Annotated in this window: 90 protein-coding genes, 1 tRNA gene and 1 pseudogene (2 of these 92 only partly in view); 44 read left to right on the top strand and 48 right to left on the bottom strand. The window is 71.7% G+C overall.

What is annotated here, in order from left to right; genetic code table 11:
• A protein-coding gene (locus RIC31_RS08585) for an O-antigen polymerase (protein WP_350105190.1) crosses the window boundary here: on the top strand, positions 1 to 979 show its 3' portion. Its footprint begins 320 nt before the window's first position; the window shows 979 of its 1299 coding nt (coding positions 321-1299); its start codon lies beyond the left edge, outside the window; it ends in the stop codon at positions 977 to 979.
• A 9-nt stretch (positions 980 to 988) separates the two neighbouring features.
• Here the strand turns inward: RIC31_RS08585 and RIC31_RS08580 are convergent, their stop codons facing one another.
• Positions 989 to 1999, bottom strand: coding sequence for an NAD-dependent epimerase/dehydratase family protein (locus tag RIC31_RS08580; protein WP_350105188.1), 1011 nt, complete (start codon positions 1997 to 1999; stop codon positions 989 to 991).
• A complete protein-coding gene (locus tag RIC31_RS08575) occupies positions 1996 to 2778 on the bottom strand; it encodes an FkbM family methyltransferase (protein WP_350105186.1) in 783 nt (260 codons plus the stop codon). Before RIC31_RS08575 ends, RIC31_RS08580 begins: the two co-directional genes overlap by 4 nt.
• Positions 2779 to 2888: 110 nt before the next feature.
• Between RIC31_RS08575 and RIC31_RS08570 the strand changes: the two genes are divergently transcribed.
• Both RIC31_RS08570 and RIC31_RS08565 read left to right on the top strand, forming a co-directional pair.
• Complete coding sequence (locus RIC31_RS08570) at positions 2889 to 4232, top strand: lipopolysaccharide biosynthesis protein (RefSeq protein WP_350105185.1); 1344 nt, start codon at positions 2889 to 2891, stop codon at positions 4230 to 4232.
• Positions 4229 to 5167, top strand: a complete 939-nt coding sequence (locus RIC31_RS08565) for a glycosyltransferase family 2 protein (RefSeq protein ID WP_350105183.1) — start codon at positions 4229 to 4231, stop codon at positions 5165 to 5167. Before RIC31_RS08570 ends, RIC31_RS08565 begins: the two co-directional genes overlap by 4 nt.
• Here RIC31_RS08565 and RIC31_RS08560 read toward each other — a convergent pair.
• The 3 genes from RIC31_RS08560 to RIC31_RS08550 all read right to left on the bottom strand — a co-directional run bounded on the left by RIC31_RS08560 (position 5088) and on the right by RIC31_RS08550 (position 17398).
• A complete protein-coding gene (locus RIC31_RS08560) occupies positions 5088 to 6236 on the bottom strand; it encodes a glycosyltransferase family 4 protein (RefSeq protein WP_350105181.1) in 1149 nt (382 codons plus the stop codon). The two genes, RIC31_RS08565 and RIC31_RS08560, sit on opposite strands and share 80 nt — an antisense overlap.
• 45 nt (positions 6237 to 6281) lie before the next feature.
• Entirely contained in the window at positions 6282 to 14747 is an 8466-nt protein-coding gene (locus tag RIC31_RS08555) for a hypothetical protein (protein ID WP_350105179.1), read from the bottom strand.
• Positions 14748 to 15034: 287 nt separating this feature from the next.
• On the bottom strand, positions 15035 to 17398 hold the full coding sequence (locus tag RIC31_RS08550; protein ID WP_350105178.1) for an FG-GAP-like repeat-containing protein: 2364 nt from the start codon (positions 17396 to 17398) through the stop codon (positions 15035 to 15037).
• Positions 17399 to 17636: 238 nt separating this feature from the next.
• Between RIC31_RS08550 and RIC31_RS08545 the strand changes: the two genes are divergently transcribed.
• Positions 17637 to 18767, top strand: a complete 1131-nt coding sequence (locus RIC31_RS08545; RefSeq protein ID WP_350105176.1) for a glycosyltransferase — start codon at positions 17637 to 17639, stop codon at positions 18765 to 18767.
• On the opposite strand, the gene RIC31_RS08540 is transcribed toward RIC31_RS08545, so the two are convergent.
• Genes RIC31_RS08540 through RIC31_RS08525 form a run of 4 tightly spaced genes read right to left on the bottom strand, consistent with a single transcriptional unit; the run spans position 18761 to position 24382 of the window.
• A complete protein-coding gene (locus RIC31_RS08540) occupies positions 18761 to 20116 on the bottom strand; it encodes an undecaprenyl-phosphate glucose phosphotransferase (RefSeq protein WP_350105174.1) in 1356 nt (451 codons plus the stop codon). The genes RIC31_RS08545 and RIC31_RS08540 overlap by 7 nt on opposite strands.
• 34 nt (positions 20117 to 20150) lie before the next feature.
• The gene (locus RIC31_RS08535) at positions 20151 to 22457 is read right to left on the bottom strand and encodes a GumC family protein (protein ID WP_350105171.1); all 2307 of its coding nucleotides are present in this window, start codon (positions 22455 to 22457) and stop codon (positions 20151 to 20153) included.
• 10 nt (positions 22458 to 22467) lie between these two features.
• Positions 22468 to 22992, bottom strand: coding sequence for a polysaccharide biosynthesis/export family protein (locus RIC31_RS08530; RefSeq protein ID WP_350105169.1), 525 nt, complete (start codon positions 22990 to 22992; stop codon positions 22468 to 22470).
• A 55-nt stretch (positions 22993 to 23047) separates the two neighbouring features.
• A complete protein-coding gene (locus RIC31_RS08525) occupies positions 23048 to 24382 on the bottom strand; it encodes an outer membrane beta-barrel protein (RefSeq protein WP_350105167.1) in 1335 nt (444 codons plus the stop codon).
• 341 nt (positions 24383 to 24723) lie between these two features.
• Between RIC31_RS08525 and RIC31_RS08520 the strand changes: the two genes are divergently transcribed.
• Entirely contained in the window at positions 24724 to 25965 is a 1242-nt protein-coding gene (locus tag RIC31_RS08520; protein WP_350105165.1) for a hypothetical protein, read from the top strand.
• Positions 25966 to 26145: 180 nt separating this feature from the next.
• Here RIC31_RS08520 and RIC31_RS08515 read toward each other — a convergent pair whose 3' ends face one another.
• A complete protein-coding gene (locus RIC31_RS08515; protein WP_350105163.1) occupies positions 26146 to 26727 on the bottom strand; it encodes an ActR/PrrA/RegA family redox response regulator transcription factor in 582 nt (193 codons plus the stop codon).
• Between the two features lie 89 nt (positions 26728 to 26816).
• A complete protein-coding gene (locus tag RIC31_RS08510; RefSeq protein WP_350105161.1) occupies positions 26817 to 28133 on the bottom strand; it encodes an ActS/PrrB/RegB family redox-sensitive histidine kinase in 1317 nt (438 codons plus the stop codon).
• An 86-nt stretch (positions 28134 to 28219) separates the two neighbouring features.
• Here RIC31_RS08510 and RIC31_RS08505 point away from each other — a divergent pair, with 86 nt between their 5' ends.
• From RIC31_RS08505 to RIC31_RS08475, 7 genes are all read left to right on the top strand, one after another.
• On the top strand, positions 28220 to 29296 hold the full coding sequence (locus RIC31_RS08505) for a patatin-like phospholipase family protein (RefSeq protein WP_350105158.1): 1077 nt from the start codon (positions 28220 to 28222) through the stop codon (positions 29294 to 29296).
• Positions 29297 to 29424: 128 nt separating this feature from the next.
• The gene (locus RIC31_RS08500; protein WP_350105156.1) at positions 29425 to 31140 is read left to right on the top strand and encodes a uracil-xanthine permease family protein; all 1716 of its coding nucleotides are present in this window, start codon (positions 29425 to 29427) and stop codon (positions 31138 to 31140) included.
• Positions 31141 to 31233: 93 nt separating this feature from the next.
• Positions 31234 to 31620, top strand: a complete 387-nt coding sequence (locus RIC31_RS08495) for a YciI family protein (protein ID WP_350105154.1) — start codon at positions 31234 to 31236, stop codon at positions 31618 to 31620.
• Entirely contained in the window at positions 31617 to 32885 is a 1269-nt protein-coding gene (locus RIC31_RS08490) for an RNA polymerase sigma factor (RefSeq protein WP_350105151.1), read from the top strand. Before RIC31_RS08495 ends, RIC31_RS08490 begins: the two co-directional genes overlap by 4 nt.
• 79 nt (positions 32886 to 32964) lie before the next feature.
• Positions 32965 to 33417: a YybH family protein gene (locus RIC31_RS08485; RefSeq protein WP_350105149.1), complete on the top strand. Its 453-nt coding sequence runs from the start codon at positions 32965 to 32967 to the stop codon at positions 33415 to 33417.
• A 127-nt stretch (positions 33418 to 33544) separates the two neighbouring features.
• The gene (locus tag RIC31_RS08480) at positions 33545 to 34645 is read left to right on the top strand and encodes an efflux RND transporter periplasmic adaptor subunit (RefSeq protein WP_350105146.1); all 1101 of its coding nucleotides are present in this window, start codon (positions 33545 to 33547) and stop codon (positions 34643 to 34645) included.
• 17 nt (positions 34646 to 34662) lie between these two features.
• Complete coding sequence (locus RIC31_RS08475; RefSeq protein ID WP_350105144.1) at positions 34663 to 37734, top strand: efflux RND transporter permease subunit; 3072 nt, start codon at positions 34663 to 34665, stop codon at positions 37732 to 37734.
• Between the two features lie 10 nt (positions 37735 to 37744).
• Here RIC31_RS08475 and RIC31_RS08470 read toward each other — a convergent pair whose 3' ends face one another.
• Positions 37745 to 39265, bottom strand: a complete 1521-nt coding sequence (locus RIC31_RS08470) for a sensor histidine kinase (protein ID WP_350105142.1) — start codon at positions 39263 to 39265, stop codon at positions 37745 to 37747.
• A 53-nt stretch (positions 39266 to 39318) separates the two neighbouring features.
• Positions 39319 to 40668, bottom strand: a complete 1350-nt coding sequence (locus RIC31_RS08465; RefSeq protein WP_350105140.1) for a protoglobin domain-containing protein — start codon at positions 40666 to 40668, stop codon at positions 39319 to 39321.
• Between the two features lie 568 nt (positions 40669 to 41236).
• Here RIC31_RS08465 and RIC31_RS08460 point away from each other — a divergent pair.
• The 6 genes from RIC31_RS08460 (at position 41237) to RIC31_RS08435 (ending at position 46529) form a co-directional block, all read left to right on the top strand.
• Complete coding sequence (locus RIC31_RS08460; RefSeq protein WP_350105137.1) at positions 41237 to 41725, top strand: PAS domain-containing protein; 489 nt, start codon at positions 41237 to 41239, stop codon at positions 41723 to 41725.
• 109 nt (positions 41726 to 41834) lie between these two features.
• Positions 41835 to 42935, top strand: coding sequence for a helix-turn-helix transcriptional regulator (locus tag RIC31_RS08455; protein WP_350105135.1), 1101 nt, complete (start codon positions 41835 to 41837; stop codon positions 42933 to 42935).
• 94 nt (positions 42936 to 43029) lie between these two features.
• Entirely contained in the window at positions 43030 to 43770 is a 741-nt protein-coding gene (locus RIC31_RS08450; RefSeq protein WP_350105133.1) for a DUF6134 family protein, read from the top strand.
• Positions 43767 to 45317 (top strand): cryptochrome/photolyase family protein, encoded by a 1551-nt coding sequence (locus RIC31_RS08445; protein WP_350105131.1) that lies wholly within the window; start codon positions 43767 to 43769, stop codon positions 45315 to 45317. Before RIC31_RS08450 ends, RIC31_RS08445 begins: the two co-directional genes overlap by 4 nt.
• A 19-nt stretch (positions 45318 to 45336) precedes the next feature.
• Complete coding sequence (locus RIC31_RS08440; protein WP_350105129.1) at positions 45337 to 46089, top strand: SDR family NAD(P)-dependent oxidoreductase; 753 nt, start codon at positions 45337 to 45339, stop codon at positions 46087 to 46089.
• The gene (locus tag RIC31_RS08435; RefSeq protein ID WP_350105127.1) at positions 46086 to 46529 is read left to right on the top strand and encodes a nuclear transport factor 2 family protein; all 444 of its coding nucleotides are present in this window, start codon (positions 46086 to 46088) and stop codon (positions 46527 to 46529) included. Before RIC31_RS08440 ends, RIC31_RS08435 begins: the two co-directional genes overlap by 4 nt.
• On the opposite strand, the gene RIC31_RS08430 is transcribed toward RIC31_RS08435, so the two are convergent.
• The 5 genes from RIC31_RS08430 to RIC31_RS08410 all read right to left on the bottom strand — a co-directional run bounded on the left by RIC31_RS08430 (position 46500) and on the right by RIC31_RS08410 (position 52041).
• Positions 46500 to 47078 carry a DUF3833 domain-containing protein gene (locus RIC31_RS08430; RefSeq protein ID WP_350105125.1) on the bottom strand — a complete coding sequence of 193 codons (579 nt, stop codon included), beginning with the start codon at positions 47076 to 47078 and terminating at the stop codon, positions 46500 to 46502. The two genes, RIC31_RS08435 and RIC31_RS08430, sit on opposite strands and share 30 nt — an antisense overlap.
• A complete protein-coding gene (locus tag RIC31_RS08425) occupies positions 47075 to 48424 on the bottom strand; it encodes an MFS transporter (RefSeq protein WP_350105123.1) in 1350 nt (449 codons plus the stop codon). Before RIC31_RS08425 ends, RIC31_RS08430 begins: the two co-directional genes overlap by 4 nt.
• Positions 48425 to 48591: 167 nt before the next feature.
• Positions 48592 to 49860 (bottom strand): class I SAM-dependent methyltransferase, encoded by a 1269-nt coding sequence (locus tag RIC31_RS08420; RefSeq protein WP_350105121.1) that lies wholly within the window; start codon positions 49858 to 49860, stop codon positions 48592 to 48594.
• Positions 49857 to 50708 (bottom strand): DUF1365 domain-containing protein, encoded by an 852-nt coding sequence (locus RIC31_RS08415; protein ID WP_350105118.1) that lies wholly within the window; start codon positions 50706 to 50708, stop codon positions 49857 to 49859. The genes RIC31_RS08420 and RIC31_RS08415 overlap by 4 nt, the downstream gene beginning before the upstream one ends.
• Before the next feature lie 4 nt (positions 50709 to 50712).
• Positions 50713 to 52041: an NAD(P)/FAD-dependent oxidoreductase gene (locus RIC31_RS08410; protein WP_350105116.1), complete on the bottom strand. Its 1329-nt coding sequence runs from the start codon at positions 52039 to 52041 to the stop codon at positions 50713 to 50715.
• Between the two features lie 298 nt (positions 52042 to 52339).
• Here RIC31_RS08410 and RIC31_RS08405 point away from each other — a divergent pair, with 298 nt between their 5' ends.
• Genes RIC31_RS08405 through phnE form a run of 3 tightly spaced genes read left to right on the top strand, consistent with a single transcriptional unit; the run spans position 52340 to position 54856 of the window.
• Positions 52340 to 53227: a PhnD/SsuA/transferrin family substrate-binding protein gene (locus tag RIC31_RS08405; protein WP_350105114.1), complete on the top strand. Its 888-nt coding sequence runs from the start codon at positions 52340 to 52342 to the stop codon at positions 53225 to 53227.
• A 23-nt stretch (positions 53228 to 53250) separates the two neighbouring features.
• Positions 53251 to 54036, top strand: coding sequence for a phosphonate ABC transporter ATP-binding protein (locus RIC31_RS08400; RefSeq protein WP_350105112.1), 786 nt, complete (start codon positions 53251 to 53253; stop codon positions 54034 to 54036).
• Between the two features lie 4 nt (positions 54037 to 54040).
• Positions 54041 to 54856 carry a phosphonate ABC transporter, permease protein PhnE gene (gene phnE, locus RIC31_RS08395; protein ID WP_350105109.1) on the top strand — a complete coding sequence of 272 codons (816 nt, stop codon included), beginning with the start codon at positions 54041 to 54043 and terminating at the stop codon, positions 54854 to 54856.
• Between the two features lie 16 nt (positions 54857 to 54872).
• Here phnE and RIC31_RS08390 read toward each other — a convergent pair whose 3' ends face one another.
• Positions 54873 to 55634 carry an alpha/beta fold hydrolase gene (locus RIC31_RS08390; protein ID WP_350105107.1) on the bottom strand — a complete coding sequence of 254 codons (762 nt, stop codon included), beginning with the start codon at positions 55632 to 55634 and terminating at the stop codon, positions 54873 to 54875.
• Between the two features lie 168 nt (positions 55635 to 55802).
• Between RIC31_RS08390 and RIC31_RS08385 the strand changes: the two genes are divergently transcribed.
• The 5 genes from RIC31_RS08385 (at position 55803) to RIC31_RS08365 (ending at position 59779) form a co-directional block, all read left to right on the top strand.
• Positions 55803 to 56168 carry a DUF2946 family protein gene (locus tag RIC31_RS08385; protein ID WP_350105105.1) on the top strand — a complete coding sequence of 122 codons (366 nt, stop codon included), beginning with the start codon at positions 55803 to 55805 and terminating at the stop codon, positions 56166 to 56168.
• Positions 56169 to 56260: 92 nt separating this feature from the next.
• The gene (locus tag RIC31_RS08380) at positions 56261 to 56755 is read left to right on the top strand and encodes a copper chaperone PCu(A)C (protein ID WP_350105103.1); all 495 of its coding nucleotides are present in this window, start codon (positions 56261 to 56263) and stop codon (positions 56753 to 56755) included.
• 95 nt (positions 56756 to 56850) lie between these two features.
• Complete coding sequence (locus tag RIC31_RS08375) at positions 56851 to 57969, top strand: ABC transporter substrate-binding protein (RefSeq protein ID WP_350105101.1); 1119 nt, start codon at positions 56851 to 56853, stop codon at positions 57967 to 57969.
• Positions 57966 to 59015, top strand: coding sequence for a FecCD family ABC transporter permease (locus RIC31_RS08370; RefSeq protein ID WP_350105098.1), 1050 nt, complete (start codon positions 57966 to 57968; stop codon positions 59013 to 59015). Before RIC31_RS08375 ends, RIC31_RS08370 begins: the two co-directional genes overlap by 4 nt.
• Positions 59012 to 59779, top strand: a complete 768-nt coding sequence (locus RIC31_RS08365; RefSeq protein ID WP_350105096.1) for an ABC transporter ATP-binding protein — start codon at positions 59012 to 59014, stop codon at positions 59777 to 59779. The genes RIC31_RS08370 and RIC31_RS08365 overlap by 4 nt, the downstream gene beginning before the upstream one ends.
• Positions 59780 to 59792: 13 nt before the next feature.
• Here the strand turns inward: RIC31_RS08365 and RIC31_RS08360 are convergent, their stop codons facing one another.
• Both RIC31_RS08360 and RIC31_RS08355 read right to left on the bottom strand, forming a co-directional pair.
• A complete protein-coding gene (locus tag RIC31_RS08360; protein ID WP_350105094.1) occupies positions 59793 to 61187 on the bottom strand; it encodes an MATE family efflux transporter in 1395 nt (464 codons plus the stop codon).
• Positions 61184 to 61657 carry a winged helix-turn-helix transcriptional regulator gene (locus RIC31_RS08355; protein WP_350105092.1) on the bottom strand — a complete coding sequence of 158 codons (474 nt, stop codon included), beginning with the start codon at positions 61655 to 61657 and terminating at the stop codon, positions 61184 to 61186. The genes RIC31_RS08360 and RIC31_RS08355 overlap by 4 nt, the downstream gene beginning before the upstream one ends.
• A 106-nt stretch (positions 61658 to 61763) precedes the next feature.
• Between RIC31_RS08355 and RIC31_RS08350 the strand changes: the two genes are divergently transcribed.
• Positions 61764 to 62156, top strand: a complete 393-nt coding sequence (locus tag RIC31_RS08350) for a VOC family protein (protein WP_350105090.1) — start codon at positions 61764 to 61766, stop codon at positions 62154 to 62156.
• A gap of 26 nt (positions 62157 to 62182) precedes the next feature.
• Here RIC31_RS08350 and RIC31_RS08345 read toward each other — a convergent pair whose 3' ends face one another.
• From RIC31_RS08345 to RIC31_RS08325, 5 genes are all read right to left on the bottom strand, one after another.
• Positions 62183 to 62974 (bottom strand): FadR/GntR family transcriptional regulator, encoded by a 792-nt coding sequence (locus RIC31_RS08345; protein ID WP_350105088.1) that lies wholly within the window; start codon positions 62972 to 62974, stop codon positions 62183 to 62185.
• 196 nt (positions 62975 to 63170) lie between these two features.
• Positions 63171 to 64136 carry an ABC transporter ATP-binding protein gene (locus tag RIC31_RS08340; RefSeq protein WP_350105086.1) on the bottom strand — a complete coding sequence of 322 codons (966 nt, stop codon included), beginning with the start codon at positions 64134 to 64136 and terminating at the stop codon, positions 63171 to 63173.
• Positions 64133 to 66067, bottom strand: a complete 1935-nt coding sequence (locus tag RIC31_RS08335; RefSeq protein ID WP_350105084.1) for a dipeptide/oligopeptide/nickel ABC transporter permease/ATP-binding protein — start codon at positions 66065 to 66067, stop codon at positions 64133 to 64135. The genes RIC31_RS08340 and RIC31_RS08335 overlap by 4 nt, the downstream gene beginning before the upstream one ends.
• Positions 66067 to 67011, bottom strand: coding sequence for an ABC transporter permease (locus RIC31_RS08330; protein WP_350105082.1), 945 nt, complete (start codon positions 67009 to 67011; stop codon positions 66067 to 66069). Before RIC31_RS08330 ends, RIC31_RS08335 begins: the two co-directional genes overlap by 1 nt.
• Positions 67012 to 67189: 178 nt before the next feature.
• Complete coding sequence (locus RIC31_RS08325) at positions 67190 to 68761, bottom strand: ABC transporter substrate-binding protein (protein WP_350105079.1); 1572 nt, start codon at positions 68759 to 68761, stop codon at positions 67190 to 67192.
• A 131-nt stretch (positions 68762 to 68892) separates the two neighbouring features.
• On the opposite strand from RIC31_RS08325, the gene RIC31_RS08320 reads away from it, so the two are divergent.
• Entirely contained in the window at positions 68893 to 70164 is a 1272-nt protein-coding gene (locus RIC31_RS08320; RefSeq protein WP_350105076.1) for a Zn-dependent hydrolase, read from the top strand.
• A gap of 34 nt (positions 70165 to 70198) precedes the next feature.
• Here RIC31_RS08320 and RIC31_RS08315 read toward each other — a convergent pair whose 3' ends face one another.
• From RIC31_RS08315 to RIC31_RS08300, 4 genes are all read right to left on the bottom strand, one after another.
• The gene (locus tag RIC31_RS08315) at positions 70199 to 70582 is read right to left on the bottom strand and encodes a hypothetical protein (protein ID WP_350105074.1); all 384 of its coding nucleotides are present in this window, start codon (positions 70580 to 70582) and stop codon (positions 70199 to 70201) included.
• 92 nt (positions 70583 to 70674) lie between these two features.
• Positions 70675 to 71058, bottom strand: coding sequence for a hypothetical protein (locus tag RIC31_RS08310; RefSeq protein WP_350105072.1), 384 nt, complete (start codon positions 71056 to 71058; stop codon positions 70675 to 70677).
• 39 nt (positions 71059 to 71097) lie between these two features.
• Positions 71098 to 71742 (bottom strand): hypothetical protein, encoded by a 645-nt coding sequence (locus RIC31_RS08305; RefSeq protein ID WP_350105070.1) that lies wholly within the window; start codon positions 71740 to 71742, stop codon positions 71098 to 71100.
• Positions 71742 to 73352, bottom strand: a complete 1611-nt coding sequence (locus RIC31_RS08300; RefSeq protein WP_350105068.1) for a hypothetical protein — start codon at positions 73350 to 73352, stop codon at positions 71742 to 71744. The genes RIC31_RS08305 and RIC31_RS08300 overlap by 1 nt, the downstream gene beginning before the upstream one ends.
• A 473-nt stretch (positions 73353 to 73825) precedes the next feature.
• Here RIC31_RS08300 and RIC31_RS08295 point away from each other — a divergent pair, with 473 nt between their 5' ends.
• Both RIC31_RS08295 and RIC31_RS08290 read left to right on the top strand, forming a co-directional pair.
• Positions 73826 to 75541 (top strand): peroxidase family protein, encoded by a 1716-nt coding sequence (locus RIC31_RS08295; RefSeq protein ID WP_350105066.1) that lies wholly within the window; start codon positions 73826 to 73828, stop codon positions 75539 to 75541.
• Positions 75542 to 75618: 77 nt separating this feature from the next.
• Positions 75619 to 76047: a hypothetical protein gene (locus RIC31_RS08290; protein ID WP_350105064.1), complete on the top strand. Its 429-nt coding sequence runs from the start codon at positions 75619 to 75621 to the stop codon at positions 76045 to 76047.
• On the opposite strand, the gene RIC31_RS08285 is transcribed toward RIC31_RS08290, so the two are convergent.
• The 4 genes from RIC31_RS08285 to RIC31_RS08270 all read right to left on the bottom strand — a co-directional run bounded on the left by RIC31_RS08285 (position 76033) and on the right by RIC31_RS08270 (position 80348).
• Positions 76033 to 78132: a BTAD domain-containing putative transcriptional regulator gene (locus RIC31_RS08285; protein ID WP_350105062.1), complete on the bottom strand. Its 2100-nt coding sequence runs from the start codon at positions 78130 to 78132 to the stop codon at positions 76033 to 76035. The two genes, RIC31_RS08290 and RIC31_RS08285, sit on opposite strands and share 15 nt — an antisense overlap.
• Positions 78133 to 78236: 104 nt before the next feature.
• Entirely contained in the window at positions 78237 to 79559 is a 1323-nt protein-coding gene (locus RIC31_RS08280) for a YcaO-like family protein (RefSeq protein ID WP_350105060.1), read from the bottom strand.
• Between the two features lie 148 nt (positions 79560 to 79707).
• Positions 79708 to 79783: transfer RNA gene (locus RIC31_RS08275), tRNA-Ala, on the bottom strand.
• 109 nt (positions 79784 to 79892) lie between these two features.
• On the bottom strand, positions 79893 to 80348 hold the full coding sequence (locus RIC31_RS08270) for a TIGR02300 family protein (protein ID WP_350105058.1): 456 nt from the start codon (positions 80346 to 80348) through the stop codon (positions 79893 to 79895).
• Positions 80349 to 80573: 225 nt separating this feature from the next.
• Between RIC31_RS08270 and aroA the strand changes: the two genes are divergently transcribed.
• From aroA to ihfB, 4 genes are all read left to right on the top strand, one after another.
• Entirely contained in the window at positions 80574 to 81917 is a 1344-nt protein-coding gene (gene aroA / locus RIC31_RS08265) for a 3-phosphoshikimate 1-carboxyvinyltransferase (RefSeq protein ID WP_350105056.1), read from the top strand.
• On the top strand, positions 81914 to 82534 hold the full coding sequence (cmk, locus tag RIC31_RS08260; protein ID WP_350105054.1) for a (d)CMP kinase: 621 nt from the start codon (positions 81914 to 81916) through the stop codon (positions 82532 to 82534). The genes aroA and cmk overlap by 4 nt, the downstream gene beginning before the upstream one ends.
• Positions 82535 to 82724: 190 nt before the next feature.
• Positions 82725 to 84428 (top strand): 30S ribosomal protein S1, encoded by a 1704-nt coding sequence (gene rpsA, locus RIC31_RS08255; RefSeq protein WP_350105052.1) that lies wholly within the window; start codon positions 82725 to 82727, stop codon positions 84426 to 84428.
• A gap of 217 nt (positions 84429 to 84645) precedes the next feature.
• On the top strand, positions 84646 to 84924 hold the full coding sequence (gene ihfB / locus RIC31_RS08250) for an integration host factor subunit beta (RefSeq protein WP_350105049.1): 279 nt from the start codon (positions 84646 to 84648) through the stop codon (positions 84922 to 84924).
• A gap of 32 nt (positions 84925 to 84956) precedes the next feature.
• On the opposite strand, the gene pdxR is transcribed toward ihfB, so the two are convergent.
• Positions 84957 to 86552, bottom strand: coding sequence for a MocR-like pyridoxine biosynthesis transcription factor PdxR (gene pdxR / locus RIC31_RS08245; protein WP_350105046.1), 1596 nt, complete (start codon positions 86550 to 86552; stop codon positions 84957 to 84959).
• A gap of 98 nt (positions 86553 to 86650) precedes the next feature.
• Between pdxR and RIC31_RS08240 the strand changes: the two genes are divergently transcribed.
• A complete protein-coding gene (locus RIC31_RS08240) occupies positions 86651 to 87295 on the top strand; it encodes an FMN-binding negative transcriptional regulator (protein WP_350105044.1) in 645 nt (214 codons plus the stop codon).
• A 52-nt stretch (positions 87296 to 87347) separates the two neighbouring features.
• Positions 87348 to 87752 (top strand): VOC family protein, encoded by a 405-nt coding sequence (locus RIC31_RS08235; RefSeq protein ID WP_350105042.1) that lies wholly within the window; start codon positions 87348 to 87350, stop codon positions 87750 to 87752.
• Here the strand turns inward: RIC31_RS08235 and RIC31_RS08230 are convergent.
• Positions 87728 to 88564 carry an alpha/beta fold hydrolase gene (locus RIC31_RS08230; protein WP_350105040.1) on the bottom strand — a complete coding sequence of 279 codons (837 nt, stop codon included), beginning with the start codon at positions 88562 to 88564 and terminating at the stop codon, positions 87728 to 87730. The two genes, RIC31_RS08235 and RIC31_RS08230, sit on opposite strands and share 25 nt — an antisense overlap.
• Positions 88561 to 90369: a feruloyl-CoA synthase gene (locus RIC31_RS08225; RefSeq protein ID WP_350105038.1), complete on the bottom strand. Its 1809-nt coding sequence runs from the start codon at positions 90367 to 90369 to the stop codon at positions 88561 to 88563. The genes RIC31_RS08230 and RIC31_RS08225 overlap by 4 nt, the downstream gene beginning before the upstream one ends.
• Before the next feature lie 147 nt (positions 90370 to 90516).
• Here RIC31_RS08225 and RIC31_RS08220 point away from each other — a divergent pair, with 147 nt between their 5' ends.
• The 7 genes and pseudogenes from RIC31_RS08220 (at position 90517) to RIC31_RS08190 (ending at position 96910) form a co-directional block, all read left to right on the top strand.
• Entirely contained in the window at positions 90517 to 90894 is a 378-nt protein-coding gene (locus tag RIC31_RS08220; RefSeq protein ID WP_350105036.1) for a LapA family protein, read from the top strand.
• A complete protein-coding gene (pyrF, locus tag RIC31_RS08215; protein ID WP_350105034.1) occupies positions 90891 to 91658 on the top strand; it encodes an orotidine-5'-phosphate decarboxylase in 768 nt (255 codons plus the stop codon). Before RIC31_RS08220 ends, pyrF begins: the two co-directional genes overlap by 4 nt.
• Positions 91655 to 92302, top strand: a pseudogene (locus tag RIC31_RS08210) (phosphoribosylanthranilate isomerase); the annotation flags it as partial. The gene pyrF and the pseudogene RIC31_RS08210, both read left to right, overlap by 4 nt.
• A gap of 109 nt (positions 92303 to 92411) precedes the next feature.
• Positions 92412 to 93638 carry a tryptophan synthase subunit beta gene (gene trpB, locus RIC31_RS08205; RefSeq protein ID WP_350105029.1) on the top strand — a complete coding sequence of 409 codons (1227 nt, stop codon included), beginning with the start codon at positions 92412 to 92414 and terminating at the stop codon, positions 93636 to 93638.
• Positions 93639 to 93676: 38 nt separating this feature from the next.
• Entirely contained in the window at positions 93677 to 94501 is an 825-nt protein-coding gene (gene trpA / locus RIC31_RS08200; protein WP_350105027.1) for a tryptophan synthase subunit alpha, read from the top strand.
• Positions 94502 to 94512: 11 nt separating this feature from the next.
• Positions 94513 to 95544, top strand: coding sequence for an acetyl-CoA carboxylase, carboxyltransferase subunit beta (accD, locus tag RIC31_RS08195; protein ID WP_350105025.1), 1032 nt, complete (start codon positions 94513 to 94515; stop codon positions 95542 to 95544).
• Between the two features lie 70 nt (positions 95545 to 95614).
• Positions 95615 to 96910 (top strand): bifunctional folylpolyglutamate synthase/dihydrofolate synthase, encoded by a 1296-nt coding sequence (locus RIC31_RS08190; protein ID WP_350105712.1) that lies wholly within the window; start codon positions 95615 to 95617, stop codon positions 96908 to 96910.
• A gap of 254 nt (positions 96911 to 97164) precedes the next feature.
• On the opposite strand, the gene trxA is transcribed toward RIC31_RS08190, so the two are convergent.
• The 11 genes from trxA to ahcY form a co-directional block, all read right to left on the bottom strand.
• Complete coding sequence (gene trxA, locus RIC31_RS08185; RefSeq protein WP_189987229.1) at positions 97165 to 97485, bottom strand: thioredoxin TrxA; 321 nt, start codon at positions 97483 to 97485, stop codon at positions 97165 to 97167.
• A gap of 98 nt (positions 97486 to 97583) precedes the next feature.
• A complete protein-coding gene (addA, locus tag RIC31_RS08180) occupies positions 97584 to 101051 on the bottom strand; it encodes a double-strand break repair helicase AddA (RefSeq protein ID WP_350105022.1) in 3468 nt (1155 codons plus the stop codon).
• Between the two features lie 172 nt (positions 101052 to 101223).
• A complete protein-coding gene (gene addB / locus RIC31_RS08175) occupies positions 101224 to 104235 on the bottom strand; it encodes a double-strand break repair protein AddB (RefSeq protein ID WP_350105020.1) in 3012 nt (1003 codons plus the stop codon).
• A gap of 7 nt (positions 104236 to 104242) precedes the next feature.
• A complete protein-coding gene (locus tag RIC31_RS08170) occupies positions 104243 to 105007 on the bottom strand; it encodes a nucleotidyltransferase family protein (RefSeq protein ID WP_350105018.1) in 765 nt (254 codons plus the stop codon).
• 40 nt (positions 105008 to 105047) lie between these two features.
• Positions 105048 to 106100 carry an aminoglycoside phosphotransferase family protein gene (locus RIC31_RS08165; protein ID WP_350105015.1) on the bottom strand — a complete coding sequence of 351 codons (1053 nt, stop codon included), beginning with the start codon at positions 106098 to 106100 and terminating at the stop codon, positions 105048 to 105050.
• A 23-nt stretch (positions 106101 to 106123) separates the two neighbouring features.
• Positions 106124 to 106612 (bottom strand): tRNA (adenosine(37)-N6)-threonylcarbamoyltransferase complex ATPase subunit type 1 TsaE, encoded by a 489-nt coding sequence (tsaE, locus tag RIC31_RS08160; RefSeq protein WP_350105013.1) that lies wholly within the window; start codon positions 106610 to 106612, stop codon positions 106124 to 106126.
• 38 nt (positions 106613 to 106650) lie between these two features.
• Positions 106651 to 108711, bottom strand: coding sequence for a sensor histidine kinase (locus RIC31_RS08155; protein WP_350105011.1), 2061 nt, complete (start codon positions 108709 to 108711; stop codon positions 106651 to 106653).
• An 80-nt stretch (positions 108712 to 108791) separates the two neighbouring features.
• Complete coding sequence (metK, locus tag RIC31_RS08150; protein WP_350105008.1) at positions 108792 to 109970, bottom strand: methionine adenosyltransferase; 1179 nt, start codon at positions 109968 to 109970, stop codon at positions 108792 to 108794.
• Positions 109971 to 110054: 84 nt separating this feature from the next.
• On the bottom strand, positions 110055 to 110900 hold the full coding sequence (locus RIC31_RS08145; protein WP_350105006.1) for an SAM-dependent methyltransferase: 846 nt from the start codon (positions 110898 to 110900) through the stop codon (positions 110055 to 110057).
• 29 nt (positions 110901 to 110929) lie between these two features.
• Positions 110930 to 111685, bottom strand: coding sequence for a class I SAM-dependent methyltransferase (locus RIC31_RS08140; RefSeq protein WP_350105004.1), 756 nt, complete (start codon positions 111683 to 111685; stop codon positions 110930 to 110932).
• Between the two features lie 594 nt (positions 111686 to 112279).
• Entirely contained in the window at positions 112280 to 113575 is a 1296-nt protein-coding gene (ahcY, locus tag RIC31_RS08135) for an adenosylhomocysteinase (RefSeq protein WP_350105001.1), read from the bottom strand.
• Positions 113576 to 113856: 281 nt separating this feature from the next.
• Here ahcY and RIC31_RS08130 point away from each other — a divergent pair, with 281 nt between their 5' ends.
• Positions 113857 to 115343, top strand: the 5' portion of a protein-coding gene (locus RIC31_RS08130) for a M81 family metallopeptidase (protein ID WP_350104999.1). It continues 28 nt past the right edge of the window; only the first 1487 of its 1515 coding nucleotides appear in the window; the start codon lies at positions 113857 to 113859; the stop codon falls past the right edge of the window.

The raw sequence follows: 115343 nt of genomic DNA, 5'->3' as shown, positions 1-115343 counted from the left end.
GGTCCTGCCGGTGCTCGCCGATCCCGGTCTGGTGATCGCGTTCCTGAGCGGCAAGGCGTCGGTGTTCGCGCTGCTGAAGGAACGCACTCTGCAGGTGCCGGGCCTGACCTCGGTCAGCAACCTGGCGGCCCTGTTCGCCGCCCTCTACGCGCTGAAACCCAAGATCGCCGACCGGCCGCTCGACTGGTTCGACCACAGCTTCGCGGCCATGGTGTTCTTCGCCGTGATGATGCGCGCGGTCTTCAATTCCGAGCGGCTGGCGATCATCGAGGTGGTGCTGCCGATCGGGATCATCTGGTTCGGCACGGTCGGCGCGCGCTGGCGGGCCTGGCTGGCGTTCGCGCCGATCCTCGGGATCGTCGGAATCGTAACGCTGTTCGCGGTGACCGAGTATTTCCGGTCATGGACCTACTACCGCTACTACTACACCGACTACACCGAATTCGTGCTGTCGCGCATCTGGGGCTATTACCTGACGGCGCTGAACAACGGCGCCGGGCTGGCCGAACTGTATCTGCCGACCTTCGACGGCGCCTATACCATGAACTGGTTCTACCGGTTCCCGCTGTTCCCATGGGTCGAGGCCGACGAGCCGACGTTCTGGGAATACGCCTTCCAGTATGCCACCGAGGAATTCAACAACACCTCGGGGATCTTCGCGCCGATCCACGATTTCGGCGCGGTCTTCGGCATCCTCATGTGGTTCTTCCTCGGGGTGCTCAGCGGTCGGATCTACGACGGCTACGTCCAGGGCAAGTTCCAGTACATGCTGATCCACCCGACCTGGATGATCGGGGTGTACGAGATCCTGCGGCTGTTCTACTGGGGCTCGTCGAAGTATTTCCCGACCCTGATCGTCACGGTCGCGATCGTGGTCTTCATGGTCCGGCATCGCGAGGTCGCGACCGCCCCGATCGTCCAGCGCAGCGTGCATCCGCTGGCACCGGTGGGCGGCCGCGGCGACCGGAGCCGCGGGTGACCGGGTGGCTCAGCCCGTCCGCAGGGAGTCCAGCCAGGCCCGCACGCCGGCGGCCAAGTCGGTCTCGAAACGATAGCCGTCGGCCAGCAGGCGGTCCGGCCGGGCATCGGTGCTGACCAGCAGCTTGCGGACCCGGTCGCGGTTGATGCCGGTCCTGAGGCCGAGGCCGCCGAGCAGCTCGAGCACGAAGGCGGCGGTCATCACCGCGCCGGTCGGGATCGTCAGCCGCGGCGGCGACAGGCCGGCCTCGAGCGCCACGGTCCGGGCGATCGCCTCGATCGTGGCCGGTTCCGGATAGGCGAAGTTGGCCCGGTACACCGGTTCGTCGCGGGTGCCGCAGAACGCCATGGCGCGCACCAGTTCGCCGACATAGCCGCAGCCCTTGACGGTGTCGCGGCGGCCCGGGAACACGAAGGCCCGCCGCCGCAGCTGCCGCAGCAGCCGGTCGAAGTTGCCGCGCTCGCCGCGGCCGAACACCACGGCCGGGCGCAGGATCGCCAGCCGCCGGCGGCCCGGATCGGCCTCGACCCAGGCCTCCTGCACCGCCTCGGCCAGGGCCTTGGAACGGCCGTAGGCGGATTCCGGGCGCAGCGGCGCGGACTCGCCGCACGGCTCCTCGCGCGGGCCGTAGACCGAGATGCTGCTGGTGAACAGGATCCGCGGCACCCCGCGCAGGGTGGCGTAGCGGCAGGCGTTGACCGCGCCGGCGACGTTGGTCTCGTAGTAGGCGTGGTCGGGGTGGCCGGGGGTGCGGTGGATGGCGGCCAGGTTGTAGATCCGCTCGACTGACTCCGGCACCACCTCGGCGAACGGCCGGCGCACGTCGCCATGCCGGTAGTCGACCCCGGCGACCGGTCGTTCCGGATCGGCAATGTCGACCGAGATCAGCGGCCGCACGCCGCGCGACGCCAGGTCGGCGAGCAGGTGCCCGCCGATGAACCCGGCGCCGCCGAGCACCAGGGCGCCCCCGATAGTGTCGTCACCGGGCATGTCAACACCGGGCATGTCGACACCGGTCATGCCGGCGCCGCCCGCGGCACCAGGATGAGGTCGGCGTCCTCGGCCGGGATGCCGTCGGGGCGCGGGCGCGAGCTGTGCCGGTCGGAATCCAGGACGTCGTAGCCGAGGGTGTCGGCCAGCGCCTGCAGCCGGGCCACGTCGGCGCCGAGCGACGGGTGGGTGTCCAGCAGGATCACCGGGCGGTGGCGGGCTATGCTGTCGCGTGCGCCCTCCAGCACCGCCACCTCGGCCCCCTCGACGTCGATCTTGATCATGTCGAGGCGGTCCAGCGCGAAGCTGTCCAGCCGCGCCACCGGGACGGTGATCACGTCGCGGTCGCGGTGCTCGAGCCCCGGCAGCAGCGAATGCCAGCCGCTGACCGAGGACCGGAACAGTTCGGCCTCGCCGTCGCGGTCGGACAGGGCGATCGGATGCACCTCGACCCAGGCGAATCCGTTCAGGGCGACGTTGTCCCGGATGATCCCGACGTTGCCGGGATCCGGCTCGAAGGCGACCACCCGGCCGCCGGGCCCGACGATCCGGGCGGCGATCAGCGCGAAGTCGCCCTCGCTGCAGCCGACGTCGACGAACACGCCGCCCGGGCCCAGCCGGGCCTCGATCTCGGCGGTCTTGCGCAGCTCGTAGAGGCCGAGCGCCCGCAGCAGGCTCATCAGCGAATGACCGACGTCGATTCGCATCGTCACGCCGTTGGCGCGGAACCGCCGGCGGCGGCCGCCGAGCAGGATACGCGCCAGCGGGAACAGCGCTGCGACGGTCCAGGCCTTGAGTGTCGAAAGCATTGGAGGCTGGGCCGATCCGATCTGCCGCGTACCTCGACTGTATACCCGACCGACAGTCCCGGTGCTACGTTCGCCGGGATGTGGAAAAGCCCTGGACGAGCGGGTTCTAGATGCTGACCGACATGGTTGTCGTGACCTTCATGAAAGTCGCGGGAACCGCTCTCTGGCTGGTTTACACCGTGCTCCTGGCGCGGCTTCTCACGGCCGACGACTACGGCCTGGTGATGTATGCGGTGACGGTGCTGACGATCGCCGGGCCGCTCACCTGCTTCGGGCTGAACAGCGCCATGCTGCGCCACGGCTCGGTATACTGGCACCAGGGCCGGCCGGCCGCGCTGGCCGGGCTGCTGGGCGAGGCCCGCCGGACCATCGTGCTGACGTCGCTGCCGGGCGCGCTGCTGGTCTGGGCGACCTTCGAGGCCGCGCTGGGGGTCGGCACGGCGGTGCCGTGGAGCGTGGTGGCGATCGTCGCCGTCGGCCTGCCGCTGTACGGTGCGATGGACCTGCACCGCGAGACCCTGCGGGCGGTCGACCGGGTGCTGGCCGGCTTCCTCGGGTTCAACATCCTGCGCGCGCTGATCCCGGGGCTCGCCGCCGTCGCCCTGGCGCTGGCCGGCTGGCTGACGGTGGAGACCGCGTTGGCGGCGTTCGTCTGCGGCCTCGCCGTGATCGCGGCACTCGACGCCCGGCGGATCGCCGCGACCGTCGGACATCTCGCGGCGGTCCGCGACCGCTTCGAGCGGACCGAATGGTACCGGATCGCCCGGCCGATGGTACTGGCCGAGGCGCTCGGTCACTGGATCGCCCGCGGCGACGTGGTACTGGTCGGCGCCCTGTTGGATCTGCGGGCGGCGGCGATCTACCTGACCGCCCAGCGGCTTGCCGTCCTGGTAACCTTCGTGGTCGACGCCGTTCGCCTGACCCTCGAGCCGATGGTGGCGCGCCGCTTCGCCGACCGCGACCAGCCGGGCCTGCAGGACCTGATGGCCCGCGGCAGCCTGGCGTCCTTCGCGACCGGCATGCCGATCGCCCTGGTGATCGCCGGCGGTGGCTGGCTGCTGCTCGGCCTGTACGGGCCGGACTTCCAGTCCGGCTGGGCGGTGCTGTGCATCCTGACACTGGGCCAGATGACCACGGTGCTGGCCGGCCCGGTCAGCGCGGTGTTGCGGATGACCGGCCTGGAACGGCCGCTGACGGCGGTCCAGTTCGCCAGCGCGGCCGGCCTGTCGGCGGCGGTGCCGGCCGGGATCGCGCTGGGCGGTACCGAGGGCGCGGCGGCCGGCGCGGCGATCGTTACCGCCGCCAGCAACCTGGCCTATCTGGCGATCACCCGGCGCCGGCTCGGCCTGCGCTGCGGTCCCGGCTCCGGGATGTTCGCGCCGGCCCTGGTCCGCGCGGTGCTGGCGGAGACCCTGCGGCGGATCCCGACCCTGTTCCGGACCCCGGCGCCATGACCGGGACCGTGACCGACGGTACGACCGCGCCCGGAACCGGCGCCGGCACGCCGCTGTCGATCGTGGTGCCGACGGTCGGCCGGGTCGAGGAGGTCGGGCGGCTGCTGGACTCGCTGCGCCCGCAGCTCGGCCCGGGCGACCAGCTGGTGGTGATCGACCAGAACTCCGACGACCGGCTGGGCCCGGTGCTGGCGGCCGCCGCCGACCTGCGGCCGGAACGGGTCCGGGCCGAGGCGCGCGGTGCCTCCCACGCCCGCAACGTCGGCCTGGCGCATGTCCGCCGGGCGGTGGTCTGGTTCCCGGACGACGACGGCTGGGCGACGCCTGGCCAGCTCGAGGCGATCCGCCGGTGCCTGGAACGGGAGCCGGAGACCGACGTGGTGGCCGGGCGCATCGTCGACGAGGACGGCCGGCCGTCGATGGGGCGCTGGCCGGACCGGCCGGTGCAGGCGACCCGCGGCAACGTCTGGCGGGTCGGGGCCGAGGCGACCATGGTGTTCCGCCGGCGGTTCTTCGAACGGGTCGGCGGTTTCCGCGAGGCGATCGGCGTCGGCAGCCGCGGCCCCTGGGGCGCCGGCGAGGGCCAGGACCTGCTGCTGCGCGGCCTGGCGGCCGGCTGCCGGATCGGCTACCGGCCGGACATCGTGTTCGGTCATCCGAACAAGTTCGAGCGCGACGAGGCCGCGATCCTGCGCAAGGCGGCGTCCTATGCCCGCGGCGTCGGCTACGTGATGGGCGTGAACGGCTACTCGCCGCTGGAGCTGGTGCCGCATCTCCTGAAGCCGCTGGTGGCGATCGTACTGTTCGCGGTCGCCGGCCGCCGCGGCCGGGTGCGCTACTACGCGGGCCAGCTGGTCAATCGCTGGCGCGGCTGGTGGGCCGGCCGGCGAGACCGAGGGTTGCCGCCAGACGCTCTGCCGCCGCCCGCCACGTGAACAGGCCGGCGCGCGCATGGCCGCGCGCGATCAGGTCGTCACGGGCCGGGTCGTCTGCCGCCAGCCGGTCGATCGCCGCGGCCATGTCCGCCGGGTCGTCCGGGTCGACCAGCCGGGCGGCGTCGCCGCAGACCTCCGGGATCGAGGCGCGGTCGCTGGCGATCACCGGGCAGCCCAGGGCCATGGCCTCGAGCGGCGGCAGGCCGGAGCCTTCGTAGTAGGACGGAAACAGCAGCGCCAGCGCGCCGGCGTACAGCCCGGCCATCTCGGCATCGTCGACCGCGCCCAGGAACACCGCCCGGTCGCCGGGTCGCGCCGCGGCCGGGGCGTCGGCCGCGAACACCCGGGGGTCGGCGGCGCCCACCACCGCCAGCCGGAGGCCCGGATCGCCGACCCGGCCGATCGCGGCGAGCGCGCCGGCCAGGTTCTTGTTCGGATGCGGCGAGCCGACGAACAGCACGTAGCGCCCCGGCTCCAGGCCGTGGCGGGCCGGCGCGCCGCCGTCGACGGCGAGGCGGGCGACGTGCTCGGTCCCGCTCGGCAGCACCGTGCAGCCGTGCCGGTTGGCGATGCCGTGCGCCGCCAGCCGGTCGGCCGAGAACCGGGAGACCGTGAACAGCGCCTCGGCGCGCCGGGCCAGCACCGGCAGCAGCCAGCGCATGGCGGTCCGGAATTTCCAGCCATAGCCATCCGGGCGGTCGAACACCGAGGCGTCGTGGATCAGGATGGCGTTGCGCCGGTGCAGCAGCGGCGCGGTGTTGCCGAGGTTGATCAGCAGGCTGCCGCCGGCGGCGCGCGGCAGCTCCCACTGCTCCCAGGCGTAGCCGGTGCATCGGCCAATCCGGCGGACCGTCGTGCCGTCCAGCCGCAGCCGGCCGGTGTCGGCGTCCGGCGGGGCGAGCACCGTCAGCGGCGACCGGCCGTCCGACGACAGCAGGCCGTCGAGCGCCGTGACCAGTTCCGCCGCGGCCCGCTGCACGCCGGTCTGGCGTTGGGCCAGGAAGCGGCCGTTGACGTAGACCGGGGCGGGCCAGGATTCCGGTCCGGATTCTGGCGCGGACTCTGTCATGCCGGGCACGGCGTTCCCGTCGGTCGGTGGCCTGGAGGACTCAGCTTAGAGCAGCTGCCAGTCCGTCGGTACGTTGCCGATATGCGCGAAGGTCGGGGCCTCGGCGTCGTTGAACATGAACACCCCGATGTCGCCGCTCGGCGCCTGCGCCAGGATGCCCATGCCGCCGTCGCCGTCGAGTTCGCGGATCGCCAGGATTTCGAGGTTGCCGTCGAAGCCGAAGTCGTAGCGCTGCTCCGGGCTGTCGCCGTTCATCTCCCAGACCGACATGACGCCGTTCTGCTGGTTGCGCCACAGGATGTCGGCGTTGCCGTCGCCGTCGAAATCGTCGACCCCGGCGATCGACCAGTCGGACGACACCCCGAAGGTGGTGCCGCGGATCGGCTCGTCGGTGCCGTCCATCTGCCAGACCGCGACCAGGCCGTCCTGCTCGTTGCGCAGCAGCAGGTCGGCCTTGCCGTCGCCGCCGAAGTCGTCGACCGCGGCCACGGTCCACTCCTGTCCGAGCCCGAGCACGTTGCCGCGCGCGACCTCGCCGCCGCCTTCCGACGACCAGATCGCCAGGCTGCCGTCGTTCTCGTTGCGCCACAGCAGGTCGCTGTCGCCGTCGCCGTCGAAGTCGGCCGTGGTGTTAAGCGCCCAGTCCTGCGAGATGCCGTGGACCGCACCGCGGGTCGGCTCGTCGGCGCCGTTCATCTCCCAGATGGCGATCGAGCCGGTATCGGTGTTGCGCCACAGGATGTCCTGGCCGCCGGTCCCGAACTGGTCCACCGCCTCGATCGACCAGCTGTTGTCGATCCCGAGCAGGTTGCCCTTGGCGAGCTCGTCCAGCCCGTTGGTGCCCCAGACCGCGATGCTGCCGGTGCTTTCGTCGCGCCACAGGTAGTCGTCGGTGCCGTCGCCGTTGAAGTCCTCGAAGGCCGCCAGCTCGTAGCGGGTCTCGATGGCGTGGATGTTGCCGAGCGAGATCGCGTCGGTGCCTTCGGCCGACCAGATGGCGAAGTCGCCGGTCTCCTGGTTGCGCCACATGTAGTCGTCGGCGCCGTCGCCGTCGACATCGCCCTTGCCGGCGAGTTGCCAGGCCGAGTCCAGCCCGTAGGCGTCGCCGAACTGGGCGGCCTCGGTGCCGTCGATCTGCATGGCCTGGACCGGTCCGGCCGCAGCGCGGAACAGGAAGGTCGGCCCCTGCAGTTCCGGCGGGCCGGTCAGGTCGCGGGTCTCGGTCACGTTGCCGGCTTCGTCGACGAACCAGGCGGTCTCGAAGCCGGAGATATTCAGGGCGTCGAGATCGGTGCCCTGCGCCACCACCACGACGTCGGTGCCGTCGCCGCCCTCGATGGTGCTGTCGCCGAAGGCCGCCCAGACGGTGTCGTCGCCGAGGCCGGCATACAGCGCGTCGCTGCCGTCGCCGCCATAGAGGATGTCGGCGCCGTCGCCGCCCGACAGCACGTCGTTGCTGGCTCCGCCCGACAGGACGTCGTTGCCGGCGCCCCCGGAGAGGGTGTCATGGCCGAAGCGGCCTGACAGCGTGTCGTTACCGTCGCCACCTACGAGGATGTCGTTGCGGCTGCCGCCGACCAACAGATCGTCGCCGGTGCCGCCATTGAGCAACGCGCTCCCGAAGGATCCGGACCCCGCCAACAGCGTGTCGTTGCCGGCGCCGCCCGACAGCGTGTCATCCTGGAGGCTGCTTTCCAGGCTCCCGATCATGCTGTCGTCGCCGTCACCACCGACCAGCAGATCGGACCAGCTGCCGCCGACGAGCGTGTCGCCACCGGCGCCACCTGACAGGGTGTTCGCGCCGCTACCGGCATACAGGGCATCATTGCCGTCGCCGCCCGACAGCGCATCGCCGGATCCGAAGGCATCCTCGCCGTCGCCGCCGGACAGGGTGTCATCGCCTTCGCCGCCGATCAGGACGTCGGCACCGCTGCTGCCGACCAGCAGGTCGTTGCCGCCGCCGCCGGACAGCGTGTCGTTGCCGTCGCCGCCGGACAGGGTGTCGGCGCCCAAGCCGCCGATCTGCAGGTCGTTGCCGCTCTCGCCGAACAGCACGTCGTTGCCGCCGCCGCCCGAGAGCGTGTCGTTGCCCGCTCCGCCGTCGACCACGTCGTCGCCGTCACGGGCCGAGACCAGGTCGTCGCCGGCGAGTGCCGAGATGGTGTCGGCGCCGGCGGTGCCGAGCAGGGTGTCGTCGCCGTCGGTCGGGCCGAACGGGTTCTCGAAGCCGTCGGCCTCCAGGGCCGCCAGGTCGGCGGGCTCCTCGCTGGACACCGCGCTGGCACCGTCGGTGGTCGAGCCGCCGTCCCAGGACCAGCTGATCTCCAGGGTACCGCTGTCGGCCTCGGTCCAGTGGTAGGTGGTGCCGGGGCCGGAGGTGACGGTGCCGTCCCGCGGGTCGGCGGTGCCGGACAGGTCGACCGTGACCTCGAGGCTGTCGCCGTTCGGGTTGGTGATCTTCCAGATCTGCTCGAGGTTGCCGTCGTTGTTCAGGTCGACGACGCCCATGGACTCGACCGAAAGGGCCTGCGGCGACTGGAAGGTCAGTGTCGAGGACCCGACCTGCGAGCCCTCGTCCATGGTGTAGGCGGTGAAGATACCGGTCAGGTCGAAGCTGGCGTCGGCGTTGCCGTCGCCATCGGAGTCGACGGTGACGGTGGTGGTGCCGCCGCTGCGGGTCAGGGTGACCGCGGCGACGCCGGAATCGAGGTCTGCGACCTCGACCACGTCGCCGTCGGTGTAGTCGGCGATGGTGTCGCCGTCGATGTCGGCGAGCGAGCCGGCGGCGAAGGTGTCGTTGCCGTTGCCGCCGACCAGCAGGTCGATGCCGCCGCCGCCGGCGACCACGTCGTCGCCGTCGCTGCCGACCAGGGAGTCGGCGCCGTCGCCGCCCGACAGCGAGTCGTTGCCGCCGCCGCCGATCAGGGTGTCGTTGCCGCCGCCACCGGCCAGTGCGTCGGCGTCGGCGTCGCCGACCAGCACGTCCTCGGCGTCGCCGCCCGACAGGTCGTCGGCACCGTCGCCGCCATACAGGGTGTCGAGGCCGGCGCCGCCGCTCAGGGTGTCGGCATCGGCACCGCCGGACAGCTGGTCGTTGCCCTCGCCACCGCTGAGCGCGTCGTTGCCGGCGCCACCGCTCAGGACGTCGGCCTCGCCGCCGCCGCCGATCTGGTCGTCGCCGTCGCCGCCGGACAGGGCGTCCGCGCCGCTGCCGCCCGACAGGGTGTCGGCGTCGCCGCCGCCGGCCAGCGTGTCGTCGCCGTCGTTGCCGGCCAGCACGTCGGATCCGGCACCGCCGACCGCGATGTCGTTGCCCGCGCCGCCGGAGAGAACGTCGTTGCCGTCGCCGCCGGTCAGGGCGTCGTTGCCGCTGCCGCCGAGGGCGCTGTCGTCACCGCCGCCGCCGTCGACCGCGTCGTCTCCGGTCCCGCCCGAGAGGGCGTCGTTGCCGGCGCCGCCCGCGAGGCTGTCGTTGCCGCTGCCGCCGGACAGGGCGTCGGCCTCGGTGCCGCCGTCGAGCGTGTCGTCACCGTCGCCGCCGCCCAGCGTGTCGCTACCGATGCCGCCCGACAGCAGGTCGTTGCCGGCAGCCCCCGACAGGATGTCGTCGCCGTCGCCGCCGGTGATGGTGTCGTCGCCCGCCGTGCCGGTCAGGGTATCGTCAGGGGTGCGGTAGACGATGGTCTCGACGTTGCGCACGTCAGTGCCGACCAGGTCGGCCCGGCTGTCGACATACAGCGTGTCGTCGCCGTCGCCGCCGTCGATCACTGCGTCCCCGGCACCGCCGTAGATCGCGTCGTCGCCGCTGCCGGCCGAGAGCGTGTCCGCGCCGTCGCCGCCCGAGAGGACATCGTTGCCCGCACCGCCCGAGAGCGCGTCGTTGCCGGCGCCACCCACTATGGTGTCGTTGCCGATCCCGCCCGACAGGGTGTCGTCGCCCGACGTGCCCTGGAGCTCGTCGTCATGGTTTGCATAGACGATGGTCTCGACGTTCCGTACGTCGACGCCGTCGAGGGCCGCCCGGTTCTCGGCGTACAGCGTGTCGTCGCCGTCGCCGCCGTCGATCACCGCATCGCCGGACCCGCCGTAGATCGCGTCGTCGCCGCTGCCGGCCGACAGGCTGTCTGCACCGTCGCCACCCGAGAGCACGTCGTTGCCCGCACCGCCGCTCAGCGCGTCGTTGCCCGCACCGCCGACCAGGGTGTCGTTGCCGATGCCGCCGCTCAGTGTGTCGGCGCCCGAGGTCCCGCTCAGGAGGTCGTCGTCGTTCGCGTAGACGATGGTCTCGACGTTGCGGACGTCGACGCCGTCGAGGGCCGCCCGGTTCTCCGCGTACAGCGTGTCGTCGCCGTCACCGCCGTCGATCACCGCATCGCCGGACCCGCCGTAGATCGCGTCGTCGCCGGAGCCGCCCGAGAGGCTGTCCGCCCCGTCGCCGCCCGAGAGGACGTCGTTGCCGGCACCGCCGGAGAGGGCGTCGTTGCCGGCACCGCCGACCAGGGTGTCGTTGCCGATGCCACCGCTGAGAGTGTCGTCGCCAGCGGTACCCTGCAGCGCGTCGTCGTGGTCAGCGTAAACGATGGTCTCGACGTTGCGCACGTCGACGCCGTCGAGCGCGGCGCGGTTCTCGGCATACAGCGTGTCGTCGCCGTCGCCGCCGTCGATGATCGTGTCGCCGGCACCGCCGTAGATCGCGTCGTCGCCCGAGCCGGCGGAGAGCGTATCCGCGCCGTCGCCACCGGAGAGGACGTCGTTGCCCGCACCGCCGCTCAGCGCGTCGTTGCCCGCACCACCGACCAGGGTGTCGTTGCCGATGCCACCGCTGAGCGTGTCGTCGCCAGCGGTACCCTGCAGCGCGTCGTCGTGATCGGCGTAGACGATGGTCTCGACGTTCCGGACGTCGACGCCGTCGAGGGCCGCCCGGTTCTCGGCATACAGGGTGTCGTCGCCGTCGCCGCCGTCGATGATCGCGTCGCCGGCACCGCCGTAGATCGCGTCGTCGCCAGCGCCGGCCGAGAGCGTGTCGGCACCGTCTCCGCCCGAGAGCACGTCGTTGCCAGCGCCACCGCTCAGCGCGTCGTTGCCCGCACCGCCGACGACCGTGTCGTCGCCGATCCCGCCGCTCAGTGTGTCGTCACCGCTGGTGCCCTGAAGCTCGTCATTGTGATCGGCATAGACGATCGTCTCGACGTTCTGCACGTCCACGCCGTCGAGGGCTGCCCGGTTCTCCGCATACAGGGTGTCGTCGCCGTCGCCGCCGTCGATCACCGCGTCGCCGGCGCCGCCGTAGATCGCGTCGTCGCCGGAGCCGGCCGAGAGCGTGTCCGCTCCGTCGCCCCCCGAGAGAACGTCGTTGCCGGCACCCGCCGATACCAGGTCGTCACCGGAACCGCCGTAGATCGCGTCGTCGCCGCTGCCGGCCGACAGGCTGTCTGCACCGTCGCCTCCCGAGAGCACGTCGTTGCCGGCCCCGCCGGAGAGGGCGTCGTTGCCGGCACCGCCGACCAGGGTGTCGTTGCCGATGCCACCGCTCAGTGTGTCGTCGCCCGAGGTCCCGCTCAGGAGGTCATCGTCGCTGGCGTAGACGATGGTCTCGACGTTCCGGACGTCGACGCCGTCGAGGGCCGCGCGGTTCTCGGCGTACAGCGTGTCGTCGCCGTCGCCGCCGTCGATCACCGCGTCCCCGGCACCGCCGTAGATCGCGTCGTCGCCGCCGCCGGCCGACAGGGTGTCCGCGCCGTCGCCGCCGTACAGCACGTCGGCGCCGCCGCCGGCCACCAGGCTGTCGTCTCCGTCGCCGCCCGACAGGGTGTCGGCCGCCCAGTTGCCGACCAGGGTATCGTCGCCCGCGCCGCCGTCGAGCAGGTCGGTGCCGCCGAGGCCGGTCACGGCGTCGTCGCCGTCGCCGCCCGAGAGGATGTCGTTGGCCCAGCCGCCCGACAGGGTGTCGTTGCCCGCGGCGCCGATCAGCGTGTCGTTGCCGCCGCCGCCGACGATCAGGTCGTCGCCGTCGATGCCCGACAGGCTGTCGTTCTGCCAGTCGCCGGCCAGGGTCTGGTCCTCGCCCGGCTGCGGGGCGTTGGTGTAGACGACGGTCTCGACGTTGCGCAGGTCGACGCCGTTCAGGTCGCTCTGGCGCCCGACATACAGGGTATCGTCGCCGTCGCCGCCGTCGATCACCGTGTCGCCAGCACCGCCATAGAGCGCATCGTTGCCGGCGCCGCCGGACAGCGCGTCGTTGCCGGCCCCGCCGCTCAGCGTGTCCGCGCCCTCGCCGCCCGAGAGCGTGTCGTTGCCGGCGCCGCCGACAACCAGATCGTCTTCAGCGCCACCGAGCATGCTGTCGTTGCCGTCGCCGCCCGACAGCAGGTCGGATCCCTCGCCGCCGGAGATCGTGTCGTTGGCCGCGCCGCCGAACAGGCTGTCGCCGCCGTCACCGCCGACCAGGGTGTCGTTGGCCGCGCCGCCGCTCAGCGCGTCGGCCCCGGCCCCGCCGGACAGGACGTCGTTGCCGTCGCCGCCGGCCAGGCTGTCGTCGCCGTCGCCGCCGATCAGGGTGTCGTCCTCGGCGCCGCCGGAGAGCACGTCGGACCCGGCGCCGCCGGACAGCAGGTCGAGGCCGTCGCCGCCCGAGAGCAGGTCGTTGCCGGCGCCGCCGGAGAGGCTGTCGCCGGCACCGCCGCCGGACAGGGTGTCGTCGCCCTCGGCCCCGATCAGGGTGTCGCTGCCGCCCTGTCCCCGGATCAGGTCGTCGCCGTCGATGCCGGACAGGCTATCGTTCTGCCAGTCGCCGACCAGGGTCTGGTCTTCGCCCGGCTGCGGCGCGTCGCCGTAGACGATGTGCTCGACGTTGCGGACCTCGACCCCGTCAAGGTCGCCGCGCTGCGCCACGTACAGGGTATCGTCGCCGTCGCCGCCGTCGATCACGGTGTCGCCGGCGCCGCCGTACAGCAGGTCGTTGCCCGCACCGCCCGACAGCGCGTCGTTGCCGCCCCCGCCGCTGAGGGTATCGTCGCCGTCGCCGCCGAGCAGGCTGTCGTTGCCGTCGCCGCCGGACAGCAGGTCGGTACCGGAGCCGCCGGAGAGCGTGTCGTTGGCGGCACCGCCGAACAGGCTGTCGCTGCCGTCGCCGCCGACCAGGGTGTCGTTGGCCGCGCCGCCGCTCAGCAGGTCGTTGCCGTCGCCGCCGGCCAGGCTGTCGTTGCCGTCGCCGCCATGCAGGCTGTCGGCACCGCCGGCCGCGACCAGGGTATCGTCGGCCAGGCCGCCGCTGAGCGCGTCGTTGCCTTCGCCGCCCGACAGCCGGTCGTTGCCGTCGCCGCCGACCAGGGTGTCGTCGCCGGCACCGCCGCTCAGGGTGTCGTCCTCGGCGCCGCCCGAGAGGCTGTCGTTGCCGTCGCCGCCATACAGCATGTCGCTGCCGGCGCCGCCGGACAGCAGGTCGTTGCCGGCCCCGCCGGACAGGGTGTCGCCGGCGCCGCCCCCGGACAGGGTGTCGTCGCCGTCGCCCCCAACCGCCAGGTCGGCGCCGTCGAGGCCGCGCAGCACGTCGTCGCCGCTACCGCCGGACAGGGTGTCGCCGGCCCAGTTGCCGGACAGGGTGTCGTTGCCGGCGCCGCCGACCAGCCGATCGGCATCGCCGCGCCCGAGCAACAGGTCGTCGCCGTCGCCGCCGGACAGGGTGTCGTTGTCCCAGTTGCCGGACAGGGTGTCGTTGCCGGCGCCGCCATACAGCAGGTTCTGGCCGCCGCCGCCCTGGATCAGGTCGTTGCCGTCGCCGCCCGACAGGGTGTCGTCGCGCCAGCCGCCCGACAGGGTCTGGTCGCCGCCGGCCGGCGTCTCGGGGGTGTCGGTGTAGACGATGTGCTCGACGTTGCGGACGGTAATGCCGTCCAGGTCCGCGGCCGAACCCACATAGAGGGTGTCGTTGCCGGACCCGCCGTCGATGTAGCTGTCGTCGGAATCGGCGTAGATGGCGTCGTCGCCGTTGCCGCCGGACAGCCGGTCGGCGCCGTCGCCGCCGTAGATGGTGTCGTCGTCGTTTCCGCCCTTGACGGTGTCGCTGCCGGCGCCGCCCGAGAGCAGGTCGTCGCCGTCGTTGCCGCTCACCTGGTCGTTGCCGTCGCCGCCGGACAGCGCGTCGTTGCCGTCGCCGCCGGACAGGGTGTCGATTCCGCTGCCGCCGACCAGGGTGTCGCTGCCCGCGCCGCCGCGCAGCAGGTCGTTGTCGGCGCCGCCGGAAAGAACGTCGCTTCCGCTCTCGCCGTAGAGGGAGTCGCGCCCGGAGCCACCCGACAGGGTGTCGGCGTCGTCGCCACCGTACAGGATGTCCTTGCCGCTGCTGCCGGAGAGCAGGTCGTTGCCGTCGCCGCCGTAGACCCGGTCGTCGTTGCCACCCGCCGAGATCACGTCGTCGCCGCTCCGGCCGGACAGGGTGTCCTTGCCGGAGGTGCCAACGAGCGTGTCGGCGTTGCTGCTGCCCACGATCGGGTCTTTCTTCTTCTTCGCCACGGCGACCCCCCTTGTTCCGCCGGTCGAGCTAGCTCGGCCGGCGTCCCCGCCATGCCCGGTCCCGTGGTTGGGCGCGGCAGGGGTTTATGCGGATTCCGAGAGGCATATGAGAACGCAGACGAACGACCGCTCGCCCGCAACCCCCGATGCGCTCCCCACGAACGCAGAATGCACTTCGGAGGTTAAGATAGGGTGACTATTTCAGTATTTCAATAAAATTGTATCTATTTTCCGGGTGACGTTGCGATCGCCCTGCCGCCGGGGCACCGACAGCAGGGCGAAAGCGGTCAGAGCAGCTCCCAGTCGGTCGAAAGCTGGCCGATCTGGGCGATCGTCGGCGCCTCGCCGCTGTTGAACGTGAAGACCGCCAGGTCGCCGTTCGCGCTCTGCGCCAGGATGCCCTTGTCCCCAGTCGCGGAGAGGTCGCGGATGGCGAGGACCGTCAGGTCGGCATCGAAGCCGAAGTCGTAGCGCTGCGAGGAGGCGTCGCCGTTCATCTCCCACACCGACATGGCGCCCATATCATTGTTGCGCCACAGGATGTCCGCCTTGCCGTCGCCGTCGAAGTCGCCGACCGCCTCGATCTTCCACTCGGCGGGAACCGCGAAGGTCGCGCCGCGGACCGGCTCGCCGGTGCCGTCCATCTGCCAGACCGCGACCTGGCCGAGGCTCTCGTTGCGCAGCAGCAGGTCGGCCTTGCCGTCGCCGCCGAAATCCGCCGCCCCCGCGACTTCCCAGTCGCTCGACAGGCCGAGCACGTTGCCGCGGGACACCTCGCCGCCGCCGTCGGACCCCCAGACCGCCAGCGAGCCGTCGTTCTGGTTGCGCCACAGCATGTCGGCCTTGCCGTCGCCGTCGAAATCGGCGGTCTCCGCTAGCTGCCAGTCGGTCGAGATGCCGTGCACCGCGCCGCGGGTCGGCTCGCCGGTGCCGTTCATCTCCCAGATCGCGATGTCGCCGGTCGCGGCGTTGCGCCACAGAATGTCCGAGCCGCCGGTGCCGAACTGGTCGACCGCGGCGATCGACCAGCTGTTGTCGATGCCGAGAAGGTCGCCCTTGGCGACGTCGTTCAGGCCGCCCGTGGTCCACACCGCGATGTCGCCGGACTGCTGGTCGCGCCAGAGATAGTCGTCCGTCCCGTCGCCGTTGAAGTCCTCGAGCGCGGCCAGGTCGTAGCGTGTCTCCAGACCGAACACGTTGCCGAGATCGAGCGGGCGGGTCTCGTCCAGGGACCACACCGCGAACGAGCCGTCGTTCCCGTTGCGCCAGACATAGTCGTCCTGGCCGTCGCCGTTGACGTCGCCCTTGCCGGCCAGATGCCACTCGGTGCCGAGGCCGTAGACGTCCCCGAACTGGGCGGCCGCCGCGCCGTCGACCTGCATGGCCTGCACCAGGCCTCCGGACCGGAACAGGAAGGTCGGCCCGTTCAGGTCGACCGGGCCGGAGAGGTCCCGGGTCTCGACGACGGTGCCGGTGGCGTCGACGAACCACGCGGTCTCGAAGCCGGCATGGTCGAGGGCGCCCAGGTCGGTGCCCTGCGCGACGACCAGCACGTCGCTGCCGTCGCCGCCGTCGAGCGGACCGTCGCCGACCGACGCCCAGACGGTGTCGTCGCCGACCCCGCCGGACAGCGTGTCGACGCCGTCGCCGCCATACAGGAGGTCGTTGCCGCCGCCGCCGATCAGCAGGTCGTTGCCGTCCTCGCCGAACAGGACGTCCTCGCCGTCGCCGCCGGACAGGACGTCGTTGCCGGCCCCGCCATACAGGGCGTCGTCGCCGGCCGTCCCGATCAGCGTGTCGTCGCCGCCCCCGGGCTGGGTCTCCTCGCCGGTGCCGGTGAAGACGATGTGCTCGATGTTGCGGATGTCGATGCCCGCCAGGTCGGCTTCGGAGCCGATATAGAGTGTATCGTTGCCGGCCCCGCCGTGGATCAGCCGGTCCCCGGCGCCGCCATAGATGACGTCGTCGCCGGCCCCGCCATACAGGTCGTCGATGCCGTCGCCGCCGTACAGCACGTCGGCGCCGCCGCCGCCTTGCAGCGTATCGTTGCCGTTGCCGCCGTGCAGGACGTCCGACCCGCCACCACCGCCGACCGCGTCGTCGCCGTCGCCGCCCGACAAGGTGTCGTCCCCGGCGCCGCCGCCGAGCACGTCGCTGCCGTCGCCGCCGTACAGGATATCGGCGTCGGCACCGCCCGTCAGGCTGTCGTCGCCGTCGCCGCCCCACAGGACGTCGGCGCCGGCGCCGCCGATCAGGGTGTCGTTGCCGGCTCCGCCCTCCAGCAGGTCCGCCCCGGCGCCGCCACGCAGCGAATCGGCTCCGTCGGCACCCGACAGGGTGTCGTCGCCCTGGCCGCCACGCAGGATGTCGGCGCCGGACCCGCCGACCAGCAGGTCGTCGCCCTTGCGGCCGAACAACAGATCGTCGTCGTCGCCGCCGGACAGCACGTCGTTGTCCTGGCCACCGCCGAGCAGGTCGTTGCCGCTGCCGCCCGACAGGGTGTCGGCGCCGAGCGTGCCGCGCAGCGTATCGTTGCCGGCGCCACCGGAGAGCAGGTCGTTTCCTGCCCCGCCGTTCATGCTGTCGTCGCCGGCCGTTCCGGTGACCGCATCATCGCCGGCTGTGCCCCTGATCGTCTTTTTCTTGGCCACGACTGCCCCTCTCAGCAAGTGCCGGCAGCGCCGGTCCGGCGGTTACGTCGGTCACTCGATTGTACGGAGAACAATTTAACAGACATTTAAAATAAAGCCGCTTCGGGGTTTTACAAGAACGCTCCTTCCGGGTCGTCTTGAATTGATATGCCGCAATCCGGCCGCATGGCCGGGGCGCCCCCGGCGGTGCTAGGGTCGGGCGCCACGGGCGAAGCGGGCGGGCGGAACGGGGAGTGCGGTGCGGGTCGCGATCTTTCACTATTGGCTGGTGACGATGCGGGGCGGCGAGCGCGTGCTGGACGCGCTGCTGGAGCTGTATCCCGACGCCGACGTCTACACCCATGTGGCCGATCCGGCGGCGCTGTCGCCGCGGATCGCCGCGCGCCTCAAGGGCACCACCTTCATCGGGCGGATTCCCGGCGCCCGGCGGATCTACCAGAAGCTGCTGCCGCTGATGCCGCTGGCGCTCGAGCGGCTCGACCTGTCCGGCTACGACCTGGTGATCAGCAGCGAGGGCGGCCCGTCCAAGGGGGTGCTGCCGCCGGCCGACGCCCTGCATGTCTGCTACTGCCACAGCCCGATGCGCTATGCCTGGGTGATGCCCGAGGGCTACCTCGCCGAACTGCCGGCACCGGTGCGCCCGCTGGCGGCCTGGCTGCTGCACCGGATGCGGATCTGGGACGTCAGCACGGTGCCGCGGGTCGACCGCTTCGTGGCCAATTCCGGGACCGTCGCCCGCCGGATCCGCCGGTACTGGCGCCGCGACTCGGTGGTCGTGCACCCGCCGGTCGAACTCGACCGCTTCGCCATCGACCCGGACGGACCGGGCGATGCCTTCCTGTTCGCCAGCCAGCTGGTCGGATACAAGCGGGCCGACGTGGCGGTGCGGGCCTTCGCAGGCATCGACCGCCAGCTGCTGGTGGTCGGCGAAGGGTCTGAACTGGCGGCGCTGCGCCGGATCGCGACCCCCAATGTGCGGTTCCTGGGCCGGGTCTCGGACGACGAGCTGGCACGGCTGTACGCCCGGTGCCGGGCCCTGGTGTTCTGTGCCGAGGAGGATTTCGGCATCGTGCCGCTGGAGGCGATGGCGAGCGGCCGGCCGGTCATCGCCTTCGGCCGCGGCGGCGCGCGCGAGACCGTTGTGGACGGCAGCACCGGGCTGTTCTTCGACGCCCAGACGCCGGAGTCCCTGCGCGCCGCCCTCGACCGGTTCGAGGCGGTCGAGGGATCGTTCGACCCGGCCGCGATCCGCCGGCACGCCGAGAGCTTCGGCCGGGCGCGCTTCGTCGCCGAGATGCGGGAACTGATCGAAGGCTGGCTGGCCGAGCACCAGACAGGCGGGCGCCTGGCCGGGCCGACGCTTCAGTAGGCGTTGCGGTCGCCCATCAGGATGGTGATGGTCTGGGCGATGATCCGCAGGTCGAACAACAGCGACCAGTGCTCGATGTAGTACAGGTCGTATTCCAGGCGCCGGCGCATCTTGTCCGGCGTGTCGGTTTCGCCGCGCAGCCCGTTGACCTGCGCCCAGCCGGTGATCCCCGGCTTGACCCGGTGGCGCCCCAGGTAGCCGTCGATCGACTCGCCGTACTTGGTGTTGTGCGACACCGCGTGCGGGCGCGGGCCGACCAGCGACATGTCGCCCAGCAGCACGTTCACCAGCTGCGGCAGCTCGTCCAGGCTGGTGCGCCGGAGGATCCGTCCGAGCGGGGTGATCCGGGGATCGTCGCGGGTGGCCTGGGGAACCACCTTGCCGTCGTCGGTCGACGTCATCGTGCGGAACTTGCACACCATGAACGTATTGTTGTTGAAGCCATGGCGCTGCTGTCGGAACAGCACCGGGCGGCCCATGAACAGCAGGATGGCGAGCGCGATCGTCGCCATCGCCGGCGCCACCAGGATCAGCAGCACGCCACCGAGGACGATGTCCTCGATGCGCTTGACCACCGAGCTCCATCCGGACAGCGGGACCTCGGACAGCGAGAGGGCCGGCAGGCCGGCCGGCCGGTCGAAGGCGAGGACCGGCACCCGGCGCAGAGAGGCCGGCAGGGCCAGGTGGACGGTGACCGCCTCCGACTTCAGGACGTGCATCAGCGATTCCAGCGTGTCGCCCGGCTCGTCGAGCGCGATCATGACCCCCGAGACCTTGCCCGCGCGGATCGACTTGACCAGGCGTTCGACCGCGGCTTCGGGGTTCGGGTCGAGGTCGTGGGCCTCGATCAGCCGGGCGAGGCCGAACGGGTCGCGCAGCACCGCCTGGGCGGTGTCGTGGAGGGCCGCCCCGCGGCCGATCACGGCCAGCCGCGGGCCCAGCCTGCCGAGGCTGCCCATCTGCCGCAGATAATGCAGCGAGATCGCCCGCGCCATCAGCAGGGCGAACACCCCGAGCGCGAAGGTCGTGACGATCCAGGAGCGCGAGAACGCCTCTGTGGTCTGCGTCAGGTTGAGGAAGGCGAGGAACGCCGCCATCGCCGCCGTCCAGCCGGCCAGCGCCTGGAACACCCGCGGATCGAGCGGCTCGGCGCTGCTGACCCGGTAGGCGCCGAACACCCGGATCAGCCCGAGCGCCGCGATCCCGAGGGCCAGCGATCCGGACGGATACCAGCCGGCCGGGCTCCAGCCGGAATTCAGCAGCAGGTGGGCGATCAGCCCGCAGCCGATCAGCAGGACGGCCTCGACGATCGAGAGCACGCCCATGGCGATCGAAAGAGTCTCCCTCACAGTCCGCGTCTCCCAGCGCCCGCTTCGAGACCGATCAGGCCGCGTCCTGACCGCGATCGTCCTGGGCGTAATAGTAGTACTCGGTGCCGCTGTCGAAGGACTGGATGCGCACGTCCACCTTCGAAAGCACCAGGCCGAGCACATTCTCCCCGATTTCGTAGATGTCGCGCAGGCTCTGGATCACCATCTCGCGGTGGGTGCGCTCCCACTCGACCACGAACAGCACGCCGTCGACCCGCGGCGTGATGATGAGGGCGTCGCCGACGCTGGACACCGGTGCCGTGTCGATGATGACCAGGTCGAACTGGCGGCGCGCGGTCCGCAGCAGCGCTTCCATCGCCTCCGAGCCCAGCAGGTCGTCCGGGTTGGGGACGCTGTGGCCGCGCGACATAAAATACAGCCCGGTGGTCGGGTCGAACTCGATGCCGTCGTCGATCTCGATGCTGCCGGTCAGCACTTCCGACAGGCCGACCACGTTGGCCAGCCCGAAGCGGCCGTGCAGGGTCGGGTTCTGCATGTCGGCGTCGATCACCAGGACCCGGCGCCCGGCGAGCGCCGACAGGGTCGCCAGTCCCTCGACCACCGAGCTCTTGCCTTCGCTGGCGATCGTCGAGGTGACCAGCACCACCCGGCTCGCCTCGGTCTCGCCGAGACTGAGCGTAATGGTGGTCCGCAGCCGCCGGAGTGCCTGGGTGATCGAGGAGCCGGGGCGCTCGGCGACCAGCCGGTGGATCGGCAGCGACCGTGTGACGTCGTTGTTCAGTGGAATCTGGGCCAGGACCGGCAGGCCGGTGGCGAGCTCCAGCTGCTGCGGGGTCTTGAAACCGCGGATCGCGAACTCGATGATCAGCACCAGGAAGCAGCCGACGACCATGGCGCCCAGGACCGAAGCCAGCACGGCGACGCCGCGGCGCGGCGACACCGCGCTCTGCGGGGTGACGGCGCGCGAGATGATGCGCGCCTCCGGGGCATTCACCGACTCGTCCTGGACGTCGGTCGCCTTGAGGCGGCCGAGGATCAGCTCGTACAGGTCGCGGCTCGCCTCCACCTCGCTCTCCAGCGAGCGCAGGGTGACCTCGGCATCGGTCTGGCCTTCCAGCTTCTCCTGCAGCCGGCGGATGGCCTCGGCGAGATTGGCCTCGCGGACCCGGGCGATCTGCACCTCGTTGCGCAGGCTCTGGGCGATACGATCGACTTCGGCGCGGACCTGGGCCTGCACGCCGGCGAGCTGGTCGCGGGCCTGGACCAGCGCGGGATAGCGCGGCTGGAACTGGGTCTGCAGCTCGGCGATCCTGCGCCGCAGCTCGGTTTCCTCGTTGCGCAGCTGGGTGATCACGTTGGAGCGCAGGACTGCGTCCAGGCTCTCCAGGCCGCCGTCGCTGCCGCTCAGCACCCGAACCTGGCTGAAGCGCGCCTCGGTCTCGACGCGGGCGGTCTCGGCGGCGATCAGCTGTTCGTTCAGATGGGTGATCTGCTGTAGCAGCAGGGTGGCGCCGCCGGTCTCGACCAGGCCGTTGTCGCGCCGGAACTGCTCTAGCTTGCGCTCGGCGTCGATCACGCTCTGGCGCAGGCCGCTTACCCTGCCGGTCAGGAATGACGAGGCGCGCCGCAGCGCGTCCTCGCGACGCTCCTGGTTGTCGCGCAGATAGGCGTCGGCGACGCCGTTGGCGACCCGCTCCGCCGTCTCCGGGCTGGTCGACCGGAACCGGATGGTGATCACCCGCGCGAACCGCGAGGCCTCGACCGTCAGCCGGTCCAGGAAATGATCGGTCACCAGCGCCAGGGTGTCGGCGACCGGTATCGGACCGCTACGGGACTCCGGCTGGCTCGACGTGGTGTCGATGATCCAACGCACCAGCGGCTCGAGCGGGGCCAGCAGCTCGTCGGGCGCATCCGGGAGGAGGCGGTCCGCCCAGTGTCGGCGCGACTCCTCGTCGAGCTCCGGGTTGAACTCCGGATCGCTCATCAGCCCCAGGGACTTCACGGTCCGGATGGCGATCTCGCGAGAGGCGATGTACTCGGCCTCGGTCTGCACGGTGTTGTTGTCGCCGCCGATCGCCGGAAGCACCGCCTCGATTCCCAGCACCCGCTCGCGCTGCGCCTCGATCAGCAGCCGCGAACTCGCCGCGTACTGCTTGGGCAGAGAGCTGACGTACAGCGCGGTCAGGATCGGAATGACCGTCATCACCGCCAGCAGCAGCTTGGTGCGCCGGCGCAGGATGCTGATCAGCCACCAGACGTCGTAGGTCTCGGTGGTCACGAAGACCGGCGCCGGCGCCCGCGGGCCGGGGCTGTCGGCAGTATCCTGCTGTCGGCGGGGGAAGGCGGCGACGTTCGACATCTGCCGCTCCCTAGAACAGCCGGCGATCGATCTCGATCACGTCGCCCGGGAACACCCGGGTCCCGAGACCGACGCGTCGGCGATCGTTCCGGCCGTCGACCTCGCGGACCAGATAGGCCGCGTCGGTGTCCGCCCGGCGATTGAAGCCGCCGGCGATCGCCGCCGCCTTGCGGATGTCGAGCTCAGGCTCGAACGGATAGCTGCCGGGCTTGTTGACCTGGCCGAGCACGTAGAACGGACGGTACTTCGCGACCTCGACGTTGACCTTCGGATCCTTGACGTAGTCGCGCGCCAGCCGTTCGGCCAGCACGTTGCGGAGTTCCGTGGTGGTGCGTCCGGCCACCCGGATCGAGCCGACCAGGGGCAGATCGACCGAACCGTCGGCGGCGACGTCGGTCTCCACGGTCATGTCCTGGATCTCCAGCACGGTGATCTTGATCCGGTCGCCGGAGCCGATGACATAGGCCGATAGCGGCGGTGCCGGCTCGGGGGGCGCCGGTTCGCCGGCGCAGGCGACCAGGGCGAGTGTCGCCATCGCGAGGCCGGCGACGCGGCCGACCGCACGGGACCGTGCGTTCCGGGATCGTCGTTCAGCGGAATACGCCATTCACCACTCCCTGCCGCAGCGATCGTCCGCCCGGCTCCTCGACCACGAAGTCCCGCAGGCAGCAGAGCTTGATGCCGAGGCGCAACGACGCCACCGTTGCCCGGAATTCCTCGGCCGGGTCGTCCGAAGTCTGGTTCTCCCAGCGCAGGCCGGCCCCGAGATAGGCGTACTCGTTCAACAGATAGCGCAGGCCCACCCCGGCTTCGAGCAGGCGCTCGTCGGCGACGTCGCCGCTGTAGCGATTGTCGGTCCAGCGGATCTCGGTCCCGGCCACCAGGTTGTCCCAGGCCTCGTAGTCGAGGCCGAGGGAGAACTCGGTGGTGGTAACGCTGCTCGCGGCCGATAGTTCTGAATCCTCGTTCGACACCGAGAGCTCGCTGCGCAGGGTCATCAGCTCGGTGGCGTTCCACAGCGCGTTGGCGCCGATCAGCGCGGAGTACTCGGCGGACAGGCCGGGTTCCTCGAAGCTGCGCCGGGACAGACCCGCGAAGCCGGTGAACTGGGACACCGCCCCGCCCGAATAGGTCGCCCCGACCGCCAGGTCCAGCCGGGTGGAATCGACGTTGCCGGAACTGTCCTCGGCGTAGTTCACGCGCTGCACGCCGGGCTGCACGAAATACGACACCTCGCCGGTCCGCGCGAATCCGATCCGGGCGTTGCCGGCACCGATCCAGCGGTCGAGCCCGCTGCGGTCGACGCCGTCGGCGTCGTCGAAGCGGTACCAGGTCGACTGCACCGTGCCGGAGACCGGGTTGTCCGCGAAGGCCAGCGACTGCAGCTGGGCGCCGACCGTGTAGCTCCGATAGGTCTGGGTGCCGAAGGACGGCCCGAGGTCGAGGTCCGATCCGCGGTCGATATGGTTGCGGGCGGCCGCGGCATTGACCACCAGGTCGGCGTCCTCGTCGATCTCGATCCGGCTGACCAGGTTGAGCTCCAGGTCCTCGTAGTCGTCGCCGCCGGACGACCCGTAGCGGCCGATCGCGGCCTGGCCGACCAGCATGCTCTGGTGGTTCTCGCCGTCGACGTTCAGCGAGACCCCGGGCCGGGTGACCGTGAACAGGCTGGCGGTCTCGCCGCTGGCGGTGCGCCGGACGTTGCTGTCGTGACCGGCCTCGACCTCCAGCCGGCTGAACGAGTAGACCGGCGAGGTTCCGGTGACCTTGGCGCCGCGGTCCAGTCCGTCGAGGGACAGGCCGTAGCTCTCGAAGTCGAGGCGGGGCCGCCGGCCGACCGACTCCTCCTCCGCCTCATAGGTCTGCGCGACCGCCGGGCAGGCGGTGCACAGGCCGGCCGACAGGACGACGCCGGCCAGCAGCATCGACGTCCGCAGGGAGGCGGGTCGGCCGTTTCCGCGGAATCGAGTTGCGGGCTGATATGAGTGGGTCATTCCGGCGATCATCCGCACATCAGCTTATATCATACATCAATTTATCCTACTAAACATTTGACTAAAAGAGATTTTTGATTGAATAATCATGCGAGGGGCAAGGCTTGCGCCGGTGTGCCCTTGAATTCACTGGATTTTGCCTCGATTTGCAGCTAGTTGCTAGCGTTTGTGGGGCTCGTTTACGCACGCACGGCGCGGTGCTAGCGTTGAACGCGGGCGCGAGTGGGGAGCGCCGTCACGCCGACATCGTCGCTTCGACGGACGGGAGATCCATGGCGATCAGTCAAGTGCAGAACCGGTCGCGGGGGCCGAGCCAGGAGTATCTCCTGCTCGACTATCTGCAGCGGCTCGGACGCAACCTCGAAGGTCGGATGGCCGTGCACATCCACCTGTCGCGCCTGCGACCGCAGAATCGCCAGGACCATCACATCCGCATCGCCGCGGCCACCTTCGAGGGCATGGTCAACAACTACGAGGGCCAGATCTTCGTGCTCTCGAACTCGGACCTGTTCTTCATCTGCAAGGACGCCGCGATCGAGGACATCGACGCCGCGATCATGAAGGTCCGCTACCTGTTCAGCGAGGACCCGCTGAGCCAGGGCGACGAGGAAGAGGACCTGGCGCGGTTCTGCACCTGGTACAACGTCGAGAGCCAGTTCGACGAGCTGCTGGACATCGTGAAGTCCATGCACCGCGAGCGCGAGCGCAAGGCCCGGCTGGCGGTCGCCAGCGAGAAGGGCGCGCAGCTCAACAAGGGCTCGCGCAAGGCGCTCGACCCGGAGCAGCTCGGCAAGCTCGAGAACTTCCTGCGCCGCGCCGACCTGTCGAACCTGATGCGCCGCCAGGCGGTGTGCGCCATCACCCCGGGCAGCCAGGCGCCGCAACCGGTGTTCCGCGAACTGTACATCTCGATCGCCGACCTGCAGCAGTCGGTGCTGCCGGAGTTCGACCTGGCGTCGAATCTCTGGCTGTTCCAGCACCTGACCCAGACCCTGGACAGCCGCATGCTGTCGATGCTGGTGCGCAACGACGACAGCTCGATCGCCAGCTCGTTCAGCATCAACCTGAACGTCGGCACCATCCTGTCGCCGCCGTTCCTGAACTTCGATTCCTCGCTGAAGGCGATCGCCCGCGGCACCGTGGTCATCGAGCTGCAGAAGATCGACATCTTCGGCGACATGGGCGCCTACATGTTCGCGCGCGACTTCATGCGCGAGCGCGGCTACCGGATCTGCCTGGACGGGCTGAACCACCTGACCCTGCAGTTCATCGACCGCGAGCGGCTCGGCCTCGACCTGCTGAAGCTGATCTGGACGCCGGACATGGCCGACGACCTGTCGGGCTCGCGGACCACCGAGCTGAAGGAGCACATCGACCGCTGCGGCCGGGCGCGCATCATCCTGGCGCGCTGCGACAGCGACGAGGCGGTGCGCTTCGGCCAGTCGCTCGGGATCACGATGTACCAGGGCCGCTACATCGACAAGCTGCTGACCAGCGAGGGCCGCGTCGGCTGACCGGCCGGCGGCCGCTGCGAGCGCCCGTCGCTTCCGGATCGGCCGCGCCAGGACGGCGCGTCCGTCCGGAATGACGGCAAGGGGGTTGGCCGCACCATCCAAGCACAAACTATCGTCATTCCGGAGTGGATCGCCGGAGGCGGGACGCATCCGGAACCCACGCAGCGACGGGCTTCCGGCTCACCCCCGCGGGGCGTGCTTGGCCAGGATCCGCTGCAGGGTGCGGCGGTGCATGCGCAGCCGGCGCGCGGTCTCCGACACGTTGCGGTCGCACTGCTCGTAGACCCGCTGGATGTGCTCCCAGCGCACCCGGTCGGCCGACATCGGGTTCTCCGGCGGCGGCGGCAGGGCGTCGGCGTGGTCCAGCAGGGCGGCGGTGATGGCGTCGGCGTCGGCCGGCTTCGGCAGATAGTCGATGGCGCCGGCCTTCACCGCGGCGACCGCGGTGGCGATGTTGCCGTAGCCGGTCAGCATGACGATGCGGGCGTCCGGACGGGCGTCCCGCAGGGCGCCGACCACGTCCAGGCCGCTGCCGTCGGCCAGCCGCAGGTCGATGATCGCATAGGCCGGCGGCGCGCCCCGAGTGGCGGCCAGGCCCTCGCGCACGCTCTCCACCGCTGTGACCACGAAGCCGCGGCGCTCCATGGCGCGCGACAGGCGGTTCCGCAGCGGGCCGTCGTCGTCGACGATCAGCAGCGTCGCATCGGCACCCGCCGGCAGAGCGGGAGTCAGGGGAGCGGGAATGTGATCGGCTGTCGGCATGGCTTTCATGAAATGTCGCGGATACTGCCGCGAATCAAGTCTTTTGACCGATTCCAAGGCAGCGGCCGGTGTCCTGCGGTGCACCCCGCTCAGCGACCGGGGTCCAGCCGCAGCCCGTCCGGCCAGTGCACGTCGACCCGGGCGCCGCCGTCCGGGCGGTTGGCGAAGCCGACCTGGGCGCCGGTCCGCTCGAGCAGCGTGCGGGCGATGAACAGGCCCAGCCCCATGTGGCCGTCGCGGCCGGCGCGGGTCGACACATAAGGCTCGCCGAGGCGGGACAGCACCGACGGCGCGAAGCCGGGCCCGTCGTCCTCGACCTCGACCGACAGCACCCCGGATTCGTCCCAGGCGACCGTGACCTCGACGGTGCCGGCGGCGAACTGCACGGCGTTCTGGATGATCGAGCCGAGGCCGTGCAGCAGCTCCGGGGTCGGCCGGACCGCCGGGGCGCGGGCGCTGACCGGGGCACTCTCGGGACCGTGCGCCTCGATGATCACCGCGATGCCGTCGCGCTGATGGGGCTCGGCGGCCTGTTCGACCAGGGCGTCGAACGGCAGCTCGTCGAACGCGTTGTGCGGCTCCGGCTCGGAGCGGCGCGCCAGGCTCGCCAGGATGTCGCGGCAGCGCTGGCTCTCCGACAGCAGCAGCTGGGCGTCCTCGGCGAGGTCGCTGTCGGCCGGCAGCTCGCGGGCCAGCTCGCGCGCGACCACGGCGATGGTGCCGAGCGGGCTGCCGAGCTCGTGGGCGGCGGCCGCCGCCAGCGCGCCGACCGCGGCCAGCCGCTGCTGGCGGGCCAGCGCCTCCTGGGTCGCGGCCAGCGCCGCCGAGATCCGCCGCGCCTCCTCGGCCACCCACCAGGCATAGGCGGCGTTGAACATCAGTGCCACCATCAGCGCGACCCAAAGGCCGCCGGTATAGACCGGCGGCAGCTTGAAGCCCCGGGTGTCGAACCACGGCAGCGGCAGGTGCGCGAACGCCAGCGCGGTGGCGCAGACCATCGCCAGCAGGCAGAGATGAATGGTCGAGCGCAGGGTGAGGATGGTGGCCGACACCGTCACCGGCGCCAGCAGCAGCAGTGCGAACGGGTTGCCCAGGCCGCCGGTGACGAACAGCAGGGCGGCCAGCTGCAGGATGTCGAAGCCGAGGTAGAACGCGGCCTCGCTCTCGTTCAGCCGGTCCCGTCCGGGGCGTCGCCGCAGCAGCGTCAGGTTGAGGGCCGCCGAGGCCGCGACGATCGCCAGCGCCAGCGTCATCGGCAGCAGGAAGCCGAAGCCGTAGTGCACCACCACCAGGGTCACGACCTGGCCGGCCAGCGCCACCCAGCGGATCGCCGCCAGGGTGCGGGCGGCGACCGTGCGGGGGGCGGCCCGGCTGTCCGGGTCGAGGGGCTGGACGTCGGCGGTCATTGGCCAGGAGAATGGCGCGGCAGACGGCCGGGCGCCAGCCCACCATGCCGGAAGGGCCGCGGCCGGGGGACGGGAGGACGACCAGCGTGGCCGAGCAGAGCGGGCGCAGGCGGGGCGGGCGCAGGCGGGGCGGGGCGCGTCCGGCCGCGCCGGCGGTCAAGACCGTCAACCTGGCCCTGCAGGGCGGCGGCGCGCACGGGGCGTTCTGCTGGGGCGTGCTCGACCGCCTGCTGGAGGACGAGCGCATCGGCCTGGACGGCATCAGCGCCACCAGCGCCGGGTCGATGAACGCCGCCGTGCTGGCCTACGGGCTGGTCGAGGGCGGACGGGACGGGGCCAGGCGGGCGCTCGCCGAGTTCTGGCGCCGGGTCGGCGAGACCGCGGCCGCCAGCCCGCTGCAGCCGTCGGTCTGGGACCGCCTGCAGCACGACCACTCGCTGATGCACTCGCCGGCCTTCCTGATGTTCGACCTGATGACCCGGGTGCTGTCGCCCTACGAACTCAACCCGCTGAACATCAACCCGCTGCGCCGGGTCCTGCAGGAGACCGTCGACTTCGAGGCGATCCGCCGGCACTGCCCGGTGAAGCTGTTCCTGTCGGCGACCAACGTGCGCACCGGCAAGATCCGGCTGTTCGGCAACCACGAGATCACCGCCGACGCGGTGCTGGCGTCGGCCTGCCTGCCGTTCCTGTTCCACACCGTCGAGATCGACGGCGAGGCCTACTGGGACGGCGGCTACATGGGCAACCCGGCGATCTTCCCGCTGATCTACCACTGCGACGCGGTCGACGTGGTGATCGTGCACATCAACCCGATCGAGCGCGACGAGGTGCCGAGGACGGCCGGCGAGATCCTGTCCCGGGTCAACGAGCTGTCGTTCAACTCCTCGCTGATGCGCGAGATGCGGGCGATCGCCTTCGTCAGCCGGATGATCGACGACGGCACGGTCCGGCCCGGGGCGATGAAGCGCATGCTGATCCACGCGATCGCCGACGAGCCCTACATGCGCAGCCTGCGCCTGACCAGCAAGATGAACCCGGACCCGCGGTTTCTGGCGCACCTGCACGGGGTCGGCCGGGACTGCGCCGACACCTGGCTGGCGGAGACCTTCGAGGCGCTCGGCAACCGCACCAGCGTCGACCTCGCCGAGCGGTATCTTTAGACCGCCGATGCCTCGGCGCATCGGGTCGAGGGCCGCGGTGCGCCGGGGAGGAGGCGCTCGCCGGCCGCCATGTTGCATCACGCCCACCGTGCCCGGCATGCTTCGCGGCCGGAAAGAGGAGACGCAACGTGCGGCCGAGCCAACTGACCTATGCCCTGGACGACCGTCCGCCCCTCCGCGTTCTGCTGCTGAGCGGGCTGCAGCACGTCGCGGTGATCACCGTCATCGGCATGGTGTTCCCGCTGCTGGTGGCCGACCGTGCCGGTGTCGCCGTCGAGACCCGGCAGGCGATCATCGGGCTGTCCATGCTGGCACTCGGCGTCACGACCTTGCTGCAGTGCCTCCGGTGGGGCCCGATCGGTTCCGGCTTCCTGGCGCCGGCGGTGTTCACCGCGGCCTATCTTCCGGCCTCGCTGAAGGCGGCCGAGCAGGGCGGAATGCCGCTGGTGCTCGGCATGACGATCTTCGCCGGAATCTCCGGGGTCGTCCTGTCGCGCGTCGTCCACCGGCTGCGCCCCTACCTGCCGGCGGAGATCGCCGGACTGGCGGTGCTGGTGATCGGCATCATTCTGGGGACCCTCGGTTTCCGGCTGGTGTTCACCAACGATGCGGGGCTGCCGCACGCCGACCCGTTGCTGCCGCGGGCGACGGTCGGCCTGGTGGTGCTGGCGGCGACCGCCGGGCTGACCATCTGGGGCAATGGCTGGCTGCGCCAGTTCGCCGCCTTGCTGGGCTTCGCCGCAGGCTGCCTGATGGCGGCGGCGCTCGGGACGCTGGCGTTTCCGCCCGGCGCCACCGGCTCTGCCGGTCTGCTGGCCCTGCCGCGGCCGCTCGGCCTGGTCCCTTCCTTCGACCCGGCGCTGATACCGGACTTCCTGGTGGCCGCGCTCGCCTGCGCGCTCCGGGCCATGGGCGACATAACGACCTGCCAGAAAATCAACGACCCCGAATGGCGGCGCCAGGACATGCCGTCGGTGCAGCGCGGGCTGCTGGCCGACGGGCTCGGCACCGTGCTTGCCGGGCTGCTGGGCACCGTCGGGACGAACACGTTCTCCGGCAGCATCGGTATCTCGGTCGCCACCGGTATCACCGCGCGCCGCGTGGCGTGGGCGATCGGCGGGATCTTCCTGGCGATGTCGGCGCTGCCGCCGGTCTGGCGGCTGCTGGCGGCGGTGCCTCTGGAGGTGGCCGGCGGGGTGCTGCTGTTCTCCGCCTGCTTCATCATCATCAGCGGCGTCCAGGTCATCATGACCCGCATGCTGGATGCCCGGAAGACCGTGCTGATAGGCCTGTCGCTGATCCTGGGGCTCACCTACGACCTGTTTCCGGATCTGTACGCCGCCATGCCGGCGACCCTGCGGGGCATCTTCGGCTCCAACCTGGTGGTGGCGCTGCTGACTGCCATCCTGCTGAACCTGCTGTTCCGGATCGGGATCGCGCGGCGCGCGACCCTGACGCTGTCCGGTGGTTCCGATCCCGACCTGCCCTACACGTTCATGGAGGAGCACGGCAGCGAGTGGGGCGCCCGGCGCGAGGTCATCGCCAAGGTAACCGCGGCGCTGGTCGAGTTCCGCGAGCATGCGGACGATCTGCTGGCGGCGGGATCCGATGCCCGCGTCGAGGTGAGCTACGACGAATTCGCGATCGAGATGGAGATCCGTTATGCCGGAGCCGCCCCGGATCTCCCGGACGACGGCGCGCCGAAGCCCGACCATCTGATGCAACTGTCGCCGGACGAGGCGGCGGTGCGCCTCAGAACGCTGTTGCTGTCCCGGCTCGCCGACCGCGTGCGAACCGAACAGCAGGGTGGCGAGGCCGTCGTCCGTCTCCACTTCACCCATTGAGGCGCGTCCGGCGCCCGTTGCCGAAGGAATTTCGCTTCGGGTGTCGGGGCGCGGTTGTCGCCCGCGTCCTCTGTCAAAGCACGCGAGGGTTCCATGCTGTACGCCATCCTCTGCTACGACTGCGAAGACGCCGTCTCGGCCTGGCCGCGTGACAGGCATGCCGAGGTGATGTCGCGCCTGCATGCCGTCGAGGACAGGCTGTCCGCCCAGGGCCGGCTCGGCCCGGTCGCGCAGCTGATGCCGACGACCGCCGCCACCACGATCCGCAAGGGTGGCGAGCCGGTGGTGCTCGACGGCCCGTTCGCCGAGACAAAGGAACAGTTGCTCGGCTTCTTCATCGTCGACTGCGAGAACCTGGAGCACGCGATCGAGACCGCCAAGGAACTGGCGAGGGCGAACGCGTCCGGCGGGTCCTACGAGATCCGACCAGTGTCGACCTTCAAGCCGAACGCGGCGGTCGCGGCCGGGGTCGCGGGGTGAGCGAGCTCGCCTGGATCGACGCCGCCCTGACCGCGGCGCGGCCCCAGGCGGTCGGGGCGCTGCTGCGATACTTCCGAAACCTGGACGCCGCCGAGGAGGCGTTCCAGGAAGCCTGCCTGCGGGCCCTGCGCAGCTGGCCGCAGAACGGCCCGCCGCGCGACCCGACGGCCTGGCTGATCATGGTCGGCCGCAACAGCGGCATCGACGCGGTCCGCCGGTCCGGCCGGACGACCGAGCTCCCGCCGGACGACGTCATCTCGGACCTGGAGGACGCCGAGGCGACCCTCGCCGAGCGGCTGGACGGCGCCGGCTATCGCGACGACGTGCTGCGGCTGCTGTTCATCTGCTGCCACCCGGACCTGCCCGCGACCCAGCAGATCGCACTCGCGCTGCGCATCGTCTCCGGGCTGACCGTCAAGGAGATCGCCCGCGCCTTCCTGGTCGGCGACAGCGCCATGGAGCAGCGGATCACCCGGGCCAAGGCCCGGGTCGCCGGCGCCGGGGTGCCGTTCGAGGCGCCGGGCGCGGTCGAGCGGTCGGAGCGCCTGGGCGCGGTCGCGGCCATGCTGTACCTGCTGTTCAACGAGGGCTATTCGGCGAGCGGCGGCGAATCCCCTGTCCGTGCCCCGTTGTGCGACGAGGCGATCCGGCTGGCCCGGCTGCTGCTGCGGCTGTTCCCGGGCGAGCCGGAGGTCCTGGGGCTGGCGGCGCTGATGCTGCTGCAGCATGCCCGCACCCCGGCCCGGCTGGACGCCGAGGGCGGCATCGTGCTGCTGGAGGACCAGGACCGCGGCCGCTGGGACCAGGGGCTGATCGGCGAGGGACTGGCGCTGCTCGACAAGGCGATGCGCCACCGCCGCACGGGTCCGTATCAGGTACAGGCCGCGATCGCCGCGCTCCATGCCCGGGCCGCCACGCCCGCCGACACCGACTGGGCCGGGATCGAGCGGCTGTACCGCACCCTGGAGCAGATGCAACCGTCGCCGGTGGTGACCCTGAACCGGGCCGTCGCGCTGTCCAGGACAGCCGGTCCGGCGGCGGCGCTCGAGCTGATCGAGCCGCTGGCGCCGAAGCTGTCCGGCTACTTCCGCTTCTTCGGGGTGCGGGGCGCGCTGCTCCGGCAGCTCGGCCGTGCCGACGAAGCCCGGGAGGCCTGGGGACGGGCGATCGCGCTGGCCGGCACCCCGGCCGAGGCGGCCCATATCCGCCAGCATCTCGACCGGCTGATGACGGATTGCGGCGCCGGTCCGCCGGCGCGGTCCTGAAATTCGGCCCCGGGCGATGTCGGGCCGCATCGCCGCCGTTCGTCCTCCGGACAGGCTGCCAACCTGAAAGGAGATCGCCATGACCGCCGGCATCGACCGCGACCGAACCGCCCTGCGCAGCATGCTCGACGCCTGGGCCGAGGCCCTGCGCAGCAAGGACGCCGAGGGCGTGGTCCGTCACCAGTCCTCCGACTTCCTGCAGTACTCGCTGGCCCCGCCGCTGGTGTCTACGGCTGCCGACGTGCCGGGGCTGAACGCCTGGTTCGCCACCTGGGAGGGTCCGATCGGCCTCGAGCTCCGCGATCTCGAACTCGTGATCTCGGGCGACGCCGGCTTCGGGCACTGCCTGAGCCGGCTGAGCGGCACCAAGGTCGGCGGTGGCCGCGACACGGTCTGGTTCCGGCAGACCTTCGGGTTCCGCCGCGTCGGCGGCAACTGGAAGATCGTCCACCAGCACGAGTCGGTGCCGTTCTACATGGACGGCAGCGACCGGGCGGCGGTCGATCTCGCGCCGGAATCCGCCGTGGCCTAGCCCACGATCCGCATTCCCCGGAGCCCGCCTTTCCGCTAGCATGCAAGGCGGCCGGATCGGAGTTCCGGGGAAGGCGGGGCGCGGCGCTCCGCCGGGCCGGTCCGATCGCCTGGGAAGAAGCTCTGACATGACGAAGAGTGGTTGGGCTCTCGTCGTCGGCGTGGTCGTCGTCGGGGCGTTGGCGTCGGGCGGCGTCTGGCTGCACCGCGCCGACCAGCCGGTCGGCGAGGCCAAGGCCGCCGCGACCCCGAAACGGACCGGGGTCGCGGTCGAGACCGTCGCCGCCGAGACCGACCTGGTGGTCGAGGACATACGCGCCTTCGGGACGCTGGTCGCCAACGAGTCGGTCGTGGTGTCCCCGGAGATCCCCGGCCGCATCGCGCGGTTCAACTTCCGGGAGACCGAGCGCGTCGAGAAGGGCCAGGTGCTGTTCGAGCTCGACGGCGAGATCCTCAAGGCCGAGCTGCTGCGCGCCCGCTCCGACCTGTCGCTGGCGACCGCCAACCACGACCGCGCACATACCCTGGCCAAGCAGGGCACCGGCACGCTGCGGGCCCGCGACGAGGCCGAGGCCGCCTATCACGCTGCCGAGGCCCAGCTGACCCTGGCCGAGGCGCGGCTCGCCAAGACCGTGGTCACCGCGCCGTTCTCCGGCGTCGTCGGGTTCCGGTCGGTCAGCGTCGGCGCCTATGTCAGCCCCGGCGACCGCATCGTCGAGCTGGCCAGCATCGACCCGCTGAAGGTCGACTTCCGGGTGTCCGAAGTGTTCCTGCCGCATCTGCGGGCCGGCCTGCCGGTGCGCATGACCGTCGACGCGCGGCCGGGCGAGACGATCGACGGCGAGATCGTCGCGGTCGACCCGATCGTCGACGTCAACGGCCGGGCTGTCCGCCTGCGCGCCCAGGTCCGCAATCCCGACGCGCTGCTGCTGCCGGGCATGTTCGCGCGCATCCGCATCGTCGTGCAGGAACGCCCGCAGGCGGTGCTGGTGCCGGAAGCCGCGGTGTTCCGGGCCGGCGGCGGGCTGTTCGTGTACCGGGTCGAGGACGGCAAGGCGGTCCGCACCGCCGTGACCATCGGCCGGCGGCTGCCGGGCCGGGTCGAGGTGCAGGACGGGATCGGGCCCGAGGCCGTGGTGGTGACGGCCGGGCACCAGCAGCTTCGCGACGGCGCCAAGGTCGAGGTCGTGGCCGGGCCCGGCGGTGGTACGGGCAAGTCCGGCTCCTGAGACAGGCGGGTCGCAAGATGGGGTTCCTCGAGTTCTTCGTCCGCCGTCCGGTGTTCTCGACGGTGGTCAGCCTGGTGCTGGTGCTGGTCGGGCTGGTATCGCTGATGCGGCTGACCGTGCGGGAGTATCCGAACATCGACGTGCCGGTGGTGTCGGTCACCACCGACTATCCCGGGGCCAGCGCCCAGATCATCGAATCCCAGGTGACCCAGATCCTGGAGGCCTCGATCGCCGGCATCGAGGGCATCGAGATCCTGGAGTCGATCAGCCGGCCGGAGAGCAGCCGGATCACCGTGCGTTTCCTGCTGAGCGCCGACGCCGACGTCGCCGCCAGCGACGTGCGCGACCGGGTAAGCCGGGTGCGCGGCCGGCTGCCGGCCGAGGTCGAGGAGCCGGTGATCGCCAAGGTCGAGGCCGACGCCCAGTCGATCATCTTCATCGCCTTCACCAGCGACCGGCACAGCCCGATCGAGATCTCCGACTACGCCGACCGCTACATCCGCGACCGGCTGCAGAACCTGCCCGGGGTCGCCGAGGTGCGGATCTTCGGCGAGCGGCGCTATGCCATGCGGATCTGGGTCGACCGCACCCGGCTGGCCGCCTACGACCTGACGGTCCAGGACCTGGAGACCGCCCTGCGCCAGCAGAATGTCGAGCTGCCGTCCGGCCGGATCGAGAGCCTGGACCGCGAGTTCACGGTGCTGTCGCGCACCGGACTGGTCACGCCCGAGGGGTTCCGGCGCATCGTGGTCAAGGACGCCGACGGCTTCGCGGTCCGGATCGGCGACCTCGCCAGGGTAGAGGTCGGTCCCGAGGACGAGCGCCGTACCACCCGCTACAACGGCAATACCGCGGTGATCATGGGCATCGTCAAGCAGGCGGTGGCCAACCCGCTGGACGTGTCGGTGGCGCTGCGCGACGTGATGCCGATCATCCGCGACGACCTGCCGGCCGGCATGAACGCCGTGGTCGCCTACGACAAGTCGATCTTCATCGACCGCTCGATCGAGGCGGTGTTCGCCACCATCGCCGAGGCGGTGGCGCTGGTGGTGCTGGTCATCTACTTCTTCCTGCATACCGTCCGCGCCACCCTGATCCCGCTGGTCACCATCCCGGTGTCGCTGATCGGCGCCTGCGCCTTCATGTACGCGCTCGGCTTCTCGATCAACACGCTCAGCCTGCTGGCCATGGTGCTGGCGATCGGGCTGGTGGTCGACGACGCCATCGTGGTGCTGGAGAACATCCACCGGCACATCGAGAACGGCATGAAGCCGGTGCGTGCCGCCGTCACCGGCATCAATGAGATCTCCGGCGCGGTGGTCGCGATGACCCTGACGCTGGCGGCGGTCTACGCACCGGTGGCGTTCTCGCCCGGGCGCACCGGCAAGCTGTTCACCGAGTTCGCGCTGACCCTGGCCGGCGCGGTGCTGGTGTCCGGCTTGGTGGCGCTGACCCTGACGCCGATGATGTGCTCGAAGCTGATGCGGGCGCACGAGAAGCAGGGCCCGGTCACGCGTTTCCTGGAGCGTGGCATCGCCGCCCTCAACCGCGGCTACCGCGCGGCGCTGCTCGGCACCCTGCGGGTGCGCTGGCTGATCGTAACGCTGGTGCTGGCGGTGGCCGGCGGATCGTGGTTCCTGCTGTCCGGCCTGAAGTCGGAGCTGGCGCCGATCGAGGATCGCGGCGTGCTGTTCATCCAGGGATCGGCGCCGGAAGGCTCGACCATCGACTTCACCAGCCGCTACGCGCTACAGGTCGAGGCGTTGCTCGCCGACATCCCGGAGGTGAACCACAACTTCGTGATCTCCGGCTCGCCCGAGGTCACCGACTTCATCTCGTTCTCGCAGCTCGAGCCCTGGGAGACCCGGGAGCGCTCGCAGATTGCGATCGGCGCCGAGTTGCAGCCCAAGGTCCGCCGGGTTGCCGGCCTGCGGGCCTCGGTCAACAACCCGGGCTCGTTCGGGCAGAGCGCCCGGGCCCGGCCGATCGAGTTCCTGATCCTGACCGCCGAGCCCTACGAGCAGCTCGACGCCTATGTCAGCCGGTTCCTGGAGGCGGCGTCCGAGAACGAGAACCTGCTGAACCTCGACAGCGACCTGAGGCTGAACAAGCCGCAGATCGAGGTCGAGCTCGACCGCGAGCGCATCGCCGACGCCGGTGCCGGCGTGCTGACCGTCGGGCGCACGCTGGAAACGCTGCTGGGCGGGCGCAAGGTCACGCGCTTCAACATGAACGGCGAGCAGTACGACGTGATCGTGCAGGTCGCCGCGACCGAGCGCCAGACCCCGGCGGATCTCCAGGACATCTATGTCCGTGGCCAGGGCGGCGAGATGATCCAGCTGTCCAACCTGATGCGGATCGAGGAGACGGTCTCGCCGAAGGCGCTGAACCGGTTCAACCAGCTGCGCGCCGCCAAGATCACCGGCAACCTGGCGCCCGGCTACACGTTGGGCGAGGCGCTCGACTTCCTGGAGGCGACGGCGGAGAAGGTTCTCCCCGACAGCACCCGCCAGGACTACGGCGGCATCAGCCGCGAGTTCAAGCAGACCGGGACCAGCCTCGCCTTCATCTTCGTGCTGGCGCTCGGCTTCATCTACCTGGTGCTGTCGGCGCAGTTCGAGAGCTTCGTCGACCCGTTCATCATCATGCTGACGGTGCCGCTGTCGATGGTCGGGGCGCTCGGCGCCATGCACCTGACCGGCGGAACCCTGAACATCTACAGCCAGATCGGCCTGATCACCCTGATCGGGCTGATCACCAAGCACGGCATCCTGATCGTGCAGTTCGCCAACAAGCTGCAGGAGGACGGCATGGCGATGCGCGAGGCCGTCGTCGAGGCCGCGACCCTGCGGCTGCGGCCGATCCTGATGACCACCGGCGCCATGGTGTGCGGCGCGGTTCCGCTGGCGATCGCCCATGGCGCCGGCGGCGAGAGCCGGCAGGCGATCGGCTGGGTGATCGTCGGCGGCATGACCTTCGGGACCGTGCTGACCCTGTTCGTGGTGCCGACCGCCTACACCCTGTTCTCGCGCCGCCGCGCCCCGGTTGCCGCAGGCGACGCCGGCGCGGTGCCGCATCCGGCCGAGTAGCCGGCGGCGGTCAGTCCCGGGGCGCCTCGCCGCGGTCCGGACGCGCCCGATTTCCCGGGAAGACGAGGCGGACCGAGGTGCCGCCGACCGAGCGGCCGGCGATCTCCAGCCGGCCGCCGTGGCGCTCGATGAGTCCCTTGGTGATAGCGAGCCCGAGGCCGGTACCGCCCGGTCCCCGATCGCTCGGGTCGGCGCCGCTGTTGAACGGCTGCGTGACGTCGGCCAGACGCTCCGGGTCGATGCCACGGCCGGTGTCGGCGACGCTCAGGGTCACCTCGCCGTCCGATCCGGTGCAGGTGGCGATTACCGTGACCCGACCGCCGGCCGGCGTGTGCTTGACGGCGTTGGACAGCAGATTCAGCAGCATCTGGCGCACCGCCCGCCGGTCGGCATGCAGCCGGCGTGCCTCCGGCGTGACGCGCTGCGTGCAGACCAGTCCGTTCTCCTCGATCAGCGGCGCCATCGTCCGGCATGCCAGGTCGACCAGCTCCGCCAGGTCGACCTCGGTCTCGTGCAGGACCAGCTTGCCCATCTCCAGGCGCGAGAGGTCGAGGATGTCGTTGATGATGTCGAGCAGGTGGCTTCCGCTGTCCCGGATATCGCGACCGTACTCGGCGTATTTCGGGTGCCCGGCCGGCCCGAAGAACTCGCCGCCGATCATCTCGGACATACCAATGACGGCGTTCAGCGGTGTGCGCAGCTCGTGGCTGATATTTGCCAGGAAGGTGGTCTTGCTGCGGGTGGCCGCCATCGCCGCCTCGCGGGCCTCGATCAGCTCGCGTTCCCGTTCGCGATGATGGGTGACGTCGCGGAAGAAGCCCACCAGGGTCCGGACGCCGCCGATCCGGGTCGGGCGCGCCGTGATCTCCACCGGAACCACGGTCCCGTCGTCGCGCTGGATGGTGGCGTCCGGGACCAGGACCCGGCCGATCTCGAGATGCTCGCGGAAGGCCTGGCTGAGCCGGCGGCGGTCCTCGAGCGGATGCAGCTCGCTCTGGTGACGCCCGAGCAGGTCGTCCATGCTGCAGCCGAACAGCGCGGCGGCCTGGGGGTTCACCTCGGTGATCCGGCCGCTGTCGGCGTCGGCCAGCAGTATGGCATCGCTGCAGGTATCGAGGATCGCCCGGTGCTTCTGCTCTGATGCCAGCAGGCGGGCTTCCTCGGCCTTGCGGGCACTGACGTCGCGGATGATCGCCAACAGGACCTCGCTGCCGCCGATCCGGCTCCTGGAGATCGATGCCTCGGCCTCGAAGACCGATCCGTCGCCGCGGCGACCCTGGATACCGCTGCGCTGACCCATCATGCGGCTGCGCGCGCCCGATTGCCGGAAGTCCTCGACATGCCGGCGATGCGCCTCGCGGCTGCCCTCCGGAATCACGACGTCCAGCGGCTGGCCGACCAGCTCGGCGGCACCGCGGCCGAACATCCGCTCGGCGGCCGGGTTCACGAACAGGATGCAGCCGAGGGGGTCGGTGGCGACGACCCCCTCGTCGAGGGCGTTGAACAGGTCCAGGTCGGTGCCGAAGTGCATCGCGCTCCACCGCGTGTTGCCGGGGCCGGTGGTCCCGGCCGCCGAGGCCGCGTTCAGGCCGTGTTGATCTGTGCGAAGAACCGCTCGAGGTCGCGGTTGAAATCTGCCGCCCGCCCGCTGACCGTGCCGGCGGAGTCGAGCACGGCGCCCGCCCCGACGCTGAGCTCGCCGGCGCCCTCGGTGATCCCGGTGATGCGGGTCGAGACCTCCCGGGTGCCGGTCGCGGCCTGCTGCACGTTGCGGGTGATCTCCGATGTGGCGGCGCCCTGCTGCTCGACCGACGCGGCGATCGCCGTCGCGATCTCGTTGATCCGCCGGATGGTCCCGGTGATCTCGCGGATCGCCGCGACCGCGAGGCCGGTCGCGCTCTGCATCTCCGTGACCTTGCCCGATATCTCGTCGGTCGCCCGGGCGGTCTCGGTCGCCAGGGACTTGACCTCGGAAGCGACGACGGCGAAGCCGCGGCCGGCGTCGCCGGCCCGGGCCGCCTCGATGGTGGCGTTGAGTGCCAGCAGGTTGGTCTGGCCGGCGATCGAGTTGATGAGGTTGACGACGTCGCCGATGCTCTGGGCCGCGGCGGCCAGGCCCTCGATCTGCAGGTTGGTCTGCTCGGCGCTGCTGACGGCGGTTGCGGTGATGCCGCTCGATTCGCTGACCTGCCTGGCGATCTCTCCGATCGAGGCGGACAGCTCCTCGGCGGCCGATGCCACCCCCTGGACGTTGGAGGATGCCCGGTCGGCGACCGACGCGGCCGCGGTCGCCCCCTCGGACGTCCGCTCGCAGATGCCGGCCATCGACCGCGCGGTGTCCTGCATGGCCGCCGATGCCTCGGCGACCTGGCCGAGCAGCGCCCGGCTGGAGTCGCGAAGGGCGGCGATCGCCGAGGCCACGCTGTCCTGGCGCTGCTGCCGTTCCGCCTGCACCGCCTCGTGATACACCGACACCGCAAAGTCGATGTCCAGCAGCACGGCGGTGCTGACGGCCGCCAGGCTGTTGCGGGTCTTCTCGACCGACCAGCGGTTGCGGCCGGCGATCACCGTCATGAGCTCCTGCAGCACGAAGGTGTAGCCGCCGATGTACCATTGCGGACTCAGGCCGATCCGACTGTGCGCCAGGCCGATCGTCCGCACGCTGTCGACGTAGCCCTGGTCGAACCCGCTGGTGAACAGGCGGCGCCAGTGCTCGGCCTGTGCGAGCTTCAACCGCTCGGTCCTGCCGTCGATGAGGGCCTGGAGCGCCGGCGTGGCCGCGACATGACGGTAGAACCGGTCGAGGACCATCGGGAGTGTCGGCTCCACGACGTTCCAGATCTCCCGGAGCGTGGCCGTCAGTTCGGTGTCGATGCGCGTGAAGGTCATTCGGGTCGAAATGCCGTTCGCTTCGGCGTGCAGGTCCGATGTCATGATTGCCCCCTCCGGACAGCCATCGATACGGGCGGCCTGTACGTGGTCGAACCGGTCTTGCCGGTGACCGCGCCATCCGCTTCTTGTCGGTAATTTGGCAATATAACTCCTTAACAACATATTAAAATGCGTTGAATCTAAATAAAGTCGATCACTGTCTTCTTGTATTTTTGTTCGAAATGGTAGTAAGTTCTGTTTATTAATTGAATCATTAGATTTTATCATTATTTTTGACGCCGTATAATATATCGTTAGTTTCTATAAATTGAGATCGATGATTGACAATGATAAAAAATCAAATTGTTAAAGAATAACAATTATTCTTTTTTGAAACGAAATAATATTTTATATTGTTAGAGTATGAAGAATTGCTGGTGTATTGAATTTCTGATCTAGCTGTCATCATAAGTGATGGTTGTAGATCGAGGTGGGTCTTGATGGCCTGAAGCCGTCACGCGCCGTGAAGATCGATTGACGTCGGGTGTGATTCGTTCTGGAGTCGAAGGGCATTCGAGCCGAGACGGTGTCGCCTGGATACACCCATCGGCGGATAGGACGAACGGGATCCATGGCGAAGAGCGACAGCGGCTTCCTGCCGGCGGAATGCGATTCGCGGATACGGGCGGTCGTCGAGTACTGGAGCGGCCTGCCGGCCGGTCCGATCGGCGTGCCGATGCGGCGTGATTTCGATCCGCTCGACCTGCCGGTCCGGCTGCTGCCGCATGTCTGGATGGTCGATGCCGAGCGCGAACCGGCGCGGTTCCGGTTCCGGCTGTGCGGTTCGCATCTGGTCGAGGCGCTCGGCTTCAATCCGACCGGGCGCTACTACGACGAGGTCTTCCCCGACTTCGCGAGCACGGCCACCTTCGCCGCCCTGACGCGGGTTCGGGAGACCGGGCAGGGATCCTGGCGATCTGGCGACCCCAACCTGACTTTCCCGAACCACGACATCCGGGCGTTGGAGCGTACGTTCCTGCCGCTGACCTCCGACGGCCGCCGGATCGACATCGTCCTCGCCGCTTCGATCTATCGCGGGCGATCCGGCCGCCCCGTCTAGGGTCGCCGGGCGGCCTACAGTTGTAGGCAATCCGCATTGATCTGGATCAAAGCCTGGTATCTTCCACATACGGATTGTCCCTGATCAATTTTCGCCTGACGGGGACGCTATGGCGCGACGCGCGGACGACACCCAGCCATCGGTCGGCCTGGACAGCCTGCTGTCCGACGCCCTGCGGGTGGTGCCTGGGCGGGCGTCGTCGCTGTACACCCCCGACCTGGAACTCGGGTCGCCGCAGGGGGTCTGGCGGTCCCGGGGATTGGCTCCCGAATCGCTGCACGACTACATGGCGCGGTATCGCGACCTGGACCTGTGGGCCCAGGCCGCGCGCCGCGAAGCGCCGCCGCAGACCGGGCGGGTCTACGACACCGATGGCCTGGTTTCCCGGGACCGGCTGGTGCGGAGTGCGTTCCATCAGGACTACCTGCGCCGCTACGAGATCGGCCGGGTCCTGGTCGGGATCGTCGACGACGGTCGGTCGTCGGTCCTGCCGTTCACCCGGCTCACGGTGATACGGGCGCCGTCCGAGCCGGCGTTCACGTCCGACGAGGTCGGACGCTTCGCGGCGCTGACCCGGGTCGCGCGATCCTTCATGACCCTGGCGCAGGAGCACCGGGCCGCGGTGCGGATCGTCGGACTCCAGCAGTCGACGGTCGACATGGTGCGGATGCCGATCCTGGTGACCGACCGGGACCGCCGTATCGGGATCCTGAACCGTTCCGCCGGCGAGCTGCTGCGTGCGCCGGGCCCGCTCCTGCAGCGCGGCGGCCAGTTGCGGGCGAGCGACCCGCGCGCCGACCGCGAGCTGGGGGACGCCCTGTCGGGGATCGCCGATGCGCCGGGCGACGTGCGGCTCGTCCGGCTCGGGATCGGCCGCCCCGGCGTCCGGGCGCCGGCCCTGCTGATCACGGCGACTCCCGACGAAGCGGGCACCGCCGCCGTCGTCCGGGTGCTGCAGCCGGAGCCCGTGCCGGACGACGGCGAGGCGATTCTCGGTCTGCTGCTCGACCTCACCCAGCCTGAGATCGCGGTGGCCCTGGGCCTGGCGGAGGGGCTCTCCCATGACGAGATCGCCCGGCGCCGCGGCGTCAAGGTCACCACGGTCCGGACCACCCTGCGCCGGGTCCAGGAGAAGCTCGGCGTCCAGCGCAGCGGCAGCCTCGCGCGGCTGATCCAGAGCCTGACCGCGATCGGCGGCCTCCGCCTCTGATCCCGTCGCCCGGCGCCTCGGTGATCCGATCGTCGGCTTCGCCCGTATCCAGCGCATCTCGACGGCAGCGCAAGCCACGGTGCGGAGCGACCCCATGATCGGAACCAGCAGGCGCGGATTCATCGGCGGGCTGGCCTGCGCCGGCGGCCTGGCGCTCTCAGGGATCCGGCCGGCGGCCGCCGGGCCGGCGTTGGCCGCGGCCTATCCCGAGATCCTGAAATTCGCCGTCACCCGCGACGGCTCGCCGCTCGGCGTGGTGATGGAGCGGTTCGGCCCGGACGGCGCCGACGGCGTGGCCGAGGTCTATATCGACTTCGTGGTCGGCTTCGCCGGCATCGCGCTGTACCGCTACGAGCACCGCTCGCGCGAGCGCTGGCGCGACGGCCGGCTGGCGGCGCTCGACACCGTGACCAACGACGACGGCACCGACCAGGCGGTGACCGCGCGGGCCGGTTCCGACGGCCTGCGGGTCGACGGCATGCAGGGGCGGCTGGTCGCGCCGGCCGACATCCTGCCGTCGAGCTACTGGCACCCACGCTTCGTCGAGCAGCGCCGCATGCTGGACAGCCAGCTCGGCCGGATCGTGGAGTTCACCATCGACCCGGTCGGGGCGGAGACCGTCATTGCCCTGGGCCGCCCGGTCGACACCCTGCGCTACGCCATGCGCGGCGATATCGACCTCGACTTCTGGTACGACGCCGACCGGGTCTGGCAGAAGATGACCTTCACCATCGGCGGCAGCTTCATCGAATACACGCGGATCGCCCCCGAGCCGGGCGACGCCGGCCGGTTCCGAACGCCGCTGCGCGATGGCCGGGGCCTGCCGGCGGCGTGACCGGCATCGGCGCGCCCGCACCCGGAACCACCTTGCGCATGGTGCTCGGCGACCAGCTGAGCCCCGGGATCGCCGCCTTGCGGGACCTCGATCCGGAGCGCGACGTGGTGCTGATGGCCGAAGTGGCGGCCGAGGCCACCTATGTCCGCCACCACCCGCAGAAGATCGTGTTCTTCCTGAGCGCCATGCGGCACTTCGCGGCCGAGCTGGAGGCCGCCGGCGTGCCGGTCGACTACGTGCGGCTGGACGATCCCGGCAACACCGGCACCCTCGGCGGCGAGGTGGCGCGGGCGGTCGCGCGCCACCGGGCCGTCCGGGTGATCGCGACCGAGGCCGGGGAATGGCGGCTGGCGGCCGACATGGCCGGCTGGCAGGCGCGTGCCGGCGTGCCGGTCGAGATCCGCGAGGACGACCGCTTCCTGTGTCCGCACGCCGTGTTCGCCGAGTGGGCGGAGGAACGGCGCGAGTTCCGGATGGAGCACTTCTACCGGGTCATGCGTCGGCGCACCGGCATCCTGATGGACGGCGGAGGGCCGGCCGGCGGGCGCTGGAACTTCGATGCCGAGAACCGCCGCCGGCTGCCGGACGGCGTCGAGCCGCCGCCGGTGCCGGGAATCGCGCCGGACGACGTCACCCGCGCCGTGATCGCGCTCGTGCGCGACCGCTTCGGCGGGCATTTCGGCGATCTCGACGGTTTCGGCTATGCGGTGACCCGTTCCGATGCCGAGGCGCTGTGGGAGCGCTTCGTGGTCGAGCGGCTGCCGCGTTTCGGCGACTACCAGGACGCGATGGCCCATGGCCGGCCGTTCCTGTTCCACGCAGTGGTCGCCCCCTACCTGAATGTCGGGCTGTTGGGTGCCCGGGCGATGCTGGCCCGGGTGGTGCGGGCCTGGCGCGACGGATCGGTCCCGCTGAACGCCGCCGAGGGCTTCGTGCGCCAGATCCTGGGCTGGCGGGAATATGTGCGCGGCATCTACTGGCAGCAGGGCCCAGAATATGCGGCCCGCAACGCCCTGGGGGCCGACCGGGCGCTGCCGGCGTTCTTCTGGTCGGGCGACACCGACATGGCGTGCCTGGCCGCCTGCATCGGCGACACCCGGCGGCACGCCTATGCCCATCACATCCAGCGCCTGATGGTGATCGGCAACTTCGCGCTGCTGATCGGGGCCGATCCGGCGGCGGTGAACCGCTGGTACCTCGAGGTCTATGCCGACGCGGTCGAGTGGGTGCAGCTGCCGAACACCCACGGCATGGTGCTGCATGCCGACGGCGGCCTGCTCGGCTCCAAGCCCTATGCGGCGAGCGGCAGGTACATCCAGCGCATGTCGGACTACTGCGGGGGCTGCCGCCATCGGCCGGACGTCGCGGTCGGGCCGGAAGCCTGTCCGTTCAATGCGCTGTACTGGCACTTTCTGGATCGCAACCGCGCGACCCTGGGCGGCAACCCGCGGCTCGCCATGCCGTACCGGACGCTCGACCGGTTCGAGCCGGACCGCCGCGACGCCCTGCTGCGCCAGGCCGGGCGGTTCCTGGCGCAGCTGGCCTGACCACGAAGGAGGGGTATCGATGGGCGTATCGATCGTCTGGATCACCGGGGCCAGCAGCGGCATCGGCGCGGCCCTGGCCCGCCGCATGGCCCGTGCCGGCTGGACGGTGGCCGCCAGCGCGCGCGGCACCGAGGCGCTGGAGGCCCTGGCTGCGGAGCCGACCGCCGGCCGGATCCTGCCGTTCCCGCTCGACGTGACCGACCTGGCAGCCTGCCGGGCGACGGTGGCACGGATCGAGGGCGAGGTCGGGCCGGTCGCGACGGCGGTGCTGGCGGCCGGGCTGCACACGCCGGTCGAGGCCCGGCGCTTCGACGCCGCGGCGGTGCGCGAGCTGGTCGAGATCAACCTGATGGGGGTGGTGCACGCGGTCGACGCCGTGCTGCCGGGGCTGATCGAGCGACGGGCCGGGCGGCTGGCGATCGTGTCCAGCGTCGCCGGCTACCGCGGCCTGCCGACCTCGGCCGGCTACGGCGCCACCAAGGCCGGGCTGATCAACTTCGCGGAATCCCTGAAGTTCGACCTGGACCATCTGGGCATCGTCACCCAGGTGGTCTGCCCCGGCTTCGTGCGCACCCCGCTGACCGACCGAAATCCGTTTCCGATGCCCTTCCTGATGGAGGTCGACGAGGCCGCCGAGCGGCTGTACCGCGGCCTGCAGGGCAACGCCTTCGAGATCACCTTCCCGCGCCGGTTCGCGCTGATCCTCAAGCTGCTGGGCCTGCTGCCGGACCCGCTGTACTTTGCCCTGATGCACCGCATGACCGGCAAATGACCGTGCCCGAGGATCCGCGGAACGCGACGCTGCAGGCGTACTGCCGGCTGTTCGAGACCCTGGCTCCGGAGCGGCTCGACGAACTCCGGGCGCTGTGCACCGCCGACATCCGGTTCGTCGACCCGTTCCAGGAGATCGCCGGGATCGACCGGTATGTCGCTCTCTACGCCCACATGTTCCGCTCCGTGGATGAACCGCGCTTCGCGATCGTGGACAGCGCGGTCGGGGCCGAGATCGGCTGCATCCGCTGGCGCTTCACCGGTTCGGTCCGGGGCCGGGAGGTCGAGATCGACGGCATGAGCGAGCTGCGTTTCGCGCCGGACGGGCGCATCCGCGAGCATGTCGACCACTGGGACGCCGCCGGCCAGGTCTATGCCCGGCTGCCGCTGGTCGGCCGGCTGATCCGCGGCCTACGCCGCCTGTTTGCCGCCGGGGTCTGAGGGCACCGCCAGCGCCTGGGTGACCGGCTTGCGGAAGAACAGCGTCACCGTGCCGATCTCGATGCCGAACTTGGTGACCGAGGCGCGGTTGATCATCACCTCATCGTCCTGCAGGAACAGCCAGTCGGTGAAGCGGACCTTGAGGTCGCTGCCGCCGACCTTCAGCACGATGTCGTAGGACCAGGTCAGCGCCTTGCCCTTGACCGTGCCCTCGGCGGTACCGATCACGTCGTCGGCGCGGCCACGGTAGCGGCCGTCGCCGAGCTTCTCGATCCGCCAGACCCGCCGGTCGGTCTCGCCGTCGGCGTAGACGAAATCCTCGGTCATGGTCAGCACCCGGCCGTCCCAGCTGCCGGCGATGTCGACCTTGAACTCGCGGCGCAGGTTGCCGAAGCGGTCCTCGAATATGCCCCAGGCCTTGGTCTCGCCGGCGAAGTAGTCCTCCAGCACCAGCTGCGGCGTCGTGCCCTCGAAATCGTCGATGTTCATCGCCTGGCACGCCCCCAGCAGCGGCAGTAATATTAGGACATACGCAATCCGCCGGATCATGGATCAGCCCTCCGTTCCGTCTCGATTTTCCGAATCCGCTGGCGCAGCGCGCTCTGCGCCGCCTCGTCCAGCGGGAAGCGCCACATCAGGGCGATGGCGACGGCCTTGAACGCCACCGGGGCGGCGCCGTAGAGCAGCGCCAGGGCCAGCAGGGCGGTCGCGGTGTTGCCGCCGCCGTCGGCCCGGAACCCGGCGAGCTCCAGCAGCGGGAACGCCGCGCCGACCGCGAGCGCCAGGGCGAGCTTGGTCGCCATGCCCCAGAACGCGAAATACAGCCCGGTGCGCCGGCCGCCGCCGGCGGCGGTGTCGACGTCGACCACGTCGGCCTGGATCGCGCTCGGCAGCACCAGGTCGGCGCCCAGGCACAGCCCGGAGAGGATGCAGATCGCCAGGAACGGCCCGACATCGCCGGCGCCGAGCAGCGGCGCCCAGGCGAACACCAGGCAGTTGGCGGTCATCGCCAGGCACCAGGCCCGGTGCTTGCCGAGGCGGCGCGCCAGCGCCAGCCAGGCCGGCACGCCGAGGACGCCGCACAGGAAATAGGCGAACAGCAGCGGCCCCTGCAGCTCCGGTGCCGCCAGCACATGGGCGACGAACAGCAGGAACAGGGTGGCCGGCAGGCCGTTCGCGACCCCGTTGGCCAGGTAGGCGGCGATCAGCCGGACGAACGGCCGGTTGGCCGCCAGCAGGGCGCCGGCCTGCCGCCAGGGCACCGGCGGTGCGGTCGCGGCCCGGGTGTCCGGGACGAAACCGACCGCGATCGCCACCGCCGCCGGCAGCCCGGCCGCCAGCAGCACGGCGAGCAGCGCCAGCACCGCGCCGGGATCGCCCTGGCCGTCGATGCCGACCGCCACCGGCAGCCCGGCCGCCACCAGGGTGCCGATCACCAGCGCCACCTCGCGGGCGGCGCTGATCCGGGCCCGCTCGTGGTAGTCGTCCGACAGCTCGGCGCCCCAGGCGTAGTGCGGCAGCGCCAGCATGGTCCAGCCGAGGTAGAGGGCGGCGCTCCAGAGCGCGAGATAGCCGACTCCGACGCCCTCGGCCGGCCGGAACAGCATCCATACCGACAGCACCAGCAGCGGCAGCGCCGCAACCAGCCAGGGCCGCCGCCGGCCGAACCGGCCGCCGGTGCGGTCCGACAGCAGGCCGACCACCGGGTCGGTGGCGACGTCCCACAGCCGGGCCGCCAGCAGGGCGGCGCCGACGGCGGCCAGCGGCAGGCCGAGCCCGGCGGTGTAGAAGGTCGGCAGGAAGATGTAGAGCGGCAGGCCGAGCGCCGCCGCCGGCAGGGCCGGCAGCCCGTAGGCGACGAGGCGCGGCAAGCCGAGGCGGGTCGGGTCAGGCATGTCGCGGGAACCGCCCGTCGTCCCGTGGGTCCCGGAGCCGCCCGCTGTCGCGGACTCTCCGGGATGACGATCCTCCATTGCCGTCATCCCGGAGAGTCCCGGACTTGATCCGGGATGGCTCCGGGACCCACGGGACGACGGCGGCGGTCCGTCGATCTCCGCCCCGGTCAGCCCTTGGCATAGGCGATCTGGCAGACGTCGATCTGGCCGCCGCGGAAGCCGCCCTCGCAGTAGGCCAGGTAGTACTCCCACATCCGCCGGAACCGGTCGTCGAAGCCGAGCGGCGAGATCCGTGGCCACTCGGCCAGGAAGCGGTCGCGCCAGACCGCCAGGGTGCGGGCGTAGTCGAGGCCGAAGCGGTCCTCGCCGTCGACCCGCAGGCCGTGCGGTGCCGCCAGCGCGTGCAGGTGGCGCCTGGTCGGCAGCATGCCGCCCGGGAAGATGTAGCGCTGGATGAAGTCCGGGGTCGACCGGTACTCGGCGAACCGGTCCTCGGCGATGGTGATCACCTGCAGGGCGGCGCGCCCGCCGTCGGCGAGGCGGTCGTTCAGGGTGCCGAAGAACCGGTCCCAGTAGCGCTCGCCGACCGCCTCGAACATCTCGATCGAGGCGATCCGGTCGAACCGGCCCGCGACGTCGCGATAGTCGCGGATCTCGAAGCGGACGCGGTCGGCCAGCCCGGCCCGGCGGACCCGTTCGACCGCATGGGCGTGCTGCTCGCGCGACAGGGTGACACCGAGCACCTCGGCGCCGTAGTCGCGGGCCGCGACCTCGGCGAAGCCGCCCCAGCCGCAGCCGATCTCCAGCACCCTGTGGCCGGGCCGCAGCGCCAGCATGTCGGCGAGCTGCCGGTACTTGGCGGTCTGCGCCGCCTCCAGGGTCTGCTCCGGATGGCCGAAGCGGGCCGCCGAGTAGGTCATCGAGGGATCGAGCCAGCGCGCGTAGAAGTCGTTCCCGAGGTCGTAGTGGTAGGCGATGTTGCGGCGGCTGCCGCGCCGGGTGTTGGCATTGAACCAGTGCCGGACGCGGCGCAGCAGAACCTGGGCGGCGCCGCCCAGCGCGGTGCGTCCGAGGGCGTCCTGGTTGCGCACGTACAGCTCGATCAGCGCGGCCGGGTCGGGGCAGTCCACCGTCCCGTCCATGTAGGCCTCGGCAAAGGCGAGGTCGCCGCCCAGCATGAAGCGGCGCACCGCACGCGGGTCGCGCAGCTGCACGGTCGCCTCGGGGCCCGGGGTCCGGCCCTCGAACCGGGCGGCCCGGCCGTCGGCCAGGATCACGGTCAGCTGCCCGACCGACAGCCCGGCCAGCAGCCGGAAGGCGGCGCGGGTCCAGCGGTCGAGCCCTTTCCAGTCGTGCGGTGCGGCGGCCGTCGACCCGGCCCGCGGCCGGTTGCGCGGCGGGTACTCCCCGGTGGCGGTCGCGAACAGCGGTCTCATGAGGTCTCCGACCGGATGGTTTCCGGGAGCAGGTCGCGGCCCAGCGACACCGGCGTCGCCGGTGGCTCGGGCCGGGTGTGGAACGGGGCGCCCTTCAGCCACAGCCTGAGCGCCTCCCAGTGGATGCCGGCGGTGACCTTGACGGTGTTCCAGGGATGGCTGGCGAGGCTGGCCAGCAGCCGGGCATCGGTCAGCGGGCGCCGCACCCCGGTCTGGGTGGCGATCAGCCGGTCGGCGCCGTCCGGGCCGACCAGCCGGATCAGCACCCGCAGCCGCTCGCCCGGCTCGTCCAGCCGGAACCGGTAGCCGCCCTCGACCGGCAGGAAGGGCGATACGTGGAAGCATTTGTCGGCGGCCTGGATCAGCGGCGTGCCGGGCACGCGGTCGCGTGCGGCCGGGATCAGGTAGCCGTGCTGGTCGCCGAAGGTGTTCTTGACCTCGTACAGCACGCCGGCCAGCCGGCCGTCGGGGGCATAGCCCCAGTAGACGGTCAGCGGGTTGAACGCGTAGCCGAGCACGCGCGGGAAGCACAGCGCCAGGATCCGGCCGCCGTCCAGCGGCCGGCCGGCGTCGGCGAACCTCGCCTCGATCCAGGGCCGCAGCGCCGATCCGTCGCGCGCGCCATGGTCGCGGGCGTGGAAGCTGAACAGGTTGGCGCGGTCGACCGAGAAGGTCGCGAGCCGCCGGTCGACCGCCTCCAGCTCGTCGAGGTCGAGCAGCAGCGACACCACGCGGTAGCGGAACCGGTGGCGGTGGGCGCCGAGGCGGGCGTGCATCACATGCCCGACATACAGGGCCGAGCGCAGCGCCGCGGGGCCGGAGGGGTCGATGTCGGGGAACCCGGGCATCCGCTCAGTCCGCCGCGTCGGCCAGGATCGGCGTCGCGGCAGGCTTCCCCGCGGCGACGCTCGCTGGCGTCACGGCACTCGGCCACGGCAGCCGGGCGCCCAGCGACAGCGCCACGGCGATCGCCGACTTCAGGCCGTCCTCGTGAAAGCCCCAGCCGGCGTAGCTGCCGCAGAACCACAGGCGCCGGCCGCCCTGGATCTCCGGCAGCCGGTCCTGGGCGGCGATCGCCGCGGCGTCGAACACCGGGTGCTCGTAGGCGATGCAGGCGAACACCTTGGCCGGGTCCGGCTCGCGCAGCGGGTTCATGCTGACGAACAGCGGCCGGGCCGGGTCGAGGTTCTGCAGGCGGTTCATCCAGTAGGTCAGGGCCACCCGCCGGTTCCGGGCGCCGGCGCGCTCGGCCTGGTAGTTCCAGGCCGACCAGGCGGCGCGGCGGCGCGGCATCAGGGCGGTGTCCCGGTGCAGGATGGCGGTGTTCGGCTGATAGCGGAAGCAGCCGAGCACGGCGGTCTCGGCCGCCGTCGGCTCGGCGATCAGCCGGAGCGCCTGGTCGCCATGGGTCGCGAGCACCACGTGGTCGTAGTTCCGGATATCGCCGTCGACGCAGGCGACCGTCACGCCGTCGCGGTCGGGGACCACCCGGCGCACCGGCGACGACAGCCGGATCCGCCCGGTCAGCCGGGTCGCCAGCCGCGCCACATACTGCTTCGAGCCGCCGGTGACGGTGCGCCAGGGCTCCCGAACGACCAGGTTGAGCAGCTGGTGGTTCTGGAAGAACTGCACGAAGGAGCGGGCCGGGAAGTCCAGCATGGTGCCGACCGGGCACGACCAGATCGCCGCCCCCATCGGCAGCAGGTGGTCCTCGACGAAGCCCTCGCCGTAGCCCTCGCGCGCCAGCCAGTCGCCCAGGCTCGGGCCGGGGCCGGGCTCACGCAGCAGGTCGGTTGCGCTCCGGAAGAACCGCAGCATGTCCGCGATCATCCGCCGGTAGCGCGGGCTGGCGAGGTTGCCCGGCTGGGCCAGCAGCCCGCGCAGCGATCCGGCGTATTCCAGCCGCCCGTCGTCGACCGACACCCCGAAGCCCATGTCGCTGGCCTCGGTCGCGACGTCGAGCTGCCGGAACAGCTGGACCAGGTTGGGATAGGTGATCTCGTTGTAGACGATGAAGCCGGTGTCGACGTCGATCCGGGCGCCGTCGTAGTCGACCGACAGGGTGTTGGCGTGGCCGCCGAGGCGCGAATCCTTCTCGTACAGCGTCACGTCGTGCCGGCTGCTCAGCAGCCAGGCGGCGCTGAGCCCGGCGATACCCGATCCGATGACGGCGATGCGCATGCGGTCCTCTCTCTCGAACTACGCCATGTCTACGCGCGCCGGCGGGATTCGGATCAGGGGGCGGTGCCGCGGTTCCTGACCGGGGTAGGCCAGCGTGCCGCCGCCGGCGCACGCTGTCGAGGCGGGCGGTCGGGGCGGGGCGGTCGGGGCCGCGGGTCGACTGTCCCCACCGAACCCCGGACTGTCGCCGATTTGCGCCGAAACTTTCATCGCGCTGTCACCGGGCTGTCACCGATCGCCGGCCATCCTGCGCCGCCGGTGCGACTGCGGCCGGCTCCGGATTCCAGGGAGGGTACCCATGACGATGTCAGCCAAGCTCGGCGGCGCGATCCTCGGCGGCGCGCTGGCGCTGGCCGTCGGCCTCGGCGCCGCCGCGACCGCGGCGGCCGAGACCATCCGCTTCGCCGTCACCGACATCGCCGGCCTCGAGAGCCTGCAGACCGAGTTCGGGGACTTCAAGGCGGCGCTCGAGCAGACCACCGGCGCCGAGGTGAAGTTCTTCCCGGTCAGCAGCCGCACCGCCGCCGTCGAGGCGATGAACTCGAAGCAGGTCGACTTCGTGCTGACCGGCCCGGCCGAATACGTGGTGTTCCGCTCCAAGTCCAAGGCGGCCCCGGTGATCGGCTGGCAGCGCCCGGACTACTTCGCGCAGGTCGTGGTGATGGCCGACAGCCGGTACCAGGTCGCCGCCGACCTGAAGGGCAGCAAGATCGCGTTCGGCGACGTCGGCTCGACCTCGGCCCATCTCGGCCCGGCGCAGGCGCTGGCCGACCTCGGCCTGATGCCCGGCACCGACTACACGCCGATGAACATCAGCCGCAACGTCGCGGTCGAGGGCCTGATCCGCGGCGACATCGCCGCCGTCGGCATGAACTTCACGCATCTGCAGAAGATCCGGAAGGCGTTCCCGGACCACGGCTTCCGGGTGATCGCCCGCGGCCGCGACCTGCCGAACGACATCCTGGTCGCCGGCCCGCACGTGCCGGAGGCGACGGTCGCCAAGATGCGCGCCGCCTTCACCGACCATGCCAAGGTGCTGATGGCGGCGATCCTGACCGGCGACGACAACAAGAAGTACAGCGGCGGCGTGTTCCTGCCGAAGGTCGCCGACACGGACTACGACTACGTGCGGTCGATGTACCACACCATCGGCGTCACCGCGTTCGACAGCTTCGTCGGCAACTGATGGCCCTGGCCCTCGCCGGAGACATGGCCGCGGACATGGCCGCCGCCGGGCAACCGGCGGCGGTCGACGCCTGCGTGGACCTCGCGGTGCGCGGCCTGACCAAGCGCTTCGGGACGCGCCCGGTGCTGCGGGGCGTCGACCTGGCGGTGCCGCGCGGCCAGGCGGTGGCGCTGATCGGGTCGAACGGCGCCGGCAAGTCGACCCTGCTGCGCTGCTGCCTGCGCCTGATCGAGCCGGACGGCGGCGAGGCGACGCTGCTGGGCGAAAGCGTCCAGGGGCTCGGCCGCGGCGGCCTCAGGCGGCTGCGGTCGCGCATCGGCTTCGTGTTCCAGCGCCACAACCTGGTCGGCCGGCTGTCGGCCCTGTCCAACGTGCTGCACGGCGCCCAGGCACGCCATGCCGGGCCGCGCTACTGGCTGCAGTCGCTGGCGCCGGCGGCGGCGCGCGATGAGGCCATGCACTGCCTGGACCGGGTCGGGCTGGCCGAACTGGCGCCGCTGCGCGCCGACCGGTTGTCCGGCGGCCAGTCGCAGCGGGTGGCGATCGCCCGCGCCCTGATGCAGCGCCCGGCGATGGTGGTGGCCGACGAGCCGGTCGCCAGCCTCGACCCGGCGGCCGGCGAGGAGGTCATGGCGGTGTTCGTCCGGCTGATCCGCGAGGAGGGGGCGACCCTGGTGTTCACCTCGCACAACCTGGAGCACGCGCTGGCCCATGCCGACCGGGTGGTGGCGCTGAAGGACGGAGCCATCGTGCTGGACCGCCCGGCGGCGGAATTGACCCCGCGCGACCTCGGCTTCGTCTACGGGTGACGCGATGACCGACCTGTCGAACCTCCGACCGGCCGCCGGCCGCTTCCTGCCCGCCCGCCTCGAACGCCCGTCGCCGCTGGCCTTCCTGGCCTGGGCGGTGACCCTGGCGGTGCTGGTGCACGCCTTCACCGCGGTCGGCCTGTCGCCGATGCGGCTGATCGAGGGACTGCCGAACATCGGCCGGATCCTCGGCCAGATGGTCCCGCCCGACCTGACCCGGCTGCCGCAGATCGGCCTAGCGATTCTCGAGACCTTCCAGATGGCGCTGGTCGGCACGGTGATCGGGGTGACCCTGAGCCTGCCGCTGGCGATCCTGGCGACCCGCACCCTGTCGCCGCACCCGACGGTGCAGGTGGCGGCGCGGGCGGTGGTGTCGTTCTGCCGGACCGTGCCGGACCTGGTGTGGGCGCTGCTGTTCGTGATCGCCGTCGGGCTCGGCCCGGTCGCCGGCACCCTGGCGATCGCGGTCGACTGCATCGGGTTCTGCGGCCGGTTCTTCGCCGAGGCCATGGAGGAGACCGACCCGGGGCCGCGCGAGGCGCTGTCGGCGCTCGGCGCCCGGCCGCTCGGCATCGTGTTCTCGGCGGTGGTGCCGCAGGCCATGCCGTCCTTCATCGCCACCGCGCTGTTCGCGCTGGAGAAGGCGACCCGGTCGTCGGTGGTGCTGGGGCTCGTGGGCGCCGGCGGCATCGGCATCGAGCTGAAGGTGGCGATGGACCTGTTCGCCTACGACCTGGCCGCCACCATCATCCTGGCGGTGTTCGCCCTGGTGATCCTGGTCGAGCAGGTCGGCTCGCGGCTCAGGGCGCGCATAATCTAAGCGCCGTTCCCTCCGCCTACGGCAGCCCCGCCGCCCAGTCGGCGATGGCGTTGGCGGTCTCGACCGGCTTCTCGGCCGGCAGGGCGTGGCTGGCGCCGGCGATCACCCGGACGGTCACCCGGTCGCCGTACTGGGCGCGCAGCTCGTCGCGGGTCTCCGGCGGCCGGAACGGGTCGTCGGCGGCCTGCAGGTCCAGCATCGGCGCGGTGCCGGCGGCCCGCCAGTCGCCGTCGGTCAGCGGCCGCGCCGTGCGCTGGCTGGCGGTCACCGCCGGGTGCCAGCCGTCGAGCCAGGGCCGCGGGTCGTTGCCGGCCGCGAAGAACGCCAGCCGCAGCCCGGCCAGCCGCTGCTCCTCGGTCGAGGCCGGGTCGTTGATCATGGTCAGCGCGTCGATCGTCGCCTGCGGCATGACCTTGGCCCCGGCCGCCACCAGCACCACGCCGCGCACCAGGGCCGGCCGGTCGGCGGCGAGCGTGCGGGCGATCCAGTTGCCGTAGGCGTGGCCGGCGACCACCGCAGGCCCGCCGCCCTCGGCCGCGATCGCCGCCGCCACGTCGGCCGCGAAGTCGTGGAACGACACGCCGTCCATCGGCCCGGCGCTGGGGGCGATGCCGCGCGGCTCCGGCCGCAGCACCCGGTGGCCACGCAGGACGAGCCGCTGCGCCAGCGCGTCGAACTCGGCGGTGCCGCGGCCGGTCGAGGCCAGGATCACGACCGGCGGCCCGTCGCCGTCGACCCGGTAGCCGATGGTCGCCTCGCCGTTGCGCACGGTCCTCACGCTCGCCTCCCGGGCCGGTTGCCTGGGCGTCAGCATAGCCGAAGCCCGGCGCCGTCGCCGCGGTCCGGTTGTCGGCCGGCCGCCGGCATGCTAACCGGATGCCGGGTTCCACAGGCGGTGGCGATGGCGGACCGGCAGGACAGCAGAAGACCGGGAAGGGGGCGTCCCTTGGCGACGCTTGCCCTGTGCTGGCTTCTGGTCGTCCAGGCCATGCTGTCCGGCCTGACCGTCGCCGGCCATGCGGCGGCCGGCGACAGCGACGCCTTCGCGGCGGTCATCTGCACGCCCGCCGGGCTGCAGCCGGCGCCCGGATCCGCGGCTCCCGTCGACGGGCCGGATCGCCCGCACGACATGAGCTGCTGCCTGCTCGGCTGCCCCGGAACCGGGGCCGGTCTGGCGCCGCCGCCGCAGCCGGCCGCATTGTCACCGTCGGCCGCCCCCCGGACCGTGCAGATCGCCGTACCGACGGGACGACTGACCGACGGGCTTCCCGACTCGCCGCGCAGCACCCGGGCTCCGCCGACGGCGGTCTGACCTTCCGCCCGCGATTGCGCGGGCCCAGACCGATTTCGTCGCATCAGGACCGCGCCGCCACCCCGGCGGGCGGCCCCCCGAAGGAGCCTGCAATGACCAAGCTGTTCAATCCGTCGCGCCTCGCCGGCGCACTCGTCCTCGCCGCCGTCGCCCTGTTCGGCCCGGCTGTGTCCGCCCACGACTACAAGCTCGGCGACCTGCAGATCGACCATCCCTGGGCGCGCGCCACGCCGCACGGCGCCAAGGTCGCCGGCGGCTTCGTGGCGGTCGCCAACAAGGGCGCCGCCGACGACCGGCTGGTGTCGGCCACCGCCGAGATCGCCGAGCATGCCGAGATCCACGAGATGGCGATGAAGGACGGCGTCATGACCATGCGGCCGCTGGCCGACGGGGTCGTGGTCCCGGCCGGCGGCGAACTCGCGCTGAAGCCCGGCGGCTATCACCTGATGTTCATCGGCCTGAAGCGCATGCTGAAGCCGGGCGAAAGCTTCGCCGGCACCCTGACCTTCGAGAAGGCGGGCACCGTCGAGGTCAGCTTCACCGTCGCGCCGATCGGCGCCGGGCATAGCGGCACCGGCCACAACTGAGTCTCGCCGCCGGTCGCCCGGACGCGGCGCGGCGCACCAGACCTGGCGCGCCCGCTGCCGCCCGGGCCCGGCCCGAGCCCGATCGAGGAACTCCGATGAACCGACTGACCGCGGCGCTTGCCGCGATGCTGACGCTCGGCTGCGCGTTGCTGGCCGTCGTCCCCTCTGCCGAGGCCGAGATCGTCGTCACCGACGTCGAGGGCCGGCGGGTGACCCTGGCGGCCCCCGCACAGCGCGTGCTGCTCGGCTTCTACTACGAAGACTTCCTGGCCATCGTCGGGCCGGGCGCCATGGACCGGGTGGTGGCGATCTCCCGGGCGCCCTGGAAGGACTGGCGTCCGATGCAGTATCGGGCCTATGCCGCGGCCATCCCGCGGATCGAGGCGCTGGCCGACGTCGGCAGCCTCGATGCCGGCAGCTTCGCCGTCGAGGCGGCGGTCGCGGCCCGGCCGGACGTCGCCATCCTGGCGGCCTGGCAGTTCAAGGGCCTGGGCCCGGCGGTGGCCACCCTGGAGGCGGCCGGCGTTCCGGTGGTCGTGGTCGACTACAACGCCCAGACCGTGGAGCGGCACGTCGCATCGACCCTGGTGATCGGCAAGGTGATGGGCGCGGAGGCGCGCGCCGAACGGCTGGCCGCCGCGTACCGGGCGGCGGTCGAGGACACGACGGCCCGGGTCGAACGCGCCGACGGCGGGCGGCCGCGGGTCTACGTCGAGCTCGGCCAGAAGGGCCCGGCGGAGTACGGCAACAGCTACGGCAACGGCATGTGGGCCGGGGTGATCGCGCTCGCCGGCGGCGACAACATCGCAGCCGGGCAGGTGGCGAGCTGGGGGCCGCTCAGCCCGGAATACGTCCTGGCCAGCCAACCCGAGGTCGTGCTGATCACCGGCTCGGAATGGCTGAACGCTCCCGACGGCGTGCTGATGGGCTTCGGGATCGAACAGGGCCTGACCCGGGAGCGACTTGCCGGGTATCCGGGACGGCCGGGCTGGCAGGACCTGCCGGCGGTCGCCGGCGGTCAGGTCCACGCGCTGTATCACGGCGGCACGCGCACGCTCTACGACTACGTCTACCTGCGCTATCTCGCCAAGGTGCTGCACCCGGCGGCGTTCGCCGACGTCGACCCGGCGGCCGAGCTGAAGGCCTACTACGCCCGCAACCTGCCGATCGCGGCCGAGGGCACCTTCATGCTGCGGCTGGCCGCACGGCCGTGACGACCGCCGCCCTGCTCGGCGGCTATCGGCGGGACGAGCGGCGGCGGGCGATCCTGCTCGCCGCCGCCTGCCTGCTGCTGGCCGGAATCTGCGCCGTCGACCTGGCAACCGGCCCGTCGGCCATGCCGTTGGCCGAGGCCCTGCGGGCACTGGCAGCCGGGCCGGAGGGTGCCGACAGGACGCTCGCCGCGATCCTGTGGCAGATCCGGCTGCCGACAACGCTGATGGGCGTACTGGTCGGCGCCAGCCTGGGGGTCGCCGGCCTGCAGATGCAGACCATCCTGGACAACCCGCTGGCCAGCCCGTTCACCCTCGGCTTCTCGGCGGCCGCCGGCTTCGGGGCGGCGCTGGCGATCATGTTCGGGGCGGCGCTGCCGGTCGCCGGCTGGCTGCTGGCGCCGGCCGCGGCCTTCGTCACCACCCTGGCGGCGGCCGGCCTGGTGTACATCGTGGCGCGGCTGCGCGGCAGCGGCCCGGAGGTCCTGGTGCTGGGTGGCATCGCCGTGCTGTTCCTGTTCCAGGCCCTGCAGCTGCTGCTGCAGTACATGGCCTCGCCCGAGGTCCTGCAGCAGATCGTGTTCTGGCTGTTCGGCAGCCTGCTCAAGGCAAACTGGACCAGCATCGCGGTGCTGGCGGCGATCATGGCGGCGGTGCTGCCGGTGCTGGCCCGCGACGTCTGGCAGCTGACCGCGCTGCGCCTGGGCGAGGCGCATGCCCGCAGCCTCGGCGTGGCGGTTACCGGGCTGCGCCGCCGGGTGCTCCTGTGCGTGGCGCTGCTGACCGCCGGTGCCGTCGCCTTCGTCGGAACCATCGGCTTCGTCGGGCTGGCGGCGCCGCACGCCGCGCGGGCGCTGGCCGGCGAGGACCAGCGGGTGCTGATGCCGCTCGCCGCCCTGGTCGGTGCGATCATGCTGGTCGGCGCGTCGGTGCTGGCCAAGACGCTGTCGCCGGGCGCGGTCCTGCCGGTCGGCATCGTCACCGCGATCATCGGGGTGCCGATGCTGTTCGCCCTGGTGTTGCGCCGCGGCGCCGGAGAGCGGTCGTGAGCGACCCGGAACACAGCGGCCTCGTCCTGCGGGGCGTGACGGTGGCGCGTGGCCGCCGGAACGTGGTGACGGGGATGTCGGCGGCGCTTGTCGGTGGATCGATCACCGCGCTGATCGGGCCGAACGGGGCCGGCAAGTCGACCCTGCTCGGCGCCGTGGCAGGAGTGCTGCCGTGCAGCGGGACGATCCTGCTGGACGGCCGGCCGTCGCACCCGGGCGAGGTCGCCTACATGCCGCAGTCGACCGCCGTACGGGCCTCGCTGACCGCGCTCGAGGTCGTGCTGCTGGGGCGCCTCGATCGGCTCGGCTGGCGGGTCGCGGCCGAGGACCTGTCGCAGGCGGCCGGGGCCCTCGACGCGCTCGGCGTCGGTGGGCTGGCGCGGGTCCGGATCGACACCCTGTCCGGCGGCCAGCAGCAGCTCGTCCTGCTGGCCCAGCGGCTGGTGCGGCGGCCGCGGCTGCTGCTGCTGGACGAGCCGACCAGCGCGCTCGACCTCGGCCGGCAGATGCGGGTCCTGGACCGGCTGTCCGACTATGCCCGGCAGAGCGGGGCGGTGGTGGTGATGGCCCTGCACGACCTGTCATTGGCGGCGCGCTACGCCTCGTCGCTGCTGCTGATGAAGGACGGCGCGCTGGTCGTCGCCGGCTCGCCCGACGCGGTGCTGACGCCGGCCGGAATTCGCCGGGCCTACGGTGTGGAGGCCGAAATCCTGCGGACCTCGCACGGGCATCCGGTGATCGCGCCGCTCGCGCCCGCCTCGTGAGGGTGGGGCGAGTTCAGCGGGACGCCCGGAACCAGACGCCGGAGCGCACCGCCAGCCCGAGGGTGACGCCGTACACCACCAGCGCCAGCGCCACCGTCGCGAACAGCCAGCGCAGGTCGCCGGTCAGGTGCAGGGCCAGCCAGCCGCCGGCGCCGGCGATCGCCAGGCGCGTGAACCCGACGCACAGCGGCCACAGCAGCTGCCCGGCGCCCTGCGAGGCGAAGTACAGCACCAGCCCCAGGCCGAAGAACCCGTAGGCCGGCCCGACGATCCTGAGATACGCGCTGCCGGCCGCCAGCATCGCCGGCTCGGCGCTGAACAGCCCGAGCCAGGCTTCCGGCCAGATCGCGGCGGCCAGGCCGATGCTCTCGGTCATCGCGAAGGCGATGCCGCCGGCGGTGAGCGCGATGCGCAGCGCCCGGTCGTGCAGGCCGGCGCCGACATTGGTGCCGACCAGGGCGACCACCGGGGCGCCGAGCCCGAACACCAGCGGCACCAGCAGGTATTCCAGGCGCACGGCGGTGCCGAAGCCGGCGACCGCGGCGGTGCCGGCGACGCTGGCGGCCAGCGCGGTCACCAGGGCGATGGTGAGGTTGGTCTGCAGCGAGGTGACGGCGCCGACCGCGCCGACCCGCAGGATCGACCGGAACAGCGGCCAGCGCAGCGCGGTCCGGCGGAACCGGGCGAGGTTGCGGCCCGACAGGATGTACCAGGCCAGCACCGCGGTGCCGGCGGCATAGAACAGCACCAGCGCCGCGCCGCCGCCGGCGATGCCCATCGCCGGGATCGGCCCGAGCCCGAAGATCAGCACCGGCGACAGCGGCACCAGCAGGGCCACGCCGGCGCAGATCACCAGGGCCGGGACCAGCATGTTGCCGGTGCCGCGGATCACGCTGGCCAGCCCGTTCAGCAGCCACAGCAGGGCGTTGCCCGCGAACACGACGTTGGCATAGGTCACCGCCGCGTCGAGCGCCGCGCCCTCGCCGCCGAGCACCGTGAAGATCTCCCGGCCCCACAGCAGGAACACCGCCGACACGGCCAGGCCGAGAACGATGTTGATGACCACCGCGTGCAGCACCAGGGCGTCGGCCTCGTCGCGCCGGCCGGCGCCGAGCGCCCGGGCGATCGCCGAGGAGATGCCGCCGCCCATGGCGCCTGCCGAGATCATCTGGGTCAGCATGATCGGCGGGAACACCAGCGCCATGCCGGCCAGCGCCGCCGTGCCGAGATGCGAAATCCACCAGGTCTCGATCAGCTGCGCCGAGGCCTGGGCCAGCATGATCAGCACGTTCGGCCACGCCATCCTCAGCAGCAGCGGCAGGATCGGGTCCTGCAGCAGCCGCCGGGTGCGGTCGCTCATCTGGGTGGCGGCGGCCGGAGCCGGCGCCAGGGTCGGGCTGACGTTCACGGCGTTTCCTTCGCGCGGGCGGCCCGGGCGGCCTCGCCCCGGACGGTGCGGAACACCGGGTCGCTGAGCGGACGGCCGGTCCTGCGGTCGACCAGGACGGGATCGGCGACTTCGCCGGTCTCGGTGTTGACGATCACCGCGCCGGGCCCGTCCGGCGCGAAATGGCGGTTGCCCCAGGCCAGCAAGGTCTGCAGCACCGGCCGGAAGTCGCGGCCGCACTCGGTCGGGAGGTATTCGAAGCGCGGCGGCTTTTCGGAGTAGAGGCGCTTTTCCAGCAGCCCGGCCTCGACCAGGGTGGCGAGCCGCCGTGACAGCATGTTCGGCGCGATTCCCAGGCCGGTCTGGAAGTCGTCGAACCGGGTCGTGCCGCGCAGGGCGTCGCGCATGATCAGGATGCTCCACCACTCGCCGACACGTTCCAGGCCGCGGGCGATAGGGCAGGGCATGGAGTCGAAGGATTTGCGTTGCATGGGGGGGAGGATGCGCCTGTTGCTATTATGATGATAGTGACTATTCGGCACGAGACCCGCCCCCGTGCTATAGCGACGCCGCCAACCGGTTCCAGGAGCCTGCCCCGTGAAGCAGTCGATCGTCACCGTCGCCCTGGTGGTCCCGGACTACGACGAGGCCATCGCCTTCTTCGTCGGGACACTGGGGTTCGAGTTGCTGGAGGACACCCCTCAGGCGCCCGGCAAGCGGTTCGTGCGGGTGGCGCCGAAGGGCGGGTCCGGAGCGGCGCTGCTGCTGGCCAGGGCCGCGACCGACGAGCAGCGCGCCGCGATCGGCAATCAGACGGGCGGCCGGGTGTTCCTGTTCCTGCACACCGACGACTTCGACCGCGACCATGCCCGGCTGACCGCCGCCGGCATCGCCTTCGCCGGCCCGCCGCGCGACGAGGACTACGGCCGGGTCGCGGTGTTCGTGGACCCGTTCGGCAACAAGTGGGACCTGGTGCAGCCGAAGGGGTAGGCCGCCCGAAGGAGTAGGCCGCCCGATCAGCCCCGCCCGCCGTCGGCGCGCAGGAAGCGGCCGGCGATGCTGGCCTCCATGCGCACCATGTAGTCCCGCGCCGCGATCATGTGCTCGGCCATCACAGTCCGGGCCGCCTCGGCGTCGGACGCCCGGAGCGCCCGCATCAGGTGGATCTGGTAGTGCAGGGCGGTGTCGCGCAGCTCCGGGTGCGGCGCGTCGTAGATCCGCCGGCACACCGCCATCTCGCGCAGCAGGGTCTGCAGGAAACCGCAGAACAGCCCCAGCACCGGGTTCGGGCACAGCTCGGCCAGCACGCTGTGGAAGTCGAGCTCGGCCATGCGCTGCTGGTATTCCTCCTCGGCGGTCGCCGGCGGCGCGTCGTACAGCCGCATGGTGCGTTCCAGCCGGGCGAAGTCGACCTCCGACAGCCGGCCGGCCACCGAGGCCGCCAGCTCCGGCTCCAGCTCGCAGCGCACGTCGTAGATGTCGGTGACGCTGGGGGTCCGGAACAGGAAGTAGTTGGACAGATGCGCGATCGCCCGGCCGGTGCCGATCTCGCTCAGGAACACGCCGCCGCCCGGGCCGGTGCGGGTCCGGATGATGCCTTCCGAGCGCAACGCGCTGAGCGCCTCGCGGATCGAGCCCTTGGAGGCGCCGAACCGGGCCATCAGCGCGCTCTCGCCCGGCAGCCGCTCGCCCGGGCGCAGGCCCTGCTCGATGATCAGGTCCTTGATCTGCTCGCCGATGCTGTCCTGCCGGCGGCGGCGCGGCAGCGCGCCGAGCGGCCTGCGGTCGGCGCTCTCGGGATCGCTCATGCGGGCCTTCCGAGGGCGGGAGGTGCGGGCTTCGGAGCGACGTATGGGTTCCGGCTCGGCCGTGCCGAGGGCGGCGCGTCCGTCCGGAATGACGTCGGGGTGGAAAGGCGGGAACGCCCTCCCCCCTCTGACGTCATTCCGGACCGGACCGCCGAAGGCGGCACGGAGCCGGAACCCAGGCAGTGCAGGGGGTGGGTCATGCCAGCGGATGCCAGCAGGCGGCGGCGTGGCAGGCGTCGCCGGCCTCCAGCGGCGGCCGCTCCGTCGTGCAGCGGCCGTCGGCGCGCGGGCAGCGCGAGGCGAAGGCGCAGCCCGGCGGCGGGTTCAGCGGGTCCGGCAGCTCCGCCGGCTCGGCCTCGGCCTGGATCCCCCGGCGGCCCGGCGCCGGCGCCGAGCGCATCAGCAGGGCGGTATAGGGATGCCGCGGCCGGGCGAAGATCCCGCGCGCGCTGCCCAGCTCGACGATCCGCCCGAAATACATCACCGCCACCCGGTCGCACACGCTCTCCACCACGCTCAGATCGTGGCTGATGAACACGTAGGTCAAGCCGAAATCGCGCTTCAGCCGGTCCAGCAGGTTCAGCACCTGGGCCTGCACCGATACGTCGAGCGCCGACACCGGCTCGTCGAGCACGATGATCCGGGCATCGGCGGCGAGCGCCCGGGCAATGCCGATGCGCTGGGCCTGGCCGCCGGAGAACTCGTGCGGATAGCGGTCCAGGAACTCGGCGCGCAGGCTGACCGCCGCCATCAGCTCGTCGAGCCTGCGGGCCCGGGCGGCGGCGTCGAGCCCGAGCAGCCGTCGCATCGGCGCCTCCAGGGCCTGGCGGATGGTCTTGCGCGGGTTCAGCGAGGCCACCGGGTCCTGGAAGACGTACTGGACGCGGCGGGCCAGCGCCCTGGGATCCCGGTCGCCGAGCGTACCGGCATCCTCGCCGTCGAGCCGGATGGTCCCGGCGGTCGGCCGGTCCAGGCCGACCAGCATGCGGGCGAGCGTGGACTTGCCGCAGCCGGACTCGCCGACCACGCCCAGGGTCTCGCCGGCCTCGACGGTCAGGTCGGCGCCCTGCACGGCGTGTACCGCCGGTCGCTCGGCGCCGAACAGGGTGCGGCCGCCGCCGAAGACGCGGGTCAGGCCGTCGGCCTCGATCGCCGGGCTCATGCGGCACCCCCGCGGCCGCCGGTCCAGAGCGGCTTCACGCAGCGCGCCGCCCGGTCGCCGGACAGTGCTTCCAGGGCGATCTCCCCCTCGCGGCAGCGCGGTTCGACAAACCGGCAGCGTTCGGCGAAGGCGCAGCCCGGCGGCAGCCGGTCGACCGGCGGCGGCAGGCCCTCGATGGCGTCGAGCCGGCGCTCCGGCGCGCCCAGCACCGGGACGCAGTCGATCAGCTTCGCGGTGTAGGGGTGCGCCGGTGCCGCCAGCACCCGCTCGGTCGGGCCGATCTCGACGATGCGGCCGGCATACATCACCGCCACCCGGTCGCACAGTTCGGACACCACGCCGAAGTCGTGGGTGATGAACAGCACCGCCGAGCCGCGCTCCTCGGACAGGGTCCGCAGCAGCTTCAGCACCTGGGCCTGGACGGTGACGTCGAGGGCGGTGGTCGGCTCGTCGGCGACGATCAGCTCCGGGTCGTTGGCCAGCGCCATGGCGATGCACACCCGCTGGCGCATGCCGCCCGACAGCTCGTGCGGGTAGGCTGCGAACCGGGCCGCTGCCGACGGGATCTGCACCAGCTCCAGCAGCTCGATCGCCTTCGCCTCCGCCTCGCGCCGGGACAGCGGCCGGTGCGCCCTCAGCGCCTCGACCACCTGGTCGCCGACGGCGAACAGCGGGTGCAGGGTGGTCAGCGGGTCCTGGAACACGTAGGCCACGCGGCCGCCGCGCAGCCCCCGCAGCTCCTCGACCCCGGCCGCCAGCTGGTCGGCCCCGGCGATCGTCACCCGGCCGCCGGTGATGGTGCCGGGCGGCGACGGCACCAGCCGCAGCAGCGACAGCGCGGTCACCGACTTGCCGGACCCGGACTCGCCGACCAGCCCGACCCGCTCGCCGGGCGCCAGGGTCAGGTCGACCCCGCCGACCGCCCTGTAGACCCGGTCGCCGGTCCGGAACTCGGTGCGCAGCCCGTCGACCGCCAGCACCGCGTCGCCGGCGGGCGCGTCCGGCACGGCGTCGCGGCGCACCGCGGTCGCGGCCCCCGGTGCCGCCAGCGCGCCCGACTTCAGCCGCGGGTCGAGCACGTCGCGGATGCCGTCGCCCACCAGGTTGATGGCCATCACCAGGGCGAAGATCATCAGCCCCGGGATCACCGAGACATGCGGGGCGTTGAACAGCAGCTTGCGGCCCTCGCCCAGCATCGAGCCGAGGTCGGCCTGCGGCGGCTGCGCGCCGAGCCCGAGGAACGACAGGCCGGCGGTCTCCAGGATCATCCAGCCGACCGTGGTCGACATGGTCACCACGATGGTCGGCAGCACGTTCGGCAGCACCTCGCCGAACAGGATGGCCGGGTGCGACGCGCCGGACAGCCGGGCGGCGTCGACGAACTCGCGGCGCGAGAGGCCGAGCGTGATGCCGCGGATGTTGCGGGCGAAGAACGGGATGTTGACGATCGCGATGGCGTACAGCGCGTTCAGCAGCCCCGGCCCCAGCACCGCGACGATGCCGAGCGCCAGCAGGATGTAGGGGAACGCCATCACCAGGTCGATGCCGCGCATCAGGGCGCTGTCGGTCCGGCCGCCGGCATAGCCCGCGGTCAGGCCGATCAGCGAGCCGACCAGGGCGGCGATCAGGGTCGCCGACAGCCCGACCAGGATCGACACCCGGGTGCCCCACAACAGCCGGGCCAGCAGGTCGCGGCCCAGATGGTCGGTCCCCAGCAGGTGGCCGCCCTCGCCCGGCGTCAGCAGGCGGCGCGCCGGGTCGGTCACGTCCGGGTCGGGCAGCGGCAGCAGCGGCGTCACCAGCACCAGCGCCACGATCGCCGCCAGCACCGCCAGGCCGAGCGCCGACAGCCGGTTGGCGACCAGCAGGCGGAACGGCGACGGCCGGCCGCTGCCCGCGACGCTCCCGGCCGGCTCGGCGATCGCGGCCATCAGCGCAGCCTCGGGTCGACGACGGTCTGGGCGACGTCGGCCAGCAGGTTGAACAGCACGTAGCTGGCGGCCACCACCAGCACCCCGCCCTGCACCAGCAGCAGGTCGCGGGTCGAGATCGCGGTCACCAGCATCCGGCCGATGCCCGGCCACTGGAACACGGTCTCGATGTAGACCGCGCCGCCGAGCACGAAGCCGGCCTGGATGCCGATCACCGGGATCACCGCGACCAGGGCGGCCTTGAAGGCGTGGCGGTAGACCACGCGGCGCTCCGACACGCCCTTGGCGCGGGCGGTGCGGATGTAGTCCTGGCGCAGCACCTCCAGCATGGCGGCGCGGGTCAGCCGGGCGATCACCGCGGTCGCGACCACCGCCAGGGTGACCGCCGGCAACGCCAGGTGGGCCAGCAGGTCGGGCAGGTCGCCGCCGCCGTAGATCGCGAACATGCCGGAGGCCGGCAGCCATTTCAGCTGCACCGCGAACAGCATGATCAGCAGCAGGCCGAGCCAGAACGACGGGGTCGAGATGCCGACCAGCACCAGGAAGGTGACGATCCGGTCGGTCCAGCCGAACTGCCGGACCGCCGCCGCGATACCGGCGACCAGCCCGAGCGCCGAGCACAGCAGCAGCGAGGCGCCGGCCAGCACCAGGGTGGCGCCGAAGCGCTCGAACACCTCGTCGGCCACCGGCCGGTTCAGGGTGTAGCTGCGCCCCATGTCGCCCTGGGCCAGGTTGCCGAGCCAGGTCAGGTACTGCTCGACCAGCGAGCGGTCGAGGCCGAGCTGCCGGTTCAGCCGGGCGACGTTCTCGGGCGTGGCGTAGCTGCCGAGAATGGCGGTCGCCGGGTCGCCCGGGATCAGCGCCATCATGCCGAACACCACCACCGACAGGCCGAGCAGGATCGGGATCGTGGCGAGCAGCCGCTTGCCGATGTAGGTCCACATGGCAGGCTAGTTCCCGACGGCGCAGCGGCGGGTGGGTCCCGGCTCGCCCGCGCCGAGTGCGGCGCGTCCGTCCGGAATGACGGTCCTTCCTATTTCGTCATTCCGGAGCGTGGCGCCGGAGGCGGAACGCATCCGGAACCCACGAAGCGACGGGCGCATGACCGCCTTCCGTCCCACCTCACCCCTTCTCGACGTCGTGCAGCAGCAGGAAGAACGACGGCTGCAGCTCGAAGCCCTCGACCGCCGCGCTGGTCACCGCGTTCTGCTTCCAGTTGGCGATGAATGCCCAGGGCGCGTCCTCGTGGACGATCTCCTGCATCTGCTTGTAGAGCGCGGCGCGCTTGGCCTGGTCGGTCTCGCGCCGGGCCGCTTCCAGCAGCTCGTCGACCTCCGGGTTCGAGTAGTAGCCGGAGTTGAACCCGCCCTCGGACGGGAAGGCGTCGCTGCGCAGCGCCAGGTAGGGCAGGGTGTCCGGGTCGTTGGTCATCCAGGCCATCTCGGCCATGTCGGCCTTGCCCTCGAGCCCCGGGTTCACCTTGCCGAGGAAGGTGTTCCACTCGTAGGTCTCGATCTCGACCTTCAGCCCGACCTCGGCGAGGTCGGCCTGGATCGCCGAGCCCATGGCGACCGGGTCGAGCATGCCGGAACCGCCCTCGGTCACGTAGAAGGTCAGGTCGGCGCCCTCGGCGCCTGCCGCGGCCAGCAGCTCCCTGGCCTTGGCCGGGTCATGGGGATACGGCTCCAGCGCCTCGTTGTAGGCCCAGGCGAAGGCAGGCGGGGTCGGCCCGGCCGCCACCTCGGCGGTGCCCTGCAGCACGTTGTCGACCAGCGCCTTCTTGTCGATCGCGTAGTTCACGGCCTGGCGCACCCGCTTGTCGGCCATCGGGCCTTCCTTGGCGTTCAGGATCAGGAACCACAGATGCGGCCCGGCCTGCTCGCTGACCGCGAAGGCCCCGTCGTCCGCGAAGGTCGCCAGGTTGTCCGGCGGCACCTCGACCATCAGGTCGACGCCGCCCGACAGCATCTCGGCGACCCGGGTGTTGGGGTCGGTGATCGGCCGGAACACCACGGCCTGCAGCTTCGGCGCGCCGCCCCAGTAGTCCGGGTTGGCCTCGACCACGACCTTGGCGTTGGACTCCCACTCGACGAAGCGGAACGGCCCGGTGCCGGCCGGGTGCCGGCCGAAGTCCTTGCCGTGCTTCTCGACCGCCGCCGGCGACACGATCAGGCCGGTCGGGTAGGCCAGGTTCGACAGGAACGGCGCGTAGGGCTCCTTCAGCCGGAACACCACGGTCGCCGGGTCCGGGGCCTCGACCTTGTCGACCGCGCCGAAGAAGAAGCTCAGCGGGAACGGGCCGGTGTCGTGGAACGGGTGGTTCTCGTCGAGCATGCGCTCGAAGTTGAATTTGACGACGCCGGCGTCGAACGGCGTGCCGTCGTGGAACGTCACGCCCTGGCGCAGCTTGAAGGTGTAGGTCCTGCCGCCGTCGCCGATCGTCCAGCTTTCGGCCAGCGCCGGCTCGACCTCCAGGGTGCCGTCCCTGTAGCGGACCAGCCCGTCATAGACGTTCATCAGGATCCGGAAGTCGTTGACGGCGGTCACCGCGTGCGGGTCGAGCGACTTCGGCTCGGCGATCTGCGCGACGATCAGCACGCCCGGGGGCGTCTGGGCCCGGGCGGCCGCGAACGGCATGGTCGCCAGGGCTGCAAGCGCGAGCGCGGCGGCGGTTCGGCGGAGCTGGCTGAGCATCGGCAATCCTCCTGTCGGCAGGCCGGTCCGATTGGACTTTGATGAATTGTTCATGATAAATTCTGATGTGTCAAAATTTGATCATCATAAATCGAATCAAGGAGGAGCCGTCCGCCGGGCGGCCATGCTTAATGACTGACTCCACAGACGGTTTCGTCCCGCCCGACCTGACCATAGACCCGGCGCGCCTGCGGGCCGACCTGGAGGCGGTCAACCGGATCGGCACGCTCGACGGGGTTCCCGGCATCAACCGGGTCAGCTTCTCGGCGGCCGACATGGCCGGGCGGCGCTGGCTGATGCGGCGGTTGGAGGATGCCGGACTGACCGCCCGGATGGACGCGGTCGGCAACGTGTTCGGGCGCTGGGAGGTCGGCGTCGGTCCGGCGGTGCTGGCCGGTTCGCATCTCGATACGGTGCCGCAGGGCGGGCCGCTGGACGGCACCCTCGGCGTGTGTGCGGCGCTTGAGGCGGTGCGGGCCATGAAGGATGCCGGCCTGACCCCGGCGCGGCCGGTGGAGGTGGTCGCCACCGCCGACGAGGAGGGCCGGTTCGGCGGCATGCTGGGCAGCCAGGCGATCTGCGGCGAGGTCGGTCCGGACTGGATCGCCCGGGCGGTCGACGACGCCGGCGTCGGGCTGGCGGACACCCTGCGGGGCTGCGGCCTGGACCCGGATGTCAGCGTCGCGCGCGACCCGGCCGGCATCGCGGCGTTCCTGGAACTGCACGTCGAGCAGGGCCCGGTGCTGGAGCGGGGCGGCGCGGCCGTCGGGGTGGTCGATGCAGTGTCCGGAGTGTTCAACTGGTCGGTGACGCTGACCGGCGAGGCCAATCATTCCGGCACCACGCCGATGGACATGCGGCGCGACGCGTTCCGCGGCCTGGCGGAGTTCGGCGCCGTGATCGGCGACATCGTCGGCGGCGTGGGCGGACCGGAGACCCGGTTGACCGTCGGCAGGATGGCGCTCGGTCCGAACTTCCCGCACAGCATCGCCGGGACCGCCGCGTTCTCGCTGATCGGCCGCGACGTCGACGAGGCGGTGATGCGGGACCTGGCCGCTGCCTGCCGTCGCGAGATCGGCCGGGCCGGGGCGCGGCACGGCCTGCGCGTCGAGATCGCCGAGCAGGGCTGGCTGCCGCCGACCCGTCTCGACCCGGCGGTGACGGAACGGCTGGCGTCACTGGCTGCGGCGGCCGGCGCAGCGGCTACGGTGATGTCCTCGGGCGCCGGCCACGACGCCCAGACCTTCGCCCGTCACGTGCCGGCCGGGCTGATCTTCGTGCCCTCGGTCGGCGGTCTCAGCCACGCGCCGGGCGAATGGACCGATTGGCCGGATGTCGCCTGCGGCGCCACCCTGCTGGCACGCGCGATCGCCTGCTACGCGCTGTCGCCCGCCGATTCCTGAGGCATGCCGCCGGCGGTCATCGGTCCCGGGGCGGTCACTGGTTGCCGGGGTGGATCGCCTCGAAGGTCCGGCCGTTGTCGTGGGCCAGCGCGACGATCTGATCGACGATGCGGTGGTTCGCCGTCAGCAGCTCGACCTCTTCCAGGTTGCCGCCGAGACGTTCGAGCTGCTCGTGCGTCGGCGGATTGATCGCGTGCCGTCCGGCGATGAACGCGACCCGCTTCTGGGCGTGCCGGTCCAGTTCGTCCTCGAGCGCCGCGATCCTGGCGCGGTTGGCGGTCCGCTCGGCGTCGTCCTCCGTGATGCGGTTGCGGTCCTCGAGCTTCTCGATGGACCTCAGGATCGCGTCCTCGCGGCGCTCGTAGGCGCGGTCGTAGGCCTGCCGGTCCGGGATGCTCAGGTCGGGCTTCTTCCTCATCGCTGAACCTCTCTGGTGACGACACTCGCCGGTCTGCCGGGCCGCCGGACCGAATGTCCCGGGGTTGCCGTGAGCCGGCCCTGCCTCTGCCGCTACTGTTCGCTCGGCTGGACCTGCTCGAAGACCCCGATGCCTTCCTTGACCAGTGCGACGATCTCTTCGGCGATCCGGCTGTTGGCCGTCAGCCGCTCGACCTTCGCCAGCGTATTCTTCAGGGCTTCGAGCTGCGCGTCGGTCGGCGGGTTGATGGCGGCATTCTCCGCGTCGAACGCCGTCTTCTTGGCGTCGTGCAGGTGCAGGTCGCCCTTGAACGACAGGATCTCGTTGTCGTTGACGGCCCGTTCGCCGGCGTCGATCTGTTCGCGGTTCCGGCTCCTGAGCCTGTCGATCGACCCCAGGATGGTCTCGCGGCACCGCTCATGCGCGCTGTAGTAGGCATTGCGCTGGGCCGGGCCCAGGGTGGATTTCTTCGGCATGTCCGTTCCCCCGTCGTGCTGTGTTGCAGGCGTGCCGGCCTACTGCCTCGCGGTGCCCCTGACATCGGCGGCCACCGCCTTCGCGGACGCGGCGATGTCCGTCTCCGCCGACTTCCCCGAGGACTCGGCTTCCTTGCGGGCGTCGTCGATTTCGGCAAGCACCGCCTCCAGGAAGCTCTTGAAGAACGCGAGCCGGTCGCCCCGGCTCGGCTCCTTGGCCAGCTCGCCGACCCGGCTCGAGATCGTCGAGAGCTGGTCCTTCGGCAGGGTCAGCGCAGCCTGCGAGGCCAGGACGTCCGCCCGCACCCGGGCAGACCGCCGTTCGGCCTCGTCCTGGCGTGCCTGCATCGCGTCGGCGACGCGTCGCAGCTCGACGATCAGGGTCCCCAGGTTCGGCTTGTCGTCGGTACCGGCAACGACCGCCGACGCGCGGGCGCTCTCGAGGAAGCCGTCGAAGCCGGCCTGCCGGGCCTCGATCGCCTCGTGGAGCTGTGCGGTGGCATCGGCGCGACGCTCGGCGAGTGCGCGGCGGACGCCGGCGAACTCGGAGAGCTGCGAGTTGACCACCGATGCGTTGGCTGCCGTGGTCCTGGCCAGGTCGCGGACGTCGGGAGGGGTCGTGCAGCCGGCCGACAGTCCGGCGAGCAGCAGGGCCGACGCGGCCCAAATGATCGGCTTCGTCATCAGTTCACACTCCCGGCGATCGCGAATAGGCCGACGGCCTTCAGGATCTCGATGAGGTCTTCTTGGCGCACGCCCGACTCGTGGTAGGCGGCGAGAACCGTCACCGGCTGCTGTACGGCGTCCTGCCACAGCCGCAACGAGGTCTCCGACGCGTCCAGGGCCCCGGCGTGGGTCACGTCGATCAGCCGGTAGTCCAGTTCGCGGGCGATCCGGCGTGGCCCGGTAAACGAATTGAGATAGGTGGCGACCGCCGCGATCATCTGGCGTCGTGCCTTCTCGGGCCGGGCGTCGGGCCTGAGCAGGTCGGACGTCGAAATCGCCCCGCCCGCGGTGGCGCGGGCGCGCTGCAGGTCCGCATCCAGCAGGATCTCGAGCTCGGCAACGGTGGCCTCGAACTGGCGCTGCCGCAGTCCGACCCGGGCCTTCGCACGGTCGACCGCGCGATCGGCTCCGAGCTTGAGTGCGAGCAGCCGGTTCTTTTCGAAGATCAGGGCGTTCACCGGCGGCGCCGCTTCCAGGGCGGCGATCGTCGACAGGCGGCCGGCGAGGCTGGGCAGCATCGCCGCCACGGCCGCAGCCTTCCTGGTCTCCTCGTCGGCCTTCCCCAGGGTCTCGGCATCGAGCGGACCGCTCGCGGCGGCCTTCAGGATCAGGTCGATCCGCGCGATCTGCTCGCCGGTCGCCTCGGCCTTGCCGAAGGCGTTGGCATCGGCGAGCTTCCCGAGCGCATTTCGGACCTTGCCGATGCCGTCGGCGAGCTGCTTCTTCGCCGCTTCCGAGGGATTGGCGCCTGCCGCCTTGCTTGCCTTCAGGTAGTCGTCGAGCGCCTTCTCGTAGTCGAGCTTGGCGGCCTCGGCCTTCGCCACGGCATCGCCCAGTTCCTCCTGCCGGGTGCGCCAGGCGGCGGCGCGCTGACCGATCAAGCCCTCGACCAGGCCGGTCAGCGCCTTTGCGGCGTCCTGGTACTTCGCGCAGGCTTCGGCATAGGTGCCGTGGACGCCCGCCACCAGATCCCGGGTGACGTCGGGATGATCGTCCCACGCCTGGCGGGCTTGCGTCAGAACCGCGTCGACCGCGGCCGCGTCCGCCGCGACGGCCGGACCGTCCGCCGGGCACGCCGGCGACGGAATCAGCAGGGTGTTGGTGTAGTTGCTGCGCTTCGAGACGAGGCCGCTCAGCGCCGACGACTGGGCGTCGGCATTGTCCAGGATGGCCTTGGGCGACGGCGCATCGTCGGTCGCGCCGGCCTGGCCCCGTGTGAGCGTGCGCATGCGCCGGGCGATCGAATCCTGCAGCCGCCTGCTCAGGGGATCGCCCGCGGAGTCCTCGATCAGCGCCTGCAGCTCGCCGTCCCGCAGCGTCCGCGAGAACGCCGCCGTCATGGCGATGTCGCTCTGCAGCAGCTTCTCGAGATTGCCGCGCTCCTGATCGATCGTGGCGACCAGGTTCAGGCCGTCGCTGGCGGCCTTCGCAGCGGCGGCGGTCTTGTCGTTCTCCGGGCTGTAGAAATGCGCGCCGGCGCATCCCGTCAGCCCGGTGGCTACGGCCGCCGCCAGCAGCAGCCGGCGCACCGGTCGGCGCGGAGTCGTGCCCGTCCCGTCTTGTCGCATGTCCCGCTCTCCCCTCCCCGGCCCCCCCGGCCGGATCCCCGTGATCGACGCTTGGCGACCCTTCCGCGATGACGGCCGAGACCCTCGAAAGAACTGCCGTACCCGGGTCGGGTGCGATCCCCGAGCGGGTACGGCGAGTTGCGGAGCGAGTCCGCTGGGAGGGATCAGGGAACCGATCATCGTCGACTGTCGCCAGCGTCGGATGGCTTCCACGACGCGACCGGTCGGGACCGATGGCCGTGGATGCACCCCGACGCTCCCACGGCCGGCGTGAATGCAGCGTGAAACCGCTGCCGCAGTGCCGACGGGCCCCGGAGTTCCGCGCCGGCCGCTGCAACCGGCGCGGTCGCAGACCGTGCGGTCGTTCGCGCGAATCACGTTGGAATCACGCTTGCTCTCCAGAATGATGGCCAGACGACGAGGGCAGACCAGAGGGGGCGAAGGTGCACTGTCCGTTCAGCGGATCACCCGCGATGACGCAGGCGACGGCAGCCGGTGTCGCAAGCAGCAACGCATTCGGTCCGGCGGACCCGGCGGATCTGTTCCACGGCTACGGGCACGACGGCAACGTCATCCGCATCGACGACGACCGGCTGCCCGACCGGGAGGGGCCGGGCCACCGGCACACGCTGGAGACGCTCGAGCGGTTGGCGCGGCGCATGACCTTTCTGCCGAACAAGATCTACCGGCAGCGGCACTGCGTCTACAAATCGGACGAGAACGTCAACATCCCGGCCGGCTACACCTACCTGGCGCAGCTCGTGGCCCACGACCTGGTCGCGCATGTGGCGCCGGTCCCCGATCCCGACCAGGTCGGGGTGCCGGAAGCCCGCAATTTCCGCACCCAGCGCCTGTTCCTGGAGACCATCTACGGCGGCGGCCCGCTGATCGAGCCGGGTCCCTACGCGGTGCCGGGCGAAGGCATGCAGCAGCGCACCCGACTGCGGCTGGGGCGGGTCGCGATCCCCGAGCAGGGCCGGGATCCGGGGCCCTGGTCGGAGACGCTGGTCGGCACCGATCATCCGGCGCGCGACATTCCGCGGACCCGGTGCCCGTTCGTCACCGAGCCGGTGCGGCCGGGCCTGACTGACGCGATGGTCGCCGACCCGCGCAACGACGACCACCTGATCATCTCGCAGCTCACCGCGCTGTTCCACGAGCTGCACAACATCGTCCTCGACCGCACGGCGCCGTCCGGGCCGGTCGCCGCCGGCGACCGCGACGGGCTGGCCTACCGGCACTTCATCGACACCCGCCGGATCGTCGCCCTGGTGTATCGCCGGATCGTGGTCCACGACCTGCTGCGACGGCTGCTCGACAAGGAGGTCTTCAGCGGACTGGAGACTGCCCTGATGGGGCTGTCGGTCGGGCAGCCGAGCCATCCGCTGTTCGGGGTCGCGCCGGATACCCGACGGGTGCCGGTCGAGTTCTCGCACGCGGTGTTCCGGTTCGCCCACTCGATGATCCGGCCGGACTACGTGCTCAACGATCAGCAGGCGGCGTCCGGCCGGCGTCCGCGGATCCTCGAGCTGCTCGACCGGTCGTCGGGGCGCAGCGCCCGGCTGACCCCGATCGCCGTCGACTGGCTGATCGACTGGAAGTACTTCTTCGAGACCGACGAGAACGTCAGGCCCAATCTCAGCCGCCGCATCGGTCCGGACGTCGGCGCCGGCACCATGGCGACCAGCATCTCCCTGTTCGGCGAGGATGCGGGCTCGCGGCACGGGATCTACTATCGGGACCTGGTGCGCGGCGTCGGGACCGGCCTCCGCTCGGTCGAGTCGCTGATCGCCAACCTGCCGGCCGGCGACAAGGTCAGGTCCAACCTGCTCCTGCTGCCGGACGTCCGGCGGCAGGAGATCAAGGAGTGGCTGGACGCCACCGGCTACGAGATCTTCGCCGGCGCCGACGAGATCGACGCCGTCGCCAAGAACCCGCCGCTCTATCTGTTCACCCTGTTCGAGGCGGCGCGCGACAAGTGCGGCGAGCGCCTCGGGACGCTCGGCTCGACCATCGTCGCCGGCGTCATGCTCTCGGCCCTGCGGCCGTTGTATCCGGTGCTCGAGGGCAGCGCGGCGGTCACCGGGGCCGCCGGCCGGGTGTTCGACGGCGACGTCCCGCAGACCATGCCGGAGCTGATCGCCTTCGTGGAGCAGGACCGCGTGCGGCGCGGCGAGCCGTCGGTATGACCGTCGCAACCGTTCACCGGCCGGACCGCGTCCGGACGGGTTGCCTGGGGAAGCATTCATCGCAAAAGGGGAAGGCCATGAACAGACGACACGACAGAGCCGACGATCAGCCGGAGGCCGCGGCGGCGCCCTCGGAGGAGTTCATCGAGCGTATCGAGATCCTGGACCGCCAGGCGTTCGGGCGCCGGGTCATGGAATGGTCGGAGGGCAAGGTGCCGGTCCCGAAGGACCTGGACGAGGCGGAACAGCAGCTCACCGGGATCCTGCGGTTCCCGCTGCCCAGCTACATCACGGCGCTGAACTTCATCCCGACCACCAAGGAGGTCTGGACCATCAAGCTGCCGCCGCCGGACATGCTGCAGGACACCCGCAACCGGATCGCCAGCCCGAAGCACGACTATCCGCTGGACCCGAACTACGGCAAGCGCGTCAACGGCGAGTTCCCGAACGACGCGGCGTTCTTCGAGTTCCGCGTCGGCGACTACACCTGCTCACTTTGTACCTGAGCGGGCGCGGCCGAGGACCGGTTGTGCGTCGCGGTCGACCGGGCGGGGCCCGGTGATCGCGGCGTGCAGCTGCCGGCCGAGGTCGTCGAGGACGCTCCGGTCGCGGATCGGGAAACAGTTCACCAGCCATTCGATCATCGCCGGCACGGTCGGATCGCCGTCGCCGCGCCAGTGCGAGGCGATCCGGTCCAGCAGGGGCCTGGCATGGGCGCTCGCCTCGGCGTGGCGGCCGAGGCGCCGGAGTGCTGCGACCTTCCAGCCGGCCATCACCAGCACTTCCTCCTCGGACTGGGTCGCGGCCTGCAGGCAGCCCTCGAAGTCGCTGCAGATATAGCGGACGCAGCCGACATAGGCCCAGACCATCGGGACCGGGGCGATCGCCAGCTCGATGGCCTTCTCCGACAGCGGCCGCGCCACCTCGGGTCGACCGCAGAACGCCAGCCCGCCGGCGGCGGAGGCGGTGGTCCAGGAGTCGTATTCGTTCAGTTCGCAGGCGAGCTTGAAGCCGAGCTCGGCGATCGAATGCTCGCCGTTCATCGCCTGCGACCACGCCAGGTGCAGCTGCGACCGGGAGTCCAGCGGGTCGATGTCGACGGCCTTCTTGGCCAGCGACAGCGCCTCGCGCTGCACCTCCTCGCTGCGGCGCATTCCCGGGAACACGAAGTGGTTGCTGTTGAGCACGCCGACGAGGCTGCTGTAGGCCATGGCGAACTGCGGCGAATCGTCGATGATCGACTTGAATATGTCGACCGCCCGCCAGCGCAGGTCGGGCGCCCATTTCAGCACGAAGGCGTGGCCGCGCAGCCAGCGATCGTAGAGGTCGAGCGAGATGTCCGGCTTCCCGGCGACCCGCTGCAGCCGCTCCTGCGAGATGTGGACGTTCAGCGAGAACGCGATCTTGCGGACCACCTTCTGCTGCGCCGTGAAGTAGTTGTCGAGCATCAGGACGAAGCGCTCGCTCCAGATCAGCACGCCGGTGGTCGGGTCCTTCAGTTCCATCACCAGGTAGACGTGGGCGTCGTCCTGGTAGAGCTGGCCGTGAACCAGATAGGTCGGGGCGCTGAACATCGGGGCGCTGATCTCGGGCCGCGAGTTCGACACGTCGACGATCGACCAGAACCGGAACCGGGTCAGCGTCGAGATCAGCTCCGACCGGAAGCCCAGGCACAGGTATTTTCGTTCGTCGGTGATGCTGTCGAGGTCGAAATGCCCGACCAGCAGGGTCAGGCGCGACTGGCTCCTTTGGTCCGGCTCGCCCGGTGCCGGGTCGCCGCGCCGAGGGTTGGCCACGTCGGAGTCCGCGGGGCGCCGGGCGTCGACCGCCTCGACCTCGCCGAGCTTGATCGCCGCCACCAGTTCCTGGGTCGGCTCCGACGGCTCGACGTCGTACTCGCTGTCGAGCAGCTCGTAGAGCCGGTTGTAGACCGCGAGCGCCGCCGCGGTGTCGCCGGCCCGGGCGCGTACGCGCATCAGGTGCCGGCAGGCGCCCTCGTGGGTCGGATCCATGAGCAGCAGGGCCTCGGCCGCCAGCCTGCCGGTCCCCGCGTCGGTCGGGGCGACCTCGTTGAGCGTCGCCTCGAGTCCGCGCGCCAGCTTCTGCCCCAGCTTCTCGCGCTGGACGATCAGCCAGTTCCGCAGCGACGGATCGACGTCGTCATACTCCGCGAGCAGCGACTCGGCGATTCGTTCCTGATCGACCATCGCCGCCGGTACGCTGCCGTCCTCGACCGCGGCGGTCACCTCGGCGAGGTCGAGGCTGACGGATCCCGGCCGCAGATGGACCTCGCTGCGGCCGGCCTCGAAACCGTCGAATCCGATGTCCTGGAAGCTCTGGCGCAGCGCCCGCAGGACCTGCCGGAGCGACGCCCGGGCCTTTTCCTCGGAGGACTCGCTCCACAGCAGGCCGACCAGATGCTCGCGGCTGGCGACGCCGTTCGGGGTGCAGGCCAGATAACCCACCAGCGCCTTGGCCTTGCGGCTGGAGAGTTCGACCGGACGGCCCGCATTTCTGACCGTCAGCCCGCCGAGAACCTCTATCCTCAGGCGGGAACTTTGATCCGGGGCGGTATCACGCCGGGACGGCATCGCATCTCTGTCCAGGATCTGCCGCACCCTGCCCCCGCCTGCTGGTGCATCACACATTGAGTGTATGCGCGGCCGCGTATATCAATCAACATAGGTGCACTCCTCTACAGAAGCTCGATTCCGCCGAGGCCCGGTCCGCCGCCGCTGCGCTCGATCTGGCGGGCCAGCCGCGGTCCGGTGACGGTTCCGGGCATCGGCTGCAGGTCGGCGGATATCGCCCGGAACGCCGGAATTCCGAGCGCCTCGCGGGTCAGGTCGAGGCCGTGGACGTGCACGCCATGCCCGGCGAGATGCAGGACCAGCGCCTCGGCCACGGCCGCGGCGGGCGCCCGGGGCGCCTGCCAGAACCGGTCCGCCGGCGGCATCGCCGCATCCTCGAGCAGGATCGGGCAGCCGGCCGCGTCGAAGCCGTGGCACCGTCTCAGATGGGCGTGGTCGGCGGCGTCGAGGGCGGCCTCGCCCTGCTGGGCGCGCTTGAGATGGACCAGGTGGATGACGATTTCCATCTGGCACATCTCGAGGGCGGCGGCGCGGACCGCGTCGGCCGGGTCCGCCCGGGCGGCGAAGCCGCAGGCCAGCCCGGACCCGTCGGGCGCGCAGGATACCGACACGACGACCGGCACCGCCAGATCGGTGGTGACGTCCAGCAGCCAGTGCCGGCGACCGGTGCGCCCGCGCCGGAGCCGGTCCATCAGGCCGGCGATGCCGGCAGCCTCGGCGGTCTCGCCCGAAACCCGGCGCGGCCGGCGGCCGCCCAGCCACCACAGCGCCACCGCGTCGCGCTCGACGAGTTCCAGCACCCCGTGCAGCCGCGCCTCGGCCGGCGTCGCGCCGACCGCGCAGCCGGAGCCGAGCTTGATGCGGACGGCCGGGGCGGTCGGCCCGCCTCCCGGTTCGGCCCGGCCGGGCTCCCGGTAGCACAGGGCGGCCGGCAGCCAGGTCGCGGCGCCATCGTGCAGTCGCCGGGCCGGTGCCCAGGCGAGCGGCGGCACGGCCGCGGCCTCGGGGTAGCCGGCGAAGGCCAGGAGTCGCGCCGTTCCGGTGTCGTCCGCGGGCAGCGACGGCGGCCGGGCGTCGACCGCCAGGACTTCGTCGCCCCAGGCCTGCTGCGACAGGTATTCCGCGGCCTCGCCCAGGCAGCCGAGGGTGGCGGCCAGCGGAGTCGTCCCCTTGCCGGTCGCGCTGGCGGCGGCGCCGGTCCGGCCGGCGATGAAGGCCGCGGGGTCGATGCCGGCGCCGACCAGGCACAGCCCGGGAGCCGTGGGGTGCGGCAGCTGGAACAGGCGGGGCAGGCGGTGCGCGATGGCGAGCATTGCCGCGACCGCCGCGGCGGGCCCCGCCGGCCCGTTCGCGGCGAGCCGGTCGCGCTCCTGCTGGAGCGCCGCCAGAAGATGCTCCGGCAATCCGGCCGGCCCGTCCGCCGTCAAACCCAGCCCTCCCCGCCTGCAGTCATGCCTGCGGCCGAGGGTAGGGCGGGCAGCCGGGAATGGCCAGCCGGCGGCCGGATCGCGCCCGGTTCAGGGGGCCGAAACGACACCGGGCCCGAAGCGCATCGCCTCGGGCCCGGTGGGTATTTGGTGGAGCCAAGGAGGATCGAACTCCTGACCTCTACAATGCCATTGTAGCGCTCTCCCAGCTGAGCTATGGCCCCGAAAACTGGGTGCCCCGGTCTGCCCGGGACGCCCGCAGTAGGTAGCGGGTCCGCCCTGGGTGATCAAGGGGTTTGTGGGTGTGGCGTGACGCCGCCCCCGAAACCGGATTCAGGTCTCCTTCTCGTCCGGCTCGTCGTCGTCGTCATCGTCGCCGATCGGCGGCAATTCGTCGTCGTCGTCGTCGATGACAACCTCGGCGTCGTCCTCGTCGTCGTCATCGTCGTCCACGGCCGGCAGGCCCTTGACGGGCTTCTCGGTCTCGTCGGCTTCCTCGATGACATCGTCGAGGACCTCCTCCTCGTCGAGCTCCTCGACGTCGTCGTCCTCTTCCTCGTCCTCTTCCTCGTCATCGACCTCTTCGGGGTCGACCACGGCCTTTTCCTTGCGCGGCTTCGGCTTGACGTCGTCCGCCGGCAGCGGACGCGCGCGCCGGCTCTTCAGAACCGCCTCGGAATCGAACGTGGCGCCGCAACTCGGGCACACGATCGGGCTGCGCAGAAAGTCGTAGTAGCGAGCCCCGCATGATTGGCAGAGACGCTTGATGCCCCATTCCGGCTTTACCACCGTCGTCGCTCCGCGTCTGTCGGACGAAACCACCCCTCCGCAAAATCACCCGTGGGGCGGCGTGGCGCGGCAATATCCACGTTCCCCAACCCATGTCAAAGGCAAATTTCCCAAAACCCCTGGGGACGGCGGCTTATATCGCTTCCGCCGGCTCGCGGTTCCGGATGGAGCATGCTAAGACGCCGCGGTTTCAGAGCAGGCCGGCGCACCGGCCGGGAGGATCCGATGCCGACACCGTTGCTGTCCCGCCGCGCCCGCCCGCTGACCGGCACGGTGCGGGTGCCCGGCGACAAGTCGATTTCCCACCGCTCGCTGATCTTCGGCGGGCTGGCGGTCGGCGAGACCACGATCGAGGGGTTGCTGGAGGGCGAGGACGTGCTGGCGACCGCGGCCGCCATGCGGGCCTTCGGCTGCCAGGTCGAGCGCGGCGGCGACGGGGTCTGGCGGCTGCACGGTCGCGGCGTGTCCGGCCTCGACGAGCCGGCCGACGTGATCGACTGCGGCAACGCCGGCACCGGGGCCCGCCTGCTGATGGGAGTCGCCGGCCAGCAGCCGATCACCACCTTCTTCACCGGCGACGCCTCGCTTCGGCGTCGGCCGATGGGCCGGGTGATGACGCCGTTGACCCGGATGGGCGTGCGCTTCGCCACCCGCGAGGGCGGCCGGCTGCCGGGGGCGGTGATCGGTCCCGAGGTGCTGGTGCCGATCGAGTACACCCTGCCGGTGGCGTCCGCCCAGGTGAAGTCGGCGATCCTGCTGGCCGGGCTGGGGGCGGCCGGCGAGACCACGGTGATCGAGCCGAAGCCGACCCGCGACCACACCGAGACCATGCTGCGGCATTTCGGCGCCGAGGTCCGGGTGGAGATCCTGGGCGGCGGCGGTCGGCGGGTCACGCTGGTCGGCCAGCCGGAACTGACCGGCCGGCCGGTAGTGGTCCCGGCCGATCCGTCGTCGGCGGCGTTCCCGGCGGTGGCGGCCCTGCTGGTCGAGGGTTCGGAGATCACCCTGCCGGGCGTCGGGACCAATCCGCTGCGGTTCGGGCTGTTCGAGACGCTCCTGGAGATGGGCGCCGACATCACCCTGACGAACCCGCGCACCGAGGCCGGCGAGCCGGTCGCCGACCTGGTGGTCCGGGCCAGCCGCCTGAAGGGCATCGAGGTGCCGCCGGAACGTGCGCCGTCGATGATCGACGAGTACCCGATCCTGGCGGTCGCGGCGTCGCTGGCCGAGGGCACGACGGTGATGCGCGGGCTCGAGGAACTGCGGGTCAAGGAGAGCGACCGGCTCGGCGCCATGGCGGGCGGCCTCGCCGCCTGCGGGGTCCGGGTCGAGGTCGAGGGCGACGACCTGATCGTGCACGGCGGCGGCAACGGGGTGGCCGGCGGCGCCACCATCCCGGTCGACCTGGACCACCGCATCGCCATGGCGTTCCTGGTGCTCGGCATGGTGTCCGACGAGGGCCTGGCGATCGACGACGCCGCCGCCATCGCGACCTCGTTCCCGGGCTTCGCCGACCTGATGAACGGTGCCGGGGCGGCGATCGCGCCCGGCACGGAGGTGGCGGCTTGATCGTCGCGATCGACGGGCCGGCCGGCGCCGGCAAGGGCACCCTGGCGAAGGCCCTGGCCGACCGCCTCGGGCTGCGGCACCTGGATACCGGCGGGCTGTACCGGGCGACCGCCCTGCAGGTCCTGCGCGCCGGCGGCGACCCGGCCGACCCGGCGACCGCCGAGCGGGCGGCGCGCAGCCTGGATATCGCCCTGCTCGACTCCCCGGACCTGCGGACCGCCGAGGTCGGGAACGCCGCCTCGGTGGTGGCGGCGGTGCCGGCGGTGCGGCAGGCGCTGCTGGACTTCCAGCGGGCGTTCGCCGCCACCCCGCCGGGGGCGGTGCTGGACGGCCGCGACGTTGGGACGGTGGTGCTGCCGGACGCGCCGGTGAAGCTCTACATCGTCGCTTCCGCGGCCGAGCGCGCGCGCCGGCGCCACGAGGAGTTGCTTGCCAGGGGCGAGGCCAGTATATACGAGCGCGTTCGCGTCGAGATCGAGGCGCGGGATGCACGTGATGCGGGACGGGCCGTGGCGCCGATGCGCAAGGCCGAAGACGCGGTCGAGATCGACACTACCGATCTGACCCCGGACCAGGTCCTCGACCGTGCCCTCGCGGCGATCGACGCGCGATCGTGAAGCATAGCCGACCGCGGCATGGGGCCCGGCCGGTCAGTCAACCACCAACCCGGCGGCCGCGGACTTCGGCCGACGCCCGGGACGGAGACCCGGGCCGCCCGAGACAGGATCGGGCCTTGTCGATCCCAGTTCGAGCCGCCGAGCCGACGGACGCGCCCAGCGCGGCCGTCCTACGCGTTGAGGAGAATTCATGGCTAAAGCAGCCGTTTCCGAAGACTTCGAGGCCCTTCTCGAGGAGTCCTTCGGCCAGGTGCCGTCGATCGAGGGCAGCGTGGTCAAGGGTGTCATCATCGGCATCGAGAACGATTTCGCGCTGATCGACGTCGGCCTCAAGTCCGAAGGCCGGGTCGCGCTGAAGGAGTTCCTGTCGCCCGGCCAGAAGTCGGAACTGAAGGCGGGCGACGTCGTCGAGGTCTATGTCGAGCGTCTCGAGGACCGCAACGGCGAGGCGATGCTGAGCCGCGACAAGGCCCGCCGCGAGGAGGCCTGGGCGCAGCTCGAGAACGCGTTCAACGGCAACGAGCGCGTGACCGGCATCATCTTCAGCCGCGTCAAGGGCGGCTTCACCGTCGACCTGTCCGGCGCGGTGGCGTTCCTGCCGGGCTCGCAGGTCGACATCCGGCCGGTGCGCGACATCGGCCCGCTGCTCGGCACCCCGCAGCCGTTCCAGATCCTCAAGATGGATCGTCGTCGCGGCAACATCGTGGTGTCGCGTCGCGCGGTCCTCGAGGAGAGCCGTGCGGAGGCCCGCTCCGAGCTGGTCGCCTCGCTGAAGGAAGGCATGATCCTGTCGGGCGTGGTCAAGAACATCACCGACTACGGTGCGTTCGTGGATCTCGGCGGCGTCGACGGCCTGCTGCACGTCACCGATATCGCGTGGCGCCGCATCAACCACCCGACCGAGGCCCTGCAGATCGGCCAGACCGTGAAGGTGCAGGTCATCCGCTTCAACCCGGAGACCCAGCGCATCTCGCTCGGCATGAAGCAGCTCGAGGCGGATCCGTGGGAGGGCGTCGACGTCAAGTACCCGGTCGGCACCAAGTTCACCGGCCGCGTGACCAACATCACCGACTACGGCGCCTTCGTGGAGCTGGAGCCGGGGATCGAGGGCCTGGTGCACGTCTCCGAGATGAGCTGGACCAAGAAGAACGTCCATCCGGGCAAGATCGTCTCCACCTCCCAGGAGGTCGAGGTGATGATCCTGGACGTCGATCCGAACAAGCGCCGGATCTCGCTCGGCCTCAAGCAGTGCATGGGCAATCCGTGGGACGAGTTCGCGGAGAAGTACCCGGCCGGCACCGAGCTCGAGGGCGAGGTCAAGAACATCACCGAGTTCGGCCTGTTCGTCGGCCTGCCCGGCGAGATCGACGGGATGGTTCACCTCTCCGACATCGACTGGGAGACCCCGGGCGAAGAGGCGATCCAGAACTTCAAGAAGGGCGACATGGTCAAGACCAAGGTCTTGGACGTGGACACCGAGAAGGAGCGGATCTCGCTCGGCATCAAGCAGCTGTCCAGCGATCCGTTCGCGGCCGGTGCCGCCGGCCTCAAGAAGGGCGGCGTGGTGACCACCACGGTCACCCAGATCACCGAGGGCGGCATCGAGGTGGCGCTCAGCGACGGCATGACCGGCTTCATCCGCAAGTCGGACCTGGCGCGCGACCGGTCGGACCAGCGGCCGGAGCGTTTCGCGGTCGGTGAGAAGGTCGACGCCAAGGTCACCAACATCGACAACAAGACCCGCAAGGTCTCGCTCTCGATCAAGGCCCGCGAAGTCGCCGAGGAGAAGCAGGCGATGGCCGAGTTCGGCTCGTCCGACAGCGGCGCCAGCCTGGGCGACATCCTGGGTGCGGCGCTCCGCCAGCGCCAGGAGAAGGACCGCCAGGGCGACTGATTCCAGTCGTTCCGGGAGTTCGGACGGGCCGTTCGCCACAGGCGGGCGGCCCGTTTCGATTCATAAACTGCAATCTTCTGCGAAAAACGGTTCTATTAGAGATACTTACGCTTGACGCGGTGTTTCGTCGCTGGCACTCTTCAAGACGGGGCGGGTTAGTGCACCTCCGACAGGGCGCCAGCCGCTCCGCGACTCGGAATCGCGGAGGTTCGCGATCATGACGAAGTCCGAATTGATCGCACGGCTGGCGGAAGCCAACCCGCACCTGTTTCAGCGGGACGTCGAGCGAATAGTGTCGACGATCTTCGACGAGATTTCCAATGCCCTGGCGCGTGGCGATCGGGTGGAACTGCGCGGGTTCGGCGCGTTTTCCGTCAAGAAGCGTGACGCCAGGGTCGGCCGAAACCCCCGTACCGGGGAGGCGGTGAAGGTGGACTCCAAGTTCGTCCCCTTCTTCAAGACCGGCAAGCTGCTGCGCGACAAGCTGAACACCTGATCCTTCGTGGCCCCGGCTTTCGCGGGGGCACCTCAGGATGAGGAGCCATCACGGCTGACCACCATACGCTCCTCATCCTGAGGCGCCCTTCGCGTCAGCGAAGGGCCCCGAAGGGCGGCGTCGATCGCTTCGCGTACCATGCGGGCCGCCCAACTCGCCCGCGCCCGCGGCAGCGAGGCGAAGCCGATCAGCAGGCCGTTGCGCCGCGCGGTTCCCCGATAGAAGCCCGACAGCGGCGCCGGCGACACGCCGCGCGCCCGCGCCGCGCCGACCACCGCGACGTCGGACGGGCCGGCCTCCAGGTCGACCGTCAGGTTGATGCCGGTTTCCGGCCGCTCGACCCGGGCCCGGGCCCCGAGCGCGCCCTCCAGGGCGTCGGCCAGGGCGTCGCGCCGGTCGCGGTACAGGGTGCGCATGCGGCGCAGGTGCCCGGCCATGTGGCCGTCGTCAAGGAAGCGCGCCAGGATCACCTGGGCGTCCAGCGCCGGTTGCCGGTCGAAATGCCCGCGCAGCCGCACCAGCGGCTCGGCCAGCGGGCCGGGCGCGGCGACAAAGCCGATGCGCAGGGCCGGCGCCAGCGCCTTGGAGACGGTGCCGACGTAGAGCACCCGGCCGGCGCCGTCGAGCGCCTTCAGCGGCGGCACCGGCTTGCCGCCGTAGCGGAACTCGCCGTCATAGTCGTCCTCCAGCACCCAGGGCCCGCCGTCGCCCGCCGCCGACCCGCCGCCCGCCGACCCGCCGGCCCAGTCGACCAGCGCGCGGCGGCGGCCGAGCGACAGGGTGACGCCGAGCGGGAAGTGATGGGTCGGGGTGACGGTCACCAGCCGGGCGTTCGGGGCCCGGCGCCGGGCCGCCGCGACGTCCAGTCCCTCGCCGTCGACCGGTACCGGCACCAGCTTGGCCCCGGTCGCCGCCATCGGCCCGCGCAGGCCGGGATAGCAGGGCTCCTCCAGCACCACCGGGTCGCCCGGGTCGAGCAGGGCGCGGGCCACAAGGTCGATGGCCTGCTGGGCGCCGGAGGTGACGATGATGGCGTCGGGATCGAGCGACAGCCCGCGGAACGCCCCGAGATAGCGCGCCAGCGCCTGGCGCAGCATCGGGTGCCCGGCCGGGTCGCCGTAGCCGAAGTCGGTGGCCGGGGTCTCGCGCCAGAACCGGCCGGCCAGCCTTGCCCATATCCGGCCGGGAAACGCGTCGAGCCCGGGCCGGCCGGGCTGCAGCGGCTCCGGGATCGCGCCGGCGCCGGCGCCGGCGGTGCCGACCCGCTCGGCCAGCATGATGCGCGCCGCCGCGGCCAGCCGCACCGGCGGCGGCGCCACCGGGGCGGCCCGGGTCGCCGCCGGCACCGTCGGCGTCAGGTCCGGCAGGTCGCGCGCCACCCGGGTGCCGCCGCCGCGCCGGCCCTCGACATAGCCCTCGGCGGCCAGTCGCTCATAGGCCAGGCTGACGGTGTTGCGGGCCACCGTCATCTGCTCGGCCAGGCTGCGGGTCGACGGCAGCCGGGCACCGGGGCCGAGGCGGCCGTCGGCGATCGCCCGGCGGAAGAACCCGGCGATCTGCTCCTGCATCGGCGTGGTCTCGGCACGGTCGACCTGGAACACGCTCCAGACCGGCAAGGCGTCCGCCATATCTTGGCCCCATATCCAAATCGACTTTGGTACTCATGATACGACCAAATCGAGCGTAAGCGAACCCGCGTTGCGACCGTTCCCGAAGGATTCCAGCCATGTACATCCCACCCGCCTTCCGGCTCGACGACCGCGCCGCCGCCCTCGAGGTGATGCGCGGCAACCCGTTCGCCCTGCTGGTGGTGGCGACCGGCCGCGGCGAGCTCGAGATCACCCATCTGCCGATCCTGGTGGACGCCGCCGGCGATGCCCTGGCGCTGCGCGGCCACGTCTCGAAGGCCAACCCGGCGGCCGGGCTGATCGCCGGCTCGTCGGCCGCCGACCCGGTGCGCGCGACCGTGGTGTTCTCCGGCGCGCATTCCTACGTGTCGCCGGACTGGTACCAGGCCGAGAACCAGGTCCCGACCTGGAACTACCTGGCGGTCCACGCCGCCGGGGCGCTCGAGCCTGTCGACGACCCGGCCGAGGTCGAGCGCCTTCTGGCGGACCTGTCGGCCGAACACGAGGCGGCCCTGGCCCCGAAGCGGCCCTGGACCCTGGGCAAGATGGCGCCGGGCACGGCCGGGCGGATGATGAAGGGCATCACCGCCTTCCGGCTGACGGTCGACCGGCTCGAGGCCAAGGCCAAGCTGTCGCAGAACAAGGGCGAGGCGGACCGCGGCGGGGTGACGGCGGCGCTCGACGCCCTGGCCCGGCCGGATACCGTGGAGACCGCCGCCTGGATGCGCCGGCTCGGCGGGTAGCCGACGGCGGCGGACGGGCATTGCGGTCCCGGAAGGACGATTGGAGGCTGCGGTGAACCTGCTCGTGAACATCGACGTCGGCGACCTCGCCGCTGCCGAGGCATTCTACACCGCCGCCTTCGGCCTGCGCGCCGGCCGGAGGCTTGGCGACGGGGTCGTCGAGCTGCTCGGCGCGTCCAGCCCGATCTATCTGCTGCACCAGCCGGCCGGCAGCGCGCCGGCCCCGGGCGCGGCCGGCCGCGACTACGCCCGGCACTGGACGCCGGTGCATCTCGACTTCGTGGTCGACGACGTCGACGAGACCGTCGGCCGGGCGGTGGCGGCCGGGGCGGTGCTCGAGGGCGGGCCGACGACGCATGGCTGGGGCCGGATCGCCCATCTGGCCGATCCCTGGGGCCACGGCCTCTGCGTGCTGCGGTTCTCCGCGCGCGGCTACGACGCGCTTGCGACCGGCTGAGGCGGCGACGCCAGCGCATCCTCGATTACCGCGGCGATCGCGTCGGGGGCCAGGGCCGGCGCCATGTGGCCGAGGCCGGGCAGCGTCTGCAGCCGGGCGTCCGGCAGCCGGCCGGCCACCCGCTCCGCCAGCCGGGCCGCCAGCGGCGGCGATCGGTCGCCGTGCAGCACCCGGGCCGGCGTCGTGACGGTCGCCCAGAAGCCGGCCGGTATCGCCCGCCCGGCGACCGCGTCGGTCTCCTTCGCCAGCCGGCCGGCGTCGGCCAGCAGCCGTTCGCGCAGCCTCGGCGCCAGGTCGGCCCAGGGCGCCTCGTTCCAGGCCTCGATGAAGGCCCCGAGCTCGGCCTCCGGCGCGCCGCGCTCGACCCCGGCGCCGATGCCCCGGATCATCGCCCGCTCGGCGGCGCCGAGTTCCCGGTCCTCGGGGTCGTCGTCGTGCAGGGCGGCATGCACGATCGGCTCGAACAGCACCAGCGCCGCCAGGTCGTCGCGGCCGCCGGCCGCCAGCAGCGCGGTGATCCCGCCCATCGAGTGGCCGAACAGGACGCTGCGGCCGTCGCCGCCGGACCCGAGCGCCCAGCGCGCCACTGCCAGGTGGGCGTCGACCGGGTCGGTCGCCCCGGTCACGCGGGTGCCGCCGTAGCCGTGCAGCGCCGGCGCCACGATCCGCCGGCCCGGCCGCAGCAGCCGCTCGGCCAGCGGCCCGAAGCCCCAGGGCCCGGCCGCCAGGGCGTGCAGCAGGACGATCAGCCGGTCGCCGGTCCCCCATTCCAGCGCCTCGACGGCACCGAACTCGGTCTCGTGCAGGGTCATCGCGGCTCCCGCACGACGATCACCGCGTCGCCCGGCGGCTCGGCATACAGCGCCGCCACCGCGTCGGCCCGGCGCTCCAGCGCGCCGCGCTGGTTGACATAGCCCTTGTCGGTGATCTCGCCGGCCTCGACGTCGGGCGGCTCGGCCAGCAGCAGGGCGCGGGCGACGGCGGTGCTGGAGGCCGGGTTGGCGGCGTTGTGGGCGGCCAGGCCGTCGCGCACGGCGGCGCGCACCGCCGGGTGGGCGAGCACGGCGGCCGGGTCGGTGCCGGCCGGCAGCCCGGCCAGCCGGGCGCACTCGCCGAGGTTCGGGAACACCAGGATCGCCACCGCGTCGCGGTCGTGGCCGGCGACCACCACGTCCTGGGCGACCGGGGCGCAGGCGGCGACGGCGGCGACCCTGAGGGTGCCGGCGGCTACCCAGGTCCCGGTCAGCAGCTTGAAGTCCTCGGCCAGCCGGCCGTCGAACAGCAGGCCGGCTTCCGGGCGCCGGGGGTCGGCGAGCCGGACCGCGTCGCCGCTCTGCCAGAAGCCCTCGGCGTCGAACGCCTCGGCGGTGCGGTCCGGGTCGTTCAGGTAGCCGGGGGTGATGTGCGGGCCGCGCAGGCCGATCGACAGCTTGCCCGCCTCCGGCCGCAGCAGCACCTCGGTGCCCGGCACCGGCACGCCGATGACGCCGGCGCGGTCCGTCGGGAAATGCGGCGCCACCGCCAGCGGCGCGGTCTCGGTCGAGCCGTATCCGGTGGTCAGGGCCGGCCGCCGCCCGGTCGCCGCCAGCCCCAGCGCCTCCAGCCGTGCCCACAGGCTCTGCGGCAGGCTGGCGCCGCCGTAGAACAGCAGGTCGAGATCGCCGAAGAACCGGTCGCGCAGCGCCCGGTCGGCCTCCAGATGCGGCAGCAGGGCGTCGTAGCCGCGCGGGACATTGAGATAGAGGGTCGGCGACACCAGCCGAAGGTTGTCGACGGTGCGGCCGATCCCCGACGGCACCGGCCGGCCGTCGTCGATATGCAGGGTGCCGCCGCGGGCCAGCGCCAGGTTCAGGTTGTGGTTGCCGCCGAAGGTATGGCTCCACGGCATCCAGTCGACCAGCACCGGCGGCCGGCGGGTCAGGAACGGCCAGATCTGCGCCAGCATCTGCTGGTTGGCGCACAGCATGCGGTGGGTGTTGACCACGCCCTTCGGCCCGCCGGTCGAGCCGGAGGTGAACAGCACCTTGGCCACGGTGTCCGGCCCGATCCCGGCGAGCCGGGCGTCGACCGCCGCGGTCTCCGGCGTCGCCGCCAGGGTCGCGACCGCCCCGGGGTCCAGGACCGGCACCTCGCCGTCCAGGCCGAGGCCGGCGACGGCGCGGCGGTAGCGCTCCGGGTCGCCGGCGTAGACCGCGCGCGGCCGGACCTTGGCCGCCACCGCCCGCAGCCGGTCGAACTCGCCGGAACCCTGGGCATAGGCCGTGGAGACCGGGCAGACCGGCAGGCCGGCATACAGCGCGCCGAACTGCAGCAGCGCGTGGTCGATCGCGTTGTCGGAGATCACCAGAACCGGGTCGCCGGCCGCCAGGCCGCGGTCGACCAGGGCCTGGGCGAGGCCGCGCGCGCGGCCGCGCATTTCGCCGAAAGTGATCGTCCGCCAGCCGTCGCCGTCGCGCTCGGCCAGGAACACCCGGTCCGGATGGGCGGCGGCCCGCTCCTCGAGATGGTGGCACAGGGTCGGCGGATAGCGGTCGAGCGGGGTGCGCGACCACAGCCGGATGCTGCCGTCCGGCCGATCCTCGCGGGCGATGTCGGGTGTCGCGAACAGGCCGTGCACCGGCCACCTCCCTGATCCGGAACCGGTGACGGCTGGCATTCAGCCCGCCCGGTCCCATTTTTCCATGAAGCTACCGGCCCGGCCCGGCGTTGTCCAAGCATGGGGCCGCCGGTATGCTGCGGCGATCGTGAAGCGAGGAGATCGAGCATGGCGCGACGCAACTGGGCGGTCCGGCTGGTGTCGTTCGTGGTGGTGTTCCCGATCACCGTGCTGGTGATCCTGTTCGCGGTGTCCAACCTGGACGCGGTGCCGATCCGGCTGTGGCCGATTCCCGGGAGCCTCGAGGTGTCGCTGTCGCTGGTGGTGCTGCCGGCGCTGGGGATCGGCCTGCTGATCGGCGAGGTTATTGCCTGGACCGGCGAACTGGGGCACAAGCGGCGCGCGGATCGGGCAGAGAAGCGCGCCGAGGACCTCGAGCGCGAGATCGCCGTGATGCGTATCCGCGAGGAGGAGATCCGGGCCCGCGCCGTGCCGGCGGAGCGCCGCCCGGCCCTGGTCGACCGGCGCCCGGGGAAGGCCGCATGACGCAAGCTCTCAGAAGACCCGAAGCCGGGATCCAGCCCAAGGACCGGATCCTGGTCGGCATCGACACGCCGGACCGCGGCGTCGCCATCGGCCTCGCCGAGCGGCTGGGCGACGCGGTCGGCGGCATCAAGCTCGGCATGGAGTTCTTCAACGCCCAGGGCCCGGACGGCATCCGCGCCGTCGCCGGCGGCCGGCCGCTGTTCCTGGACCTGAAGTACCACGACATCCCCAACACCGTGGCCGGGGCGGTGCGCTCGGCGGTCGCCGCCTGCCGGCCGATGATCATCAACATTCACGCCGCCGGCGGCCCCGCCATGATGCGCGCGGCGGTCGCGGCCAACCGCGAGACCGCGGATGCCGAGGGCATCGCGCGTCCGAAGCTGATCGCCGTCACCGTGCTGACCAGCCTGGACGACGCCGACCTCGAGGCGGTCGGCCAGCGCGGCCCGTCGGGCGAGCAGGCACTGCGGCTGGCCCGGCTGGCCCAGGACGCCGGCTGCGACGGGGTGGTGTGCTCGCCGCTGGAGATCGCGGCGATCCGGGCCGCCTGCGGGCCGGGCTTCGCGCTGGTGGTGCCGGGCATCCGGCCGGCCGGCAGCGGCGACGACGACCAGAAGCGGGTGACGACACCGGGCCGCGCGGTGGCCGCCGGGGCCGACTGGGTGGTGATCGGCCGGCCGCTCACCCAGGCCGCCGATCCGGTCGCAGCCGCCCGGGCGATCGCCGCCGACATCGCCGAGACGGCCGGACAGGGCGACCGGTGACCGGCGTCCTCGTCAAGATCTGCGGGCTGAACGACCCGGCGGCGGTGCGGGCCGCCGCCGAGGCCGGGGCCGACATGGTCGGCTTCATGTTCTATCCGAGGAGCCCGCGCGCGGTGACCCCGGCGCGCGCGGCCGAACTGGCGCGCGGGCTGCCGGCAGGCATCGTCCGGGTGGCGGTGCTGGTCGATCCCGACGACGCGCTGGTCGACGCGGTGACGGCGACCGGCGTGATCGACCTGCTGCAGCTGCACGGCCGCGAGACGCCGGAACGGATACTAGCCCTGAAGGCGCGCACCGGGCTGCCGGTCATGAAGGTGCTGCCGGTTGCCGACCGGGCGGACGTCGAGGCCGCCGCCGCCTATGACGGGGTCGTCGACCGCATCATGTTCGACGCCAGGCCGCCCAAGGACATGGCCGGCGCGCTGCCGGGCGGCAACGCGCTGTCCTTCGACTGGCGGCTGCTGGTGGGGCTGCGCCTGGCGACGCCCTGGACCCTGGCGGGTGGGTTGACGGTGGAGAACGTCGCCGAGGCCGTCCGCCTGACCGGCGCCGGTTCGGTCGACACCTCGTCCGGGGTCGAGGACCGGCCGGGGGTCAAGAGCCCGGATAAGATCCGGGCCTTCGTGGCGGCGGCGAAGGCCGCAGGCCCGGAGGCGGCCCAGGGGGACGTCGGGGGCCGGGCGACCCTTGCGCCGTCCGCCGCCCGGCCTTAAGACCGGGGCGGGACACCGAATCGCGAACGAGAGGGCTTCCATGGCCGCCACGGCCCAACCCAACAGCCTGCGCGCCGGCCCGGACATCGACGGGCATTTCGGCATTTTCGGCGGGCGCTACGTCGCCGAGACCTTGATGCCGCTGATCCTCAGCGTCGAGAAGGCGTATGAGGAAGCCAAGGCCGATCCGGCGTTCCAGCGCGACATCCAGTACTACCACACCCACTACATCGGCCGGCCGAGCCCGCTGTATTTCGCCGAGCGCCTGACCGATCACTTCGGCGGCGCGAAGCTGTACTTCAAGCGCGACGAGCTGAACCACACCGGCGCGCACAAGATCAACAACGTGATGGGCCAGGCGCTGCTCGCAAGGCGCATGGGCAAGTCCAAGATCATCGCCGAGACCGGCGCCGGCCAGCACGGCGTGGCGACCGCCACCGCCTGCGCGCTGTTCGGCATGGAGTGCGAGGTCTTCATGGGCGCGGAGGACGTCGAGCGCCAGAAGCCGAACGTCGACCGCATGCGCCTGCTCGGCGCCAAGGTGCACCCGGTGACGTCCGGCTCGGGCACCCTGAAGGACGCCATGAACGAGGCCCTGCGCTACTGGGTCTCCAAGGCCGAGACGCATTTCTACATCATCGGCACGGTTGCCGGCCCGCACCCCTATCCGGCGATGGTCCGCGACTTCCAGTCGATCATCGGGGTCGAAGTGAAGAGCCAGATGATGGCCGCCGAGGGCCGGCTGCCGGACACCCTGGTGGCCTGCATCGGCGGCGGCTCCAACGCCATGGGCCTGTTCCACCCGTTCCTGGACGACGTCGACGTCGAGATCATCGGGGTCGAGGCCGGCGGCCTGGGGCTCGACAGCGGCAAGCACGCGGCCTCGCTGAACGGCGGCCGGCCGGGCGTGCTGCACGGCAACCGTACCTATCTCCTGCAGGACGACGACGGCCAGATCACCGAGGCGCATTCGATCTCGGCCGGCCTCGACTATCCCGGCATCGGGCCCGAGCATTCCTGGCTGAACGACATCGGCCGGGTGAAATACGTGGCCGCCACCGACGAGGACGCGCTGCGCGCCTTCGCGCTGTGCACCCGCAAGGAGGGCATCATCCCGGCGCTCGAGCCGAGCCACGCGCTGGCCCATGTCGGCACCTTCATCGGCGACCGGCCGAAGGACCAGATCGTGGTGATGAACCTGTGCGGCCGCGGCGACAAGGACATGGACGCGGTCATGCCGAAGCTCGAGAAGATGGGGCTGCTGTGAGCGACGCGGTGGGCAAGGCGGCAACGGGGCGCGCGGGCGTGTCGCGCATCGATGCGAAGTTCGCGGCCCTCAGGGCCGAGGGCCGTGGCGCGCTCGGAATCTTCGTCAGCGCCGGCGACCCGGACTTCGACACCGGGCTGGCTATCCTGAAGGGCCTGCCGGGCGCCGGCGCCGACATGATCGAGTTCGGGATGCCGTTCACCGACCCGATGGCCGACGGCCCGGCGGTCCAGGAATCGAGCCAGCGCGCCCTGAAGGCCGGCATGACCCTGAAGGGCGTGCTGGAGATGGTGCGGGCGTTCCGCGTCGATGACCGGGACACCCCGCTGGTCCTGATGGGCTACTACAACCCGATCTACAGCTACGGCGTCGACCGCTTCGTCGCCGACGCCCTGGCGTCGGGGGTCGACGGCCTGATCGTCGTCGACCTGCCGCCGGAGGAGGACCGCGAGCTGTGCCTGCCGGCGCTGTCCAAGGGCCTCGGCTTCATCCGCCTCGCGACCCCGACCACCGACGACCGGCGGCTGCCGACGGTGCTGAAGAACACCGCGGGCTTCGTCTACTACGTCTCGATCATGGGTATCACCGGCACCGCCGCGGTGCCGACCGACCTGGTGACCAGGGCGGTCGAGCGGCTGAAGCGCCACACCGACATTCCGGTCTGCGTCGGCTTCGGCATCACCACGCCGGAGCAGGCGGCCGGGGTCGCGCGCTGCGCCGACGGCGCCATCGTCGGCACGGCGGTCGTGAACACCATCAAGGCGTCGCTGGATTCCCAGGGCCGGGCGACCGGCACCACGGTGTCCGACACCCTCGGCTTCGTGCGCGGCCTGGCCGACGGCGTGCGCGGGGCACGACGCTAGGGAGTTCCGAGATGAACTGGATCACCAACACGGTCCTGCCGAAGATCCAGGCGCTGGTGCGCCGCGAGGTGCCGGACAACCTCTGGCACAAATGCGTGGCCTGCGGGCAGATGATCTTCCACCGCGACCTGGAGCAGAACCTCCATGTCTGCCCGGAATGCGGCCATCACCTGCGGATCGGCCCGGTCGACCGCCTGAAGATCCTGTTCGACGACGCGAAGTACGAGACCATCGAGCTGCCGCGCCCGGCGGTCGACCCGCTGAAGTTCCGCGACAGCAAGCGCTATTCCGACCGGCTACGCGAGGCCCAGGCCAAGACCGGCCGCGGCGACGCCATGGTGGTGGCGCACGGCACGGTCGGCGGGGTCGGCGCGGTCGCCGCGGTGTTCGACTTCGGCTTCATGGGCGGCTCCATGGGCGCCGGCGTCGGCGACGCCCTGGTGCGCGCGGCCCGGCTGGCCGAGACCCAGAGCGCGGCGCTGGTGGTGTTCCCGTCCTCGGGCGGGGCCCGCATGCAGGAGGGCATCCTGTCGCTCATGCAGATGCCGCGCACCGTGGCGGCGGTCGAGCGCCTCAAGGAGAAGGGCCTGCCCTTCGTGGTGGTGCTGACCGACCCGACCACCGGCGGCGTCACCGCGTCCTTCGCCATGCTCGGCGACATCCACCTGGCCGAGCCGGGCTCGATCATCGGCTTCGCCGGGCAGCGGGTGATCCAGGAGACCATCCGCGAGCAGCTGCCCGACGGCTTCCAGAAGGCCGAGTACCTGCTGGAGCATGGCATGGTCGACGCGGTGGTGCCGCGCAAGGAGCTGCGGGCCACCCTGGGGCGGATCCTGGCGCTGCTGATGCGCCCCGGGCCGACCGCGCAGATCGTCGCGCTGCCGCAGCCCGAACTGGAGATCCCGGACAAGGCGGCGGCCGGCAAGCCCGCCGTCGCCGACCCGGCCGCCGCGACCGACAAGGGGGCGCCCGCCGGCAAGGACGGCGGGAAAACGACGGACCGCGTCGCCGGCGCACCTGCACCCAAGGGCGATTCCCGCTAGCTTTCCAGCGTCCGGCCGGCACGACGCCGGCCCCTGACCGGAGGATCCTCCGATCGTCATACCGTTGTCAGTGGCGCCCGAGACCATCCTGGAGCGCCTGCTCCGCCTGCATCCGAAGGCGATCGACCTGTCGCTCGGCCGGATGCAGCGCATGCTGGACGCGCTGGGCAACCCGGAGCGCGCCCTGCCGCCGGTGATCCACGTCGCCGGAACCAACGGCAAGGGCTCGACCTGCGCCTATCTGCGCGCCGTGCTGGAGGCCGCCGGCCACCGGGTGCATGCCTACACCTCGCCGCATCTGGTGCGCTTCAACGAGCGCATCGTGCTGGCCGGCCGCGAGATCGACGACCCGGCGTTCGCGGCGATCCTCGAGGAATGCGAGGCGCGCAACGGCGGCGTGCCGATCACCCTGTTCGAGATCACGACCGCCGCCGCCCTGCTGGCGTTCTCCCGCACCCCGGCCGACGCGCTGGTGCTGGAGGTCGGCCTCGGCGGCCGGTTCGACGCCACCAACGTGGTCGAGCGCCCGATCGCCACCGCGATCGCGCCGGTGTCGATCGACCACCAGCAGTATCTCGGCGACACGTTGGAGCAGATCGCCTTCGAGAAGGCCGGCATCCTGAAGCCGGGCGTGCCGGGGATCGTCGGCATCCAGGACCCCAGGGCGCTGGCGGTGATCGAGGCGCGCGCCGCCGCGGTCGGGGCCCCGCTGGTTCGCTGGGGACGCGAGTTCAGCGCCCGGTCCGAGGGCGAGCGGCTGGTGTTCGAGATGGACGGGGTGCGCGAGACCCTGCCGCGCCCGGCGCTGCCAGGCGCCCACCAGCTCGGCAACGCCGCCCTGGCACTGGCGGTGGCGCGCTCCGTCGCCGGCGTGCTGGGCAACGGCGCCGTCGACCGCGCCCGCGGCCTCGAGCGGGCGGTCTGGCCGGCCCGGCTGCAGCGCCTGGCCCGCGGCCCGCTGCTGGGCCGCCTGCGGTCCGACTGGTCGCTGTGGCTGGACGGCGGCCACAACGAGGACGCCGGCCGGGTGATCGCCGAGCATGTCGCCGGCTGGCGCCGTGCCGCCCCCGGCGCGCCGGTCCACCTGGTGCTCGGCATGCTCAACACCAAGGATCCGCGCGGTTATCTCCGGCATTTCGCCGGGCTGGTCGACAGCGTCGCCACCGTGACGATTCCCGGCGAACAGGCCTCGCTGAGCGCCGAGGACCTGGCCGCGGCGGCCGGCGATGCCGGCGTGCCGGCCGCGACCGCCGCCAGCGTGGCCGAGGCGGTCAGCCGTGCCGGCGCCGACCCGCGCGCCGGGGGCAGGGTGCTGGTCGCCGGCTCGCTGTATCTCGCCGGCAAGGTGCTGGCGGATCACGGATAGCGCGCCCGTCGCTCCGTCTACGGGGTTCACACATCTCGCGGCGGCGGGTGGGTTCCGGATGCGTCCCGCCGGGACGGCGGTACGGTCCGGAATGACGATGGGAAAGGGTGCCGCTTGCCTTCTTCCGTCATTCCGGACGAGACGGTCCGCTTGAGCGGACCGGATCGAGCCGGAACCCACGCAGCGACCGGCGCCGGAAACAAAAACGGCCTCGCCGAAGCGAGGCCGTAAGCGTCGCACACACGCTTATGGGATCAGATCGACGACTCGATCCAGGCTTTGAGGTCGCCCTTCGGGAGTGCGCCGATCTTCATGGCGGCCACCTGGCCGTCCTTGAACAGCATCAGGGTCGGGATGCCCCGGACCCCGTAGGCTGCGGGAGTCTTGGGGTTGTCGTCGATGTTGACCTTGGCGACCGTGACCTTGTCGCCGAGCTCGCTCGAGATCTCCTCCAACGCGGGGGCGATCATTTTGCAGGGCCCGCACCACTCCGCCCAGAAGTCGACGACCACGGGCTTGTCTGACTTCAGCACGTCGTCATCGAATGAGCCGTCGGAAACCGGGACCGTCGCCATCGAGTGTTCCTCTCTCAGATGCGTTCCGGGCGAATCTAGGAACGGGAAGGTGGGGGGTCAAGCATCGCCGCGTTTCGGCCCGCAAGCCGGCCGCAGCCCTAGGGTATCGGAAGCTCCATCAACCGCGGGCCGTCGGTCCACACCAGCGCACAGCGAATCTCTCGTGACGGATAAAGGTCGGCGAGCAGCATCCGGTAGGTGCCCATCTGGCGCCGGTATGCTTCCGGGACGGCATCGACATCGGCAGGGGCCGGCCGGTTGGTCTTGAAATCCACCACCAGGACCGCGTCGGTGGTGACCGCCAGCCGGTCGATCCGGCCGGACACCACCTCGGGCCCGTCCGGCCCGGATATCACCCCGACCACCGGCACCTCGGCCCGCGACCCGGCCGCGAAGGCGGCGGCGAAGGCCGGGTCGTCGAGCACCGCCAGGGCCTCGGCCAGCCAGGCCTCGGCGGTCTCGGGGTCGAGGCCGTGGACCGGCCGGGCCAGGAACCGCCGCCCGGCCGCGGCACGCTGTCCGGGAGCCAGGTCCGGCAGGGTCTGCAGCAGCCGGTGCAGGATCAGCCCGCGCTTGAACCGCCGGCCGTCGTCGGCGTCCAGCGGCGAGCGCACCGGCGGCTCCTCGCCGGCCGGGCGCGACGGGGCCAGCGGGCGCGGCGGGCTCGGCTCCGGCACCGCCGACGGCCGGGTCGCCCATTCCGGCAGGGGCGGCGGGGCAGGCTCGGCGGCCTCGGCCTCGGCCCCGGCGGCGGCCGTCTGCGCGGTCTCCAGCACCAGCAGCGGCGGCGCCGCCGGGTCGGCCGGGTCGGGCCGGTCCTCGGCCAGCGGCGCCACCGCACGGTGGATCAGCTCGTACCAGTTGCCGGCGGTCGCCGCCTTGCGGCCGTTCCAGCCGCACACCACCAGCCGGTCCTCGGCCCGGGTCATGGCGACGTAGAGCAGTCGGCGGTACTCCTGGTCCTGGCGCCGCCGGGCCTCGGCACGGGCCGCCGCCGACACCTCGTCGGCCTCGCGCGACGACGCGGTCCACAGCGGGATCTCGGTGCCGTCGCCGGCGGCGTGCCACAGCCACTGGTCCTGCAGTCGCGGCACCCGCAGGGTGTCGGGCAGCACCACGATCGGCGCCTGCAGCCCCTTGGCACCGTGCACGGTCATCACCCGGACGGTGCCGCCGGCGCCCTCCAGCTCGCGCTTGACCTCGAAGTCGCCGGCCGCCAGCCAGTGCAGGAAGCCCTGCAGCGACGGCGTGCTCTCGCGCTCGTAGGCCAGCGCCTGGGCCAGCAGTTCGTCGATCGCATCCTCGGCCTCCGGGCCGAGCCGGCGGACCAGCCGCTCGCGGCCGCCGCGCGCCAGCACCCGCTGGAAGAAGTCGTGCGGCGGCACCCGGTCGGCCAGCCGCAGCCAGTCGCCGAGCCGGCGGCGGGCCTCGGCGAAGGCGCCGCCCTCGGCCGCGCGCCGCTGCAGCTCGCGCCATACCCGCGGCTGGGCCCGGCCCTGGCACAGGTCGTAGAGCTGGTCCTCGGTCAGCCCGACCAGCGGGCCCTTCAGCACCGTCGCCAGGGTCAGGTCGTCCTCCGGCAGCAGCACGGCGCGGCCGAGCGCCACCAGGTCCTTGACCGCCATCTGGTCGGTCAGCACCAGCCGGTCGACCCCGGCGACCGGCACCCCGGCCTTCTTGAGTGCGGCGACCAGCTCGTGGACGAACGCCCCGCGGCGCTGCACCAGCACCAGCACGTCGCCGGGCTGCACGGTCCGGCCGCGCGCCGCCAGCAGCTCGGTCCCGATCCAGCCCCCGATGCGTTCGGCGATGCGCTGGGCCAGCCGGGCCCGCGGCTCGTCGGCGCCGCGACGCTCGACCGGGGGTGTCCAGGGCGCGCTCGGCTCGGCCTCCACCGGGTCGACCGGCGGCCAGACCTCGACCCGGCCGGCATGGCCGCTGCGCACCGCGTTGTGGACGATCGGGACGGCGCCGCCGTCGGCCTCGATTTCGGCGACCCCGTCGCGGGCCTCCGGCAGCGCGAAAACCGCGTCGACCGCCTGCAGCACCGCGTCGGTCGAGCGGAACGACTGCTCCAGCGGGACCCGGCGGAACAGCTTGCCGGCGTCGGCCACCCGGGTCGCGAAATGCCCGCGCGCCGCCCCGAAGCCGGCCGGGTCGGCGCCCTGGAAGCTGTAGATCGACTGCTTGACGTCGCCGACCGCGAAGATCGTGCGCTCGACCTTCGGGTGCCGGGCCCCCGAGTGGCGAGATTCGTGCGCGCCGGTCCCGGCGAAGAACTCCTCGGCCAGCGCCCGCACGATGTCCCATTGCGCCGGGCTGGTGTCCTGCGCCTCGTCGATCAGCACGTGGTCGAGGCCGCCGTCGAGCTTGAACAGCACCCAGGCCGCCACCCCGGGCCGGCGCAGCAGGCTGCGGGCGCGCTCCACCAGGTCCTCGTAGTCGAGCTCGGCCCGGCGCGCCTTGGCGGCCTCGTAGGCGGCGATCACCGCGGCCGCCAGGGTCACCAGGGCCGCGGTCCGGGTCGCCGTCGCCAGCGCCCGCAGCACCGCCTCGACCGCGACCAGCCGCTCGGCCTCGGCCGCCAGGGCGTCGCCGGCGCCGGCGTCGAAGCCGAGCGCGCCCTTGGTGGCCAGGGTCTTGCGGGGCCGGCCGTCGGTGGCGGTCAGGAACACGCCGCGATAGTCCTCCCAGGCCGCCGCCCGGCGCTCCGGGTCTCCTAGGGCCAGCCAGTCGGCAAGCACGGTGCCGCGCTCGATGTCGGTCTTCGAGCCGTGCGCCAGCGCCTCGGCGGCCCGGCGCAGGGCCGGAGCGTCGACGGCGCCGTCCCGGCAGGCGGCGAGCAGCAGGTCGCGGTCGCTCTGCCCCGGCTCGACCCCGAGCCGGGCGTGGATGGCGGCGGCCATGCCGTCGACCCCGCCGGTCGCCGCCAGGGCCGCCGTCAGCCGGGTGCGGGCCGCCAGGGCGGCGCGCATCAGGTCGCGGAACTGCTCCTGGCCGGCCTTCTCGGTCACCGTGCCGAGCGCGTCCGCCAGGGCCGGGTCGCCGCCGGAATGGGCGCGCGCCAGCACCGCCGCCTCGGCCTCGGCCAGCAGCACCGCGCTGGCCCGGTCGTCGGCCAGCCGGAAATGCGGCGGCACCCCGGCCTCCAGCGGGAACCTGCCGAGCAGCGACTGCGCGAAGGCGTGGATGGTCTGGATCTTCAGCCCGCCCGGCGCGTCCAGCACCTCGGCGAACAGCCGGCGGGCCTTGGCCAGGCGGGCCCGGCTCGGCACCGCGCCGGACAGCCCGGCCAGGTCGTCGACCAGCTTCGGCTCCGGCACCACGGTCCAGGCGGCCAGCCGGGTCTGCAGCCGGGTCGCCATCTCGGCCGCCGCCGCCTTGGTGTAGGTCAGGCACAGCAGCCGCTCGGGCGAGGCGCCGTCCAGCAGCAGGTTCAGCAGCCGGTCGGTCAGCACCTTGGTCTTGCCGGACCCGGCCGACGCCGCCACCCAGGCCGACGCCGCCGGGTCGGCCGCCTGGCGCTGCCGCTCGCCGGCGAGCGCGATGACGCTGGCGTCGGTCATGACGGAGGCTCCCGGCGATGGAACGGCGGGTGGGTCCCGACTCTTCGCGGCTGCGCCGCTGCGGCCGGGATGACGTCAGCAGAAAATACAGTCGTCATCCCGGTCCGATGTGCCGCAGGCAGACCGGAACCGGGACCCACGGTGCGACGGGCGATGGGGAGGTGCACCGTCATCACCCGTCCTCCTCGCCGGCGGCCCACTCGCCGATCCGGGCGAGGTGCTCGTAGTCGTTGAAGCGCGGCCGGCGGGCGGCGTCCGGGACCGCGTGGTAGGGGGTCGCCGGGTCGTCGAAGGTGGCGACCAGGTCGCGCAGCCCGGCCTCGGCCTCGGCCACCAGGTCGGCGACGCCGTCCGCGACCTCGTCGATCCGGCCGGGCGGCTCGCCGCCGCCGACCCGCCAGTAGGCGAGCGACGACACCGGCGCCGTCGGCAGGCCCGGGAAGCCGCCGCGCTCCAGCATCAGCGCCTCCAGCGGCAGCTGCGGCGCCGAACCGCTCTTCAGCTCGCCCTTGCTCGGGTTGCCGCCGGTCTTGTAGTCGACGATGGCGTAGCTGCCGTCGGCCAGCCGGTCGATCCGGTCGGCGATGCCGGTCACCACGAACGGGCCGGCCGGGCCGTCGAGCGTCAGCTCGCCGTGCTGTTCGGTGGCGGTCGCCGACAGCGACCTGCGGCGCTCGCGCTCGACCTCGACGAACCAGGCGGCGACCCGCTCGAAGCGCGGCCACCAGAACGCCTGCACGCCGGGCCGGTCGAGATGCCCGGCGAAGCTCGCGCGACCGAACTCCAGCAGCCGCGCCAGCGGGTCCGGCGGCAGGTCGCGGGGCCAGGCCCGCACGAAGGCGTCCAGCGCCTTGTGGATGGCGTCGCCGCGCTCGGCCGCCGACGGGTCGGTGTCCAGGTCGTCGAGCCGGCGCAGCCGCAGGATCTGCGAGGCGTAGATCGAGTAGGGGTCGCGCAGCCAGGTCTCGATCCGGGTCACCGACAGCCGGCGCGGCCGCCTGTCGACCGGCGGGCGGGGCAGCGGGGCGGCGCCGGGCTCGGTGCGGTCCGGCCGGTCGAGCCGGCCGTGCCACAGCGCCGGCACCGGGTCCGGCCGGAACCGCTCGTCGGCGCCCAGTGCCCGGGCCACGGTGTCGAGCCGCAGCAGCCAGCGCGACGGCACCGTCGGCGTGCCCTCGACCCGGGTCGAGCGGGTCAGCACGGCCTCCGGCGCGCCCAGCGCCATGGTGACGTCGTGGGCGGCGAGGCCGATCCGGCGCTCCAGGGCCGGCAGGCCGAAGTCGCGGCGCATCGGCCGGCTCATCCACGGGTCCGGCGCCGGCTCGGCCGGCCAGGTGCCCTCGTTCAGGCCGCCCAGCACCACGCGGTCGAAGCGCTGCAGCCGGGCCTCCAGCGCGCCCAGGATGTGCAGCCGCGGATGGGCGCCCCAGCGCGGCCGCACCGCGCGGCCCTCCAGCAGCGCCTCGAACAGACCGGGCCAGCTGCGGCCGGGGATCGCGTCCAGTACCTCGAGGGCGTCGCGAAGCTCGTCGAACAGCCGGGCCAGGGCCTCGCCGGCGTCGCCGCGCCACAGCCGGTCGGCGCCGGACTCCTCGGCGCTGGCGGCCAGTGCCTCGGCGGCCCGGGCGTGGGCGGCGGCGACCTCGGCGGCCGGCACCGACGGTTCGGCCAGCAGCGCCAGCAGCGGGTCGAGCCGGGCGTCCAGGTCGTCCAGCCAGACCAGCAGGCCGGCGCGTTCGTCGGCCAGTTTGTCCTCCAGCCCGGCGACCGCCCGGCGCAGCCCGTCGATGCCGGGGCCCGGGCGCGGACCGCGCAGCACCCGCCGCTCCAGCCGTCGGACCAGCCGCAGGAAGGAATCGCGGGACCGCCCGCCGGCCGCCAGAGGGTGCTTCAGCGCGGCCAGCAGCGGCACCGGGGCGGCCTGCCCGGCGGCCAGGTCGGCGACCAGCCGCAGGAACGCCGCCGGCGCGCTCTCGGCCAGCGGCCGGCCGGCGGAGTCGTCGACGGTCAGCTCCCAGCGCTCCAGCTCGCTCGCCACCCGGCGGGCCAGGCCGCGATCCGGGGTGACCAGGGCGGCGGTGCGGCCCGGGGTCTCCAGCACCTCGCGCATCAGCAGGGCTATCGCCCCGGCCTCCTCGCGCGGGCCGGGGGCGTCGATCCGCCGGATACCGTCGAAGGCGGATCCGTCCAGGCCGGGGTCGGCACCGGTCGCCAGCGCCCGCCAGGCCTCGGTGGTGGCGGCCGGCCGCATGGCCTCGCGCAGCATGGCGGCGCGGCCCGGGGCGGCCACCGGCAGGCCGGCGGCGCCGGGCCAGGGCGCGACATCCCCGCGCTCGACGCCGAGGCCGGCCAGCAGCCGGTGCATGCCGTGCTGCGGATGCGCCGGGTCGCCACCGACCGCCGCCCAGGCGTCGGCGTCGGACTCCAGGTCCAGCCCCGGCAGCACCAGGGCGCCGCACGGCAGCCCGAGCACCGCCCGCATCAGCCCGGCGGTCGCCGGCACCGAACCGGTGGAGCCGGCGATCACCACCGGGTCGGCCGGCGGCGCCGCCTGCCAGGCCGCGGCCCGGGCCTGCATCAGGGCGTCGCGCCGGGTCACCGGGTCGACCGCGCCCTGTTCGATCAGCCATTGCGGCCAGATCTCGGTGACGATCGACAGGAATCGCAGGGTCAGTCCCCAGTGCTCGGCATAGTCGGCCGGCACGATGTCGGCCAGCCGCTCGAAGCCGAGGCCCTCGGCCTGCACCTGGTCGATCAGCCGGGCCAGCGCCGCGGCCAGCCGGGCGGCCTGCTCGGGCGAGCGCGGGGCAGCCACCCCGTCGTCCTCCAGCCGGTCGGCATAGGCCAGCACCAGCCGGGCCAGCAGCAACTGGCGGCGCAGCGGCGGGATCGCCGGCGGCAGGTCGAGGGCGGCCGCCACCCCGGCGTCGTCGCCATGCGCCAGGTCGAGGTCCTGGTCGTCGACGTCGGCCAGCGCCTGCAGGGCCGGCAGCAGCATCGGCCGGCCGTCGCCGAGCCGCAGGAACGCCTCGGCCGCCGAGCGGGCGGCGCGCTGGGTCGGCAGCAGCACGGTGGCGCGCGACAGGGCGATCGGGTCGCGGCCGCTGGCGTCCCACAGCCCCGCCGCCAGCGCGTCCAGGAACGGCGCGCCGACCGGGATGCTGTAGACGCGGCCGCCCTGCATGACGCGCCTACACGAAGGGGGTGTCGGGCACGTGGCCCTGGGCGAACCGGCGGTTCGCCTCGTCGAGGTCGGCCGGGGTCGAGATGTGATACCACAGGCCGTCGTGCACGGCGCCGAACAGCCGGCCGGCCTCCTCGGCCCGGTCGTACACCGCGTTCAGCGAGAACGCCCCGTCCGGCGCGCCGTCCAGCGCCCGCGGGTGCAGGATCGACACCCCCATATAGGCGTAGGGGGCCACGTGGCTCTCCGGGCGGCGGGTCAGCCGGCCGTCCGGGTCCATGCGGTAGTCGCCCAGGCCGTGCCAGCTCAGCACCCGCGCGAACGGGTACAGCAGCAGCAGCACGTCCATCGCCTGGTCGTCCCAGATCTCCGCGAAGCGGTGCAGGGCGTCGCGCAGTCCGTCCAGCCAGACGCTGTCGCCGTTGATCACGAAGAACGGCCGGTCGCCGAGCACCGGCAGCGCGTTCACCACGCCGCCGCCGGTCTCCAGCGCCTCGGCCTCGCGGATCAGCGTGACCGCAGGCGTCTCGCGGTCGGCCAGATGCGACTCGATCCGGTCGCTCAGGTGATGGGCGTTGACCACGGCCCGCGACACCCCGGCATCGGCAAGCTTGTCCAGGATGCGGTCGAGGATCGCCCGCCCGCCGACCTCGAGCAGCGGCTTCGGGCAGCTGTCGGTCAGCGGCGCCATGCGCACGCCGCGGCCGGCGGCCAGCACCATCGCGGTGTCGGGCACCCAGGGCGAGCGTTTCTTCAGTCCGGGCAGCAGCATGGCGTCTTCGGGGCGGTGGGGCGGGACGGGTGGGTCTGGATCATGGGCGGCGGGCCTCCGGCGCCGGTTGCACGCGCGCCGACGCCGGCACGACGGCCGCCAGCCAGGCCAGCACACGGTCCAGGCCGGCGAGGGCCAGGTCGCGCTCGACATGCCGCCAGATGCGCGGAATGTGGTGCAGGTAGCGCGGGTTGCCGTACAGCGCCGACTGCCGGCCGAAGATGCCGAACACCTTCAGGCCGCGCTGGGCGCCGAGCGCATGGTAGCTGCGGTCGAACGCCACCGGGTCGGCCGGTCGGATCGCCGCCCGGTAGCGGTCGAGCATGGCGTCCTCCAGGCCGTCGGCCAAGTCGCGCCGAGAGTCCTGCAGCAGCGACACCAGGTCGTAGGGGGCCGGCCCGGCCACCGCGTCCTGGAAATCCAGCAGGCCGCAGGCGGCGATGCCGGGCCGAGACCCCAGCACCATCAGGTTGTCGACATGGAAGTCGCGCAGCACCAGGGTCTCCGGCGCGCCGCGCAGCACCGGCATCGCCTCGCGCCAGGCCTCCAGGTAGCGGGCGCGCTCACCGGCGTCGAGTTCGCGGCCCAGCACCAGCGGGAAGTACCAGTCGAGCGGCAGTGCCGCCTCGGCCACCAGCTTGGCGTCGTCGTAGGGCGGGACGTCGTAGCCGACCTCGCCGGCCCGCCGGTGCAGGTCGACCAGCAGGTCGGTCGCGCAGGCGTACAGCGCGATCTCCTCGGCGCCGCCGGCCAATGCCCGGGTGTAGGTGGTGTCGCCGAGGTCCTCGAGCAGCAGGAAGCCGGCCTCGCGGTCGGCGGCCAGCACCTGCGGCGCGCTGTAGCCGAAGCGGTGCAGTTGGGCCGCCACCGACAGGAACGGCCGCACGTCCTCGCCCTTGTCCGGCGGCGCGTCCATCAGCACGGCGCGCCGGCCGTCGCGGGTCAGGCGGTCATAGGACCGGAACGAGGCGTCGCGGGCCAGCGGCCGGCGCTCGGCGTCGGCCCAGCCACAGGCGGCGAGGAAGCCGCGCAGCCGGTACTCGCGGTCATTGTCCGGTGCCGCCGTCGTGCCGGCGGCCACTGCGGTGGTCACGGCCGTCCCCTGCCTCCATTGCATCAGCCGGCCGCCAGGGCGCGGATGCGTCCGGCCCAGCCGCCGAACCCGACGAGCGTCGCGCGCCGGGCGTCCTCCGCTTGTTGGCACATTTCGAGGGCGAGTTCGAGGCGGTCGACGGGAACCCAGGGACCAAGCCGGTCCGGCCACTCGACCAGCAGCACGGCCTCGGCCAGTCCCTGCTCGATTCCCAGCTCGGCGAGTTCGTCGGGATCGCCGAGCCGGTACAGGTCGCAGTGCCAGACCGAGCCGCGCGGGCCGTCATAGGGCTGCACCAGGGTGAAGGTCGGGCTCGGCACCTCGGCGGCCGGGTCGCCGAGCCAGGCGCGCACGAAGGCGCGGGCGAAGGCCGACTTGCCGGCGCCGAGCGGACCGGACAGCAGTACCGCCTCGCCGGGCCGGGCGAGCGCGGCGACCTTGCCGGCCAGCCGCTCGGTGGCGGCCAGCTCGGGCAGGTCGATCGTGGCGGTCTCGGGTTCTGCAGCGGTCACGGCGGGACGTTCACTGTGGAGCGGTCATTGCGGGACGCTCACTGCTGGGCAGCGACCCGTGGGGCCGTGCGCGGAATGCGGCAGATCACCTCGGTGCCGTGTCCCGGCTCCGAGATCAGGGCGACGGTGCCGTTGTGCAGCTCGATCAGCGACTTTACCAGCGCCAGCCCGAGCCCGGCACCGGCGTCGCGCCCGGCACGCTCGAACCGGTCGAACACCCGGCCCTGGTCCTCGTGGGCGATCCCGACCCCGGTGTCGGTCACCCGGAAGATCACGGCGTCGGTGTCGTCCTCGACCGAGACCTGCACCCGGCCGCCGTCGGGAGTGAAGGAGAAGGCGTTGGAGACCAGGTTGTAGAGCGCCTGGGTGAGCCGGCGCTCGTCCACCAGGATCGGCGGGATCGCGCCGTCGGACCGGACCGAGAAGTCGATGCGCCGGGCCCGCGCCCGCTCGCGGCCGAGATGCTCGACCGCCTCGGCCAGCCTGGCAGGATCGACCTCGGCGCGGTCCAGCTCGAGATAACCGGCCTCGATCGAGGCGAGGTCCAGGATGTCGTTGACCAGCCGGACCAGGCGGTTCGACGACTGCAGGATCGCGCGGGCGTATTCCTTCTGCCGGTCGTTCATCGGCCCGGCATATTCCTGCTCCAGGATCTCCGAGAAGCCGATGATCGCGTTCAGCGGCGTGCGCAGCTCGTAGGAGACGTTGGCGAGGAACTCGCTCTTCAGGCGGTCGGCCATCTCCAGGGCCTCGGTGCGCTCCTGCAGGGCGCGCTGCACCGCCAGGGTGTCGGTGACGTCGCGGAAGTTCAGCAGGATGGCGCCGTCCGGCAGCGGCACCAGTCCGTAGTCGAGGATCCGGCTGTCGGCCTGCTCCAGCCGCCCGGACCGCGGCTCGCGCTCGGCCAGCCGCGACACCCAGTCGGCCTTCACGACGTCCCAGCGGTCCTGCTCGACGAACTGCGGCCGCATCGCCTCCAGCACCAGCCCGGCATGCGGCTCGTCGTCGCCGAAGCCGTCGGGCAGGCCCCACTGGTTGCGGAAGGTCGGGTTGATCAGCTTGAGCCGGCCGTCGGCCCCGAACGCGGCGATGCCCTCGTAGAGGTTGTCCAGGGTCTCCTGCTGGACCGCGGTCAGGGTGTTGTAGGAGCGTTCCAGGGTGAGCCGGTCGGTCACGTCCTCGAACACCATCAGCAGGCCGCCGAACGGGTGGGTGTTCACCGCCATGCGCACGGTGGTGTCGTCCGGCAGGAACAGCAGCTCCTCGTGACTGCCGATCAGGGTGGCGAACAGCCGGTTGAAGTCGTCGCGCCAGGCACGGAAGTCGGACTGCTCGGGCAGGCGGCGGTTCTCGCGGGCCCGCTCCAGCACCTCGGTGAGCGTCGGGTCGCGCTCCAGCAGGTCGGCGTCGACACCCCACAGCCGGCCGAAGGCGGTGTTGGCGAAGATCAGCCGCTTGTCGGGGCCGAACACCGCGACCGCGGTGTGCAGGGTCTCCAGGACCTCGGCATGGGCGTCGACATGGCGGGCCAGCTCTGACTGCAGCTGCTCGAGGGTGGTGAGGTCGCGGGCGGTGCCGACCGTGCCGGCCGCGGCGTCCGGCTCGCCGGTCCCGGTCGGGGCCTCGGTGACGTCGACCAGCCGGCGATCGCCGTGGATCACCATGTTGCGGCTTTCGCTCTGGGCGCGGCCCAGCTTGGCGGCCCGCTCGGCCAGCCCTGCGGTCTTCTCCAGCTCGGGGAACAGCGGGCGGGCGCCGGCATTGCCGTATTGCAGGGCGCCGCCGCGGTCGCGCCGCCAGACCGGGACGGCGACCGCCTCGAGGATCGAGCGCTCGTGCCGCGCCAGCCGATCGGGCAGCGCCGCCTCGGCCTCGCGGGCCGCCTCGCGGGCAGCAGCCAGGGCGCGCTCGGCCTCGGCGGTCCGCCTGATCTGCCGGGCGTACAGCACGGCCAGGACAAGGGTGAACCCGCAGAGTGCCAGAATGGTGATGACGTCGATGCCGGGCGCCGCCGCCTCGGCCGTCTGGGCGAGCGCGGACCGCGGGGCGACAATCGCCGCCCCGACCGGAATCAACGCTCTCAGGCTCCTGGTCTTCACGACCAGAGCCTACGCGTGCCGGGCCTGTCGCGACAAGCGCGCACCCGGCGACCGCTCGGCCGCCGGGTGCGGCATCCCCCTCAATCGGCCGCGTCGCGGTCGAGGGCGGCGGCGAGGCCGGCCGCCCGATCGGTGTTTTCCCAGGTCAGCTCCGGCTCGGACCGGCCGAAGTGACCGTTGCTGGCGGTCTGCCGGTAGATCGGCCGCAGCAGGTCGAGCATCTTGATGATGCCTTTCGGCCGGAGGTCGAAGTGCTCGCGAATCAGCTGCTCGATCCGGCGCTCCGGCACCCGCGCGGTGCCCTGGGTGTTGACGTGCACGCTGGTCGGCTGGGCGACGCCGATGGCGTAGCTCACCTGCACCTCGCAGATCTCGGCCAGCCCGGCCGCGACCACGTTCTTGGCGACGTAGCGTGCCGCGTAGGCGGCCGAGCGGTCGACCTTGGACGGGTCCTTGCCGGAGAACGCGCCGCCGCCGTGGCGGCCGATGCCGCCGTAGGTGTCGACGATGATCTTGCGCCCGGTCAGGCCGCAGTCGCCGTGCGGGCCGCCGACCACGAACCGGCCGGTGGGGTTGATCAGGTACCTGGTCTCGTTGGAGATCATGTTCGCCGGGATCATCGGCTTGACGATCTCCTCGACGACCGCCTCGGTCAGGGTCTTGTGGTCGACGTCCTCGGCATGCTGGGTCGAGACCACCACGGTGTCGACCGCCACCGGCTTGTCGTCGACATAGCGTACCGAGACCTGGGCCTTGGCGTCCGGGCGCAACCAGGCGAGCTTGCCGGACCGGCGGACCTCGTTCTGCTGCCGGGTCAGCCGGTGCGCCAGCATGATCGGCATCGGCATCAGCTCCTCGGTCTCGCGACAGGCGTAGCCGAACATCAGTCCCTGGTCGCCGGCGCCCTGGTCGAGGTCGAGGCCGCTGCCCTCGTTCACGCCCTGGGCGATGTCGGGGGACTGCTTGTCGAGCGCCACCAGGACGGCGGCGCTGGCGCCGTCGAAGCCGAGCCGGCTGTCGTCGTAGCCGATGTCGAGCACCACGTCGCGCGCGACCTGGGTGTAGTCGACCTGGGCGGTGGTGGTGATCTCGCCGGCCATCAGGATCAGGCCGGTGTTGACCAGGGTCTCGCAGGCCACCCGGCTGTTCGGATCCTGGGCCAGCAGCGCGTCGAGCACGGCGTCGGAGATCTGGTCGGCGATCTTGTCCGGATGGCCCGGACCGACCGACTCCGAGGTCAGGATATAGGCGTTGCTCATCGATAGCTCCGTGTCGGATTTAGGAATGCCGGGGACCCCGCCGGGCGGCGGCCGTGGCCGCGCCCGGCGGGTCAAGGGGTGGCGTCAGTTCGCGCGGCCGACGAAGTACTCCCAGCCGATCTTGCCGGCGTCGGCGGCGTCGACCCAGAACTGCAGGGCGGCCGAGGTGCGGTCGACCGCGTCCTTGCCGATGCGGTCCTCGAACCAGTCGCGGCGCAGCTCCAGCTGGTCGCGCACCCAGGCATAGGTCGGGGCCACGTGCTCCGACCAGTTCTCGTGGGTGTCGACCGTGAAGCCGGCCGCCTCGAGGGCCGACAGGTAGGCGGCGGTGTCCCACATGTCCGGCGACTTCACGCGCTCGTAGATGCGCTCGCGGTCGGCCTCCGGGGTCCCGTCGCGCACCAGCAGGTCGGTGAACACGATGGCGCCGCCGGGCTTGAGGACCCGGTTGGCCTCGGTCAGCACCGTCGACTTGTCGGCGGCGTGCAGGAAGGCCTCCTGGCTCCAGTAGTAGTCGAACCCCTCGGCCTCGAACGGCAGGTCGTGGAAGTCGGCGAACTCGAACCGGACCTTGTCTTCCAGCCCCTGCTCGGCGGTCAGCTCGCGGCCCCACTCCAGCTCGCGCTCGGAGATGTTCGACGCCACCACCTCGCAGCCGTAGCGCCGGGCCAGGAAGCGGGCCAGCGCCCCGTACCCGCTGCCGACGTCGAGCACGACGTCGCCGCGCCCCAGGTCGACGCCCTCGGCCATGCGCTCGTTCGAGCGCTTCATGGCCTCGCGCAACGACTCGTCGTCGCTCTCGAAGTAGCCGATGTGGATGTTCTCGCCCCAGATGTGGCGATAGATCTGGTCGGCCGGGCCGTCGTAGTAGCTCTTCGTCTGGGCGACGACGTCGGTCACCGCCGCCCGGTCCTTGGTCTGAAGATTCATGGTCTCCTCCCGGATGGTTGGGGCGGCGCTCAGTGGCGCGGCTTGACGGCGATCTGCTGGAAAAAGTCGACCTCGTCGTGTTCGAAACTGGTCTCGAAGTCGCCGTAGGTCGTGATGTTGGCGAAGCCCGCCTCGTCGAAGAGATTCTGCACGTAGTGCCGGCGCAGCGGGAACAGCGACAGGTGGTACTTCTTGCCGTCGGGGTAGGAGTATTCGAACTTCACCAGATCGTCGCGGATCTCGGCCGGGCGGGCGTCGACGCCGTTGCCCACGTAGTAGTAGCGGTGCTTCGAGCTGTAGCCGTGGTCGAGGATCTTGTCGTAGTTGCGGTGATCCAGGATCAGCAGGCCACCCGGCCGCAGCACCGTCCGCATCGACTCGAGCGCCTCCCGGCGGGCGTCCTCCTCGAACAGGTGGGAGAAGGCGTTGCCGAGGCAGACCAGGGCGTCGAACCGGTTGGGGCCGAACGCCTTGTGCAGTTCGCGCCAGTCGACCGTCCGGGTTTCGGCCAGTTGGACCTCCATGTCCTCGGCGTTCTGCGCGGTCTGGCGGATCATGGTCTCGGCGCCGTCCGACGCGGTCACCTCGAACCCGTCATGCGCCAGCCGGATGGCGTGGAAGCCGGTACCGGCGGCGATGTCGGCGACCGTCTTGCAGCCGTTGCGGCGCAACAGCCGCTCGAAGAAGCCGTTCTCGCCCTCGGCCCGGCCGTCCCAGCCGATCAGATCGTCCCAGCGCGAGACGAACTCCCGCGTGTACTCGCGCTTGTAGATGTCGTTCTGCATGTCGAGGTCTCCGTGGGTCTCTGGTCGGGCGACCGGCACAGACGGCGCCGGGTCGCAGGACATCGCGGCCGCGCGCTGGAATGCGGCACCACGACGGCAACAATCAATCGGGCGCGAATATCTGGCGCATTCGCGTACAGGATCGACCCGGAGTCTTGTGCGCTCGCGATCGGGCCGATGATGTCTGGTTGTATGGTTGATTCAACCGATCGAGATCTGAAAAGCAACCCCCTTTTGGGGAAATTTGACTTTCCGGTCGGTGAGTTTGATCATAAGCTATTGATATTAAATTATAATTATGAGATTCGTTTATGCGTTTCAGCCTGCGGAATCGGCCGGCGCCGGCGTCATGATATCCAGATGAGCGCAAAACCGTCGCTCTCTGTCGTTCATTCGACGGATTCGGTTGCGGTCGGGGTCCTGGGCAAAGGGTCAAGTATCGTTCGAAAAACAGTATAATTCAGATAAAAATGGTTAATTTTTCCATGTAGTATAGAGTTTGACGAATACATCCCGGTTCTGCAGAAACGAAAAGGGGCGCCCTGAGGCGCCCCTTCCAGCGATCGCCGCGCGCAGCGGCGGACGATCCGAACCTCAGTAGCGGTAGGCCTCGGGCTTGAACGGACCCTGCGGCGCGACGCCGAGATAGCTGGCCTGTTCCTCGGACAGCTTGGACAGGTTGGCGTTGATCTTCTTCAGATGCAGTTCGGCGACCCGCTCGTCGAGCTTCTTCGGCAGCACGTAGACCTGCTTCTGGTAGTTGGCGTGGTTCTTCCAGAGCTCGATCTGGGCCAGAACCTGGTTCGAGAAGGATGCGCTCATCACGAAGCTCGGATGGCCGGTGGCGCAGCCGAGGTTGACGAGCCGGCCCTCGGCCAGCACCAGCAGGCGCTTGCCGTCCGGGAACACCACCTCGTCGACCTGCGGCTTGACGTTCTCCCACTTGAAGTTCCGGAGCGCGCCGATCTGGATCTCGGTGTCGAAGTGGCCGATGTTGCAGACGATCGCCCGGTCCTTCATGGCCCGCATGTGGTCGATCGTGATCACGTCCTTGTTGCCGGTGGCGGTCACGAAGATGTCGGCCATCGGGGCCGCCTCCTCCATGGTGACCACCTGGTAGCCTTCCATCGCCGCCTGCAGCGCGCAGATCGGGTCGACCTCGGTGACGACCACGCGGGCGCCGGCGTTGCGCAGGCCCTGGGCCGAGCCCTTGCCGACGTCGCCGTAGCCGGCCACCACCGCGACCTTGCCGGAGAACATCACGTCGGTCGCCCGCCGGATGCCGTCGGCCAGGCTCTCGCGGCAGCCGTACAGGTTGTCGAACTTCGACTTGGTGACGCTGTCGTTGACGTTGATGGCCGGCACCGCGAGCGTGCCCTTCTTGGCCATCTCGTAGAGCCGATGCACGCCGGTGGTGGTCTCCTCGGAGACACCGCGCACGTCCTTCATCAGCTCGGGGTACTTCTCGTGCATGATGACGGTGAGGTCACCGCCGTCGTCGAGCAGCATGTTCGGGCGCCAGCCGTCCTTGCCGACGATGGTCTGCTCGATGCACCACTCGTACTCCTCCTCGGTCTCGCCCTTCCAGGCGAACACCGGGATGCCGGCCGCCGCGATCGCCGCCGCGGCCTGGTCCTGGGTCGAGAAGATGTTGCAGGACGACCAGCGGATCTCGGCGCCGAGAGCGGTCAAGGTCTCGATCAGCACGGCGGTCTGGATGGTCATGTGCAGGCAGCCGGTGATACGCGCGCCCTTCAGTGCCTGCGACGGCCCGTATTCCTCGCGGATCGCCATCAGGCCGGGCATCTCGGTCTCGGCGATGGCAATCTCGCGGCGGCCCCAGTCGGCCAGCTTGATATCGGCGACCTTGTAGTCGGTGAATTCGGCCATGTACGGCTCCCTGTGCAGCGGAAAATCGACGGGCGGCGCGTCGGCGCCCCTGACCCGGCGCGGCTGCAGACATGCGCCGGCGACGGGTCTCGCCCGGGGCGGCGTATAGCAAGGCGAGCGTCCGGGAGCAAGTTGACGGCGCCGACGGCCGTCCGGCCCGAAGGGTGCCGCGGGCGGTTCCGGCGGCTCCGGGGCCCGCGGTCGACAACCCGGCTGGCACGTGATCACCTCTGCGATCGCAGCGGCATTGCCGCCGTCCGCTCCGCCACGGAGAGCCTGCAATGCCCCGCCTCGCCGTCGCCCGGTTCTCGCACGAAGGCAACTCCTTCTCGCCGGTGCCGACCGGCCTGCCGGAATTCCGGCGCGAGTGGTATCGCGGCCAGGAGGCCGAGGCGGTCTACCGCGGCACCACCACCGAGGGCGGCGGCGCCGTCGCGTTCCTCGACGCCCGTCCGGAATGGCGCGGCAGCTTCCTGCGCATGACCGGGGCGACCCCGGCCGGGCCGGTCACCCGCGACGCCTACGAGGCGATCGTCGGCGAGATCGTCGCCGACCTGCGCGACGGTGGCCCAGGTGGCGGCGGCCCAGGTGGCGGCGGGCCGGGCGGCGAGGGCTGGGACGCGGTGTTCGTCTCGCTGCACGGCGCCATGCTGGTCGAAGGCATGGACTGTGCCGACACCGAGACCGTCCGGCGGATCCGCGAGGCGATCGGCCCGGACCTGCCGCTCGGCGTCAGCTTCGACCTGCACGCCAACCTCGACCCGCGGATCGCCGGGCTGGTCACCGTCGCGGCCGGGTTCAAGGAGCATCCGCACACCGACATGGCCGAAACCGCCGGGCGCGTGCTCGACCTGCTCGACCGCACCGTCCGGGGCGAGATCCGGCCGGTCGGGCACATCGCCAAGCTGGACGCCATCCTGCCCAGCATCAACATGCGCACCGCCGAGGGCCCGATGGCCGAACTGGAGGCGTTCGCGCGCGGCCTGGAGTGCGACCCGCGCATCCTCGACGCCTCGCCGTTCGGCGGCTTCTCCTACGGCGACACCGCGGTGGCCGGCGCCGGCGCCATGGTGTTCGCCGACGGCGACCGGGAGCTGGCCCGCGCCGCCGCCGGGCGCCTGGTGGACGAGATGCGCCGCCGGCTCGACCGCTTCTACATCGCGCTGCCGAGCGCCGAAGAGGGCATCGCCCGGGCGCTGCGCAGCGAGGTCCGGCCGGTCGCGGTGATCGATTCCGGCGACAACCCGCTGTCCGGCGGCATCGCCGACACCCCGGAGATGCTGCGCGCCCTGCTGGCGGCCGCGCCCGAGATCGCTTGTGTGTTCGCGTTCCTCGCCGATCCGGGCCTGGTGGAGCGCTGCCGGGCCGCCGGCGAGGGAGGTACGGTCGAGGGCACGCTCGGCGGCCGGATCAGCCGCGACTTCGGCCCGCCGGTGCCGTTCGCGGGGACGGTGCGGCGGCTGACCGACGGCAACTACGTGAACAGCGGCCCGATGATGCACGGCCTGCCGATGTCGCTCGGCCCGACCGCGATGATCGACGTCGGCAACGTCGGGATCATCGTCACCACCGCCTGCGGCTCGGCGCACGACCCGGCGTTCTTCGCGCTGCACGGCATCGACGTCGCCGCGACCGCGGTGCTCTGCGTGAAGGCCAAGAACCACTTCCGGGCCGCCTTCGGGGCGATCTGCCCGGCGATGATCGACATCGACGCGCCGGGACCGGCCGCCCTCGACATCGCCGGCTTCCCGTTCCGGCTGGCGCCGCC

This window comes from Thalassobaculum sp. (assembly GCF_040219615.1).
GTDB lineage: Bacteria > Pseudomonadota > Alphaproteobacteria > Thalassobaculales > Thalassobaculaceae > Thalassobaculum_A.
The sequence above is the reverse complement of the archived record's forward strand: the minus strand, read 5'-3'. Positions and strand labels throughout refer to the sequence as shown.

Coding starts and splice junctions, on each gene's coding strand:
- RIC31_RS08580 (WP_350105188.1), bottom strand. CDS start 1,999: ATGACCGGTGTCGACATGCCCGGTGTTGACATGCCCGGTGACGACACT.
- RIC31_RS08575 (WP_350105186.1), bottom strand. CDS start 2,778: ATGCTTTCGACACTCAAGGCCTGGACCGTCGCAGCGCTGTTCCCGCTG.
- RIC31_RS08570 (WP_350105185.1), top strand. CDS start 2,889: ATGCTGACCGACATGGTTGTCGTGACCTTCATGAAAGTCGCGGGAACC.
- RIC31_RS08565 (WP_350105183.1), top strand. CDS start 4,229: ATGACCGGGACCGTGACCGACGGTACGACCGCGCCCGGAACCGGCGCC.
- RIC31_RS08560 (WP_350105181.1), bottom strand. CDS start 6,236: ATGACAGAGTCCGCGCCAGAATCCGGACCGGAATCCTGGCCCGCCCCG.
- RIC31_RS08535 (WP_350105171.1), bottom strand. CDS start 22,457: ATGTCGAACGTCGCCGCCTTCCCCCGCCGACAGCAGGATACTGCCGAC.
- RIC31_RS08530 (WP_350105169.1), bottom strand. CDS start 22,992: ATGGCGACACTCGCCCTGGTCGCCTGCGCCGGCGAACCGGCGCCCCCC.
- RIC31_RS08525 (WP_350105167.1), bottom strand. CDS start 24,382: ATGCTGCTGGCCGGCGTCGTCCTGTCGGCCGGCCTGTGCACCGCCTGC.
- RIC31_RS08520 (WP_350105165.1), top strand. CDS start 24,724: ATGGCGATCAGTCAAGTGCAGAACCGGTCGCGGGGGCCGAGCCAGGAG.
- RIC31_RS08515 (WP_350105163.1), bottom strand. CDS start 26,727: ATGCCGACAGCCGATCACATTCCCGCTCCCCTGACTCCCGCTCTGCCG.
- RIC31_RS08510 (WP_350105161.1), bottom strand. CDS start 28,133: ATGACCGCCGACGTCCAGCCCCTCGACCCGGACAGCCGGGCCGCCCCC.
- RIC31_RS08495 (WP_350105154.1), top strand. CDS start 31,234: ATGCTGTACGCCATCCTCTGCTACGACTGCGAAGACGCCGTCTCGGCC.
- RIC31_RS08485 (WP_350105149.1), top strand. CDS start 32,965: ATGACCGCCGGCATCGACCGCGACCGAACCGCCCTGCGCAGCATGCTC.
- RIC31_RS08480 (WP_350105146.1), top strand. CDS start 33,545: ATGACGAAGAGTGGTTGGGCTCTCGTCGTCGGCGTGGTCGTCGTCGGG.
- RIC31_RS08475 (WP_350105144.1), top strand. CDS start 34,663: ATGGGGTTCCTCGAGTTCTTCGTCCGCCGTCCGGTGTTCTCGACGGTG.
- RIC31_RS08470 (WP_350105142.1), bottom strand. CDS start 39,265: ATGCACTTCGGCACCGACCTGGACCTGTTCAACGCCCTCGACGAGGGG.
- RIC31_RS08465 (WP_350105140.1), bottom strand. CDS start 40,668: ATGACATCGGACCTGCACGCCGAAGCGAACGGCATTTCGACCCGAATG.
- RIC31_RS08460 (WP_350105137.1), top strand. CDS start 41,237: ATGGCGAAGAGCGACAGCGGCTTCCTGCCGGCGGAATGCGATTCGCGG.
- RIC31_RS08455 (WP_350105135.1), top strand. CDS start 41,835: ATGGCGCGACGCGCGGACGACACCCAGCCATCGGTCGGCCTGGACAGC.
- RIC31_RS08450 (WP_350105133.1), top strand. CDS start 43,030: ATGATCGGAACCAGCAGGCGCGGATTCATCGGCGGGCTGGCCTGCGCC.
- RIC31_RS08440 (WP_350105129.1), top strand. CDS start 45,337: ATGGGCGTATCGATCGTCTGGATCACCGGGGCCAGCAGCGGCATCGGC.
- RIC31_RS08435 (WP_350105127.1), top strand. CDS start 46,086: ATGACCGTGCCCGAGGATCCGCGGAACGCGACGCTGCAGGCGTACTGC.
- RIC31_RS08430 (WP_350105125.1), bottom strand. CDS start 47,078: ATGATCCGGCGGATTGCGTATGTCCTAATATTACTGCCGCTGCTGGGG.
- RIC31_RS08425 (WP_350105123.1), bottom strand. CDS start 48,424: ATGCCTGACCCGACCCGCCTCGGCTTGCCGCGCCTCGTCGCCTACGGG.
- RIC31_RS08420 (WP_350105121.1), bottom strand. CDS start 49,860: ATGAGACCGCTGTTCGCGACCGCCACCGGGGAGTACCCGCCGCGCAAC.
- RIC31_RS08415 (WP_350105118.1), bottom strand. CDS start 50,708: ATGCCCGGGTTCCCCGACATCGACCCCTCCGGCCCCGCGGCGCTGCGC.
- RIC31_RS08410 (WP_350105116.1), bottom strand. CDS start 52,041: ATGCGCATCGCCGTCATCGGATCGGGTATCGCCGGGCTCAGCGCCGCC.
- RIC31_RS08405 (WP_350105114.1), top strand. CDS start 52,340: ATGACGATGTCAGCCAAGCTCGGCGGCGCGATCCTCGGCGGCGCGCTG.
- RIC31_RS08400 (WP_350105112.1), top strand. CDS start 53,251: ATGGCCGCGGACATGGCCGCCGCCGGGCAACCGGCGGCGGTCGACGCC.
- phnE (WP_350105109.1), top strand. CDS start 54,041: ATGACCGACCTGTCGAACCTCCGACCGGCCGCCGGCCGCTTCCTGCCC.
- RIC31_RS08380 (WP_350105103.1), top strand. CDS start 56,261: ATGACCAAGCTGTTCAATCCGTCGCGCCTCGCCGGCGCACTCGTCCTC.
- RIC31_RS08375 (WP_350105101.1), top strand. CDS start 56,851: ATGAACCGACTGACCGCGGCGCTTGCCGCGATGCTGACGCTCGGCTGC.
- RIC31_RS08355 (WP_350105092.1), bottom strand. CDS start 61,657: ATGCAACGCAAATCCTTCGACTCCATGCCCTGCCCTATCGCCCGCGGC.
- RIC31_RS08345 (WP_350105088.1), bottom strand. CDS start 62,974: ATGAGCGATCCCGAGAGCGCCGACCGCAGGCCGCTCGGCGCGCTGCCG.
- RIC31_RS08340 (WP_350105086.1), bottom strand. CDS start 64,136: ATGAGCCCGGCGATCGAGGCCGACGGCCTGACCCGCGTCTTCGGCGGC.
- RIC31_RS08335 (WP_350105084.1), bottom strand. CDS start 66,067: ATGGCCGCGATCGCCGAGCCGGCCGGGAGCGTCGCGGGCAGCGGCCGG.
- RIC31_RS08330 (WP_350105082.1), bottom strand. CDS start 67,011: ATGTGGACCTACATCGGCAAGCGGCTGCTCGCCACGATCCCGATCCTG.
- RIC31_RS08325 (WP_350105079.1), bottom strand. CDS start 68,761: ATGCTCAGCCAGCTCCGCCGAACCGCCGCCGCGCTCGCGCTTGCAGCC.
- RIC31_RS08320 (WP_350105076.1), top strand. CDS start 68,893: ATGACTGACTCCACAGACGGTTTCGTCCCGCCCGACCTGACCATAGAC.
- RIC31_RS08315 (WP_350105074.1), bottom strand. CDS start 70,582: ATGAGGAAGAAGCCCGACCTGAGCATCCCGGACCGGCAGGCCTACGAC.
- RIC31_RS08310 (WP_350105072.1), bottom strand. CDS start 71,058: ATGCCGAAGAAATCCACCCTGGGCCCGGCCCAGCGCAATGCCTACTAC.
- RIC31_RS08305 (WP_350105070.1), bottom strand. CDS start 71,742: ATGACGAAGCCGATCATTTGGGCCGCGTCGGCCCTGCTGCTCGCCGGA.
- RIC31_RS08300 (WP_350105068.1), bottom strand. CDS start 73,352: ATGCGACAAGACGGGACGGGCACGACTCCGCGCCGACCGGTGCGCCGG.
- RIC31_RS08295 (WP_350105066.1), top strand. CDS start 73,826: ATGACGCAGGCGACGGCAGCCGGTGTCGCAAGCAGCAACGCATTCGGT.
- RIC31_RS08290 (WP_350105064.1), top strand. CDS start 75,619: ATGAACAGACGACACGACAGAGCCGACGATCAGCCGGAGGCCGCGGCG.
- RIC31_RS08285 (WP_350105062.1), bottom strand. CDS start 78,132: ATGCCGTCCCGGCGTGATACCGCCCCGGATCAAAGTTCCCGCCTGAGG.
- aroA (WP_350105056.1), top strand. CDS start 80,574: ATGCCGACACCGTTGCTGTCCCGCCGCGCCCGCCCGCTGACCGGCACG.
- rpsA (WP_350105052.1), top strand. CDS start 82,725: ATGGCTAAAGCAGCCGTTTCCGAAGACTTCGAGGCCCTTCTCGAGGAG.
- ihfB (WP_350105049.1), top strand. CDS start 84,646: ATGACGAAGTCCGAATTGATCGCACGGCTGGCGGAAGCCAACCCGCAC.
- pdxR (WP_350105046.1), bottom strand. CDS start 86,552: ATGGCGGACGCCTTGCCGGTCTGGAGCGTGTTCCAGGTCGACCGTGCC.
- RIC31_RS08240 (WP_350105044.1), top strand. CDS start 86,651: ATGTACATCCCACCCGCCTTCCGGCTCGACGACCGCGCCGCCGCCCTC.
- RIC31_RS08230 (WP_350105040.1), bottom strand. CDS start 88,564: ATGACCCTGCACGAGACCGAGTTCGGTGCCGTCGAGGCGCTGGAATGG.
- RIC31_RS08220 (WP_350105036.1), top strand. CDS start 90,517: ATGGCGCGACGCAACTGGGCGGTCCGGCTGGTGTCGTTCGTGGTGGTG.
- pyrF (WP_350105034.1), top strand. CDS start 90,891: ATGACGCAAGCTCTCAGAAGACCCGAAGCCGGGATCCAGCCCAAGGAC.
- trpB (WP_350105029.1), top strand. CDS start 92,412: ATGGCCGCCACGGCCCAACCCAACAGCCTGCGCGCCGGCCCGGACATC.
- accD (WP_350105025.1), top strand. CDS start 94,513: ATGAACTGGATCACCAACACGGTCCTGCCGAAGATCCAGGCGCTGGTG.
- trxA (WP_189987229.1), bottom strand. CDS start 97,485: ATGGCGACGGTCCCGGTTTCCGACGGCTCATTCGATGACGACGTGCTG.
- addA (WP_350105022.1), bottom strand. CDS start 101,051: ATGACCGACGCCAGCGTCATCGCGCTCGCCGGCGAGCGGCAGCGCCAG.
- addB (WP_350105020.1), bottom strand. CDS start 104,235: ATGCAGGGCGGCCGCGTCTACAGCATCCCGGTCGGCGCGCCGTTCCTG.
- RIC31_RS08170 (WP_350105018.1), bottom strand. CDS start 105,007: ATGCTGCTGCCCGGACTGAAGAAACGCTCGCCCTGGGTGCCCGACACC.
- metK (WP_350105008.1), bottom strand. CDS start 109,970: ATGAGCAACGCCTATATCCTGACCTCGGAGTCGGTCGGTCCGGGCCAT.
- RIC31_RS08145 (WP_350105006.1), bottom strand. CDS start 110,900: ATGAATCTTCAGACCAAGGACCGGGCGGCGGTGACCGACGTCGTCGCC.
- RIC31_RS08140 (WP_350105004.1), bottom strand. CDS start 111,685: ATGCAGAACGACATCTACAAGCGCGAGTACACGCGGGAGTTCGTCTCG.
- ahcY (WP_350105001.1), bottom strand. CDS start 113,575: ATGGCCGAATTCACCGACTACAAGGTCGCCGATATCAAGCTGGCCGAC.